Origin of the sequence: Kribbella sp. NPDC050124 (assembly GCF_044460355.1) — a bacterium.
Taxonomy (GTDB): Bacteria; Actinomycetota; Actinomycetes; order Propionibacteriales; family Kribbellaceae; genus Kribbella.
Genome location: NZ_JBITJU010000009.1, coordinates 166,989 through 280,630 on the forward strand (window position 1 = coordinate 166,989; position 113,642 = coordinate 280,630).

The following is a 113,642-nucleotide window of genomic DNA, read 5'->3' on the forward strand; positions in this document are numbered from 1 at the left end:
TCGGACGCGTCTTCTGCGCGAGCAGCTTCATCATTCCGGCGTACCCGGTCTCCGGCTTGCTGCCCCCGTCCGCGACCAGGTCCGGCCTGGCGGGCACGCCGGCGGCATCCATGGCCTCGCGCCACCCCTCCAACCGATCGCGGGACCGATTGGTGCCGCCGCCGACGGCGAGGTGCGCAACCGCCCGGTGCGCGAGCGCCAGGAGGTGTTCGGTCGCGAGCGCCGAGGCCTGCCGGTCGTCGAGCGCCACGCCCGCGAGCGGCGCGGCCACCCGTTCGTTCACGATGACGAACGGCAGCCCCAGAGCGCGAAGGTTCTCGATCACCACCTCATCGGCAGGTACGCCGTCGCGCTGGAGCAGGAGTCCGTCGATCGCCCCGCCACGCACGAAGCGCTGGAAGCCGGCCGGATCCGCGGCGAGCGCGTCGACCTCGACGGTCACCAGCAGGAAGTCGGACTGTCGCGCCTCCGCCTCGGCGCCGCTCAGGATCTGCGCGTAGACCGGACTGGTGAGGTGCGGAAGGGCCACGCCCAGCGCACCGGCGCGCGCACCTCGCAGCGCCCGCGCCGCCCGGTTCGGGGTGTAGTCGAGAGCCCGTACGGCGGCCTCCACCCGGTCCCTGGTCTCCGGACGCAGCCGGAGGGTCGGGTCGTTGTTGAGCAGCCGGGACACGATCGACGGGGCGACCCCCGCGCGTGTCGCCACATCCTTGATGGTCGCCATCACCGCTCCTCGCCCCGGGTGTGAGATCGGGATTCTAGCGATCGATGCACTTGACACCCCGATGCGCTGCCGACAACGATTAGGAAATCGTTTCTCCAGAGTATGTGAACGGAACCCGCGTGAACAGACTTACCGGCAAGAGCTGTGTCGTCACCGGTGGCGGCGCCGGCATCGGTGCGGCGATCGCTGCCCGGCTGGCCGCCGAGGGTGCTCAGGTCGCCGTCGGGGACGTCGACGGCGACGCCGCCGACCGCGTCGCACGACGGCTCCGCGAGCAGGGATCCGATGCGTTCGCCGGTCAGGTCGACGTCTCCGCGACCGCCCAGGTCGAGGAGTTCGTGAACGACGCGGCCGCCCGCTTCGGCCGGCTGACCACGATCGTGAACAACGCCGGGGTCGCCGTTCCCGGCAGCGTCGAGGACATCTCCGAGGACGACTGGGACCGCGTGCTGGCGGTCAATCTGAAGGGCGTCTGGGCCGGCATGCGGTACGCCGTACCGCACCTGCGAGCTGCGGGCGGTGGCGCGATCGTCAACATGGCGAGCGCCCAGGCGCTGGTCGGATTTCCCGGCTGGGCCGGCTACGCAGCCACGAAGGGCGCGATCGTCGCGTTGACCCAGCAGGCGGCTGTCGAGTACGGCCCGGAGAAGATCAGGGTCAACTGCCTGGCACCGGGCACGATCATGACGCCGATGAACGAGCAGATCTTCCGCACCGCCCCGGATCCGCAAGCGCTGATCGAGGACTGGAACTCGGCCCACGCCCTCCATCGTTTCGGTGAGTCCGACGAAGTCGCGAGCGCGGCGGCGTTCCTCGTCTCCGACGATTCGTCGTTCGTCACCGGGACCTGCTTGCGTGTCGACGGTGGCCTGAGCATCCTCGGTCCGTCCGGGCGGGCCAACTGATGGCACTGAGCATCCTGTGCTGGGACCATCCGCGCTGCGTCAATCCCGTCCGCGCGGCCGCCGCTGCCTGGGAACGACAGCACGGCACGAGGATCACCGTCACAGCGCGCCCGTTGGCCGCCTTCAACGACCAGCCGATCAGCGACATCGCCCGCGCCGCGGACCTGCTGTTCATCGATCACCCGATGGTGGGCAGCGTCGCCCAAGAGGCCGCGCTCATCCCCCTCGACCGGCTGCTCGACGCATCGGTTGTGGAGGCATTGCGTGCGGACTCGATCGGCGGCAGCCACGACTCGTACTGCTGGGACGGGAGCCAATGGGCTATCGCTGTCGATGCCGCGTGTCAGGTCGCGGTCGTCGATGACAGCCGGCTCGACGACCGCGACGTACCTCGTGGATGGGACGACGTTCTGACCCTGGCCCGCGGGGTCCCGGGCTCGGTGGCGCTTCCGCTCTATCCCTCGGACGCGATCCTGTCGCTGCTGTCGATCTCGGCAGACCTGCGCTCAACCGACGAAATGTGGGCCGAGGAAGCCGTCGATGTCCTGGTGGAACTCGTTCAATTGGTGGACCCGCGCTCGTTCCAGCTCAACCCGCCTGGCCTCCTGGACCTGATGTCCTCGACGTCCGCCGACGTACCCGTGTATGCACCTCTGCTCTTCGGCTACACCAACTACCAGCGCCCGGATGTACGCGGCCGCCGGCTGCGGTTCTGCCAACCGCCGTCCGCAGGCGAACGCCCCTCGGCCGTGCTCGGCGGCGCAGGGCTCGCGGTCAGCGGGTCGAGCGAGCACGCCGACGAAGCCGCTGCCTTCGCCGCGTGGATGGCGGGCGCCGACGTCCAGCAGACGGTTGTGCTGGGCAACGACGGCCAGCCGGCCAGTCGATCGGTCTGGCTCGATCCGGCCGCCGACGAGGTGGTCGGCGGGTTCTTCTCCGGGACCCGCGCGACCATCGAATCGTCGTACCTCCGCCCCCGCTTCCCCTGGTGGCCCGCCTACCAGGAGGCCGCCGGCCTCCGGCTCGCCGAGGCGCTGCGCCGAGGCGACAAGGCCGCCACGATTCACGCCGACTTGATTCACGCCTTGGACAAGGCCCGCGACAAGGAGCACACATGACGCCGGACCGCCAGCCGACGCCCAGCGCACTCGAGGGTATTCGCGTCCTCGACTTCACCCAGATGATGCTCGGACCGTTCGCAACCCAACTGCTCGGCGACCTCGGCGCCGACGTCATCAAGGTCGAGCGACCGGGAACCGGTGAGTGGGAACGTGGACTCACCTACGCCGGCGAGCTGCTCGGCGGAGACTCCGCGGCGTTCCTCGCCATGAACCGCAACAAGCGGTCGGTGGCCCTCGACCTGAAGCTGCCGGCCGCGCGCGACGCCCTGCTGCGCCTGGCCGCCACCTGTGACGTCGTCGTCGAGAACTTTCGCCCCGGTGTGATGGATCGGCTCGGTCTGGGGTACGACGACTTCCGCGCGGTCCGCGACGACATCATCTACTGCTCCGGATCAGGCTGGGGCCAGGACACGAAGTACGCCCGGGAGAACCGGCCGGGCCAGGACCTGTTGATCCAAGCCGCCACCGGCCTCGCCTTCAACACCGGAACGGCCGGCGACCCCCCGACTGCGGCCGGCACGTCGATCTGCGACGCAACCGGTGCGCTCACCCTGGCGAACGGCATCCTTGCCGCGCTGCTCGCCCGTGAACGCTTCGGCATCGGCCAGCGCGTCGAGGTCGACCTCTACCACGCCACCCTGGCGATCCTCACCCAAGAGATCTCCGCGATGGTCAACCACGACGCCGAGTTCTACCGCTCCGAGGCCGGCATCGCCCAGCCCTGGCTCGAAGCCCCCTTCGGCATCTACCGCACCATCGACGGCTGGCTGGCTGTCGCCATGGGGCCGATGGACGTCATAGCAGGTGTGCTCGCTGATCCGGCGCTGGCTGAGCTCGATCCTTGGCTGGATCGGGATACCGCGAAGCGACGCATCGACGAGCTCGCGGCCGAGCGCAAAACAACGGAGTTGCTCGATGCCCTCCTGGATGCCGGCTTCTGGGCGGCACCGGTACGGACGATGCGAGAGGCCTACGAGGAACTCGCCGCCGACGGATCGTCGCTGCTCGTGGACGTGATGCATGCCTCCGGCACACCACTGCAGCTGATTGGTTGCCCGATCACCCTTTCCGAGACACCGTGGCGCCAACGGTTGCGTCCCCCGGCCGTCGGCGAGCACAACGACGAGATCCTGGCCGAGGTCCTGAGCGCCGACGAACTGCACGCGCTCCGCGCGGCGAGTGCGTCATGAGGCTGCACGATCACCTCGTGGAGGAGCGTGACGGTGCGGTCGTCGTACTGCGCATCGACCGCGAGGAAGCGCTTGGCGCCTTGTCGCGAAGCCTGGTCGAGACGCTGGGCGAACACCTCGACCGGCTGCACGGCGATCCCGGGATCCGGGTCCTCGTCCTGACCGGGACCGGCCGCGGGTTCGTCGCCGGGGCCGACATCGGCGAGTACGACCGCGTCACGCCGGCGGCGTTCGACGAGTACCAGCGGCTGAGTCGACGTACCTTCTCCGCACTGGAACGGCTCCCCCAGTTCACGATCGCCGCGGTCAACGGCTACGCCCTCGGCGGCGGCATGGAACTTGCGTTGTGTTGCGACCTGATCATGGCTTCGGAGCGAGCCAAGTTCGGGCTGCCGGAGGTGAAACTCGGTCTCATTCCTGGAGGCGGAGGCACGCAGCGCCTGGCCCGCGCCGCGGGCATCCGGTTCGCCAAGGAAGCCACCGTCACTGGCCGGTTCTATCGCCCCGAGCAGCTTCGGGGGCGTGGAGTCGTGTCGGCTGTCTGTCCTCCGGAGGAGTTGATGCCGACCGTCATGCGGCTCGCCCAGACGATCGCCGCGAATGCGCCACTGGCCGTGCGCGCGGCCAAGCGGATCGTCGATCTGGGCGCCGACGTACCACTCGAGGTCGGTCTCGGCCTGGAGCAGCAGGCTCTCTCCGACCTCTACCGCAGCCGCGACGCCGCCGAAGGCATCGCGGCCTTCATCGAAAAGCGCGACCCGAAGTTCACCGGCGACTAACGGGACCGCACCAAAGCCGTTCGGTCCTTTGCGCCGGCGGTTCAGCTCCCGGAGCCGACGATGGCGGTGACGCGGATCTCGACGCGCATGGTGGCGAGGCCGAGGACGGTGACGCCGGTCTCGGTCCAGATCGGTGCGCGGCCACCGAGGCGACGGCGGAACTGCTCGGCCAACGTCGTCAAACGCTGTGAGCAGCGGGGCTGGATCGTGCGGACACCCGACCCGGCCGACGGCCGTTACACCCTCGCCGAGCTCACCGACCCCGGCTTCGAGATCGTGCACCTGGCAGCGCCCACACACCTGCGCTCCGTACGGCGCATCGTCCTCGACTCGCTCAACACGACCGACCAGAAGGCCCTCGTCCGCATCGCAGAAAAGCTCCACATCGTCCCCGCCGACTTCGGCTGACAGCCGTCCCGCACCGCCCAAGCAGTGACGCCACGTCACTAGTTTGCCCGGCGCAACGACGACATCCAGGGCCATACCCCGCACGTGGTCAAGCTGAAGGTGGCACTGCCGGCGCGCGGGTCGTGATCGAGCGCAACGGTGAGCCCGACCCGGGCTGGAGCGACCCGCTGAGCCAGGTGCTTCGGGAGACGACTACCAACATCCTGCGGCTGGGGGTCCAGCGGGGCGCGGTTACAAGAGCAGCGTCTCGAGGTCTGGGAGGCGGGCGAAGAGGTCGGGGAGGCCTCGTACGCCGTTGCGTGCGGACTCGTGTGACAGGGCGAGGTCGGGGCCGGTGGTGGCCTCGACGTCGGCCAGGCAGCGGAGGATGTTCCATCTGGTGTGCCCCAGCCAGCCGCCGATCAGGTACACGAACCAGCTTGGGCCCGGCGGCGGCAGTGCTCCGCCGCCTGCGACGTAGCCGTCGAGGACCGAGCGGAAGATGGCGGGCTCGATGTCGTCGAAGCCAGGGCCCTTCGCGAGGCTCAGCGCGGTCGAGCCGAGCTCACCGGACAGGTCGAGCATCCCCGAGAGCTCCCAGTCGAGCACCACCGGCCGGCCGTCTCGAGCGAGCAGGTTCCACGGCTGGATGTCCCTGTGGGTCAGCACGACCGGGCCTGGCCGTTCGCAGGTGTCGACGTACCGGGCGATCGCGAGGAACGTCTCGACGTGGGAGGCGAGCTCGTCGGCCCACGGCTGTCCGGTCGCCGCCGCCCGTACGGCGAGCTCGGGCCAGTCCCGTGGCGTCGGGTCCTCGATCGACACGTCAGTCCACTCGACGTCCAGCACGTGGATGCGCGCGAGGATCTCACCGATCTCGAACGCGTACGCCGCCGACACCGGTGCTTCGGGCACCTTCTCTCCCTCGACCCACCGGTGGACGAGCGTGTGGTGGCCGGCCGAGATCGGCTCTGGCATCTGGATACCGGCAGCGAAGGCCGCCCGCTCCAACCTGAACACGTCCTCGACCCGGTAGGCCCAGCGGCGGTCGACGAGGTTCAACTCCTTCACCGCAAACGACCCCTGATCGGTGTCCAGCCGATACATCCGGTTGGCGAACCCACCGTGAACCCGAACCATCGGCCCGACCGGCGCACCAAGCTGCAAAAGCTCGGAGGGCACGCCATCATCCGCGATCACCCCACGCAATCTAGGCCGCGCAGTCCATCAACGCACCGGAATTTCCCCGGTCCACCAGCACCTGTAGTCCTCTCGTCCGGCTCCAACTGAGGGGCAGGTGCCGCGCGTTCGGGCGCGGCAGCCTGGCCTTCTCAGGGGTGCTGGTTGGTCGGGGATGGGCGGTAGCGGACGTTGATTTAGCGGGTTGGGCTGGTGCCGTTGAGGAGGTGGAGGTTGATGGGTGCGCCGCCGGGGTTGTCGAACAGGCGGATACCGTCGCCGAGCAGGACCGGGGCGAGGTGGAGGTCGATCTCGTCGATCAGGCGGCGTTCGAGGAGTTGCCGGCCGATCGAGGCCGAGAGGACCTCCAGGTTCTTGCCGCCGGCAGCTTCCAGGCCGATCCGGACCGCCTCGGCCACGTCGCAGTTGAGGTCGGACGCGAGTTGGTGATGCCGTTCATCCAGCCCATGGCGTGGTTCGGCCGGCGATGAATCCGTCGAGCGACATCGTGAAGTGCCAGAGGACCTTGCCTGCGGCGGTCTGCGGTTCGGTGTCCGGAAGTGCGGTCGTCATTGCGGTCTCCTGCTGGTCTCGTCGGTTGGTTCCTCGATCCTCGGCGAGAATCGGTCCTGTCTGAAGGACCAATCAGGAGACCGCAAAGCGGACCAATCGGAGAGGGGGCCGTGCGTCAGATGGGCAGCGGATCGTAGTTGGCCCCGAACGGGGCGTCCGGCCTCGTGAACTCCCCCATCAGCGCGCGCCGCAGCGGCGTGGTGCGCTCGAGGAACTCGGGGTCGTTGCCGAAACGGTCGGCGCTGCGGACCCACGGTGGGCTGTAGACGTAGTGCGTCGTATAGCGGTCGTAGTCGCCGTCGTGACGGAAGGTTCGATGCCAGACGCCGTTGTGGAACACCAGAGCAGCCCCGGCCTCGGCGCACACGACATGGCCGATCGCGATGTCGTCGTTGCTCTCCCGGATCGAATCAGGCAGACCGACCCGCGAGCGGTGGCTGCCGGGAATCAGCTCCATGTTGCCCATGCCGGGCACGGTCTGATCGGTGAGCAGATACGACACGCGGAGCTGAAGCAAGGGAACCGGGTATCCCAGGTCCTTGAAGTCGAAGGCGGACGATCCGTCCTGGTGCCAACGGCCGTTCCCCGCGTGCGCCGGCTGCATGGTGTTCCAGCCGGCCTGCAGCACGAAGCGGTCGCCGAGCAGACCCTGCACCTTCGGAAGGACGTCGGGATGATCTATGAGCCGCTCGAGAACCGGCTCGCTCTCGTACGTCCGGCCGATCTGCCCGAACTCACGGTCGCGACTCTGGTGCAGTCGCTGCGAAACGTCGTACGCCTCCGCGGCCTCGTCCTTGGTCAAGACGTCGGGAATCATGAAGTAGCCCCACGACTCGAAGATGAAGCGGTCGGTCTCGGTCAGCTGACCTTTGTCGACGACGGGATCGAGCATCACTCTGTCCTCTTCTTCAGGTGGTTGGACGATCCAATTCTGGCGCCAGTCCTATACCGATAAACCTGCTCCGCCGGATTGGCACCCGAAAGGGGTTAACTGTGACGATGCCCGAAACCGCTGACGTTCAGCAGCTCGAGCTCGGGGACGATCCGTTCGCGGGACAGGCCGCCTGGCCGGCGCGGTGGATCCGGGCGGCGGCGGAGAGCGGCGACGTGGTCGGCTTTCGGCTGCGGGTCGAGTGCACGGAGCCGGCCGAGGTCGTTGTCCACGTGTCCGCGGACGAGCGGTACGAACTGTGGCTCGACGGCGACCCCGTCGGCCGCGGGCCGTCGCGGGGCGAGGTCGGCCACTGGTCGTTCGAGAGCTACCGGCTGCGGTTGCCGGCGGCGGACACTGGCTCGCCGCCCGCGTGTGGAGCCTCGGGGACGACGCACCGCTGGCGCAGCTAAGCCTTGGAGGCATCCGTACCGACACCGCATGGCCCGCTGGACGTCCGAGCAGAGAGCGGCAAACCAGCCGAGGTCAGCGCGCCACGAGCGATCACGGTAACGAGCGCACCGACGCGCTGATCGGACACACGCCGGACCATCGCTTGACGTATCAGGCGCACGGTCGCGCACCTCCGAGGTATTGAGTGCTTTGTGAGTCAGTACGAGGGGGCGTCATGGCTGAGGATCTCGAGGTCGTCGTCGAGGAGTATGAGGACGAACTGACCGAGCGGGTGCTGCACTGGCGGGAAGTGCTTGTGCGGCACGACCGCGTCCGGGAGGAGTTCGGCGACGTCGACCCCGCGGCACTGAGGGTTCTCGGCCCGACCCTGCCGGGACGGAGGCGTGACGCGAGCTCGCCCTTCGTCGCGACGATCTTCGACCCACGGGAGAACCGATCGGTCGAGGTGGTGGGACGGCTCGACGGCGACGATGTCGAAGTGACGCCGAGCGCGTTCCGGCCGAATCCGAGCGGCGAGGAACTCGGCGCTGCGCTCGAGGTGCTCCGCGATGATCGGGAGTTCGCCGAAATGCGGCACCGGGACGACGTCGTGGTCTACCAGCCGATGCCGCCGGTGGTGGACGTCGAGCAGGATGACGGGACAGTCGTCCGCCGAATCGCACTGGGAGTGTTCGATCCGCAGGCCGGGCGGCGGCATCGATTCGCCTCGGTCAACGTCCTCGACCGAGTCGTGGAGTGGGACCCGGAACTCTTCCACCCGCTGGACGGCGACTGCGAGGAACGGCTGCCGGTCCCTGTGGAGAGCATGCCCGACAGTGGCGGCCGCGACTGGGTTCGAGTCCGGGTACTGCGTGCCGGCGTCGAACTGTGGAACCTCGTTGTCGTCCGCCCCCGCGCGTCCGAACCATCCCATTTCGGCAAGGGATCCGGCGTCGAACTGAAGTACGTCACCTACCGCGGCCGTCTGGTGCTGTGGCAGGCGCACGTACCGATTCTCAACGTGCTCTACGACGACGGCGTCACCTACCGCGATTGGCAGAACCAAGAGACCCCGTTCATCGCCAACGGCTTCGACCCGGTCGGACCAGGCTGGCGAGTGTGTACGTCGCCACCGGCAACAATCCTGGAATCCGGAACCGACGCCGGGAACTTCCAAGGGGTCGCCTTCTGGTACGAGGACGGCGAACTGCGCATTGTCAGCGAGGTCCAGGCCGGCTGGTACCGCTACGTGTCGGACTGGAGGCTGCGCGACGACGGCACCATCGCGCCACGGTTCGGATTTGCCGGCACGCGCAATCCCCGCACCTGTATGCCGCACGAGCACCACGTGTACTGGCGCCTGGACTTCGATATCGAAGGCGCTGGCAACGACGTCGCGGAGCAACGCGGCCTGTTCTTCCCCAATCTTCCGCTGTGGTGGCGTCTCGTCCGGGAGACCAAGCGGGCTCGGTCGTTCTTCGCCCGCCGCTGGCGCGTCCTCGACGCCCAGAGTGGTCGTGGCTACGTCATCAACCCAGGACCGACCGACGGCACCGCCGACTCGTACGGCGTCGCCGACCTGTGGTTCTTGCGCTACCGGTTCACCGAGCTCGACGACGGCGTCAGCGTCGTCGGCGGGACACCAGCGGACACCCGATGCCAACTCGACAAGTACCTGACCGCCGAGTCCATCAACTCCACCGACGCGGTCATCTGGTACGCCGGCCACTTCCGCCACGACGAAGCCCACCCCGCTCCCCACCACGGCCACATCCTCGGCCCCGAACTACGCCCAACCAACTGGTGACTTCTGAGCGATCCGTCGGAAACGTCCGCGAGCGCCGTGCTCAGCACTTCCCGCTCCTGTACGGGCATATCGCCCGGGGTGTGGGCGTTGGTGGGTGGTAGAGGACGGGAGTGTGACATGAGTGATTGGAACAGGGGGACCATCGCGGAGTTTCGGGCCAACGAAGGGAGGGTCGGCGGGGCCTTCGAAGGGGCTCCGATGGTTTTGCTGCATCACCGGGGGCGCAAGAGCGGGCGCGAGTATGTCACGCCGACGATGTACCTTCCGCAGGAAAATGACCCGGACACCATCTACGTGTTCGCCACCAAGAGCGGCGCGCCCACCAACCCGGACTGGTACCGGAACCTGGTCGCCGCCGGCAACGCCACCATCGAGCGCGGCACCGAGACGTACGACGTCGCCGTCCACGAAATCACCGGGCCTGATCGCGACCGCATCTACGGCGAACAAGCCCGCCGCTACCCCGGCTTCGCCAGCTACGAGCAGAGGACTGCGGGCATCCGCACCATCCCCGTGCTCGAGCTCAGGCGGTCCTAGCATCGCGCAGTACTCCCCCGGCAGGAAACCGGTCGGACAGGACCTTCGACTCTGTATAAACGCGCGGACGACGGCGCATAGTCGAGCCGTGAACGTGCTGTCCGCTACAGCCCGGCCGACGAACGCCGCCGCGAGGCCCTGCGCACGACCGGCACACGCGGAGCGCGGCCGGACCCTGGACCCAGAGAGCGTCCGGCCGGTCCGCCCGCGTACTCACGTTCCCTCAGCAACTACCAGTACATCCTTGGAGGTGGAAGCGATGGTGATGAGCAAGCGGGCGACCTCGAACGGCAAGGTCCCACAGCCAGGCGTGATGCTCATCGACACCCAGATGCCCGAGTGGGAACAACGTCTGACCCGCGCCGAGCCGGTGGACGCGGGAGTGGAGCGCACCTACCGGGCCATCCGGGAGGTGGATCTTCGCACGTCGGCGCTGCTGTCCGGCTCCAATGGGCACAACGGGCTGCCGGACGAGTTCGTCCGCTGGAGCCAAGGCGCCGCGTACCGCCCGCGCTATGAGACCTTCGGCTTCGAGCGCCTGCCGGCGAAGGGCTTCAAGGTGGTGGCGGACAACGGGTCGAACGAACTGGTTCTCGGCTTCATCGGCCGGTGGTGGCAGGCCGACAACAACCACGTGCACTGGCGGCCCGGGGACCTGCGGACGTTCGACCTCCCCGGCTACGCGGTCGGCGCCTGGAGTCTGGCTGTCCTCGGGTACGGCGACCTTGGTTCGGTACTCGTCGCCGACGTGCGGCTGCGCTGCACCGACGCGGCGGCTCGGCACGCCCTGGGTGCGTTTTTCGCGCTCACGTCGCCGTTCATCACGGCCATGGGCCACCCGATGCTCCGGCTGATCCGTCGCCGGGCCGAACAGCCGGACGCCGCGCCGAGGGACGTTCCTCGTCAGGTCGACGGCAGAGCCGCTACGCTCAGGGAGTGATCCCCCCGGTTGCCGTACCCGATCATGACTCAAGCTGAGTCGCCCCCTTCCGTCGCCGACGAGGTCGAACGGTTCGACATCGTCGCCATCGCATCGTCGGCCGGCGGCATTCGTGCGCTCAGCCTGGTCCTGGGCGGGCTCCCGTTCGGCTTCCCGGTACCGGTCCTGGTGGTCCAGCACCTGGACCCACGCCACGAGACCGTGATCGCCGACGTCCTCGGGCGCCGGTCCACCCTCAAGGTGAAGCTGGCCGAGGCCAACGAGCATGCTGCCCCCGGCACGGTGTACGTCGCCCCGCCGAACCGGCACCTGTTGGTCGGCCCCGGTGGTGAGCTGACGCTGTCGAGCAGCGAACTGGTGCACTTCGTCCGCCCGTCGGCCGATCTCCTGTTCGAGTCCGTGGCCGGGGCGTACGGCGCGCGGGCCATCGCCTGCGTCCTGACCGGATCGGGCAGCGACGGGGCGATGGGGGTGAGCGCGGTCAAGTCGCGGGGCGGCACGGTGATCGCCGAGGATCCGGAGTCGGCCGAGTTCAGCGGGATGCCGGAAGCGGCGGTCAGCACCGGATCCGTCGACTTCGTCCTGCCGCTCGGCGAGATCGCGGACGTGATCGCAGCCCTGGTCGAATCGAGGAGTGTGTGATGGCCGGCGATGACAACGACGGCCCGGACGCCGATCTGGAGCTGCTGCTCACCTTCATCCGCGACTCCCGGGGCTTCGACTTCACCGGCTACAAGCGGTCGTCCCTGACCCGCCGGATCCGTAAACGGATGAACGATGTCGGGATCGCGGGCTACCTCGACTACCGGGACCTGCTGGAGACCAACGCCGACGAGTTCGGGTACCTGTTCAACACGATCCTGATCAACGTCACCAGCTTCTTCCGCGACGCCGACGGCTGGGCCTACCTCCAGCAGGAGATCGTTCCCGACCTGCTGAACAGCATCGACTCCGAGGACGAGATCCGGGTCTGGAGCGCCGGCTGCTCCACCGGCGAGGAGGCGTACTCGCTGGCGATCATCTTCGCCCAGGCCCTGGGAATCGAAGAGTGCGCCAAGCGCGTCAAGATCTACGGAACCGATGTGGACGAGGAGGCGCTGCGCGAGGCCCGCACCGGCGCCTACTCGGCCAAGGCGCTCGAGTCGCTGCCCGAGGAGATCCGCAAGCAGTACTTCGAGCAGAGCGGCAGCCGCTTCCTGTTCCGGTCCGACCTGCGTCGACGGGTGATCTTCGGTCGTCACGACATCACCAGGGACGCCCCGATCTCCCGGCTGCACCTGCTCGTCTGCCGCAACACGCTGATGTACTTCAACGTCGAGGCGCAGTCACAGATCATCGACCGTTTCCACTTCGCACTGTGTGAGAACGGGTACCTGTTCCTCGGCAAGGCGGAGATGCTGCTGTCCGACGGTGAGCGGTTCAACGTCGTCAGCATGCGCCAGCGGATTTTCCGGCGCCGCCCCGGTGACGCCGGACCGCCGCATCAGCCGCTACCGATGAAGCTGGCCCCGGCCGCCGGGGTCGAGCTGCGGGACGCCGCCCGCAAACGGCAACTCCGCGACCTGGTCGTGGAGACCGCGCCGAACGCCATGATCGCGGTCGACCTGGACGGGATGATCATCCAGCTGAACAGTCAGGCCAGGGCACAGTTCGGGCTCACCTCGCACGACGTCGGCCGGCCGTTCCGGGACCTCGAGGTGTCCTATCGTCCCACCGAGCTCCGCTCGCTCATCGAGCAGGCGCACTCCGAACGCCGGGCGGTCCGGGTCAACGCGGTCGAACGGCGGCTGTCGGCCGATGACGTGCAGTATCTCGACATCATCGTCCAGCCGCTGACCGCCTCCGACGGCATGGTGGTCGGTTCCTCGGTCGTGTTCCTCGACACCACCACGCTCACCCGGCTGCAACTCGAGGTGAAGCGCAACCGGGAGGATCTCGAGACGGCCTACGAGGAACTGCAGTCGACCAACGAGGAACTCGAAACCACCAACGAAGAACTCCAGTCCAGTATCGAGGAGCTGGAGACCACCAACGAAGAACTCCAGTCCACGAACGAAGAGCTCGAAACCACCAACGAAGAGCTCCAGTCGGGCAACGAAGAGCTCGAGACGATGAACGAGGAGATCCGCATCCGCAGTACCGAGCTCGACGAGGCCCGCACCTTCCTCGAGGGAGTGCTCGGCAGCGTCGCCGCCGGAGTGGTGGTCCTCGACGGGGACCTCCGGGTGCGCAGCTGGAACCGCGGCGCGGAGGAACTGTGGGGGCTGCGTGGCGACGAGGTGCATCGCGAGCCGTTCTTCCAGCTCGACTTCGGTCTCCCGACCGACTCGCTCATCGATATCGTCCAGCAGTGCCTGGACTCCGGTACCCGCGGCGGCCCCATCGACCTGGCGGCGGTGAACCGCAAGGGCCGGACGATCACGTGCTCGGTCGCCTGCTCCCCCCTGGACAGCCAAGGCGAAGGGGTCGTCCTGTTGATGGAAGAGAACCGGACCTCCGCGCGGCAATCCTGACCAGACCGACCCCGGACCGGTGGGCGCGTCCTAGACTGGCTGCGTGGCAACGGGGCTGTCCGCGTGGATCCGGCCCGTTCAGGAGCGGGCCGATCTCGAGCGTGCCCGAGCGAGTCGGGCCGCGGAGATCGCGCGTCGGCACGAGCAGCTCATGACGACCGACCTGTACTCGGCGCGCTCGCTGCACGAGCGCATGGCACTGATCCATCGCAGCCTCGAAGGCCGGCACCTGACCGCCGCGAGATTGCACGAGGCTCATGTCCACCGGCTCCGGCTGTGGTTCGTCACCGATCATGCGGCGGCCGATCGCCGGCCGCTACTGATCTCGACGGTCGCGGAGGTGCTCGGTGCCCGCAGTGCAGGCATCACCTTGCTGACCTCGCAACACATCGAGGCATCGGTGATCGCGTCCGACCCCCTCGCCGCCGCCGCACAGGACCTCGAGATCGCGCTGGGAGAAGGGCCGGTGCACGACGTCACGTCCACCAGGAGCCTGGTTGTCGTGCCCGAGAGCTCACTGGCGCGTCGCTGGCCGCGGTACTCACCCGCAGTCTCGGCACTCGGTGTGCATTCGCTCGCCGTCGCGCCACTGGGATTACGCGAACACTGCGTTGGCGCACTCGCCGTGTTCGATCCGCCACAGCGCGGGACGGACCAGCGGCTGACGACGTACCTCGAGCAGATCGCGGACGCGTTGACCCACATCATGCTGCTGACCCGGACGACCATCAACCAGCTGGACGAGGAAGCTCCGGCGGACGCTGACAGTGTCGGCAGCTTGATGGATGCTGCAGACCTCAGTGCCGTTGTCCATCAAGCCACCGGAATGGTCGCCGCGCAGTGCAGCTGCAGCGTCACCGACGCGCTCGCGCTGATCAAAGCCCGGGCCTTCGCAGCCAACGAACGAGTGAGCACGGTCGCGCGCGAGATCGTGGCGAAGCGGCTACGGCTGGACACCATGAGTGAAGGGGACCTTTGATGAGGGTAACGGATCATCCGATGTCGGGAACGGTGTCCGACCTCGTCGCCAAGTTCGTGACCGACGCCGACCTGGCCGGCACTCTCGCCTGGCTGGCAGACCGTTCGGCGCAGATGCCCGGTGTGAGAGCGACCGCTCTCGTGCTGGCCGACAGGGACGGTGCTCTCGATACCGTGGCGGCGTCCTCTGCCGTGGCACGCGAGTTGCAGGAGCTGGAGCGGCAGCATCAGGAAGGCCCTTGCCGGGACAGCTACGACCGGGCTTCCCGGATCGACTGCCCTGACCTTGCCGACGCCGAAATCAGGTGGCCGCACTACGCGCCGAGCGCTCGGCGGCTCGGTGTCCGCGGGGTCCACGCCTTTCCCTTGCCGATGCCCGGACGCACCATCGGGGCAATGGCGCTGCTCCTGGACGAGGTTGCCGGTGCCTCCAGCGATTCGCTCGAGAACGCGCAAACGCTCGCGAACACGGCAGCGCTCGGCGTCGACAGTCACCGGGCGACCGAGAACGACGTCCGGGTGGATCAGCTGCAGACCGCGCTGGACAGCCGGGTGCTCATCGAGCAGGCGAAGGGCCTGCTCTCCGAACGTCTGAGCCTTACCCCCGACCAGGCGTTCGCCGTACTGCGGCAACACACCCGGTCACACCACCTCCGGCTCAGAGACGTCGCCGCCGCCGTCCTCGACGGCACCCTCAGCGTCACCGCGCACCGATCACCCAGGTGAGGCTGCCGCTGACTGCCGACCGCCATCCGCCCCGGCTAGCCGGTTGTTTCACCGCTGACGTGCTGCACAACCCGCCAGCCGTGCAACAAACCGCCACCGTCACGCCTACAGCCGGCGCTCACCCTGTCAGATGAGTTGTTGGCCGCCGTCGATGTCTAGGGTGGCGCCGGTGATGGCGGTGTTGGTCATCAGGTGGACGGCCAGAGTGGCGATGTCGTCGGGGCTGACGACGCGGCCGATCGGGAGGGTCGTACGGAGTTCCTCGCGGCGGGCCTCCAGTTGGTCGCCGAGCAGGGCGGCAGAGAGCGGGGTGTCGACGAAACCGGCCGCGATCAGGTTCGCCCGGATCGGCGCGAGCTCGACCGCGAGGTTTCGCGTCATCGCCGGCATCGCCGCCGTGAGTGCGCCGATCAGGACCAGGCCAGGCGCCGTACGGCGGCCGCCGGTGCCACCGATGAAGGTCAGCGACCCACCCGGGCGGACCCGGTCGATCGCGAGCCGGGCAAGGTGCAGCGGCAGAAACAGATGTGACTCGATGTCGCGGCGTGCCTCGTCGAAGTCGAAATCCTGCAGCAGCGCGTAGTACGGACCTGGCCCGGTCACCAGGACGTGATCGATCGGCGTCGGCAGGGCTTCGAAGAACATCCGCAGCTCGTCGAAGTCGGTCGCGTCGAACGCCGCCGTGTCCGCACCGAGCTCCTTGCCGACCCGCTGCAGGCGTTCCTCGTTTCGCGCCGTGATGATCACGGACGCGCCCTCCGTCCGGGCGAGACGCGCTGTCGAGAGTCCGATCCCCAGGCTCCCGCCGATCACCACCACCGTCTGCCCGCTCAGCCCGCGGCCGTCCGCTGACGTCATCATGCCTCCACTCCTCGTGCCGACTTGCGGTGTCACCACCACCTTCGCGCTTGGCAGACGACCTCGCACCAGGCTGATTCACCAGTGAGCAAACCCGTGACTGTCCCTGGTGTGACGAAGGGCTGGGGACGGGACCGTGGTGGGGACGGAGGAGGCAATCGATGAAGCTCTTTCGCGGGTCGCAGGTGCCCGCAGCGACGGATCCTGAGGTGAAGGCGGGGCCAGACAGTGGGCCGGTGATTGTTCTGGCTGATGAGCATGGTGCGGACGCGCTCGACTGGGCGGCGGCCGAGGCTGCGGCGCGGGGATCCGAGTTGCGGATCGTGCACGCGTTCCGATGGCCGCGGGTGTTTGATCCATTCGGCACTTCGATGGTGGACCTGACGGCTCGCGAGGCTGCCGAGGCGGTGGTGACGGCGGCTGCCGGCCGCGCCGCCAGGATCGCGCCGTCGCTCCGCGTCACGACCAACGTTCACACTGGCCGACAGATCACCGCTCTGGTCGCCGAAGCACGCAAGGACCAACGCGCCCTCGTCGTGCTCGGCCACAACAGGGGACTTCAGCGGACTCTGGTACGGCGCCTGATCCGCCGTACGTCGGCCTCGATCGCGGTGATCGGGTTGTCGGCGACCCGAGCGATCGGCCCGTCAGCGGGACGGGTGGTCGTCGGCGTCGATCGCGTCGGTGGACCACCGGAAGCACTGGGATACGCCTTCCGCGCAGCGCGACGACGTGGCACCGGGCTGACCGTCGTACACGCGACCTGGTCGGTCGTCCCTCCTGACATCGAGGACGCCGTACGCATCTGGCAGATGGCCTACCCGGACGTCGACGTCCGGTGGGATTTCGCGATCGGCCCGAGCGACAGCGTGGTGCTGGCCGAGTCGGCGGCGGCCGCGCTGACCGTCCTTGGTCCAGACCGCCATGGCCGACTGCATCAGGCGCTGCGCGGCTCCTCGTCGTACGACGTCCTGCGGTTGGCCCGCGGCCCGGTGGTGATGGTAGGAGCCACAGCTGGTGGTTAGTGCAGGGAATCGAGTTTCCGGCGGGCGGCGGTCAGGCGATCGGCCCCGTGGCCAAGGTGGTCGGAGGCGGCGCTCAGGTCGGCGTCGGCCTCCGTCAGAACGCCGGCAGTCGTCGGCCGCTGAGGGCGGATCAGTCGGGCGTAGCGGGACAGACTGAACGATGTCATCAACAGCGCCATCGTCGACATCAACGTACGCAGCTCGTGGAACTCAGCCACAAGCGACTTCGCCGCGACGTCGTCGACCGGCCGGTGGCGTAGTACCTCGACCGCTCGTCGCAGCGCCGCGCTCGCGTCCTGCAGGGAGTCCTCCGCGCTCTCTGACACCTGCCGTCATCCTCTCCGGACCGATCCACCCGAGGGAGCAAGCGTTGCCAGACCACCTGCCGGCAGACAAGCGGTCCGGCTGAGCCGTGGACGAATTGTGACTATGTCAACTGGCGGCCAGCTCGCGCAGCCGCGCCTTCGCGCCCCTCTCCACGAACAGCGGTACGAAGTCCCGGATCGGGACCGCGTCGAACTCGGGGCGGGACTGGCTCACGGCCAGCGCAACGTCCTCCGCGGGAACCCGCGGGAACTGCTTGGCCAGCCGATCGACCACTTCACCGATCGCACGCTCCTCATCTGACCTGTCCATGTCTTCCATGGTCGGGACGACGCGCGCCCAGACAAGATCTGTCCAACATTTGATCAATTCTGTGCGTCCCCGTGGGCCGCCGGCGACCGTCGGTGTCCGGACACCTCGCCACCGGTCTACAGTGATTGGGCGGGTTGGACGTTGGTGGCAGTTGGGCACGCAGGGTCCGAGGGAGGGCATCATCGTGGACCTGACGCGATCGGGAGCACCCCGCCACGGCGCGCTGGCGGCATTGGGACAAGCGACCGAGTGGATCAACTCACCGCCGCTCAGCGCGAGTGATCTTCGCGGCCGCGTCGTACTGGTCGACTTCTGGACCTACACCTGCATCAACTGGCTTCGCACGCTCCCCCATCTCCGGGCCTGGATCGACAAGTACGGCGGCCACGGTCTGGTCGTCGTCGGCGTTCACACCCCTGAGTTCGGTTTCGAGCACGACCTTCGCAACGTCCGGCAGGCGATCGAGGAACTGCAGGTCGGCTTCCCCGTCGCGGTGGACAACGACTACCGGATCTGGACGGCCTACGAGAACCGCTATTGGCCCGCCCTGTACGTCGCAGACGCGGCGGGGACGATTCACCACCATCAGTTCGGTGAAGGCGGCTACGAGGAGATCGAGGCGGTCGTCCAGAGCCTGCTGGCCGAGACCGGCGCCGCCGGCTTCGGCCTAGATCCGGTCGACCCCCAAGGCGCCGGGGTCGAGGCGCAAGCCGACTGGGAGAACCTCAGGTCGCCGGAGAACTACCTGGGCTTCGAGCGGACCGAGAACTTCGCCTCGCAGGACGGCGCTGCGCTCCTCCGCAGGCACACGTACGCCGCGCCCGAGCGTCTGCAACTCGATCAGTGGGCGTTGTCGGGTGACTGGACGATCACCCGCGAAGCCGTGTCGCTCAACGAGCCGCAGGGCCGGCTCTCGTGTCGTTTCCGCGCCCGGGATCTCCACCTGGTGATGGCTCCGGGCAGCCCGGGACACCCGATCAGCTTCCAGGTACGAATCGACGGAGAACGCCCGGCGGCCGCTCACGGCGCCGACGTCGACGCTCAGGGTGACGGCACGCTCGGTCGGCCCCGTCTGTACCAACTCGTCCGCCAGCCGGATGCCGTCGCCGAGCGCCACTTCGAGATCACCTTCGCCAGGCCGGGCGTCCGCGCCTACGCCTTCACCTTCGGCTGATTCACGACGTCCAGGAGACCATCGCATGAGAAGGATCCGCTACACCCGCGTCGGAGCTCCGTCCGTCCTCGAGCTTGTCGACGCGCCGATACCGGAACCGGGGTACGGCGAGGTCCGGCTCCGCGTGATGGTCTCCGGGGTCAACCCGACGGACTGGAAATCGCGCAGCGGCGCGTTCGGTGGTGACATCCGCGAGGCGACGGTCCCGAATCACGACGGCGCCGGCGTGGTCGACCAGGTCGGCGCGGGTGTCGACGGTCTTCAGGTCGGCGACCGCGTCTGGGTCACGTTGGCCGGAGATGGTCGCCCGACCGGTGGCACGGCGCAGGAGTTGACCGTTGTCCCCTCCGACCGCGTTTTCCGACTGCCTGCGGGCGCGGACTTCGACCTCGGCGCCAGCACAGGGATTCCTGCCCTCACAGCCCACCGTGCGCTGACGGTCGGCGAAGACGGTCCGGCCCGGCTCGGGCCCGGTGCCTTGACCGGCCGGACAGTTCTCGTCGCAGGCGGCGCCGGCGCGGTGGGCAACGCGGCCATCCAGCTGGCCCGCTGGGCGGGCGCGCGGGTGATCGCGACCGTCAGCCAGGAGCCGAAAGCGCGGCTCGCGGCCGCCGCCGGAGCGCACCACATCGTCAACTACCGCGAGCCGGGCGCGGCCGACACGATCCGACAGCTCGCACCCGATGGAGTCGACCTCGTGGTCGAGGTGGCGGCCGCCGCCAACTCCGAGCTGGACCTGGCCGTCCTCCGGACCCGCGGAACCGTCGCGATCTACGCGAACGACGGCGGTGCCCCGGTCAATCTCGACGTACGGCGAAGCATGGCGCTGAACGTCCGCTACCAATTCATCCTGCTGTACACGGTCGGATGGGGCTGGCTGGCGGACGCCGCCGCCGACATCAACCAGGCCATCAGCGACCGCGCATTCCGAGTCGGCGAAGACGCCGGCCTCCCGCTGCACCGCTATCCCCTCGAGGACACCAGCGCCGCCCACGCCGCCGTCGAGAACAGCACAACCGGAAAGATCCTGATCACCGTCAACTCCGACTGAGCGCGCGATGGGTGGTGTTTCGGTGGGGGTGGGTTGACACTGACCGCAGGGGGTGGGGGTGGTGGATGTTGCGGGTGGGGGTGTGTGCCGGGACGCGGTGATCGTGCTGCCGGGGATCATGGGGAGCGCGCTCGTGGACACCGAGTCGCGGGAGACGCTGTGGGGGCTGGACGAGCCGGGGTGGCTCGTCAAGGCGTGGACCTCGAAGACGGCCCTGCAGCGGTTGGCCGTCACGGACGCGGAGCGGGCCGGGAAGGTCGGGCGAATTCGCCCGGTCGGACTGCTCCGGGCACCTGCGTTCGCGCCGATTCTCAAAGGGTTCGAGCCGTACACCAGGGCTGGTCGACGAGCTACGCCCGGCACTGGCTCACCGCGACGCGCTCGGCGAGTTTCCGTACGACTGGCGGCTGTCGGTCGAGTACAACGCTCACCAGTTGGCCAAGTTCGTCGAGCTGCACCTCAAACGCTGGCAGACCCATCCGGACGGCAGCGCGGACGCGAAGGTCGTCCTGGTCGCGCACTCGATGGGCGGACTGGTCGCGCGGTACTTCACCCGGGTCCTCGGCGGCGCGGACGCCGTACGGACGACAGTGACGCTGGGGACGCCGTACTACGGTTCCGTGAAGGCGGCGTACATCTTCAATACCGGGCGGGGCGGACCGGTGCCGCTCCCCCACTCGCGGCTCCGCAAGCTGGTCAAGAACATGCCGGGCCTGCATGACCTGCTGCCGTTCTACAGGTGTGTGGACGACGGGGAGACCGTTCGCTACCTGAGTCCGGAGGACGTGCACTCGCTCGGCGGCGACAAGACCCTTGCGCAGGAATCCGCCGACCGCCACGCCAAGCTGATCGCCGGCCCGCCCGGCAACCTGCGGCTGCTGGTCGGCGGCGAGCAGCCCACGATGCAGAGCCTGTCGTTGGACGGCGCGACGATGACACCGCTGATGCACACGTGCTGGCCCGACCACACCGGCCGGATCCTGCGACGCGAGAATCTCTTCGGCGACGAGACCGTGTTCCGTCGTGCCGCGGCCGCTTTCGATTTGGAAGCACAGGTTCTGGCCCAGACACACGGTGCGCTGCCGGCCGACTCGCACGCCATTGCCAAGGTCCGCGACGTCCTCCTCAACGGGACCGCGGGACCGCCGCTCGGCGTCGGCGAGATCGGCATCGACGTACCGGACGTCGTCTCCACCGCCGAGCCCGTCACGGTGACGGTCCGGAACGCCCGGGCGAGCGGCACCTCGTGCCGGGTCTTCGACGCCTTGAGCCACCGCCAAGTCGCCTGGCCGCCGCTGAGCGGGGACGACGTCCTGACCGCCACTGTCACGCTGTCGCGGCCCGGGGTCTACCGGGTCGAGGTCAAGGGCGGCGGCGCCCCCGCCGTCACACAGCAACTGATGGCGGTCACCCCCGACGACTACGCCCCCGAAGAGGCCGGCGAATGACGAACGACGCGGCCTTCTCGATCTTCGCGGTCCCGATCAGCCAGTACGCCACCGACGGGGACTGGCCGTTCGAGCCAGTGGCGGCAGACACCGACGCCGAGGAGATCGCCGGCCTACTCACCCCGTACGGCGGGGATGCTCACACCTGGCCGCTCGGCGGCGACCGCGATGCGGAGTGGGTACGGCGACAACTGGACAGCTGGGCCGACCGGGACGGTCCGCGGAGCTCGGTCCTGGTCTGGGTGGGGCACGGCGAGTCGAACGGTGCCAAGGCCTGGCTCGCGTCCTTCGGCACCAAGCGCGACCGGATCGGGACCGGCCACAACGCGGCCGAGGTCGCGGCACACCTGGGCGACGAGTGGATCGGCCGGCAGCAGGATGCCGAGGCGTGGACGCTGGTCCTGATCGAGGCGTGCGGCGCCGAACGGTTCGTCGAACTGGTGGCGGCCGAGCTGTTGGTCAACCCGAACCCGCCGAAGCGCTTCGCTCTGCTCGGTGCGGGTGGTGACGGACCGGCGTTCCTGAAGTCGGTGCCGCAGGCGTTGACCGCCGTACTGCGGTCCTACGACAACGACGACGTGATCCGGATCGACGATCTCGTCGGCCGGCTGGAGGACCGGCTCGAGATCGGGCGGGCGATCCGGACCGGTCTCGGCAAGGCCCGCCCGCTGATCCGGCCGCGGGCGCTGAGCCAGGCCGTGACCGCGACGTACGACGTGTACGCCGAGATCAAGGAGTTCATCGCCGGGCTGCCGCCGGATCAGCGCAGCTTCTTCGTGCCCAAGGCGCAGGGCACCGAACTGGGCGAGCACACCTGGTACTTCGAGGGCCGCGGCCGGGAACGTCGCGCGATCGCGGGCTGGCTGGACACGAACCACGCCGGGTTGCTCGCGATCACCGGCCCGGCAGGCTCGGGCAAGTCCGCCGTCTTGGGCAACGTCGTCGTCCACACGAACCCCGAGCTCCGCGAGTTGCTGATCCAGGCCGGGCGGGTCGAGCGGCTGCCGGCTTCGGAGCAGCCCGCTGACAACGTCTTCGACGCCGTCGTCCTGCTGACGGGACTCTCGACCTCCGACGTCGTCGAGCGGGTGGCGGTCGACCTCGGGCTGGACGCACCGGATCCCGCGATGGAGCTCGGCGCGAAGGTCGAAGAGTTGCGTGACGCGATCGAACGCCGTACCGCGCCGCTCACAGTCCTGGTCGACGCGCTGGACGAGGCGCAGGAACCACTCGAGGTGGCGGGGACAGTACTGCGACCCCTCGCGCCGGTGTGCCGGCTTCTGGTCGGCACCCGCCGCTCGACCAACGAGGGGCCGGACCTGCCGGAGCCGGACGACAGCAACCTGCTCGACGCGCTCGGGGAGATCAGTACGGTCACGGTCGGGCTCGACACCGTTGCCGTCGTCAAGTACGTCGAACGCCGGCTGCGGGCCGCCCGTCCGGACCTGCCGGTGGCGGACATCGCGCAGCGGATCGGCGCCCGGAACCGCCACTTCCTGTACGCCAGGCTGGCGGTGCACGAGATCCGCGAACATCCCGGTCAGCTCCCCCGCACCGAGCTCGACGAGCTGCTGGCCCAGGACCACCGCGGGTTGTTCGCGGCCGCCGTACGCCGGCTGTCGGTTGCCGACGACAACTTTCTGCCGCTGCTCGAGGCTCTCGCCCACGCCCGCGGCCGCGGTCTGCCCCGCGCCGACGGCATCTGGGCCACCGCGGCGGCAGCGTTCGGCGGGCACCCGGGCGAGGCCGATCTCGACAACCTCCTGGTCGCGGCCGCGCCGTACGTCATGCTCGACGGCGAGGCCGGTCAGAGCACGTATCGCCTGGCCCACCAGACCTTCGTCGAACACTTCCACGTCCAAGCCGACTACGCCGAGGGCCACCGCAAGATCGCCTCGCAGCTGATGAAGCGCGCCTGGACCGACGCCAACTTCTACGCCGTCCGCTACACCGCGGACCATCTCGTCGTCGATGCGGATCGGACGCCGCCGGACTCCGATGGCCTCGTCGACTTGGTCAGGAACGCCGTATGGCTGCTCCGGGCCATCGAGTTGCTGGGCGTCGACCAGACCTGGCAGACGATCGCGGCGGCGAGAGCGTGGTCCGACCAGGACTCCACGCGTCGCGACGACACTGCGGCGCTGATCAGGTCGGTCTCGACGTTCCAGGCTCCGGACGTGGTCGAGCGCACGCTGCGCCGAAGCAGGATCGCCCTCACCCGCGATCCCGCTCAACTCGCCGGCCAGTTGCACGCGCGACTCAAGGACTACGGCCCCGACACCGGTCCGCTCGGCGAAGAGGTCGGGCGGATCGCCGGGGTCCCGTGGCTCCGCATGGTCGAAGGCAACCTCGGCTGGCAGGCAGACCTCGAGTCGACGTACGGGACCGACGGAAAGGTGCGGGGTCTCGGATTCGGGTACGTCGGGGATCGCCCGACCGTCGCGATCGCGATCGACAAGCGGGTGGTGCTGTGGGATCCGCGGACCGGTGTGCCGGACGTCGCCGCCACGATCGACCTCGGCTCCACGACGACCTCCGTGGCCGTGGCCGGCCTCGACGGGCGCCCCGTCGTCGTCACGGCCGGCTATGACGGTGTGCTCGCGGTGTGGGACGCGCGGACCCGCGACCGGATCGCCGCGGCCGAGGTGCGGATCGCGCACAGCATGGGCGTGGGCCGGCTGAACGACTGCCTCGTCATCGCCGGTGTTCCCCTCGACGGCACGCTGGTGATCGTCGACGCGGTGACTCTGCAGCCGGTCGACGTACCGCCGGGTCTCGAGCAGCGTACGGTGCGTGGCTTCGGTGTCGAGGAGGACGGCACGCTCCTGTTCGTCGCGGTCGAGGAGGAGCCCGGGGCCGGTGAGTACCCGATCCTGCTGCTCGATCCCGGCGGTGCCGAGATCTGGCGAACGGATCCGGTCACCACCAGACGGGGCAGCATGCACGACGTGATGACCGCCGGCCGGATCGGGAGCCTGTTCGTGGTCGTGGCCGGCGTCGGCAACCGGCTGCACTGGTTCACCGCAGGATTCGAGTACGTCGAGCAGACGCCGTACCCCGAGCGCGTCCGGGCCGTCGCGGTCGGCGCGGTCGACGGGCACGGGATCGTGTTGTCGGCCCCGGACAAGGACCACACCGCGATCGTGCAACTGGAGCAGATCGACGACCTGAGCGAGCCGGGCGAGGTGAAGCTGTCCCGCCTCGGCGAACCGGGCGGTGCGACGCACTGGGAAGGCCGGTTCGAGGAGGTGCCGGTGCCGGACGAGCTGGGGCGGAGGCCGTCGCGGGACTGGCGCGGACGCCGGTCGCTCAGGGCGGATCGGCCGGCCGACTGGCCGCAGTTCGTCGCGGCGGAGGGGGAACTGGACGGTGAGCCGGTGCTGGTGACCGGCGCGGTCGAGAGCGCGGCCTGGATCTGGCGGACGAGTCCCACCGGCCCGCTCCGGGCGATCGCGGGGCCGTTCGCGGAACTCCCGTCGTACGTGCTCGAACAGGGCTGGGACCTGCTCGAGGTCAAACCTCCGCTGGAGCCGGTGACGTCGGTGGCCCTGGGCAACCTTCCGGGCCGGGGCGCGGTGGTGGCAACTGCTTGTGGCGGACAGGCGCGGCTGTATTCGGTGACCGACGGTCGACGGATCCAGGGGCCTGCGGACGGCGCGGCGGCGGTCGAGTGCGTGGCGCTTGGCGAGGTCAACAGGCGGACTGTGCTGGTCACCGGGTCCACGAGTGGGAACCTGACCGTCTGGGATCCGGCCGCGGGTACGCGGGTTGCGGGACTGGCGCTGGACCATCCGATTGCGCAGGTGCGGATCGAGGACGACGGGCGAATCGTCCTGCGGACAGCCGGGTCCGGAGACTACGCACTCGAGCTTGTCGAGCCCTAGGAGTGGCCGGCGAGGGTGGCGGCGGCTGCGGCGACTTCGGCGGGGAAGTCTTCTTGGAGGAAGTGTTTGCCGGGGACCGTGGGGATGTCGTCGAGCCGTGCTGCGAGACGGGCTTGTACGCCGTAGGTTCGCAGCGGCAGCGCGGTGTCTTTGCTACCCCACAACACGCCGACGGGGCGCGCACCGGAGCCGACGACCTCCTCGTACAGCCGCCGCTTCTCGGCGGTCCGCTCGAAAGATCGCATGATCCGCAGGAACGCACGGCCGTTGTCATCCCCGAGCAGCAGGCGCACGTACGCGTCGACGGCCTCGGTCGGTACGTCGGAACTGACGCCGATCGTCCGCATCAGCGTGCGGAAGATCGCCGGTACCCGCGTCGCCGTCAACCATGCCTCTCCTGGACCTCGGTGGGCGAAGGGCTCCATCACCCACGGCCGGCGGAAGGTGTCGACGGCAACCATCGTGTTCAGCAGCAGGATGGAACGGACGCGGCCGGGCGCCGCGGCCGCCACCTCGAAGCCGACCGGTCCCCCGATGTCGTGCACCACCAGGTGCACCTGATCCAAGCCCAGCGCATCGAGCGCAGACGTCGCCCATCGACCAAGCCCTGTCCAGGAATAGTCGAAGTCCTCCGGTCGTTCGGCCAACCCCAGCCCGGGCAGATCGAACGCGATCCCCCGCAGCCCACGTCGTGCCAGCTCAGGCACCACTGCGCGGTACAAGAACGACGAAGCCGGCACGCCGTGCAGACAGACAACCGCCTCCGCGTCCGGCGATCCGTCGTCGAGAACGAAGCTCCGCACGCCGCCTGCCGTGAACTCCCGTCCGGCGTCCCGGTGAGCCGCCAGCACTTCATCAACCGTCACGCCATCGCCTCTCTCCTTGTAAGCGCCGGGTAACGCAGCTGGGGTTGACCACAGTGTCGCCCATCCCGTGGACTTGCCACAGGGGTGATCGCGACGTGACGGCTGAGCTGATCGCAGAGGGGCGGGCGGCGCTGCGCGGGGGTGACGCCCTCGCGGCGCGGGCGGTTCTGGAGCGAGCCGAGCCGAGCCCGGAGGTGCTGGAGGTTCTCGCCTCGGCGTCGTTCGTACTGCTCGAGTACGACCGGTCACTGCACGAGATGGAGTCGGCGTACGCCGGCTATCGGGGCGCCGGGGACAGCGCCGGCGCAGCCCGGGTCGCGCGGATGCTCGGCGGGATGCACGGGTCCACTTCCGGCGACTGGGCCGTCGCCAGCGGCTGGATCGCGAGGGCGAAGACCCTGCTGGGTGACGGCTCCGACACCAACGAGGCCGGCTGGGTCGCCCTGACGGAGGGCATGTTCGAGGCCGACCGCACGCGCAAGAACACGGACTTCCAGCGAGCCGTCGAGATCGGCCGCCGTACCGATGACCCGGACCTGGCCTTCGCCGCCGTGGCGTACCTCGGGGCGAGCCTGGTGCACGACGACCGCACCGAGGAGGGCATGCTGCTGCTCGACGAAGCCTGCGCAGCGGTTGCGGGCAGTGAGGTCGACAGCTTCATGGTCGTCGAGGAGATCTTCTGCCAGCTGTTCTCGGCCTGCGAACACGCCCACGACGTACGGCGTGCCGACCAGTGGATCAGGCTCGGCGAGCGGGTCGCCGAGCAGCGCCGGCTGCCCGCGGTGAGCGCTTACTGCCACACCCATTACGGCGGCATTCTCACGGCCGCCGGTCGGTGGCCGGAGGCCGATGCGGCACTCACCGCGGCGGTGCGGCTGTGGGCGCTCGGGCGGCGGACGCTGCAGGCCGGCGCGCTCGCCCGACTGGCCGATCTGCGGATGAAGCAGGGCCGGTACGACGAGGCCGCGGCGCTCCTGGACGGACTGACGGATAACGACTCGGTCCAGCCTCGCGCCGCGCTGCACCTCGCGCGGGGCGAGTACGCCGTCGCAGTCGACCTGCTCGAACACGCCGTACGCCGGGCCGATCCTCGGACCAGCGCGTGCCTGCCGCTGCTCGCGTTGCTCGTCGACGCACAACTGGCCACCGGCAAAGATCCGCAACCAATGATCGAAGCGATGGCGACCTGCGCGGACGAGCACCCGTCGCCGTACGCGAACGCGCTCGTTGCTCTCGCGCGCGGTCGAGCCGGAGATGGTGACCCGAAGCGCTGGCTCCGTGAGGCACTCGACGGCTTCAACCAGTCCCAGCTCCCGCTGGAGGCGAGCCTGTGCCGGCTGGACCTCGCCCGCGCCTGCAGCCAGGACAACCCCGAGGTCGCGGTCGCGGAAGCCCGGAACGCGCTCCGCAGCTTCGAGATGCTCCAAGCGGCGCAGTACGTCGATGCGGCGACCGCCGTACTGCGGCAGCTGGGTCAGAAAGTCCGGCCGCCGGCACCTTCCGGCAACCCGCTCAGCCGCCGGGAGGAAGACGTCCTCCGGTTGCTCGGCGAAGGCTTGTCGAACCCGGAGATCTCCGAGCGGCTGTTCATCAGCCGCAAGACCGTCGAGCACCACGTCGGCAACATCCTGGTCAAGCTCGGCCTGCGCAACCGCGCCGAGGCCGCCGCCTACGCCGTACGCCGGGAACCTGCCCCGAAATAGGGGAGCTCCCCGATACCGGATCCGCCTGCACCGGAGACGGTAGTGACACGTTGTCATCAGGAGGAGCCATGAAGTACGACGCCATCGTCGTCGGAACCCGGGTCGCGGGGGCGCCGACCGCCATGCTGCTGGCACGCAAGGGCTACCGCGTCCTCGCCGTCGACCGCGCGACCTTTCCCAGCGACACGCTGTCGACCCACATCATCCATGCTCCCGGGGTGGCGGCCCTCGCTCGCTGGGGCCTGCTCGATCGGGTGGTCGCCAGCGGATGCCCACCGATCACGCAGTACTCCTTCGACTTCGGACCGGTCGTCATCAACGGGACCACCCGGCCGGTCGACGGCATCGACACCGCGTACGCACCGCGTCGTACGGTCCTGGACAAGATCCTGGTCGACGCTGCCCGCGAGGCCGGAGTCGAAGTACGCGAAGCCTGCAATGTCGACGACGTGCTGATCGAAGACGGCCAGGTGACCGGTGTCCGGATTGGGGACCAGGAGGAGCGTGCGCACCTCGTGATCGGCGCGGACGGCCGCAACAGCAAGGTCGCGAAGGCGGTCGGCGCGCAGGACTACAACACCAAGCCACGACTGCAGTACGCCTACTTCACCTACTTCAGCGGCCTGCCGGTCAGCGGCTTCGAGACCTACATCCGCCCCGACCGCGGCTTCGGCGCCGCCCCGACCAACGACGGGCTCACCATGGTGGTCATGGGCTGGCCGCACGCCGAAGCACAGGCCTTCAAAGCCGATGTCGCCGGCAACTTCTACAAGACCCTCGAACTGGTTCCGTCGTTCGCCGCCCGGCTCGCAGGCGCGCAGCAAGTCGCGCCGTTCCTGGGCGGCTCCCTGCCCGGCTGGTTCCGCAAACCGTACGGCGAGGGCTACGCACTCGTCGGCGATGCCGGCTACAACAAGGACCCGATCACCGCCCAGGGAATCACCGACGCGTTCCACGACGCCGAGCGCTGCAGCCAAGCGATCGACGACTGGCTCGGCGGCGGGAAACCGTTCGACGACGTGATGAGCACCTGGCACCAGGAACGCGACACCCAGGCGATGCCGCTGTACGAGTTCACGTCCCAGCTGGCCACCCTCGAACCGCCGCCGGTGGAGATGCAGCAACTCCTCGCAGCCGCCCACGGCAACCAGGACGCCATGGACGGATTCGTCAGCGTGATCTCCGGCGCACTCTCCCCCGCGCAGTACTTCGCCGACGACAACGTCGGCCGCATCCTCGCCGCCGGGTAGGTGCATCGCGAAAGGCGATGGTCTTCGGTCAGGTCGATCGCTGTCGACTATGCTGTCGCTCGTGGCTGACGTCGAACTGCGCCATCTGCGGACCATGGTCGCCATCGCCGAGGAAGGCACGTTCGGGCGAGCGGCGGCCCGGCTCGGCTACACCCAATCGTCGGTCAGCCAGCAGATCGCCGCCCTCGAGCGGGCCGTCGGTGGCGCCGTCTTCGACCGGCCCGGAGGTCCCAGACCGGTCCGGGTCACTCCCCTCGGCGAGGTCGTTCTGACCCACGGCCGCGATCTGCTCAGGCAGTCGGAGGGGCTGACCGACGCCGTCGACCGCTTCAAGGCAGGCAACGGCCGCATCGACATCGGCACCTTCCAAAGCGTCACCAACCTGATCCTCCCGGCCGTCATCCGCCGACTGCTCGACGAGCACCCCGGCTGCGACATCAGGCTGTACGACGTACAACCCGAGGACCCGCGGATCGCCGATCTCGACCTGTTGTTCTACGACGGGCCTGTCGCCGGCGACGTCGACCAGGTCAAGCTGCTCGACGAGCCCTACCTCCTGGTCGCGAGGGCCGGCAGTTTCCCCGATGGCGCCGTACCGGTGAAGCTGCTCGACGACGCGCCGATGGTCGCCTGGCCGCCCACCTACCACCAAATCTGGTTGGAACGAACGCTCGCCGCCGCGGGCGCCCAACCACGGATCGTGTTCCGGACTCCCGGCCACGAAACGATCATGTCGATGGTGCGCGCGGGCATCGGCTCGGCGGTCCTGCCATGGCTGGCCCTCCACGCCTCCGACGCCTTGACCGACGACCGGCTCAGCATCCACCACCTGCAACCATCGCCTGCCCGCGAGATGTACCTGCACTGGCCGGCCGGATCCTCCCAGTCACCCCTCGCGGCACAAGCGATCAAGATCGCCACCGAGGTCGCAACCAACCTGGCCGAGCAGGCCGTCGCGAGTATGCATCAGCTTCGGACCTAGCCGTGGCCCCCTGGGCGACGGCGACGTGGGTGAGGTGCTTGTGCAGTTCGTTCTCGTTGTCGTGTGTCGGGGTGGCAGCTCCGCGATCGTCCCCATCCCCACGCGATGGTGATTGCGTCCGGTGAGAAGCCACCGAGCAGCCGTACGTTTCGTCGGCGGCTCACTCGATGCGTGCGATCGAGCTCCCCTGCGTCACCGCGGCGTCCTCCGCCGCGAGCAGGCGCACCACACCGCCGACGGGTGCCGTCACGTCGGCCGAGACCTTGTCGACCTGTACCTCGGCGAGCAACTGGCCAGCGGTGACGGTGGCGCCGTCTCCGACGAACCAGGTAGCCACCACTCCCTCCGCGTCCGGCCTTTCCGTCGACAACGCGGGGAAAGGCACGTCGGTCATCCGGCCACCGCGGCGCGCACAGCTTTCTCGATGCGGTCCTGGCGTGGCAGGACCGCGTACTCGAGTGCGTGAGCATACGGGATGGGTACGTCGGGCACCGCGACCCGCTGCACCGGGGCCCGCAGCAGCGTGGGGTCGTGGTCAGCGACGGTGGCGACCACCTCGCCGGACAGACCGAACGAGTGGTAGTCCTCGTCCACGACGACGAGTCGGCCGGTCTTGGCCACCGATGTCAGGATCGCCTCACGGTCCAGGGGCACCAAGCTGCGGAGGTCGAGCACCTCCACGTCGACGCCCGCACCGGCGACACTCTCGGCGACGTCGAGGGCGTGGTGCACTGACAGGGACAGGGTCACGACGGTGACGTCCCTGCCCTCGCGGGCGACCCTCGCCTTGCCGATGGGTACGGCGTAGTCACCTTCGGGCACCTCATCGGTGGAGCGGGCGTTCTTCGCCATCCACGGAAGCCCCATCACGCCCTTGTGGAACATGTAGACGACCGGATTGTCGTCACGGATCGCCGAGGTCATCAGGCCCTTCGCGTCGGCGGGGGTGCTGGGGACTACGACCTTCATGCCCGGCAGGTGCGCGAACGTGCCCCACAGGCACTGCGAGTGCTGCGCGCCGTCGGAGTAGCCCCCGCCGACAGCGGTCGTCAGCACCATCGGGACCTTCACGTTCCCGCCGGACTCGTAGTGGATCTTCGCCATGTGGTTGTAGATCTGGTCCAGGCACACGCCCATGAAGTCGGCGAACATCAGCTCCACGATCGGGCGCATGCCCTCGACCGCGGCGCCGATGCCGAGGCCGATGAAGGCGGTCTCCGAGATCGGGGTGTCGATGACGCGCTGCGGCCCGAACCGCTCGAGCAAGCCGGTGGTCGAACTGAAGATTCCGCCGTAGGCGCCGACGTCCTCGCCCAGGTAGAGCACCGCGGGGTCGCGTTCCATCTCCTGCGCAATGGCCTCGACCATCGCCTTGGACGTGGTCAGCCGACGGCTCGCCCGGGGCGCGGGCGCCGCCGGAGTGTCGATGATCGTCATCGTCGTCTCCTCAGGCGAACACGTAGGACGTGGCCGACGCAGGATCGGGCACAGGGCTGTTCTTGGCGTAGGTGATCGCATCCTCGACGCGCTCGCTCACGGTGTCCTTGATCCGGGCCACGGCGGCGTCGTCGAGGTGGCCGGCCGCGCGCAAGGTCTGCTCGTAGCGCGGGATCGGGTCGTGCGTCGACACGTCGGCGAGTTCGGGGCGGTATCCCTGAGCGTCGCCCTCGAAGTGGCCCCACAGGCGCAGGGTGTGCACCTCGATCAGCGACGGCCCTTGCCCCGCCCTGGCGCGGGCAACGGCACGCTGCGCGGCGCCGTACACGTCCTCGACATCGTTGTCCTCGACCCGCTCGCCCGGGATGCCGTACGCCGCGGCACGGACGGCGTTCGAGCCGATCGCCGTGGACGCTGAGCGCGGCACCGAGATGGCCCAGTCGTTGTCCTCGATCACGAACACCACCGGCAGCGTCCATCGGGCCGCCAGGTTGAGCGATTCGTGGAAACCTCCCTGATTGGCGGCACCCTCACCGGTCACCGCGACAGCGATCTCGCCGCCGCCGCGGCGCTGGAACGCGAACGCCTGCCCCAACGCGGGTGGGTACCCCTCGGCGATGATCCCCGAGCAGGAGAAGTGCGTATCGGGGTCGAACAAGTGCATGTGGCCACCGCGTCCACGGCCGAGACCGGTCTCACGGCCGAAGATCTCCGCGGTCAGCTTCCGCAGGTCCATGCCGTGGGCGATCGCCAAATGGTGCGGGCGATGCGTCGCGGTAACCGCGTCGCCCATGGTCAGGTGTGCGCAAACGCCCGCCGCTACGGGCTCCTGCCCGGCCGACAGGTGCATTTCCCCGGGGACAAGCCCCTTGCCGATGTCGAAGCCGGGTCCCTTGTCGGCGTGGTACTCCCGGAGGATCGCCTCCTCGTAGGTGCGGCACAGAACCATGGTCTCGTAGAGCCCCACCCGCACGGCGGGGTCGATGAAGGTCTCACCCGATTGAGGGCTCGACGTCGAGGGTGCTGCGTGTGTCGTCATCACGGCCTCCAGTGCACGACTCTCCCGCTGGAAACGTTGGCGTGGAGATTGCTGGGCTCAACACCGGCCAGCACGGACATCACACGAGAGGCCGACTGGCCACCTTCGAGCCTAAGCACAGCACCACCGCTACGTCCAGGACGCGACGAAGCGTGCGCCGATGCCTTGGTGGTGCGCTGTCGCCCGCTCTGCCGGAAGCATGCCGATGAGGAGTGAAAATCGAGCCGGGCGTGACGTCGCGCACGACGACGGCGACGCGTGGCGACGTACCCCACCGGTTATCGCGCTGGGCGCAGCTTGATCTGCAGGCCGGGGCGGCGGCGGTGGACGGTCAGGTAGGACAGCCCGGTCGCGCCCGCGGTCAGTGCACGGACCGCGCCGTGAGGCAGCCAGACGAGATTGCCGCTGGCAACTTCTTGGCGACCCTCCGGCGTGCCGAGCGAACCGTCGCCCGCAACGACGACGAGTACGACGTCGAGATCCGGCTCGATGTGAGTCGTGCACGTAGAGGATGTCGACCCGGTCCAGGCCCATGCGAGTGAGTGACTCCTCGACACTCGCGCGGACCCCAGACTCTGAGAGACCGAAGCGGGGCAAGTCACTCAAGTGCATCGACGGCTCCAGGGGTCTCACGAGTGAAGACGAGGCTAGACATCACATGTTTGACCTGTCAATGTGGCTGAATCAGCCAGCACATCAGCACAATACGGTCGAAAGATACGATCTCTGGAGGTAGTCGATGAAGTTCGCCCGCCTGGGTCCCGCCGGCGCGGAGGTGCCCGTCGTCGTGGGCCACGACGGCGTACGCAGCCTCGCCGGACTGACCAAGGACCTCGACGCCGGGTTCTGGGAGTCGGACGGTCCGGCTCGCGTGGCAGCGGCGCTCGCGGCTGGTGAGCTGCCGCTGGTCGAGGACGCCGGCAGCCTGCGGATCGGCGCTCCGATCGCGAAGCCGGGCGCGATCGTCTGCATCGGCATGAACTACGCCGCGCACGCCGCCGAATCCGGCGCCGAGCCCCCGTCGCTCCCGGTCATCTTCTTCAAGGCGCCGAACACACTGGCCGGACCGAACGACCCGGTGACGATCCCGCGCGGCAGCACGAAGACCGACTGGGAGGTCGAGCTCGGTGTGGTGATCGGCAAGCGGGCATCGTACCTCGACTCCCCCGCCGACAGCCTGGACCACGTGGCCGGATTCGTGGTCGCCAACGACCTGTCCGAGCGAGCGTTCCAGCTCGAGGTCTCCGGCGGCCAGTGGAGCAAGGGCAAGATCGCCGCGGGCTTCAGCCCGGTCGGCCCCTGGCTCGTCACGCCCGACGAGGTGGAGCACCAGAAGCTCGGCCTGCGCAGCTTCGTCAACGGCGAGCCACGCCAGGACTCGAACACGGCCGACCAGATCTTCGACGTCGCCACCGTCATCCACCACCTGAGCCAGTACATGGTGCTCGACCCCGGCGACCTGATCATGACCGGGACGCCAGAGGGAGTCGCGCTGTCCGGCCGGTTCCCGTACCTGCAACCGGGCGACGTGGTCGAGGTTGAGATCGACGGGCTGGGTCGCCAGCGTCAGGAGTACCTCGCGTACGGGGCCGGCCAGTGAGCGCCGGAGGAGAGTTCGCCGACCTGGTCGCGATCGTCACGGGCGGTGGTTCGGGCATTGGCGCAGCGGTCGTCCAGGAGCTCACCGCCCGCGGGGCTCGGGTGGCGGCGATCGACCTCGACCCGTCGAACGTTCCGGCCGAGGTGCTGGGAATCAAGGCCGACGTGACCGACGACGAGAGCGTCCAGGCGGCGGTCAGGCAGACCGCTGAGGCCTACGGCCGGATCGATGTGGTGGTCAACAACGCCGGCGTCGGCGCGCAAGGCACCGTCGAGGACAACCCGGACGACCAGTGGCACCAGGTGTTCGACGTCAACGTGATGGGCGCGGTCCGGGTCAGCCGGGCCGCCCTCCCCTACCTGCGGAAGTCGCCGGCTGCCGCGATCGTGAACGTCGCGTCGGTCGCCGCGACCACCGGCATTCCGCAGCGCGCGCTGTACTCGACCACGAAGGGAGCGGTGCAGTCGCTGACCCTGGCGATGGCCGCCGACCACCTCCGCGAAGGCGTCCGGGTCAACTGCGTCAACCCCGGCACGGCCGACACTCCCTGGGTCCAGCGTCTGCTCGACGCCGCTCCGGATCCCCAGGCTGAGCGGGCCGCACTCGACGCCCGGCAGCCGCACGGCCGGCTGGTGTCGGCCGAGGAGGTCGCCCTCGCGGTCGTCTACCTGGCCGGGCCGTCCTCGGGCTCGACAGCGGGTACGGCGCTGGCCGTCGACGGCGGCATGGCTACGCTGCGACTGCGCCCGAGCAACTGAGCAATCTGAGCAACCTGAGCAAGCCGAGCAACTCGAGCAATGAGCAGCCCGAGCAACTGAGCTGAGGAGTCGGATGGCCCTGACCGACGTCGCGATCGAGAAGATCAAGGCGATGATCCTCGACGGCCGCCTCAAACCCGGCGACCGGCTGCCGCGCGAGGCCGACCTCGCCGAACAGCTCGGCATCTCGCGCAGCCCGCTGCGGGAAGCGGTCAGCGTGCTGTCGATGTTGCGCATCCTCGACGTCCGCCGGGGCGACGGCACCTACGTGACCAGCCTGTCGCCCGACCTGCTGCTGGAGACGATCAGCTTCATCATCGACTTCCACCAGGACTCGAGCATCCTCGACCTGTTCGAACTGCGCCGTGCCCTCGAACCGATGGCGGCCGAGAAGGCAGCGCTCCTGATGAGCGACGACGACGTGGCCCAGCTGCTCGCGCTGACCGAGGCTGTCGATGCAGACAGCCCGGTCGGCGACGTGGTGGCGAACGACCTCGAGTTCCATCACCGCATCGCCGCGGCGGCGGGCAACCCGGTGCTGTGCTCCTTCGTCGACAGCGTCGCCGGCCGAACCCAGCAGGCCCGGATCTGGCGCGGCGTCACCCAGGAAGACTCCTTCGCGCAGACGCAGCGTGAGCACCGCGCGATCGCCCTCGCGATCCGCGAACGGCAGCCCAGCGTCGCCGCCGCGCTCTCGCTGTCCCACGTCGCCGGCATCGAGAACTGGATCCGCCGCAACCTGTCCTAGCGAGCTCAGGCCCTGATGAACCGTGGGGTGCGCTTCTCGGCGAACGCCGCTCGCCCCTCGGCGGCGTCGTGGGTGGCGAAGCAAACTGTCTGGAGATCGCGCTCGTACGCCACCGCCTGGTCGAGTGGCAGGTTGTAGGCAGCCGCGAGGTTGGCCTTGGCGGTCTCGACGGCGATCGGCGCGCGGGAGGCGATCGTCGCGGCCAGGTCCAGGGCACGAGGTAGCAGTTCCGCCGGCTCCAGCACCTCGCTGACCAGCCCCCAGCTCAGCGCCCGCGCCGCGTCGATCGGGTCGCCGGTCATCAGCATCAGCGCGGTGTTGCTCGGACCGATCGACCGCGTCAGCAGCGCTGACGTCCCGCCGCCGCCGATCCAGCCCAGCTTGACCTCTGCCGCCGCGAAGCTCGCGGTCGTCGACGCGAGCCGGATGTCGCAGATGAGGGCGGTCTCGAGGCCCCCGCCGAGCGCATACCCGTTGACAGCGGCGATCACCGGCTTGCGCAGAACCTTGAGCGAGTCGCAGTAGTCCTCACGGTTCCGGAAGTCCCACGGGGTGACGTACTTGTCGAGCTCGCGGATGTCCGACCCGGCACTGAACGCGCGCCCGGACCCGGTCAGCACGACCGCGCGGATGTCGTCGGACTCGTTGCAGTAGCCGGCCGCCGTGACCAACGCGGCGGACATCTCCGCAGTGACAGCGTTCAGCTTGGCCGGCCGATTGAGGGTGATGACCGCGACGTGCCGGTGCTGCTCGAAGAGCACGTCCTCGGTGCCAAGGTCGATCATGCCGAAATCCCTTCTACGACCCGACGGTGCGCGGCGCCGATCCGGTCCAGTCCCACGGTGACCGGCACCACGCCGGACACGACCTCACGGACCACCTCGCTCGCTTCGGACTGGAAGCCGACGTACCCGGGGAACCGTGGCCGGATCCAGGCCGACCTGATCGTCGGCAGGGTCGCCTGGTAGAAGTCCGACACCGGCTCGTTGACCCGGTCCGACAGCCACGCGCTCAATCGGGCGGGTTGCCCGGAGTGCGCCGGAACAAAGGCTTCCTGCGCAGTTGCCGACAGCAACCACTGCAGATGGTGGAGGAGCTCCGGCGTGACAACACAGCGCGTGGTGATCGCCAGTCCCGTGCCGCCGATCGTCGAACCGGGTCGCGCCCCCAGCCGCTCACTCGGCGCGCCGGTGAACGTCACCCGGCGATCCAGCGTGATCGAGGCGTAGTTCATGTACCCGTACACGAGCGGGCAGTGCGCCACCGTGTCGTCCGAGATCATGTCGTCGAGCAGCCCGATCGGATCCAGCGCCAGCGAGTGCCTCGGGGCGCGCGAGGTCAGCTCTCTCATCAACTCGAGCGCCCGGCTCTTGGTCTCAGTCGGCACGAACCGCTCCGGCTCCTCGCCCAGCGCGACACAGATCGACGCGAAGGTCAGGAACGCGTGCGGCCCGGCCAGCGACAGTGCCACCGGTGCGTGACGCGACAACTCCACCACCTCGGACCACAGCCGCGGCGGCGCGCCCACGAGGTCGACCCGGGTCGCGGCCACCTGCGTCGCGGCATCCAGCGGCCACGCCCACAGCCTGCCGTTCATCCGGTACGACGCCACGCTCGGCCCCACGAACTCCGCGTCGACGAGCTCGTCGAGCGGCTGGAGGCAGCCGTGCCGGATCGCGTCGCCGAGATGTGGATGGTCCAGCACGATGACGTCGTAATGCTCGGCCAACTGCTCGATCGGCGTGGATTCGAAGCCGCTCAGCGGATGCACGTCCCAGGTCAGGTCGAGCCCGCTGGCTCGAGCGGCGGCGATCAGCGCGTCGCGGCCCCGCGGGTGATCCCAGGTGAGCCCGCGGTACGACGGACGTCCCATCACCGCACCGGATCCGGCAGCAAGGTCTCGCTGACGGCGCCGGCGGCCAGGAGTTTCGCGATCTCGTCCGGCGTGAACCCGGCCTCACCGAGCACCTCGCTGGTGTGCTCACCGACCAGCGGCGCACCGCGCTCGACGGTGGCCGGCGTCTTGGTGAAGGTGTAGGGGAAGCCCGGCGTCTTCACCCGGCCCTCGGTCGGATGATCGTATTCCACGAACGTGCCGTTGTGCCGGATCTGCGGATCGTTGACGAGCTGCTCGTAGTCGTAGACCGGCCCGCACCAGATCCCGGCCGCGGTCAGGTCGGCCAGCCACTCCTCGGTCGTCCGGGACAGCAACCGGTCGGCGGTCCGGCGGAAGATCTCGTCTCGATGCGTCCAGCCGTGCACCTCGGAGTCCAGCTCCAGGAAGGTGTCCTCGCCGATCACCCGACCCAGCGTCGGCAGGTCCGGCATCGCCAGCGCGAGGAACCCGTCAGCGGTCTTGAAGGTCCCGTACGGCGCTCTGATGTAAACGTGAGCGTGTGGCTCGGAGCCTCGCTGCTGGGGTACTCCGCCCGCCGTGAACACCGACAGCTCCTGCATCTGCAGCGTGGTGATCGCGTCCAGCATGTTCACCTTGACCAGTTGCCCTTCACCGGTCCGCTCGCGATGCAGCAGGGCAGCCAGGACCGCCTCGAAGGCCGTCGACGCGGTGACCGCGTCGACGAGGTACTGCCCGGCGGGCTGGGGTGGTTCGCCGTGCCGGCCGCTCGACAGCATCGCGCCGGACTTTGCCTGCAGCAACAAGTCCTGTCCGGGCAGGTTGCGGTGCGGACCGTCCTCGCCGTACCCGGACATCGAGATGTACACCAGCCGCGGGTTGATCGCGGACAGCGTCGCGTAGTCGACCCCGAGCCGCTCGGCCACGCCTGGGCGGTAGTTCTGCAGGAACACATCGGCGGTCTCGACCAGGCGGAGGAGCACCTGCTTGCCTTCGGTGGACTTCAGATCGACGGCGAGCGAGCGCTTGTTCCGGTTCAGCGACAGGAAGGACACGTTGATCGCGCTGCCCTGTGCTCCGCCGGCGGCGGCGTGCCGCTGCCACTCGCCGGTCACCGGCTCGACCTTGACCACGTCGGCGCCGAGGTCACCGAGGCGCTGAGCGGCGAACGGGCCGGCCATCGCGATCGAGCAGTCGAGCACGCGGTACCCGTCCAGGATGCGGTGAGTCATCGAGTTCTTCCCCAGTCAGTCGGGTTGGCCGGCGACGCGCCGGATGGCGTCCCGGGCGGAGCTGGTGGCATCGGTTCCGTCGAGGACGCGGATCGTGGTGCGGTAGGTACGCGACTCGCCGTGCTCGAGCCAGATCATCGAGCCGTCCGCGCGCGCCGCCTCGTCCCCGGCGACGTGGTGGGTCGACGGCTCCAGGCCGACGGCGTACTGGCCGCTGCGCAGGTTCTGCCACTCGAAGAAGCACGGCATCGTCGCCGCGTCCCAAGTCACTTCGACGCCGAGCGTGCTGTCGCCGCGGATGAGCGCCACCCGGTGCCGACCGGCGGCGTCGGGGACCAGCCGGTGCTCGTACACCTGCTCCACGAAGCCGGGTTGCGGATCGGGCTGCACGCGGTACGAGACGCCTTGCTCCTTCACGGAGTCGCTCTGCCAGGTCGTCTCGGCGATCGGCGCGACGAACTCGGTGCCCGCGTCAACGATCGGCCAGCCGAAGTTCAGGTGGTAGAGGAACATGTGCGGCGTCCGTTCGAAGCCCAGGTTGTCGACGACGTCGGTCAACCGGAGCTCGAGTCCGTCGAAGTCGGCTTCGACGGTCCGTGTCAGCCGCAGGTGCTCCCCGAACGACGTGGCCTGAACGACCTCGCCACGAACGCGCAAGGTGCACCGGTCGCCGTCCCACACCTCACCCGCCTCCAGCAGCCGGCCGGGAATCGCCGTCAGGCGGCCGTGCAGACCGTGCGCGACCGTCTGCTTCGGCGGGTAGCGATAGTGGTCGGCGTCGACCTCGTTGCCGAACAGCGTGTGGTCGAGTCCGCCGGACACCAGCAGACCGTCGAGCGCACGCAGCCAGGACAGTCCGCCCTCGTCGTTGTTCTCGTGCAAACCCGGGTGCCGGAAGCCGTTGCCTGACCGCCAGCCGACCGGTACGCCGCGGAACCGGGCTGCACCCAGATCCAGGGCACGGTCGACCAGCACCTCGAACTCGAGCCCGGCTGACGTGCGCACCTGGAAAGCTCGCACCCCTCGCTCGACACCGTTGGTCAGCTCGATTTCGCGGACTCCCGCGACGCTCGCCAGATCACCGGTCCGCTCTCGCAGCGCCGCGGCGGACAACTGCTCCCCGAAGACGTTCAGACTCACTCCATCACCCATCCACCATCGACGTTGATCGTCTGCCCCGTGACGAACGACGCGTCCGGGCCGGTCAGGAACGACACCACCGAGGCGATCTCGGCCGGCGTACCCCGGCGCTTGATCGACTGGTGGTCGAGCACGAACGCGGTGTACGCCTCGGGGTTCTCGTGGATCGTCTCCGCCTTGGTCGGGAACGCGCCCGGCGAGATCGCGTTGACGCGGATGCCTGCCGGGCCGAGCTCGCGCGCGAGGGCACGGGTGAACGCGACTGCCGCGCCCTTGGTGCTGACGTAGCTCGCCAGCTTCTCCCACCCGCCATGCCAGGTGATCGAGGCGATGTTGACGATCGACCCGTCCTTCCGGGCGATCATCGACCGCGCGGCGGCTTGCGCGGCGACGAAGTACGCACGTTGGTTGACGGCGACGACGTCGTCGTACTCCCCGAGAGTGATGTCGAGGAACGGCGTCGCCGGGTAGATCGCGGCGTTGTTCACCAACACCTGCAACGGGCCAAGTCGGTCCTCGGCCGCATCGATCGTCGCGACCAGTGCGGCGGAGTCTCGAAGGTCGACCGGCAGTACGGCGGATCGGCCGCCCGCCGCCTTGACCGCTGCCTCGGACTCGGCCAGCGCATCACCAGGCAGATCCAGCAGCGCCACGCCGTACCCGTCCGAAGCAAGCCGTACGGCGATGGCCCGCCCGAGGGAACCGCCCGCGCCGGTCACCACCGCCGATGCCGTCACGACCGGCTCCGGATCGCCGGCTTGCCGACGAGCCGGCGGCCGGCGCGATCGGGGCGGACATGCGGGCCGGCCTTCGCGCCCCAGTCGGCCGAGTCACCGAGACCGGCGATCGCGGTCTCGTCGACCGAGTAGCCGAGCCCGGGCGAGTCCCCCAGGACCAGGTGGCCGTCGACGATCTCCTGATCGGCGGTCATCCCGACCGGGAACGCCAGGTCCTGGATCTCGATCGACAGATGGTTCGGTACGACGGCCGCCGCATGGCCGAGTGGGTTCAGGTCGTACCCGACCGGGCTGATCGGCAGGTCGAACGCATGCGCCAGCGCGGCGACCCGGAGGAAGTGCGTGATCCCCCAGACGCTGCCCGTCTGCACGATGTCCACGGCGTTGGCCGCCAGCAGCGGGCGGAACTGTTCGAGTCCGGTGAGGTTCTCGCCGGTCGCGACCGCTGCCTTCACCGACTGGGTGACGAGGGCGAGTCCGTCCACGTCCCAGCGCCGTACCGGCTCCTCGACCCACGCGAGGTCGGCGTGCTCCTCGATCCGCCGGATGTGCCGCACTGCCTCCTTGCGCGACCAGGACTCGTTCGCGTCCAGCATCAGCGCGGGCGCATGCCCGGTCTGGTCCCGGTAGAGCTCGCTCAGCAGGTCAAGGCGGCGCAGGTCCGCGGCAACGTCGAGCCCGCCTTTGAGCTTGACTGCCTGCAGGCCACACTCGGCGAACTGCTTGTGCAACCTGGTCAGTTCGTCGTCGGTCAGCGGTCCGTCCAGGCCGGACGCGTATGCTGGCACGACGTGGTCGCGGGCACCCAGCAATCGCCACAACGGCTGTTCGACCGCCTTCGCCTTCAGGTCCCACAGCGCCATGTCGAGCGCGCCGATGGCACCGAACATTGCGCCGGCGTGACCGCGCTTGAACACCCAGGCGAGCATCCGGTCGTACAGTGCCACCACGGCCCGCGGGTCCTGCCCGTCCAGCGCTGGGAAGACCACGTCGATGCCGTCGAGCGACCCGATGCCGATTCCTTCGAGACCGGTGTCGGTGGTCAGGACGACGATCGGCACCGACGTCTTGCCGGAGTTCACCGCGCCGTTGACGTCACCGATGGGGCGGCCCCAGTCGTGCACCGTCGTGACGGTGCGATACCCCGTAATGCGCATGGCGCTATCCCTTGGTCGAGCCGGCGGTGACGCCGTCGGTGATCTGGCGTTGGAAGAACAGGTAGATCGCGATCACGGGCAGCGCCGCGACCAGGACACCACCGGCGAACAGCGGGATGTCGTCGGAGTACTGGCCGCGCAGGGCGGTCACTCCGACCATCAACGTGCGGTTGCCCTCGGACTGCATGACGAGCAGTGAGATGAGGACGTCGTTCCAGCAGAACAATGCGTTCAGGATGCCGACCGAGAGCAACGCCGGCCGCCCGAGCGGCAGCATGATCCGCCGGTAGACGCCGAGCGTCGTACTGCCGTCGACCCGCGCGGCCTCGACCACCTCGGCCGGGATCCGCGCGTAGAAGCTCGTCATCAGGAAGATCGTGAACGGCAGGAACTGCCCCGTGTAGGCGAGGATCAACCCGAGGTGCGTGTCCAGCAGGCCGGTCTGCCCGAGCACCCGGAAGAACGGCACCATGATCACCTGGAACGGAATCATCAGCGCGCCGAGGCAGACCAGGAACAACCACTTCCGCCCCCGGAACGTGAGCTGGCTGAACGCGAACCCGGCCATCGATCCGAGCAGCAGCAACAACGCGACCGCGCCGGCGGTGACCACCACCGAGTTGAAGGTGTAGCGGCCGAGACCCGAGGAGTTCCACGCCTCCGCGATGTTCACCGCGGTCAGCTGATCGGCCAGCGAGAACCGGTTGAGCACGTACTCGCGCCGCGACTTCATCGCCACGTTGATCGTGAACAGGATCGGGTAGATCGTGGCCAGCGCCAGCAGACACATCGGAACGGCGACGATCCAGCGGGAGACACCACGTTCGCGCATCGCCTCACACCTCCTTCGTGGCGCGCTTGATCAGCCGGATCTGCGCGAGCCCGACGAGCAACATCAGGACGAACAGCACCATCGACGCCGCCGACGCGAGCGCCGGGCTGTTCATCTGCCCCTGCGTGACCCAGATGTAGAACTCCGGCAGGTACGTCGACCCGCCCGGACCGCCCGCGGTCATCACGTAGACCAGGCCGAACATCCCGGTCAGCATCCCGATCATCGTGGTGACGAAGACGAACTGGATCGTCCGGCTCAGCTCCGGGATCACCACGTGCCGGACGGTCTGGGCCAGGCTCGCGCCGTCGCAGCAGGCGGCGTCGAGCAACGACTGGTCGAGCGTCGAGAAGCCGGCCATGAAGATCACCAGCGCCATCCCGAACGTCGCCCAGATGTGCACGCCGATGACCGAGAAGATCGCGAGGTGCGAGTTGCCGAGCCAGTCCACCGGCGCGACCCCGAGCTTCCCGAGCACCTGGTTCAGCGGACCGTCGAAGGACAGCAGGATGTTGAAGATGGCGCCGATGATGACCGGCGAGAGCACCACCGGGAAGAAGTACACGCTGCGGTAGAACCGGTGACCGGGCACCTTCAGGAACAGGAAGGTCGCCAGGATCCCGGGCACCGCGACCGCGACCGGCAGCGCCAGGAACAGCAGGCCGACGTTCTTCAGCGCGGTCCGGAAGACCGGGTCGCCGGCCAGCGTCTGGTAGTTGCTCAGGCCAACGAACACGCCGTTGCGGGCGCCGTCCCCGGTGAGCGAGTACTGCGCACCGAGGATCAGCGGCACGATCCGCAGCCCCACGATCACCAGCAGCGCCGGTGTCACCAGCACCAGCACGGCGAGCTTGTGCTCACTGAGGTGCCACCGGCGGACGGCTGTCGTCCGCCGGGGCGCCGTGATCGCCTGTGCCATGGCCAGCTTCCCTGTCGAGTCTCCTGCCGAGCTCACTTGTCCGACGCCGCCAACTGGGTCAGGGCCGCGTCGACGGTGACATCACCGCTGATCAACTGCTGGGACAGCCGGTGCATCAGATCGAGCGTCTTGGCCGAGAGCGCGGTGTGCAGCAGCGGCTTGCTGTCCGGCAGCCACGAGACGATCTCTCCGGCTGACTTCACCTCGGCCGACGAGGTGTCGACGGTCTTGTCGGCGGCGATCGCGCCGGCCTTGTCGAAGAACAGCTTCTCCGCGTCCGTTCCGGCGAGGCTCTTGATCAGGTCGACGGCGAGATCAGGACTCTGCGTCCACTTCATCACGCCGTACCCGATGCCACCCTCGGCGGGCAGGAAGGTCGAGGACACGTTCGCCGGGTTCAGCACCGGCGACTTGTAGACGCCCAGGTCGGCGCCGAGGAACTCGTCGAAGTCCTTCCAGTGCGCGGTGTCGGAGATCAGGCCGATCACGTTGCCGCCCTTGCCACCGGAGAACATGGTGAACTGGTCCATGAACATGGCGGTCGAGTTGACGCCCTTGTTGTACCAGCCCTCGTCGTTGGACTTCTTCCACAGGTCGAAGACCTGCTTGACCTCGGGCGACTTCCAGTCCCGCTTGCCGGCCAGCCAGGCGTCGTACTGCGCCGGGCTGAACACGCCGGGCGCGAAGCCGGACAGGAAGAACTCGATCCCGAGGCCTTCCTTGTTGCCGAGGTTGAAGCAGGCGTTGCCCGACTTCTTGATCGCCGCGCAGCCGGCCTCCAGCTCGGCGAGCGTCTTCGGCGGCGCCTCCGGGTCGAGGCCGGCCTTCTTGTAGACGGCCTTGTTGTAGTAGAAGGGGAAGCCCTGAAGCGTGATCGGTACGGCGTACGTCGTACCGGAGCTCTTGAACGCGTCCCAGCCGACGAGCCGGTCCTTCAGCTCACCGGTCTTGTCGTCCAGCGGCAGCAGCGACGTGACTCGCTCGCGCAGCTGCGCGCCCCCGTTGAACATCGCGATGTCCGGGCCCTTGCCGGCCTGGATCGCTGTTCCGAGCAGCGTGTAGTACTGGTCGTACGGCTGGGCCACGAACTCGACCTGCACACCCGGGTGCTTCGACTCGAAGTCGGACTTCGCCTTGGCGTAGTACTCCTTGGTCTTCGCGTCACCGGAGTGCCAGTCCCAGACCACCAGCTTCCCGGACTCCGTGCTGCCCGCCGGGCTTGCGCTCTGTGGCGCGGCCGCGCCGCAACCGGCCGCGACGGCCAGCAGTGGGGCGAGTGCGACAGCGGTCCAGCGTCGCCTCGATGTGCGATTCCTCCGGTACGCCGGAGCTGAGGCGGTCGACATGACGCCCTCCTGAAGTGGTGAGTACTGGCTTCTGGGCGTCGATTGTTAGTTGTCTGTTGTCTGTTGTCAAGGGTTTGTTGACAGCCAGCGGATGGGCGACAATCCAGTACGTCGACGAATCAGCCCTGGAGGAAGCGTGACCTCAGAGATCGGACAGGCCACCGTGCGGCTCGCTCCCGCGGCGGCGGCACGACGCCCGGCGCGGCTGGCCGACCTGGTGGTCGAGTCGATCGTGGACGGCGTCGTCTCCGGATCGATCCCGCCCGGCTCGGCGCTGCCGCCCGAATCGGCGCTGTCCGAGCAGTTCCAGGTCAGCCGGATCACCGTCCGCGAGGCGGTCAAGCTGCTCGAGGCCAAGGGCCTGGTGGAGGTCCGCCGGGGCGTCGGCGCGGTGGTCAAGGACGACTCGAGCTGGAACCTGCTGGACTCCGCCGTCCTCGCGGCGGCGGTCGAGCACGACGCGAACCTGACGATTCTCGACGAGCTGGTCGGCGTCCGGATCGCGCTCGAGTCGAACCTCGCCGGGCTCGCGGCGGAGCACGCGACCGACGAGGACCGGGCGGCGATCGAGGCGATCTTCCACCGGCTCGAGGCCGACACCGCCCGGCCGGAGGTGTTCATCCAGACCGACGTCGAGTTCCACGACCGGATCATGGCCGCGTCGGGCAACCGGCTGGCGCGCTCGATCGTGAGCACCGTGCACGGCCAGGCCCGGACCAGCATGCGCTACCAGGGTCACCCGAGCGTCGAGGATGTGAGCGTCACCAACGCCGAGCACCGGGTCGTGCTGGAACGCATTCTCGACCGGGACGCACCGGGCGCGGCACAGGCGATGACCGACCACATCCGGTCCGCCTGGGAGCGCCGGCGCCCGCCGGTCACCCCCGCCTGATCCGCCGCTGATCCGCCCCCTGATCCGCCGCCTGATCCCCGCCTGATCCGCCGTTTCGGCGGTCTCGGCGACTGAGACCACTTGTTGACTGGTCCATCGTCCACTTCTAGTTTGCTCCTCACAGATGTCAGACAACAGATGACATAGGAGTGAGCATGACCCGACATCGTCCGCCCCGGGTGATCGCCGCCGCCTCCGCGCTCGCGCTGGGCATCACCGTCCTCGCCACCGCCCCGACCTCCGCCGCCCCCACCCGCACCGAAGTCATCCTGGTCGTCCCCGACGGCAAGAAGCCCAAGGACCTCCAGGCCGACCACGTCGTCCGCACGCTCGACGCCGCCCAAGCACTCGTCCGTGCGACGAACTCCACGTCCGACGTCCGGGTGCTCCTGGCAGGCGGAACCTACGAGCTGAACAAGCCGCTGCGGTTCGACGCCCGCGACGGCGGTCGCAACGGCCACTCGGTCACCTGGCAGAGCGTCCCGGGCCAGCGCGCCGTCCTGTCCGGCGGCTCGAAGGTGACCGGCTGGACGCTCCACGACCCCGCGAAGAACATCTGGGCAGCCGACGTGCCCGTCGGCACCTCTTCCCGGCAGCTCTACGTCGACGGGGAGCTCGCCCAGCGCACCCAACTGCTGTTGGCCGAGTCCAAGAAGACCCGCGGCCACCTCGTCTTCAGCCAGCGCGGGCTCACCGTCAACGATGCGGCGCTGGCAGAGCGCATCGCCGGGCTCTCGAACCCCGGCGACCTCGAGATCGAGGAGATGGGATCGTTCACGGACCGCTACTCCCCCGTCCACTCGGTCGACGGCAACACCCTGGTGATGGAGCAGCCGGCCTGGGACAACAACAACTTCGGGTACGACACGCTCAAGTCGCCGTACAACCGGGGCGCTGTCTACCTCAACAACGCCTACGAGCTGATCTCCGGCCCGAAGCAGTGGTACCTCGACTCCGCGAAGGGCAAGGTCTTCTACCGCCCGGCCGACGGACAGTCGATGACTGCGGCCGACGTACGACTCCCCCGGCTGGAATCACTCGTCCAGGTCGGCGGCAGCTACCGGGAGCCGGTCAAGAACCTTGCCTTCAGCAACCTCACGTTCGCGCACACGACCTGGAACTTCCCCAGTGGACCGAACGGGTACGTCGACCAGCAGAGCGGCGCGCACATCGTCGGCGAGTACGCCAAGCCGGCCGACTTCCTGACCAGCTGCCAGGACGGCTGCCCGGAGTTCGAGAAGACCCGCAACGAGTGGCACCAGATCCCCGCCGCGGTCCAGGTCTCGGCCGCCGAGCACGTGTCCTTCGGCCGCAACCGGTTTGAGCAGCTCGGCTCGGTCGCGCTGGGCCTCGGCATGGACCCGAACGCGCACGCCTCCGGCGTCGGCTACGGCGTCGGCCACATCGACGTCCTCGGGAACACGTTCACCAACAGCGCCGGCTCCGGCATCGTCGTCGGCGGCGTCCAGCCGAACGCCCACCATCCGAGCGACCCGCGGATGACGAACCATGACGTGACGATCACCGACAACACGATCACCGCGACCGGCCAGGAGTACCGCGACAACGCCGGCATCCTGTCGACGTACGTGACGCGCGCGACGATCACCCACAACACCCTCAGCGACCTGCCGTACGACGGCATCGACATCGGCTGGGGATGGGGCATCAACGACCCCGGCGGCAACCTGTACTACCTGGAGGCCGGCCTCTACAACTACCAGCCGATCTACCAGACGCCGACCACGTTCCGCGAGAACTACGTGGCCTACAACCTGATCCACGACACCAAGCAGGCCATGCACGACGGCGGCAGCATCTACACACTCTCCTCGAGCCCCGGCACGGTCATCGAACGCAACTACGTCTACGACAGCCGCGTCACGTTCGGCGCCCTGATCGACCAGGGCACCAGGTACGTCGTGATGCGCAACAACGTCTTCCTCGGCAGCAGCCGCTGGGTCTACGTCAACGCCGACGACAAGAACCCGGACACCTTCAACACCAGGGACAACCTGATCACCGGCAACTGGTGGGACGTCGGCCCCGCCCGCAACCCCGAAGGTCCCGCCTACAACAACCGCCTGATCGACAACACCCAAATCACCGACGGCAACTTCCCACCCGAAGCCCAGAGGGTCATGACCGAAGCAGGCGCCCGCGACTGACGGACGCCGAATGCGCAGACGGCGCTCGTTCCCCGGTTTAAGGCGTTGGGGAACGAGCGCCGCGTGCCGGGCTATTTGGCTGCGCCGCGGATGGCTGCTCGCTGCTGGGCGGTGAGGGCCAGGCGCATGGTTTCGAAGGTGTGCTCTTGCGGGGCGGCCGAGGTGGTTCGTTCGCGGACGTCGCGCAGCAGATCCTCGTAATACGTGGTCTTGACCTGGGAGCAGTCGATGTACTGCGTCCCTTCCTGGTTGACCAGGAAGAGGTGGTCGCCGCCGTCGCGGCCCGCGATGTCGACGTACTTGCGGAGCTCGATGTAGCCGTCGGTGCCGAGGATCATCAGGCGGCCGTCGCCCCAGGTCGGCAGGCCGTCCGGCGTGTACCAGTCGACCCGGATGTACCCCTGGGCGTGGTCGCTGCGCAGCAGGATCTCGCCGAAGTCCTGCAGGCCCGGCTCGTCGGGGTTGGCGAAGTTCCCGACCGTGCTGGCCACGATCTCGGCGGTCCGTGCGCCGGTGAACCAGAGGAACTGGTCGATCTGGTGCGAGGCGATGTCGGTCAGGATGCCGCCGTACCGATTCTTGTCGTAGAACCAGTCCGGGCGACCGGCTCCGCCGCCGAGGTGGCCGCGGTCCCCGACGCGGTGCGGGCCGATCCCGAGCGTCTGCACCACCGTCCCGATCCGGCCCTCGCGGACCAGCTCGCCGGCCTTGATCACGCTGGGCACCTCGAACCGCTCCGAGAACGTCACCGACCAGAACCGCCCGCTCTGATCGACCGCCTTCTCGATCTCCTCCAGCTGCTCGAGGCTGACGCAGCCGGGCTTGTCGGTCACGACGTCCTTGCCGGCCCGCAACGCCGCGACCGCGATCGGCCCCCGTCGATCCGGTACGGCGGCGGTCACGATCAAGTCGATCCCGTCCTGCCCGATCAGCTCGTCCGGGCTCTCGGCCACCGGCACCTCCGGGTACCGCTCCCGGACGCTGGTCGCGATCGCGGCCGACGGATCGTCGGTCGCCATCCCGGCGAACTCCGCACCGGCAGCGACCAGGCCTGCGATCTGACCGAAAATGTGCGCGTGATCAAGCCCGACGGCGGCGAACCTGACAGCTTGCGTGGAAGTCACCCGTAATCCTCCGACTCGGTATCGCTTCGACTCCCCTCACCCTATGCCACACCGGCAAACGCTTACCACCCTCCGCGCGTTGCGCGCCGTCATGCGAAGCTAGCGCGCGTGACGAGCCGCGACGTCTTCAGCTCCAGACCGTTCCTGCGGTACTGGCGAGCCAACGCCGTCTCAGGGCTCGGCACCTACGTGACGCTGTTCGCCCTGCAGGCGCTGGTGGTCCTGACCCTGCACGGCTCGGCCGAGGACGTTGGCTGGCTCAACGCCGCGCGGTGGCTCCCGTACCTCGTCTTCGGGCTCGTCGTGGGCGCGATCGTCGACGGTCGGCGCCGGCTCCCGCTCATGGTGCGCAGCGACCTGGCGCAGGCTGCGCTGCTGTTGACCATCCCGATTCTTTGGTTGGTCGGCCTGCTGTCCCTGCCGGCATTGCTGCTGATCGTGATCGCGTACGGCACCGCCTCCGTGGTCAACAGCGCGGCCGCGATGTCGTTTCTGCCGCGCCTGATCGAACCGCGGCACCTCCAGCCGGCACACGCGCGCATCGACGGGGCGGACGCGGTCGCATCGACTGCAGGCCCAGCGCTCGGCGGACTGCTGGTCAGCGCGGCCGGCGCCCCGGTGGCCGTCCTTCTCGACTCCCTGACCTACATCTACTCCGCGCTCACCTTGCGCCGGATCGATCGCGATGAACCACCACCGCGTACGGGCGTCACCGCAAGAGGACTCGTGAGCGAGGTCGTCGACGGGGTGCGGTGGGCCTACCGCGGCTCCGGCTTGTGCACGCTCGCGGTGGCGACTCATGTGTGGTTCGTCGGCAACGCGATCGTCGGGGTCGTCCTCGCGCCCTATGCACTCCGCACCCTCGACCTCACGGCTTTCCAGTTCGGCATCGTTGGTGCGGCCGGAGGAGTCGGCGCCGTCGTCGGCGCCTCGATCACCACCTGGGTCGGTCGGCGGCTCGGCACTGGCCGCACGATCATCGTCTGCCACGTCATCACGACCGCCGGCGTGCTCGCGATGGTGCTCGCCGGGCAGGGGTTGCCGGAGGCCGGGACGATTGCGGTCATCATGGCCGGTCAGGGCCTGTACGGCCTGGCGATGGGGATGAGCAACTCACACGAGATGAGCTACCGCCAACTGGTGACTCCCGACGAACTGCAGGCCCGCACGAACACCACCCTTCGTTCGTTCAACCGGGCGGTCGTCGTGATCATCGCGCCGATCGCGGGCGTTCTCGCCGACGCCTGGGGCGTCCGGCCGATGCTGTTGCTGGCGGCCCTGATCTTCGCCCTCGTCGCGGCGGGCCTCGCCGCAACCTCCTTCCGCACCGTACGGGCTCCGACGTGAACCTCCGGAAATACGTCATCTGACGCAAGGCAGGTGAGGGTCGCGCGACCTACGTTCGGGGCGATATCCGAACGAGCCCGCGATTGCGGGTGAAGGAGGCGCAGGATGACTGCAGCGGTGAAGAACGTCGTGCTGGTGCACGGCGGATTCGTGGACGGGTCGGGGTGGCAGGGCGTTTACGACCAACTGACCCAGGACGGTTACCGGGTGGCCGTCGTACAGAATCCGACCATCTCGCTGGCCGGTGACGTGGCCGCGACCGAGGCGGTCCTCGACGACCTCGAGGAACCGGCGATCCTGGTCGGGCACTCGTACGGCGGGGTGGTGGTGACCGAAGCCGGCAACCACCCGAACGTCGCGGCGGTCGTTTACATCGCGGCCTTCGCGCCGGACAAGGGTGAGTCGGTCAACACGCTGATCGCCGACCCGCCACCGGGTGCGCCGGTGCCGCCGATCCTGCCGCCGAAGAACGGGTTCCTGTTCCTCGACCGGGAGCAGTTCGCGGCGTCGTTCGCCGGTGACCTGCCGCCGCAGCAGGCGGCGTTCATGGCCGACTCGCAGACACCGTGGGGCGTCGACGCACTCGGCGGCACGGTGTCGGACCCGGCGTGGCGGGTGAAGCCGTCCTGGTATCTGGTCGCGACTGACGACCGAATGATCCCGCCGCCCGCGCAGCGCGCGATGTCGGAGCGTGCCGGCTCGACGGTCACCGAGGTCGCCGGCAGTCACTCGGTCTACGTTTCGCAGCCGGCGGCGGTGGCCGCGATCATCGTCCAGGCTGCTGAAGGCGTGTCCGAGTAGCCGGTACGTGCGGCGGTCCCGCGAGCTTATGCTCGAACTCGGGGCCGCCGCCGTACTGCTTGTGAGGGGGTTGGGTGGAGGCGTGGGGTGGACTTGTCGGCCGAGCGGCTGAGCTCGACCAGCTGAGCCGATTCGTGGCCGGCATCGGTGAGCACGGCGGTGCGCTGCTGCTGTCGGGTGATGCCGGCGTCGGCAAGAGCGCGCTTGTCGAAGCGGCGGCCGGTCAGGCGCTGTCGGACGACGTACGGGTGCTTCGGGCAGCTGGTGCACAGTTCGAAGCCGAGATCACCTACGCGTCTCTGCATCAACTCCTGCAAACGTGCCTGGGCGAGTTCGACAGTCTGAGCCCACGCCATGCGGGAACGTTGAACGTTGCGCTGGGACTCGCAGACGGCCCACCGCCGGCCCCACTCATGGTTGCCGGGGCCGTGCTTGCTCTCCTGGAGCAACTCGCCGCGGAGCGGCCGGTGCTGCTGGTCGTCGACGACGTACCGTGGCTTGACCGGGCCAGCGGCCTCGTGCTCGGGATGGTGGCGCGCCGACTCGTGGGCAAGCGGTCGGCACTTCTCGGGGCGGCGCGTACGGGTGAGTCGAGCTTCTTCGATCACAGTGACCTCGCCGTCGAGCAGATTCAGCCGCTTCCCGACGATGCCGCCGCCGAGCTCCTCTCGGCTCGCTACCCTGCCCTGGCGCCACGGGTACGCCGCAGGTTGCTCACCGACGCGCAAGGCAACCCGCTTGCGCTGCTGGAGTTACCAGTTGCCCTGGGCGACCATCTCTCGGGCGTTGCAGGCTCGGTGCCGGCGGTGCTGCCACTCGGACGGCGGTTGCAGGCAGCCTTCACCTCCCGGATCAAGGGGCTGCCGGACTCGACGTACCGGGTTCTGTTGCTGGCCGCACTCGAAGGTACGGGCGATCTCCGCCTGATCCGACGGGTTGACGATGGACGCGGGCTTGCGCCGGCCGAGCGGGCAAACGTGATCCGGGTCGACAACAGCGCAGAACGTCTCGTCTTCCGGCACCCGTTGATGCGGTCGGCGGTCGTCGACCTCTCCACGAGCGGTCAGCGCCGCGAGGCACACGGCGTACTGGCGCAACATCTCGCGGACCAACCTGAACGACGAATCTGGCACCTCGCCGAAGCCACGGCGGAACCCGACGAGGAGGTTGCGGCCCTCCTGCAAGGTGTCGCGCACGCCAACCTGCGGCGCGGCGATTCGGTCGGCGCCGTGACGCAACTGCTGCGCGCTGCTGAACTGAGCCCGACGGGACGCGCCCGCAGCGGACGGCTCGCCGAGGCCGCTTACCTCGGCTCGATCGTCACGGGCGATCTTCGCGACGCGCCGCGACTCCTGGGCGCGGCTCGGGAGTCCCACGGCGGATCGGGTGGACCACTCTCGCTGGCGGTTGCCGGCGCCTACCAGTTGCTGCACAGTGACGGCGACATCGACACGGCGCACCGGCTGCTCGTCGACGCGATCAACGATCTCGACGATCCCGGCGATGCACACAACAAGGTCCTGATCGAGGCCCTCTACACGTTGCTGATGATCTGCTTCTTCGGCGGGCGGCCGGCGCTGTGGCCGCCGTACGAAGCCGCGATCGCTCGGCTCGAGCCGCGCGTCCCGGAGTTGCTCGGCATCCTCAGCAAGACCTTCAGCGATCCCGCACGGGCATCGCAGCAGGCGCTGGCACAGCTCGATGCGTCGATCGAAGGACTGACGGAACAGGTCAGTCCTGCTCGGATCATCCGGACCGGGATCGCTGCGGCGTACCTGGACCGTCTCGCCGATTGCCGCGACGCTCTCTACCGTGCCGTGCAACACGGCCGCGAAGGTGGCGCGATCACCTCGGCGATCGAAGCCCTCTTTCTCCTTGGCCAAGACTCGTTCCACACCGGCCAGTGGGATCAAGCGCAGCAACTTGTCCACGAGGGGCTCCAGCTGTGCGACAAGCACGGGTACAAGCTGCTCAGTTGGCCGGGGCTGCTCATCACCGGTCTGCTCGCCGCAGCCCGCGGCGACACGGTCACACCGGAGACGATCGCCCAGCAGATGAACGCCTGGGCTGGTCCGCGGCGGGCACGGACGACGCAGCTGTACGGCGCTCACATCCGGACGCTGGCCGCCCTTGGCCGGAGCGACTTCGAGGCCGCGTTCACCCAGGCCTCACTGATCAGTCCGGCCGGCGTGATCGCGCCGTACTGCCCGCACGCGCTGTGGGTCTTCCTCGACCTCGTCGAGGCAGCGATGCTCACCGGTCGCCACGCCGAGGCAGTCGCGCACGTGAAAGCCGCGCAGGCGATCGGGCTCGAGACGCGGTCGGATCGCCTGCGTCTCGTCGTCCTCACTACGGCGGCCATCACTGAGACCGACGTCGACGGCGATCGTCTGGAAGACGCCATCGCCTCGCCTGCCAACGATCGGTGGCCGTTCGATCTCGCGCGAATCCAGTTGACCTACGGCGCGCACTTACGCCGTACCAAGAACACCAGCCGGGCCCGGCATCACCTCGCTGCGGCCTCAGCAACTTTCCAGCGGCTGAACGCGCGCCCTTGGACCACCCGCGCCGAGAACGAACTCCGCGCGACCGGCATCCCGCACGAATCCCACGTCGACGCCACGCTGACCACCCAGCAACGCCAGATCGCGGAGCTGGCAGCCGCAGGCCTCACCAACAAGCAGATCGCGGAACGCCTGGTCCTCTCCCCACGCACCGTCTCCACCCACCTCTACCAGCTCTTCCCCAAACTAGGCATCACCACCCGAGCCGCCCTCCGCGACGCCCTCGACAGCCTCCCCCAACCCCCTGAATAGCGCCACGCGTGTCACATTCGCCGTGGCGGCGGGTTCACCTCGGTGAGCCTTGGGATGGGATGGTGTGAGCGATGGACGAGCATGAGCGGCTGACCGCGCATTTCGAGCGGCACCGACCCCGGCTGCGGGCGGTGGCCTATCGAATGCTCGGCTCGCTGGCCGACGCGGACGACGCTGTTCAGGATGCGTGGCTTCGGCTGAGCCGGTCCGACGCGGAGCAGATCGAGAACCTCGGCGGATGGTTGACCACCGTCGTCGCCCGGGAGTGCCTGCACATGTTGCGCTCCCGCCGACGTCGCCGGGAGGATCCGTTCGCCGCACATCTGCCCGATCTGATTGTCCTGCCGGACGGGGACCTCGACCCCGAGCAGGAGGCGTTGCTGGCCGACTCGGTGAGCTTGGCACTGCTCGTCGTACTCGACCAACTCACTCCTGGAGAGCGGTTGGCGTTCGTGCTGCACGACATGTTCGACCTGCCCTTCGAGGAGATCGCCGGCATCGCGGGCCGCACCCCGGCCGCCGCGCGGCAGCTCGCCAGCCGGGCACGGCGTCGGGTGCACGATGCGGAGATCCCGTCCCCCGATGCGGATCTGGGGCGCCAGCGGCAGGTCGTGCGTGCCTTCTACGCGGCTGCGTGGAACGGCGACTTCGACGCCCTCGTCCAGGTCCTCGACCCCGACGTCGTACTGCGCACCGACTTCGGCACCACCCGGCCGCCGACGGTCGTCCGCGGCGCGTCTGCCGTGGCCAAGCAGGCCCGCGCCCCACGCGGTGGCGAACTGCGCCCCGCCCTGGTCAACGGCGCGATCGGGACGTTGATCACCCGCGACGGGCGGCCGTTCTCGGTCATGGCCTTCACCGTCGCGGGCGACAAGATCGTCAGGATCGACGTTGTCCGCGACCCCGACCAGGTCGACCGCCTCGCGTCCGGCCTCAGGCCAGGGACTCGAGGTATTTCTGGGTCTCCTGCTTCTTGAAGTACTGCGCCCAGCCCGCCGGCTGCGCGTTGAACCCGGGCTCGCGAGCGGTGTGGTCGGCACCGTGCTCGACCAGCAGGCGCGCAATCGAGAGCTCACCAACTGAGGCCGCGTAGTGCAAGGCAGTGGCGCCCGCGGCGGTGACACCGTTGACCCCAAAGCCAAGATCGACCAGCACCCGGACCGACGACCAGTTCCGCCCCTCAGCCATCCGCGCAACCAGATCCCCGTACCGATCACGCAGCCCAGGATCGGCGGCCACCATAGCCCGCATCACCCCTTCATCAGCACCCTCGACAGCTTCCTCAAACTCCATCGTGTCCTCCTAGCACCGTTGCACTCACCCCCATGAGCCCACCCAACGCCCCGATGTGACACCCCCGAACGACTGCCGCCTGGGAGGGGGTTGACTCTGTAGTTGAGTCCGGGGTTGACGATGGGGGCATGCGAACTGGTGAGCTGGCCGGGCGGGCTGGGGTGAACATCGAGACGGTGCGGTACTACGAGCGGCGCGGGTTGCTCAGCGAGCCGCGCCGTACGCCGGGCGGCTACCGCGACTACCCGGCTGCGAGTGTGGAGTTGCTGCGGTTCATCAAACGCGCCCAGGAACTCGGATTCACCCTCGACGAGATCGAGGAGCTGGTGCACCTGGACAGCGGTGGCCCGGACAGTTGCGACGCAGCCCGGGCGTTGGCCGAGCACCGGCGCGACGACCTGGCGGCCCGGATTCGCGACCTGCAAAGCATGCACGACTCGCTCGCCGCCCTGGTCGCGACCTGCGACCTGCCCCGCGCCGACCGCAGCTGCGCGCTGCTGGACGCGATCACCCACTCTTCGGAGGCGTTGCGATGAACCTGGAAGTCATGCACGTCCCGGACTGCCCGAACCTGCCTCCGCTGCTGGAACGCCTCGCCAAGGTCACCGATCTGACGGTCACGACCCGGCTGATCGAGACCGACGAGGACGCCGCCCGGTTCGGCATGGCCGGCTCACCCACACTGCTGATCGACGGCGTCGATCCGTTCGCCCCGGTCGGCGGCAGCGAGTTCGGACTGTCCTGCCGTCTCTACCGCGGCCCCGACGGCCACACCGTCGCAGCACCGACGGTCGAACAACTGCGCACCGCGCTGACCTCCGCCGAACAACACCAGTCCAAGCCGCCCGGTGAGGTGCTGAGCGAATGGCGAACCCGTGCGCAGCCGCTGCATCCGGTCGAGAGGGCCGTGCAACAGGCGATCCTGCGCTCGTTCGCCGCCACCGGACACCCTCCCGTCCGTGGTGCCCTCGATGGCGTGACCGCCGGCAGCGGACGCAGTACGGACGACGTACTGACCGCGCTGCACGAGGGCGACGCGATCCGCTTGGCCACGAACGGCGAGATCGCGGTGGCCTACCCGTTCTCCGCCACGCCGACACGGCACCGGGTCCGGATCGGCATCCCCGGCACCGCTGATGGCGTGAACGTCTACGCGATGTGTGCAATCGATGCTCTCGGCATCGCCCCCATGCTCGGCCGAGAGACCCTGATCGAGTCCGTCGACATCACCACTGGCCGGCCAGTCACCGTCACCACACGGGACGGCCGAGCGATCTGGGAGCCGGCGACGGCGGTCGTGTTCGTCGGCGCCACCGTCGGTGGCGGCCCGTCGGTGGACTGCTGCTGCGACTACCTGAACTTCTTCACCGACCACGCCGCGGCCGACGCCTGGATCACCAGTCATCCGCACGTTCCCGGGCAAGTCCTCAACCCCGCAGAAGCCGAGCAGCTCGGCGCCCGGTTGTTCGGGCCGCTACTGGATCCCACGACTGTTCCGGAGGCTGCCGAAGAGGCCTAACGTGGAGAATCCCACCGAGGAGGTTGGTCACCGTGTTGACACGAGCACCACGCCTACGGCTCTCAGGTCATGGCGCACGACTCCGTCTCCGACTCCACGACCGTTGGCAGCCAGAACCGCTCGAGACCCTGCGCGAGTGTTGCCGTGCAGCGACCGCTGTCGACAAGGCACTCGGCGAGGCAGTCCGCGCCGCCCGCGCAGCAGGCGCCTCATGGCCGGACATCGGCCGGGCACTCGGTGTCACCGACAACGCCCAGACACAACAAGAAGTCATAGATGCGCTCGCGCACCAAAAGCGCGCGATCTGGCAACGACTCTGGGCGTAGCGGCAGCAGCCTCAAGGCAGATGGCGATCGATCCTGCGCAGTAGGCGGCCCACCACTGGGCTGTTGTGCCAGCCGCGGTCAATCACCCAGTCCCGCGCGCGGCGCACACCAGCCCGCAGCCGCGCCGCCGGCGACCGCCGTCCAGCGTCCTCCCGCTCAACGGCGCGTCGCTGTAGATACCGCGCGCACCCCGAGCACACACCAACCTCCGGATGCGCACCCAGCCGCACCAGATCGGACTCAGCGAAGACGCCGTCACAACACCAACACCGCGGCACCGGCCGCTGAACAGATTCCTCCGCAACCGTCATCCACTCATCATCTGCCGCACCGGCCGAACCTTCCAACTGCCTACACCCGGCGCATCGCGGCCTGCAGACAAGCCCTCGGTCGATGGTGGTTGCCACTGGCGACTGTCGTCAGTGGTAGCCCTCGCGTTGGGTGGATTCGGCGGCTACGCGGACGCCGTAGTGGTAGGCGAGTTGGCCGCCTAGCCAGCCGGAGGCGCTCAGGATTGCGATGGCGATCAGGCTCAGGACGAAGCCCGCGACGCTGGCCTCCTCGTAGCCTTGGGCGGCGCGGACGGCGAAGCTGATGACAAAGAGGGCAACCACGGTCAGGTTCAGCGTCATGTGGGTCAGGTCGGTCCGGAACACCTTGGTGCCTCGCGGGATTGCGAGTAGGTCCATCAGGCCGAACACGGCGGCGAGCAGGGCGCCGATGATGCCGATGCCGATCAGCCAGTAGGCGCCCTCGGCGAAGCCCGACGCTTCGTCGGTGCTGATCAGGGCGACGAGGTCGAACACGACGCTCGCCACCCAGGCGCCGATCGGTACAGCGACCAGCACCGGATGGAACGGATGACCGTACGGTCCGGCCAACTTGGACGTGGGGCGCTTGGCCCGCTCAAGCTCATCCATGGCGGTTCTCCAGATCCGCGGCGCAGTACGTCGCCTCTATCTCCAGTACCCACCGTCAATAGAAACCAGCCCCGAGGTCGCCGCGGGAGGTACCGCGCGGGTTGCCGGGCGCAACGTGAAACGACCGGCGGTGGACGTTCCAGGTAAGCGAGGCCGACGGATGGCGAGTGCGCTAGCCTGCGGTTGACTCGGTTGGTTGGGGGTGGGCGGAGGCTTGCCAGTCGGTTAGTAGGTGGTCGGCGTGGAGGTCGTCCACCACTAGCGAGCAGCGGGCGCCGAAGAGTACGTCGGCGATCGCGCCCGGATGTTGTCGGACGTAGCTCGCGCAGAGGTCGTGGGCTGCGATCTGCTCGTGGACGGCGTCGGCTTCGACGTGTTCGGTGAAGTAGCGAGCCTGGTCCTCTGAGGCGCCGAGTCTGGCGGCTCCGGCGGCGTACTGGCGATTGGGAAGCGTCGACGTCATCTCGAGCGCCGCCAGGTGGCCGAGGAGGGCGGCTGTCCAGCGGCGGTGAATCGCGAACAGCGACATCACGTTCGACACCGCCAACGTGACCGCCGGAACCACCGGGACGTAGTACCCGTAGCTGTCGTCGAGCCCGAGCCAGCGCATCGTCGTACGGAACAGCTCGGAATGCATCCGCTCCGGGCGACCACCGCCGTACTCGTCGGCCTGGATCTCGACCAGCGCCGCCTTGGCAGCGCCGTCCAGGCGCGGGATGCCGAAGGTGTGCGGATCGGCCTCCTTCAGCTGGTAGACGGACCGGTTGAGGACGAACTGACGGAACTGCGCCTTCGAAGCATGCCGACGCAGGTACGGCGCCAGTCGTGGACCGTCATCGGCGTCGAGCAAGGTGCGCAACTGCTGCGCGACCGGTTGATCGGTCGGCAGGATCCGGCAGTTGGCTTCCAGCCAGTCGATCCAGGGCCGCTCCAACTGGGTGCGGAAGGCAACCACAACCGGATCCCACTGGTAGTCGGGGTGTACGCCGTCGAAGCCGCGGTACTGCAGTTCGTAAGCGACCCACAGGGCGAGCTGGAGATCGTCGTCGTACGGCTGACCGGATGTCCCGACCCCGGGCGCTGCATGGTCTTGTCCGGTGAGCCGGTCGTTCAGCCAGGCGCTGAGCGGCCCACGTGGCGGTGGTAGCTGCATGGGCGACCCGGTACCCGCCGGATAACGGTCGTGAATCAGGGGTGGGTACCGCCAGTTCATGACCTCGAAGGACGGCGGCGCGACCGAGATCCGCGCGTACCCGGACGGCCCGATCCTGGTCCGCGGCGACTTCCTGCTGCTGGACGAGGACGGCGATCCGATCCCGGCCCAGCGCCGTACCATCGCGTTGTGCCGCTGCGGGCGCACCGCCGTCCCACCTCTCTGCGACGGCACCCACGCGCTCCCCCGCCGGATCACGCGGTGAACATGTCCGCGAGCCACGGGACCACGCGCTCGGGACCCAGTGCGCGAAGATGCTCCACCAGCGGGTACTCCACCATGGCGCGGACGTCATCCAGGCCTGTTGGCGCATAGGGCTCGGCGGCGTCGATGAGGTCGTGCAGGCAGCGGCTGGTCGGCCGGGCCTCGCCGGTGCGCAGGTCGAGGAGCTGGCCGCGGACACCGTCACGCAGCGCCGCCCACCGATTCTCGGCGATGCGCCACGAAGGCGCCGGCGGTCGGAGCTCACCGAGGTAGTACAGATCGGCGAGGTGACCAGCCAACGCGGACACCAGTCGGACGACCGCATTCGTCTGAGCCACAGTCGCCTGTACGTCGAGAACCCGCAGCTCGAGCGTGCCGTAACGGACATGCGGCCGGAGCTCCCACCACCATTCCGACGCGTCGGCCACCGCACCGCCGCGGACCGCCCAGGCGAGCTCGTCTGCGTACTGCTCCCACGAGCTGATAATCGGTGGCACTCCTTGGCGGGGCAGCTGGGCGGTGATCACCGGGCGCACCGAGCAGAGACCGGTGTCCCGTCCTGCCGCGAAGGGTGCAGCGCCGGCCAACGCAGCCAACTCCGGGAGGAGGTCCCGCAGCGCGTGGTAGACGCCCAGCGTGCAATCCGCATCACCGAAAGCCAAGTGCACCTGCAACGAGGAGACCAACTGCCGTCTGATGGCCTCGCGGTAGCGAGTTCCGAGCCGAGCCGCGCGCGCCGTCGGCGCCAGCGGAGTCGGCCGTTCACGGAGCGGGTGCACGGGCGCTGCGATCGGGGCCACGGCTTGCCCACAGGCGGCGGACACAAGCTTCCGGCAGGACCGCAGCTCCTCGACCGCATCCGCCACCTGCTCGTGAACGGAAGTCGCGATCTCGAGCTGACTGGCCGGCAACTCCGGCTTCACCCGTGGATCGCCGATGCTGTCGATGACCCCCGCGGCCTCCGCCGGCAGCCAGCTGCCTCGGCGTACCAGGAGTAGTTCTTCCTCGATCCCGACCGTCCCGGCCACGGTGCTCGAGAACAACGCCCGCAGCGACTGGCCGTTCACCATCTCAGCCTCCTGTACGGCGTCGGCCTCACTACGGACCGACATCCCTGAGGCTCCGCGCCCCCAGGTACCCCCGGGCGCCAAGTTCAACCCCTCGCTCGAGGCCGATAGAACCGCTCCTACTGCAAGCGTCCAGAGACGGCGCCGGAACCGCACCCTTGTCCACGCGAGGAGCTGTCCGACGACCGACCAAGCCGGCGACTTCGGTGAGCTGGCCATGAACCTGCACAACCGGGCCGATGTCCTGACCACAGCGGACGGTGTCCTGCAGTTCGCGGTCGAGGCGCTGCACTACGACCACGCCTCGGTGCTGCTCATGCAACGCGGACAAGCCCAAACCGTCGCCGCAACCGACGAGCTGATCACGATCGCGGACCAGCTCCAGGTCGACCTCGGCGAAGGGCCCAGCCTGCTGGCGATCACCGATCACGACGACGTACTCGTCGAGGACACCATGATCGACACCCGCTGGCCCAACTGGGCGCCGACCGCCGCCGCCAACGGGATCCGCAGCGCGCTGGCGATCCGCCTGTTCACTGCCGAATCGACGAGCGGCGCCCTGAACCTGATCTCCTCCGAACCCTTTGTTTTCAAGGAAGGTGACCGCGAAGCAGCCCGGCTGCTCGCGCTCCACGCGTCGATCGCGATCGCCTCGGCACGAATGGAGGCGACCCTGCATCAAGCCCTCGACTCGCGCAAGGAGGTCGGTCAGGCGGTCGGACGGTTGATGGAAAGGTACGGACTCGATGCCATCCGGGCGTTCGCCGTACTCCAGCGTTACTCCCAAACCCACAACCAGCGCCTGCGCGCAGTAGCCCTCCACGTCATCGACACCGGAAACCTCCCCCAGTAGTAGTCAGGACCTCTGTCTTGGTGCCTGCTGGAGGTTGTCAGGGTCTTGAGATGTCTTGGTGCTTCCCCTCGTACGACTGATAACCGCCGCTCCACAGAAGGCCTCGGCGATCAGCTGTAAGCCGTAGTCACCGGAACCTCAACGTCAATCGACTGCGTGATCGTGCTCAAATGTGCTACCTCCAGAGGCTCTCGTTCGCACCAGTCGTTCCCCGTCGGTACCCACCCGCGCGCACAACATCCGTCGTCCCGGCGAACGGCAAATCCTCGGCTCAGCCCGAGGTGATGGGGCTGAGCCGAGGACCAGGAGGCAGGCGGTCAGGTGGTCAGGAAGGTGTTGAGGGCGGTCAGCATTTGTGTGGGGGCTTGTTCGGCCAGCCAGTGGCCGACGCCGGGGATGACGAGGGTCTGCACGTTGCTTGCGCCGGATCACCCCCCGGTCCGGCCCCGGGTCGGGGCATGGCGCGCTGCCCCTTTGCGCGCGACCGGCGGCGCCAACGCCTCGGCGAGTTGTTTGCGCGAGGTGATGCCCAGCTTCGTGAACACCTTGTGCATGTGCCACTCCACAGTGCGCGGACTGATGAACAGCTCGACACTGATCTCTGCGTTCGTCCGTCCCGCACGCGCCATCCCGGCGATCTGCGCCTCCTGCGCGGTCAGCAGGGCGTCCGGGACGGCCGCCCGCTTGCGTGCCGGCAGTCCCGTCGCCTCCAGTTCGCGGTGTGCACGTCCGGCGAAGCCCTCGATCCCGAGTTCGGCGAGCAGCTCATGGGCGGCCCGTAGGTGGACGCGGGCATCTACGCGACGGCCCTGGCGTCGAAGCCATTCGCCGTACAGGAGATGAGCGCGGCCCAGGTCAACTCTGACGAGGGTGCGGTCCAGTCTCTCGATCGCTGCCAGGTAAAGGCTTTCGGCGGCTTGCCCCTCGCTCACGAGGGCACGCGAACGCGCTTCGATCCCGACCGCCCAGTCGGTGGCACAGGCCTCTGTCCTCGCCTGAAGCCGCTTGAGCGCATCAGTCGCCTGCTGCTGTTCTCCGGTCCGGGCAGCCGCCTCCACGAGTTCGACCAAGGACCAGGTGGCGAGTCCCAGCTCCTCCTGTCGTTCGCAACCGCGGGTGGCTGCGGTCAGGGCGTCCTCATATCGTCCAAGTCCGTTGTTGAGGACTGCCGCCGCCCAGTACGGCGCGGTGCGCAACCGGGTCGGCTCCCCGATCATCGCCTCGGCGATCAATCTGGAGCTCTCGATGTCGTCGCCCCTCCAGGCGGCAAGCGGCAACCGGGCGTACGGTCCGAGCGGGCAACCGGTGGCGACCCCGACCGCCTCAGCCTCCAGTGCCATCGACGTGGCCGCCTCACATCCGGCGGCAAGCAACTGGATCATCGAGCCCGCCAGGAGTGCCCGCGGCAACACGGTCAGCGCACCCACCGATCGCGCACGCTGAATCAGCCGCGTTGTCAGCGCATGCCAACTCCTGTCGTCCCAGACCTCCTGGGCCGCGCGGCAGGCAAGGAGCAACCACCGAGTGCCTTCCCCGGCATCCTGATCTCGAACGTTGCGGAGTGCTCGGTTGACCAGAGGCGCGCCTTCCGTGAGTCCTTTGCTGGTCAGTACGGCGAGACCGTCGAGCAGCAGACCGGGTCCGTCTGACGATCGCGGCGGCGCTGACTGGACACGCTCGGCGATCTCCAAGACGGTGCCTCCGGTGCCGCCGAAGGCCAGCGCTGCGTCAAAGGCCGCGCAATAGGCTTCGCGGGCCAGATCGGGCTCGGCAGGCTCCAGGAGCTGAGCCGCTTCAAGAAGCTCTGACGGCGTATCCGGGCCAGGATCGCTGTGGGCCGTCAGTTGCGCACCCAGGAACAGCACCTGAGTCCTGGCCAGGTCGTCGAGTGGTCCGGCCCGCGCTACGGCAAGCAGGCGGCGCGCTGCGCGCAACGCACCGGCGTGGTACTTCGCCTCCGCCGCCGCCAGCGCACGTCGTGCACGGGAAGCGCGATCGGCGGTCAACTCGGCGGCACGCGCGCGGAAGGCGGCAACCGCCGGCAAACCTCCGCGCTCCATGGCCTGGTCAGCGGTCCGCTCCAACTCCGCGGCAGCCTCCTCATCCAGCTCAGAGACCGCGTGAGCACGATGCCATGCGCGACGATCAGCATCGGTGCCGGGATCGATGGCAGCCGCGAGCGCCCCGTGGGCGGCCTGGCGTTCCTGCGGCGATGCGGCCTCGTAGACAACCGACCGGGCCAGCGGATGGCAGAACCGGACACGTCCGTCGAGCGCGACAAGTCGCGTCGTCGCGGCCATGGTCGCCGCAGCGGAGGTGATCCCGAGCTCGCCGGCGGTCCGCCAAAGGAGGACCGCGTCTCCGGTCGGATCAGCCGCCGCCAACACCAGTAGTTGCCGCGTCGCCGGCGGCAGCGGCAGGAACTGTCGCCGGAACCGCTCCACCATCCGGTCAGGGAGCGTGATCCGGGGCAGCCCGTAGCCGCCCGCCAGGTGGTCAGGCCCTTGTCCAGCGGTCGCCTGCTGCAAGGCAAGGGGGTTCCCGCGGACTTCATCCACAATCCGTTCCCGCACGCGCTCGTCCAGCGGGCCGACGGCGGTCGAGTCCAACAGGCTGTGCACGTCCCTGGCTCCCAGCCCGCCGACGACGAGCTCCGGAATTCCGGTCAGGTACGGCGCTTCGCTGCCGGCACCCGGCTTCCCGCTGTGCCCGCGGACCGCGACAGCGAGCGCGACCGATTCCCACCCGAGACGACGCCCCACGATGCCCAGAACCTGCGCTGAGGCCGAGTCGAGCCACTGTGCATCGTCCAGAATGCAGACCAGCGGTCGTTCCGCGGCAGCAGCCGACAGCAAGCCGATCACCCCCATGCCAACCACGAGACGCTCGGGAGCGTCACCGGCGTACAAGCCGAACGCCGTGACGAGCGCGTCCCGTTGTGGGTCCGGGAGCTCCGCCAGCCCGCTGAGGATCGGAGCACACAGCTGGTGCAGCCCGGCGAAAGCGAGCTCCCGCTCCGACTCGACTCCCGCTGCCCGCAGGACGAGGCAGCCGGACGCTCGCTTCGCGAGGTAGGCAAGCAGCGTGCTTTTGCCCATTCCCTCCTCGCCACGCATCACGAGCATCTGGCTCTCGCCCGTCCACACGTCCGCGATCAGCTTGTCCAGCGTTTCGCACTCCCGGCGCCGGCCGTGTGGCCGGTGTCCGGCATGCCCACCCGAAGGAATGGTCAGCACCTGAGCTCACTCCTCACCTCGACCCGAGAGCCCGGATGGCTCCGTCGATGCCATCGTGAGGAAGAGGTGTCCTCGATCGAGTCCGCCATCTGCACAGTCGGACTGGCCAGTGCCGACTGGCCGGCGGCGGAACTAGCGCGGCAGGACCGGGTCGGGATCGCTCGGAAGCGCTCGGTGGAGCTGGGTCCGGGAGCTGATGTCGAGCTTGGTGAACACCTTGCGCAGGTGGTACTGGACCGTCCGCGAGCTGATGAACAGCCGGGCGCCGATCTCCGGGTTGGACAGGCCGTCACTGGCCAGCCGCGCCACCTGGAACTCCTGGGCGGTCAGCGCATGGTCCGTCTCGTCGACTCGTTTGCGTACTGTCTGCCCGGTGGCGAGCAACTCGATCCGGGCTCGCTCGGCGAAAGCCGCGGCGCCCATCACCTGCAGCATCTCGTGCGCGGTGCGCAGCTGCTCGCGCGCATCGCCTCGCCGGTTCTCGCGGCGCAACCACTCGCCGTACAGCAGATGGGCACGCGCCAATTGGGTCCTGACCCGCGTCCTGCTCAGCCGCTCGATCGACTCGCGATAGCACTGTTCGGCCGAGTCTCCGTCGCTCAGGAAGGCGCGGACCCGGGCCTCGATGCCCTGCACCCAGTCGCTCGGCGTGGCGCGGGTGCGTTCGGTCAGCCACTCCAGAGTGGTCGTCAGGTCCTGCGTGTTGCCGGTCCTGGCCGCAGCCTCGGCCAGCTCGGGCACGATGTGAGACCCGTAGCCCATCGGTTCGCTCTCGAACGCCCGCCGAGCGGCTGTGTACGCCTCGGCGCTCCGCCCGAAGCCGTTGTCTAGCACCGCACTCGCGTACGCCGCGAGGCTGACCAGTCGATCCGCGCCCTTCGCCGCCGCCTCACGCGAGGTCGCATCGATCAGACTGGAGGCCTCGCGCTCCTGCCCCCGCCACGCCGCGAGCATCATCGCGGTGTCCGCGATCGGCGGGTTCCCGGTGGCCTCCGCGATCAGGTGATCCTCGTCGATCAGGCGCTCGGCCGTGAGCAGATTGCCGGCCAGCAGGTGGGACCGGGCCAGGTAGTTGAGCGCGAACGCCAAGTGCATGAGCGCGCCCGTGCTCCGGGAGTACTGGACCTGGGCGGCTGCCAACGCGTGCCAGGACTCGTAGTCCCAGACCTCCATGGCTATGACTTGGCCGATCCTTCCCCCGGCCAGCCGGAGCCACCGCTCGTACTCACCACGGCCGACGTCGAGGGTCAGCGCCATGTCGAGTGCCCGCGTCAGTTCCGGGGCGGCTGCCGCGTAGCCGTCGGTCACACGCAGCGCGACGGCGTCAAGCAAGACGTCGAGCACTCGCGGCGGCGCGGGTCCAGGCGGTGCGCTCCGGGCAGCCTCTGCCGCTTCTCGCACCTTCGGGCTGCCGAGGTCACTGGCCCAGATCGCTGCCACGAGGGCGTCCAGGTACGCCGCGCGCGCCCGGTCGATGCTCACTGTCTGGATGCGTCTGGCCGCGCTCAGAAGCAGTCGGTGGGCATCGCCGCCACGCCGCTGGTCCAACGCGATCTGACCGCGCAGCAGTTCGACCTCAGCTGTGTGCCGTCCATCAACCGTGCCGGCCTCGACTGCGCGTAGCAGTCCCTGGGCCGCGTCCAGGGCTCCAGCGTCGGACTTGGCCCGCGCAGCCGCGAGCAACCGCTGCATTCGGCCGACCGAGTCGGGCGTCAGCATCGCCGCGCGCTCCAGGAACGCAGCCGCCGCGGCCAGGCCGCCACGGGCCTGCGCCCGGCCCGCCGAGCGCTCCAGTTCGTCGGCTACCGCCGCGTCCGGACTGGTTGCCGCCTGGGCCAGGTGCCAGGCTCGGCGGTCGGGATCGAGCTCCGGATCCGTGACCGCGGCAAGCGTGCGGTGCGCCTCATGCCGCTCCTGGATCGAGGCTGATCGGTACGCCGCCGATCGTACGAGCGGATGCCAGAACCGAACCTGAGCGCCGAAGTCGATCAACTCCGCCTCGACCGCAGGAGCTCCGGCATGGATCGGAATCCCGAGCTGCTCGGCGGCACGCCACAACAGCAACGGGTCGCCGGACGAGTCGGTCGCTGCCAACCGCAGCAGCCGTTGGGTCTGGTCCGGCAACGCCTCGATCTGGCGGCGGAAACTCTCCTCGATCCGGCCCGACAGCCGCCGTACACCCGGCAGTCCGAAGCCACCCGCCAGTTCCGCGGGTGTCAGGCCCCGGGGTAGTTCGAGCAGGGCCAGCGGGTTCCCCCGCGTCTCGGCGAGGATCCCATCCCGGACCCGGTCATCGAGCGGCCCTGCCAGGACCGAGTCCAGCAAGGCCCGCGCGTCGCTCGCCGGCAGCCCCTCGACGGCCAGGCTGGGAAAGGCCGCCAGCTCGTCGCCGGGATCACGGGTGGCGAACACCAGGCCGACCGAATCCGCCGCGAGCCGCCGGGCCGCGAACTCCAACGCCTGCGCCGAGGCGCTGTCCAGCCATTGGTGGTCATCCACCAGGCAGAGCAGCGGCTGGTCCTCGGCAACCTCCGACAGCAAACTCAGGACGGCCAGCCCCACCAGGAACCGGTCCGGCGGCGGTCCGGCGCTCACCCCGAACGCGGTCTGCAGCGCCACTCGCTGGGGCGTGGGCAGTCGAACCAGCCCGCTCAGCATCGGCGCGCACAGCTGATGCAGACCCGCGAAGGCAAGCTCCATCTCCGACTGCACGCCCACCGCGCGGGCCACCTGGCAGCCCGGCGCTTGCGTGGCCAGGCACTCGAGCAGCGCGGTCTTTCCCACGCCCGGCTCACCGCGGACCACGAGTACCCGGCTGTCGCCGGCCCGGATGTCCTCGACCAACTGGGTCAGTACGCGCAGCTCACTCGTCCGGCCCCGCAACGTCGCGGGGTCTCGGTGTCGGTGGGAACTGCCTGGCCCCGTGACCAATTCAGCCGGTGCCTTCCGCTGCGGTTGACGGCATCGAATCACAGTACCGCCGCACTGTCAGGTGGGTCTTCACGCGCTGGCAATCCAGATCCCTACGGCGCATGCTGGGTGGCGGAGGTCGGCAGGCGAGGAGGCAGTGACCGTGGATGTCCGACCTGTCCCGCCGTGGCTGCGCGACCTCGCCGATGCAGTCGCGTCGATACAACCGTCTCCGGCACTCGTGCCGCCTGCCGGCGGTGGCAGACGTTCAGCTGTGCTCGTGTTGTTCGCGGAGGGACCGCACGGACCGGACCTGCTGTTCATCCGGCGAAGCGAGCACTTGCGGCTTCATGCAGGCCAGGCAGCGTTCCCGGGCGGGGTCATCGACGCCACGGATGCCGACCCGGTCGCGGCTGCGCTGCGGGAAACCGCGGAGGAAGTCGGTATCCACCCCACGGACGTCGATGTCGTCGGCACCCTGCCCGAGCTCTTCATCCCACCCACCCGATTCCGGGTGGTTCCAGTCCTTGCCTGGTGGAAACGTCCACACCCGGTGGCCCCGGTTGATCGAGGCGAGGTCGAGGCGGTCGAGCGGATCAGCGTCGAGGAGCTGGCTGATCCGGCCGGCCGGCTGATGCTGCACCGGCCGAATGGAATCATCCTGCCTGCGTTCGCGATCAGGGGCAGGCTGATCTGGGGCATGACCGCCGAGGTCGTCGACCGGCTGCTGGCCCTCGGCGGCTGGGAACGCCCGTGGGACACCCGAGTCGTCGACGACGTCCATCAACGCCGTACAGACGACGAGAGCCCATTCGTCGGCTGACGCACACGGCCTAGCAGTGCCAATCAGCACACCTCTGTCGCGCGGCCGTGGCGCGGACGGCCTCTAGCCCGGCGTTCCACCGGGGAGTTTCACGCGCGCGGTTGGGCGCCGTCCGGGATGAGCGTGGAGCACCAAGACACTTCCGACAAGGAGTCCTCCGCTCCGGCATCAGGCCGCATGACGTCCGGCATGACGAGGTGCGCGGTGTGGGAGCGCATGCCGCAGCCCGGCGCGCCCGCGGTAGATGCGACTTTGCACGGTCCCGAGCTTGAGGCCGAGCGTTGCGGCGATCTCTCGGTAGGACAGACCCTCGATGTCGCGGAGCACGACAGCGATCCGGTACTCGGGGGGCAGGCCCTTCAGCGCCGCGGCCACGTCGTTCGCGATGATGCGGTCCTCGACAATCTGGGCCGGTGGAGGTTCGCGACTCGCCAGCATCTCGTCGTTGTTGTCGGCGAGCTGGTCCCACCTGATCCGATGCTTGCCCCGCAGCCGGTCGATGAACAGGTTCGTGGTGATCACGTGCAGCAGGGCCGGCGTAGGCGCCGAAACGTAGCGAAACACCCGGACGAAGACGTCCTGCGCCAGGTCTTCCGCATCCTGCCTGTTGCCCGTGAGGCGGTACGCACGACGGTAGACCCGCGCGAAGTAGGTCCGCACCCAGGCGTCCCAGTCGTCTCCCGCCTCCGAAGACATCAGTACGTTCATGCAGCACGCCCTTCTGCCGAGGTACTTGGTAGGCCTCCACAGTCACGCCGCGGCCGGCTCGGTCGCGCCTGTGGAACGCCCTGGCCGATCCCCCAGTCGATCCAACCGAGAACGACGAAGTCAGGTGCCGTAGTGGAGGAGTTTGGGGGTGTGGGCCGCGAGGGCGGCGGTGGTGGTTACCAGGAGGAGGGCGCTGGTGAAGGTGGTGGGAGCTACGCCGTAGTGGTCGGCGAGGGTGCCTAGGGCAAGGGATGAGAGGGGCATGATGCCGATGGCCAGTTCCTGGACGCCGAGGGCGCGGCCGTGGAGGTGGGGTTCGGTGGTCATCAGGAGCAGGGTGGTCTGCAGTACGCCGAATGCCGCGCTCATCACGCCGATCCCGCCCATCAGGACGAACGACGTCGCCGGGTTCCTCGACAGCGCGAACAGGGACCAGAGCGCGCCCCAGCACGCCGTGCCGACGAGGAACATCGCTCCCTTCCAGCGGAAGTCGCCCAGCCCCGCGATAACGATCGACCCGAGCAGCCCGCCGACTCCCCCGCACGTCAGCAACCAGCCGAGCCCAGCGGCGTCGAGCCCGAGCGACTCCTGCGCGAAGACCGGCATGAACGCTTGGTAGATCGGCCACAGGAAGATGTTCGCCGCCAGCGTGACCAGCAGGACCGATCTGGCGAGGCGGCTCCGGACGATCTCGCGTAACCCACCGACGACCATCCGGACGGCCGACTCGGCATGCGCATGACTCACGTGCCCGAGACCGCGCAAGGGCATCAGCGTGACGAGAGAGACGCCGTACCACACGGTGGAGATCCACAGTGCCGCCGGTGCCCCGAGCCCGCTGATCATCAGGCCGCCGACCGCCGGGCCGATGACCTGGGTCATGTTCATCGCCAGCGAGTTCAGGGCGTTGGCGTTGCTGAGGTTCTGCCGTCCGACCAGGTCGAGAACCAACGAGGCGCGAGCCGGTTGCGACGGCGACTGCGCAAGACCGACCGCCAGTCCACCGACCAGCAGGATCCAGTACGGCGCTTTGTCCAGCGACGTCAGCGCAGCGACCACGCCGGCCGAGACGAGCGCCCACGAGCACGCGATGAGCAGCAGGCGCACCCGGTTGTGGCGATCGGCAACCGCACCGGCGAACGGCCCCAGCAGCAAGGGCGCGAGTCGTACCGCGGCGAACACCGCCACCAGCAGATCGGACCGAGTGGTCTCGTACGCAAGCCAGCCGAGCACCAGCGTCTGGGTCCACACGCCGCCGAAGAAGAACAGGTTCGAGAGCCACAGCAGCCGGAACGGCCGGTTGTCGCGCAAGGATCCCAGCGCCTGCACGACAGGCGCGCGATTGGTCGTGAGCAATGTGGTTCAGCCGACGAGATCGCCGTCGCGGACGACGATCCGGCCGCCGGCCACCACCAACTCACGCCGCGGCGCCCGGACCAACGCGTCGGGCGCGTTCTGCGCATCGATCAGTACGACGTCCGCCCGCGCACCGGGCACCAACACGTCTCCATCGTGGTGGACGAACCTCGCGCCTCCGGTGGTTGCGAGCTGGACGGCGTACTCGAGTTCCTCATCCGTGCGCAGACCGTGCAGCCGAGCGAACCCGAGGGCGACCCGCAACAGATCACCATCGCCGTACGGCGACCACAGGTCACGGATGCCGTCCGTACCAAGACCAATCGCGACGCCCGCCTCCCGCATGGCACACCACGGAAGCGGCGCGGACCGGACGGGCGCGACCGTCGTCCACGAGATGCCGGCCTCGCCGAGCTGTTCGACCAGCTGATCCTGACGGGCCGGTGACAGCTCGCCCAGAGCGAATCCGTGCGACACGTTCACCTTGCCGACCAGCCCGGTGGCGCGGGTCCGTTCGATGATCAGCTCGTACTGGAAGGCACCGAGCTCACCGCCGTCGTGCAGGTGGATGTCGATCCCGACACCGCGCCGCTCGGCGACGGCGAACAAGGCGTCCAATTGACCGACCGGATCGCGGTCGATGGACGCGGGGTCGAGACCGCCGATGCTGGTGGCGCCCTCGGAAGCCGCCCGGTCGAGGAGGTCGATGACGCCGGGTCGCCGGAGTACGCCGTCCTGCGGGAAGGCCACGATCTCCACCGCGACGGCGTGGTCGAGGGCCGCAGCGGCTTCGCGAACGCGCTCGATGCCCCGAAGGCCGACCCCTAGGTCGACGTCGACGTGGGTGCGGGTCGCCGTCGTGCCGTGCCTCAGGAACTCCCGCAGCACCGCGGTGGCGCCGGCGGTGCTCGGGATGCCGTACTTCGCCCGCTCCGCCCGTTCATGCGCGATCCGGCCCTGAGTCGTGGGCTCGCCGCCGTACGAGACCCAGGGCTGACCCCACCAACTCTTGTCCACATGCGCGTGGGCGTTGACGAAGCCGGGCAGCGCGAGCAGACCGCGACCGTCGACGCGCTCCACCTGGGGACCTTCACTGCCGGTCGGCACCATCCCCGTGATCACCCCGTCGGCGATGTGCAGATCGACCGGATCGCCACCCCACGGGCGGACGTTGGCAAGCAGCAGCGTGGTCATGCCGAAATGGTATACCAAACCTGAAGGTGTGCGAGCCTATGTCTTGTCGGCGTGCAGCAGACGGCTTCGCCGGAGGTCATGCGAGGTGGCCACGTGCTCCCTGACCAGCCGCTCGACCTCGTCCACGTCACGGTTGGCGATGGCGTCGTACAGACCCCGGTGCTGCTCCGCGACCGCGGCGAGGTCGTCGTGCTGGGTCAGCAGCCAGCGCATCCGGCTTCGCAGCGGGCGCTCGATCTCGACCAGCAGGTCGTTCGAGGCCAACTCGGTCACGATCTCGTGGAAGTCGGCCGCGGCACGCCGGGCCCGCACCGAATCGTTCGCCCGCGCCGCCTCCACTTGCTGATCCACCGCACGCTTGAGCCGATCCAGACCCGCACGAGTCCGCCGCTCGGCGGCCAACCGGAAGGCCAGCGGCTCGAACGCGGCCCGCACCTCGCTCAGATCGGCGATGTCGGAATCGGTGAATTCCCGGACCACCGCCCACGACCGCGGCCGCAGCGTGACGAGCCCCTCGGTGACGAGCGTCTTGAGTGCCTCCCGCACCGGCACCCGGCTGACGCCCAGGCTGTCGGCCAAGTCGCGCTCGACCAATCGTTCGCCTGGGCCACGCTCCCCATCGAGGATCTCGTCACGCAACCGCTGCGTGACCCGGTCCGCCTCGGACTCGAAGCCACCGCTCTGCCCCATGCCGCTTCCCGTCTCGCCGGCTCATTGGTATACCGATTCCAGTATGCCGGACGACGCCGGCGTACTACTGGCCGTAGGCTTTCGCGGTCCAGCCTAGGGAACCGAGCGAGCCGCCCTTGATGTCGGTGCCGACACCGTCGGTCTTCAGGGCATCGAAGTGCACCGAGGCCCGCCCGTCGGCGGTGATTCCGAGCAGCGGCCTGCCCTTGGGGTGTGCGTCGCAGTAGCCGGTGCTGAGGCTGGTGAAGGATCCCCAACCGCTGCTCCGCAGTACCTTCGAGCTGATCGTCGTCGGGGTGGCCCGGTTGATCCGCCACTCCTTGAGCTCACCGTTGGTCTTCGTGCCGATCAGCACGTCGACCGCCGCGGCACCGGTCCCGCCGCTGCGCTCGTAGGTCAGCGTGTTGACCGAGTCCCAGCCCTTGCCGGCCAGCTTCACCGGCGCCGAAAGCGTCAGCACGCCGTCCACGTAGCTCTCAGTGGATCGGTAGAGCGAGGTGCCCGCCACGTGATAGAGGTACGGCGACGCCGACGCGAGGATCCGGGTCCCGGCGTACCCAACCCCGATGTGGCTGGCACTCATCGCCATGATTCGCCACGATCCGTCGATCAGGTGGCCCTCTCGCGTCACCTTGAACAGCCGGTCCGAGCCCGCGCGAGCGGCGTACTCAGTGCTGCGGAAGGTGGTGTCGTCGCCACTGCCGCCGAGCTGCTGATGCGCCGTCGGCACCCAGCCCAGGTTGTCGTTGGCGTACTCCCGGGTGCTGGTCGTCCCGCCGGAGTACACGTAGGTCAGCCGCTGCCCATCGGCGCGGTACGCCGCCGTGGAAACACTGCAGTCCGCCGGTACGTCGCCGAGCGCCGCAGCCGTCGGCCGAGCCGCCACGACGATCCCGGCCGCGGAGACAGCCAACGCCGCAGCCGCAACCGCAGCCACCATGGATTTACGCATCAGAAAGGTTCCTCCAATAGAGTTCGAATTCGCGAAGCCGTCGAGTGGCGTCTACGTCCAAGCTGCCCCTGACCAGGGACCCGGGCGGTGATCCGCCGCCGCCGGCGAGTGAGCCGACCAGCACGCCGATGATCAGGAGCGGGAGCAACTGGATCCGCACCAACATCGCCCACGGCGCCGAGAAGCCCAGCCGGCCGCCGTCCTTCAGCCGGACGACCTGCGTACCGGCCACGACACCGCCCAAGGCCCGGCCGTTGCCGAAGAACAAGCCGTACCCAAGCGGAGCTCCGACCAGGAGACCGAGCAGGGCGAGCGTCAACGCCCCGTTGGTGAGGTCCACCTGGACGTCGACCAACGCGAGGGCAACGAACCCCACCCCGACGCCCAGGACGATCATCCCGAGGTCCACCAGCCAGGCCAGCGCCTGCGGCCACTGGCCCGCGCGCACATACCGCTCCCCGTTCCCGAACGGCTCGACTCGCTTGGCGACCTGCTCCCCCAGCACGGTCACCAGATCCACATGACGATTCACGACGGCGACCGTACCGATCCACAAGGCCGGGCAACCCGCCTTCCAGGGAGTCGGCAGGCTCACCGGGAGTACGGGCCGAGTACGGGCAGACCGACGTCGCCCCGCGACCCGTAGCATCGTTGCCGGGGGCACCGGGTCGAGGGAGTGATCGAACACATGCGGTGGTTGCCCACTGTCGTGGTGCTGGCATTGGCTGTGCTGCCCGTCACGGCGTGCTCGGGAGGCAAGGTCGCGAAGTGCGAGGAGGCCTTCACCGCGGCTGCGCTGTCGGTACCCGGCGTGGCCTCCTCCGAATGGGACTGCAACTTCAGTTTCGGCGGCGGCTGGCAGCGTGGTCAGGTCGTGGTCGAGGCGGCCACCAAGGACGAGCGCCGGCACTACGGCATCACACCCCGCTGAGCTACTCGGAGTAACGTAGGATGCTCTCCGTGACCGGGAGGCCGCGGGATCCAGTCGGCTCCTGGCGTGCCCGGAAGCCGGATCCCGCCTTCGGTGAGTTGCTGCGGGCGCTCCGCCAGGACGGCGGGATGACACAACGGCAGCTCGCCGAGCAGGCCGGACTCAGTGCGGGCGCCATTCGCGACCTGGAACAGGGCCGGACCCGAAGCCCGAAGCGAGAGTCGATCGAGGCCATCGCGACCGCGCTCGCGCTCAATCGACGCGATGCCGTGCAGCTGCATGCCGCGGCAGTGGCGACCCGATCCGTCACCGGTGCGACCTCGGACGGCGGAGGGCCCGTGCGCGTCGCTGTCCTCGGGCCTCTCCAGGTCTGGCACGGAGATGTCCCGGTGACCGTCACCTCCGGTCCGCAGCGCACTTTGCTGGCTCGGCTCGCGCTCGCCGCGGGTACGACGGTCAGTCAGGACGAGCTCATCGACGTCCTCTGGCCACGCGCCGTACCAGGGAACGCGGCGAACCTGCTGCACACCCGGATCGCAAGGTTGCGAAGGCTGCTGCATGCCGACGGGCAGACCCACTCCGCGGTCGACGGCGGCACTACCGGCTACCGGCTGACGCTGAGCGAACTCGACCTGCTGACCTTTCGCGACCTCACCACCCAAGCAGCGCGCGCCGAGCCGGACGAGGCGTTCGCCAAGCTGTCCGACGCCGTGGCGCTGTGGCGTGGCGAGACCGACGTGGAGTCGGTGGCGACCAGCCCCGTCTATGTTGCCGTCATCAACGAATGCACGGCCGCTGCCAGGACTCTCGCGACCCTGGCGCGTGATCTCGGCGATCCGGAACGGGCCCTGGAGCCACTGCGAACCCTCGCCGCGCACCACCAGCTCGACGAGCCGCTGCACGTCGAGCTGATCAAGACTTTGGCGGCGGCGGACCGGCAGGCCGAGGCCCTGGCGGCCTACGACCGGATCAGGTCCGCGCTCGCCGAACAACTCGGCATCGACCCGGGCGAGCGGCTCCGGGCCGTCCATCTCGACGTACTCCGGCAGCAGAACGGGACTCCGGCCCAGCCGACGCCGCGATCGGTCATCCAACAGGCCCCGTCCGCACCACCAGACTTCGTCGGCCGCGCACCCGAGCTCGCGACGATCCGTACGGCGCTCAGCGGAGCCGCGGCGCTGTCCTCCCGAGTTGTCCTGATCAACGGAATCGCCGGGGTCGGCAAGACCGCCTTGGCCCTGACCGCCGCCCACAGCCTCCGTGCGGAGTATCCGGACGGGCAGCTGTACGCCGACCTGGGCGGCAGCGACACGACGACGCCAGCCCCGGTCCAAGTGCTCGGCCGGTTCCTGCGCGCCCTCGGCGTACCCGGCCGACAGATCGGCACCGACGAAGCCGAAGCCTCCGCAATGCTCCGCAGCGAGCTCGCCGACCGCCGGATGCTGGTGCTGCTCGACAACGCGCAGGGCGCGGCCCAAGTTCGGCCGCTGCTGCCGGGAGCCGGCAGCAGCGACGTGATCGTGACCAGCCGCCGCCGACTGCCTGACCTCACCGCGGCAGGCGTGGTGAACCTCGAGCCACTCCCCCAGCACGACGCCATCCGGCTGATCACCTCCATCGCAACAACCCATCGGATCGATGCGGACCCCGACGGGGTGACCGCGCTAGCGGAAGCCTGCGGCCGACTGCCGCTCGCGCTCCGCATCGCAGGCTCCCGGCTCGCCACCCGGCGAGGGTGGACCGTCGCCGACCTGGCCCGCCGCCTGGACGACGACAACCGGCGGCTGACCGAGCTCAGCCTCGGCGAAGCCAGCGTGCTCAACAGCTTCCAACTCAGCTACGCCGACCTGAGTTTCGAGGCCCAGCGCGCCTTCCGGCTGTGCAGCCTGCACCCGGGCGACGATTTCAGCGCCGACAGCACCGGCATCCTCCTCGCGATGCCGGCCGCCGCGGCGGAACGAATCCTCGAGGATCTCCTCGAAGCAAACATGCTGCTGCAGCAGGCGAAGAACCGCTACCGCTTCCACGACCTGCTCGGCCTCTACTCGCGGCGCCTCCTCGCCGAGGACCCCGAGGTGGAGGCCGCACGGACTCGACTGCATTCCTGGTACGGCGAAGCCGTGAGCGCCGCGGTGGACTGGGTCTCTCCCCACCTCGTGCGGCTCGACACCCATCCCGAACCGGCCGGCTTCTTCAGCTCGGAGTCCGCCGCCCTCGAATGGCTCGACGACGAGCTCCCCGCCTTGCTGGCGGTCGTGACCGATCCGGCGTACCCGAACGACCAGGGGTTGTCGTGGCGGATCGCCGACCAGCTCCGGGGGTACTTCCTGATTCGCCGGGATGCCGACGGCTGGCTAACCGCTGCGCAAGCGGGATTGGCCGCCGCGATCACCGCTGGTGACCGCACCGCGCAAGCCGCGATGCTGATCAACCGCGGCCAGGCGTACGGCGCGATCGGACGCGAGGAGGACGCACTGCCCGACTGCCTCGCGGGTCACGCCCTCGCGGTGGCGGTCGGCTGGACGACAGGCGCCGCGTACCTGGCGCACCAGGTCGCATGGCTTCAGCAAGAGCGGGGCAAGCTCGTCGAGGCCGAACACTGGATGCACCGTGCCCTGGCGCTGTCCGAGGACGAGGCGAACGGCCACGTGCGCGCCATCGCCCTCAACGGTCTCGGGATGACGCGCCTCTACCAGGGGCAGTTGCAGGAGTCCGCAGACCTGTTCACTGCCGCGCTCCGGATCAGCGAGTCCGGCCGCGAGATGTCGGCGCTCACCATCCGCGGCAACCTGGCGAGCGCGCTGCGGCAGTTGGGTGCGACCGAGCGTGCGGCCGAGCTGCTCAACGACGTACTGAATGCTTACGAGCATCGCTCGTACCTCCGCGGCGAGCTGTCCACGCTCGACGAGTTGGCGAGGTACTACGCCCAGTGTGGAGACGGGCCCGCGGCTCTGCAGGCGGCACTGCGAGCACACCACCTCGCGATCGTCGTCCGCGACCGAAAGGCGCAGGCGCAGACCGCCTCGGCCGTGGCGCAGGCCTACCTCACGCTCGGCGACGTACCGACCGCCACCGAGTGGATCGAGGACTGCCTCACGATCGCGCGCGGCGTGTACCCGTACCTCGAAGCCGAGGCACTGATCGCACTCGCCACCGCACGGAGCGCCGCCGGCGACACCACCTCCGCCCACCAGGCCGCTGAGCAGGCCAGGTCGATCGCCACCTCCTGCGGCTTCCGCCTACTCGAGGAACAGGCGGCGACACCGCCGCGCCGGTGACCGTCAGGTCAGCGGATGCCGTAGTCGTGGATCTTGCGGTAGATGGTGGCTCGGGACATGCCCAATGAGCGGGCGGCCTCGCGCCGGTTGCCGTTGTTGTCGAGCAGGCTGCGGATGATCGCGTCCCGCTCGAGCGCCTCCAGTTGGCTGAGGCTGCGGCGGCTGGTCGCCTGCAGGTCGGCCGGGAGGTCGGCCGGCACGATGACGCCGGTACGGCGCCGGTGCTGGACGACCTGCTTCAGGACCTGATGCAGCTCAGCGGTGTTCCCCGGCCAGGCCGATCGCAGCAACTGATGCATCGCGTCCGGCGAACAGCTCAGGTCCCCGTGGCTCAGTTGGCTCAGGAAGAACGGAACCAACTGCCGAACGTCACCGATGTGGTGCCGCAGCGGCGGGACGTCGACGGTGATCGGGAACAACGTCAGCAATTCGCCCAGATCCGCCTCGTTGGAACCTCCGGTCGTCACCGTCAGCGCAACCCATGGCGGCGCCGACAGTCGCCGCTCGACTCCGCTCTGCAGCGCGGCCGCCAGTTCGTCGCGCTGGGCCGGGCCGAGCCGTTCGGCGTGCCGGATCACCAACGCCTGGGCGGTGTCGTCGGCCAGCTCGGCCTCGACGTCGTCCGCGAAGTGATCCGATGCCTCGGCGGCATCGGCCAGCTGGAACAGTCCGGCCGGGCTGTTCTGCTGGTGGGCCGCTCGGGCCAGCGCCACCTTCCCTGCTCCTGCCTCGCCGCTGAGCACGACCCAGTGCCCAGCACGATAAGCGTTGTCCACGGCCCGGCTGGTCGCGAGCCAGGGCGCGCTCCGGCCGACGATGCCCGGCAGCTCGGGGCGTGGTGGCGGCCGGTGTGCCCGGACACTCGCCGTACCGCGGTCGGAGGTCTGCTCGGTCAGCTGGATGACGACACCCGATTCGCGTCCGCCCTCGGGCACCCGCCGGCAGGTGATGCGCACTCGCCGCCCACTCGGCAGCTCGACCGACGGCGCGTTGACGACGGCCTGGGACAGCCGGTCGGCGGCGTGGGCGAGGACCGCCGCTTGATCGCTGCCGTCGAGCTTCTGCTGTGCGCTGGCGTTCATCAGCAGCAGATCGTCGTTGACCGCGAGCACCATGTCACTGGACCGGCGTCCGGCCAGCAGGTACTCCTGCAGCAGCTCCTGCTCCCGGGCCGAGCTGTCCCTCAGCAGGGCCGCACGAATCTGGTCCGCAGTGGTCTTGGCCAGGGTGATCAGCAGCGACCCGGCGTCCTTGCGCCAGCAGGTGAGGTCGATCGCGCCGACGATCTTGCCGCTGATCGGGTGCTTGATGGGTACGCCGGCACACGCGAGATCCTCGAGATCCTCGGCGTAGTGCTCGTGCCCGAACACGTGCATGGGGCCGCCGCGCTCGAGCGCCGTACCGATGCCGTTGGTCCCGGCGAACTGCTCGGAGTAGCTGAACCCCGGCGCGAGGTGGACCCGGTCCAGGTGCCTGCTCAGCTGGGCGTCGGCGGTGAGCCGGCGCAGCACCAGCCCGTTGCGCTCGGTGAGGATGACGCTGATCGGCTGGCCGGCGAGATGCTCGTAGAGCCGGTGCAGGACCGGGGTCGCGCTGCGGGCCAAGGGCAGGTCGAGGTCGGGATCGGTGACGTACGGCAGGTCGATCCGGTCGGCGGGCAGGTTCCACCGTTGGGAACGCACCCAGGAGGCCAGGATCGGACGCCGTACGTCGCTGGCCGGAAACGCGTCGTACGTCAGAAACTTCAGCCGGGCCTGGGCAAGCCGGCTGTCGCCTGACTCAGGTACCACTTCGTCCACGAGGCCTCCCGGGAGATGGCATCGCCACCTAGAGCCTACTGGCTGGCGGCGATCCGGCTGTCTCATATTGAGACAGCCAGATCGGCCGCAATGGCGTCTCATGCGAAGTGCGGAGGTGGTGCCGGATGGACGACGACATTCCGGCCGTGGAGACGTACAACCCGTGGACGGTCGTGAACACGGTCTTCCACCAGCTCGTCGATGCCGGCCTGCATCCGGTGCTGGGGACCGGCGACCCGGGCGAGGCGGCGGCCGCGCTGCTGGTCGCGCTCGGCATCCGGCCGTCCATCCAGGGTGACGCCCGGACCTCGGACGACACCCGGGCAGAGCTCGCCGAGCTCCGGAGGGCAGCCTTCGGCGACTCCTGACGGCGCGGGTCTCAATTTGAGACCTCCCGGCGAGCTCGGCGGCGATGTACTGCAACCACGAGCAAAGACGTGGGCTCGCCCTCGAGAGCCCACGCCCGCGGCCTCATGGCCGCGTCCGGCAGCGACGTGCCGGAGCGGCGGGTGGGGCCAGGCCGGCGGCTATAGCCAACGGGAGGAGAGCCATGAGTCGCCAGAGTGTGGCCAAGGCCCACCAGAAGATCCAGGAACTGTCCTGGGAGCCCGCGTACCACGAGCCCGTCTCCCAGTACGGGACGGACTACACGTTCCAGAAGGCTCAGAAGAAGGACCCGCTGAAGCAGGTTCTGCGGTCGTACTTCCCGATGCAGGAGGAGAAGGATCACCGGGTGTACGGCGCCTCGGACGGAGCGATCCGGGGCAACATGTTCCGCCAGGTGCAGGAACGCTGGCTGGAGTGGCAGAAGTTGTTCCTGAGCATCATCCCGCTGCCGGAGATCTCGGCGGCCCGGGCGATGCCACTGCTGTTCCGGACGGTGCCGAACCCCGAGTTGCACAACGGCCAGGCGATCCAGATGATCGACGAGGTCAGGCACTCGACGATCCAGCAGAACCTCAAGCGCCTGTACATGAACAACTACATCGACCCAGCAGGCTTCAACTCGAGCCTGCGCAACTTCCAGAACGACTACTGCGGGACCATCGGCCGGCAGTTCGCGGAAGGCTTCATCACCGGTGACGCGATCACGGCGGCGAGCATCTACCTGACCATCGTGGCCGAGACCGCCTTCACCAACACGCTGTTCGTCGCGATGCCCGCCGAGGCGGCCGCGAACGGCGACTACCTGCTGCCGACCGTGTTCCACTCGGTGCAGTCCGACGAGTCGCGGCACATCAGCAACGGGTACGCCACGCTCCTGATGGCGCTCGCCGACGAGGGCAACCACCAGCTGCTGGCCCGCGACCTGCGGTACGCCTGGTGGAACAACCACCGCGTCGTCGACGCGGCGATCGGCACGTTCATCGAGTACGGCACCAAGGACCGCCGCAAGGACCGCGAGAGCTACGCGGAGATGTGGCGCCGCTGGATCTACGACGACTACTACCGCAGCTACCTGGTGCCGCTGGAGAAGTACGGACTCGAGATCCCGCACGACCTGATCGAGGAGGCCTGGAACCAGATCTGGAACAAGGGGTACGTGCACGAGGTGGCGCAGTTCTTCGCCACCGGCTGGCTGGCGAACTACTGGCGGATCGACCCGATGACCGACAAGGACTTCGAGTGGTTCGAGTACAAGTACCCCGGCTGGTACGACAAGTACGGCAAGTGGTGGGAGAACTACAGCCGGCTCTCGACGCCGAACGGGCACAACCCGATCGTGTTCGAGGACGTGGACTACGAGTACCCGCACCGCTGCTGGACCTGCATGGTGCCGTGCCTGGTCCGCGAGGACATGGTGATGGCGAAGGTCGACGGCCAGTGGCGGACCTACTGCCACGAGATGTGCAAGTGGACCGACGAGACGGCGTTCCGGCCGACGTACCAGGGCCGGCAGACGCCGAACATGGGCCAGCTGATCGGCCACCGCGAGTGGGAGACGCTGTACCACGGCTGGAACTGGGCCGACGTGGTCACCGACATGGGCTTCGTCCGTGACGACGGCAAGACGATGACCGCGCAACCGCACCTTGACCTGAACCCGGACAAGATGTGGACGCTCGACCACCTGCGGCGCTGCCCGCCCCTGCAGAGCCCGAACGTGCTGCTGAACGAGATGACCGACGACGAGCGGACGGCGTTCGCGGCCCGCTACGTCCGCGGCGGGCCTGCCGGAAGAGCTCCGGTCGACGCCTGACCGGCGTACCGCCACGCGGGAGGGCAGCTGAGCCTGCCCTCCCGGTCCCACCCCTGTCCACGCAGCTGTGAGGAGCCCATGGGCGACAAGCACGTCGTACGGTTCGAGCCCGTCGGCATCGAGATCGAGGTCGACGAGGAGCAGACGATCCTGCGGGCCGCGGCCGAGCAGGGCGTGATGCTCATGCACGGCTGCAAGGAGGGCCAGTGCTCGTCCTGCAAGTCGTTCGTGCTCGACGGTGACGACATCGAGCTGGACCGGTACTCGACGTTCGCGCTGCCGGAGTACGAGCTGGACGAGGGCTACACGCTGCTCTGCCGGGCGCACCCGTACGAGGACCTGACGATCGAGCTGCTCAACTACGACGAGGACATGATCCGTTCGGGTCTGCCGATCCAGACGGGTGTGGCCGAAGTGGTCGCGAACACCGCGGTCACGCACGACATGCGGCACCTGGTGCTGCGACTGGTGGAGCCGGGCGAGCTGAAGTACTTCCCCGGCCAGTACGTCGACATCGCGGTGCCGGGGTCGTCCGCCACCCGGTCGTTCTCGATGGCGAACACGTCGAGCAGGGACGGGGGGCTGCTCGAGTTCGTGATCAAGATCTATCCGGGCGGCGTGTTCTCGTCGTACCTGGACCAACGGCTGGCAGTCGGTGACCGGCTCGACCTGACCGGACCGTTCGGGGTGTTCACACTCCGGGACAACCCCGGCGCGCGGCTGGTCTTCCTCGGCGGCGGAGCTGGGATGGCGCCGGTGCTGGCGCTGCTGCGGTCGATGGCCGAGCGCGCCATCGACCGGCCGACGATCTACTACTACGGTGCGCGCACCCGACGGGACCTGTGCTTCGAGGACGAGCTCAGGGCGCTGTCCACCACGCTGCCGAACTTCCGCTACGTGCCGGCGTTGTCCGAGCCGGCCGACGACGACGAATGGGACGGCGAGGTCGGTCTGATCACCGACGTCGTCGCCCGGCACGAGGACGACCTTGCCGGGGCCGACGCGTACGTGTGCGGCCCGCCGCCGATGGTCGAGGCCGCGCTACCCCTGCTGGAACGGCTGGGCGTCGCGCAGAAGCGCATCTTCTACGACAAGTTCACCACCACCGGCGACGCCGGTGATCCCGAGGTGCTGGAGGCAGAGACCAGATGACGACCACACAGGAACGGAGCGTGCCGCATCCGACGTTCACCGATGCGGAGGCCGGCGCCAAGGTGTTCCCGGACTCGACGGAACGTCGCTTCAACTACTACACACCGCAGAAGCGCAAGCAGAGCCACTACGAAGACGTCACCGTCGAGGTGCAGCCGGATCCACGCCACTACCTCAGCCAGGGCTGGCTGTACGGGTTCTCCGACGGCCGCGGCGGCTATCCGCTGGACTGGACTGTGCTGAAGGCCTGGGGCTCGGACCGGCCGGAGCCGGAGCGCGGTCCTGGTACGGGCGGCAAGGGCTACGACTGGCCGGCGACCGGCTGGCACGAGTTCCGGGATCCGAACGAAGAATGGGAGATGACGCTCTACCGGTACAACTCGAACGTCGTACGGCAGGTCACCCAGAACGTCGAGGCGGCCAGGCAGTCGCACGCCTTCGAGCAGTGGAACCGCAACTGGGTCCGCTTCGTCGAGCAGCACGTCGGCGCCTGGATGCATGTGGACCACGGCCTGGGTCTCTACTTGTTCGCGAATGCGAACCGGCGGGCGCCCACCAACATGCACAACAACGCGATCTCGGTGAACAGCATGCACCGGATCCGTGCGGCGCAGGACCTTGCCCTCTACAACCTGACCCTCAGCGAGGAGATCGAAGGCTTCGACGGCGGTGCGCACCTGGAGACCTGGAACTCCGACCCCGCCTGGCAGGGTGTGCGTGACCTGGCCGAGCGGCTCACTGCAATCGACGACTGGTGCGAGGCGATCTTCGCCGCGAACGTCGTGTTCGAACCGCTCGTCGGCGAGTTGTTCCGCAGCCAGCTGGTTCAGCAGGCCGCCCCCGGCAACGGCGACTTCGTGACCCCGACCATCGTCGGCGCGGCGGAGTACGACTTCGCCGAGCGCGACCTGCGCTACACCAAGGCGATGTTCGAGCTGCTGACCGCGGACCGGGAGTTCGCCGACCACAACAAGGCGATCCTGCAGGACTGGACGTCCGACTGGACGGCCCGCGCGATCGAGGCGGCCCGGACGCTGCAGCCGCTGTGGTCGCAGCCGGACACCAAGCCGCCACGATTCGAAGACGGGCTGGACCGGGCGAAGAGCCGCTTCAGCGGCATCGTCGTCGGACTCGGCCTCGAGGAGCCGAAGGAGCTGGCACAGTGAGCACCACCTTCACCACCGCAGAGAGTCCCTTCAAGTCCGACAGCACCGCGTCCAACCGGTGCGGCTTCACGCTGATGAACAACCAGGTCGGAGAGGTCGTCGCCGAGGTGATGGGTCAGAAGGACAACGTCACCCTGACGCCGCTGCCGTCGATGATCAGGGTGGACGCGGTCGGCAAGATGGAGGTCGTCTACGACGAGGTCTCCGAAGCGCTGGGCGAGGAGCCGGGCTACTTCGACCAGGCCGAGTTCGAAGAGAACATGTCGACGCACTACGGCCGGATGATCCACACCGACGACCGGACGATCCTGGTCGCGAATCCCGAGGACGCGGCCGAGTACCTGGGATTCGACCTGACAGTCGCCAAGTAAGGGGGTTCTCGTGTACGAGAAGGACGGCGAGAAGTACTTCGTGGTCGACAGCCACATGCACTTCTGGGACGCCTCACCCGACAACTGGGTGCCGGGCCAGGAGCAGTACGCGAAGGGCTGGATCGAGTGCTTCCACGCGTACATGGGTCTCGCACCGAAGGAGACCCACTGGCCGATCGAGAAGTTCATGAAGTACACCGAGGAAGATCTGATGAAGGACGTGTTCGACGAGGGCCACGTCGACGTCGCGATCTTCCAGCCGACGTACCTGAAGGAGTGGTACAAGGAGGGCTTCAACACCACCGAGCGGAACGCCGCGCTGGGTGAGAAGCACTCAGGCATGTTCGTCCACAACACCCGGTTCGACCCGCGCGACGGCGACGCCGGGCTGGAGGAGCTGAAACGCAACGTCGAGCGGTACGGCTCGCGCGGTGTCAAGCTGTACACCGCCGAGTGGAACGCCGGCTCGCGCGGCTACAAGCTCACCGACCCCGCCGCGTACCGGTACCTGGAGCGGGCGCAGGAGCTCGGCATCAAGAACATCCACGTCCACAAGGGCCCGACGATCTGGCCGCTGGACAAGGACGCGTTCGACGTAGCGGACATCGACCACGCGGCGACGGACTTCCCCGAGCTCAACTTCATCGTCGAGCACGTCGGGCTGCCGCGGATCGAGGACTTCTGCTTCATGGCGACCCAGGAGCCGAACGTGTACGCCGGCCTGGCGGTCGTGATCGGCGGCCTGATGCACGCAAGGCCGCGGTTCTTCGCCAAGGTGATGGGCGAGCTGCTGTTCTGGGTCGGCGAGGACAAGATGACCTTCGGCAGCGACTACGGCATCTGGGAGCCGAAGTGGCAGGTCGAGGGCTTCGTCGACTGGGACTTCCCCGACAGCGACGAGTTCTCGGACTACCCGCGGCTCGGCACCGAGGGGAAGAAGAAGATCCTCGGGCTGAACGCGGCGAAGCTCTACGACATCAAGGTGCCGGACGAGCTGCAGCTCCCGCACGCGGAGCCCGCAGCACAAGACGACGCGAAGCTGGTCACCCAGTAATGACGGCCGCGGTCGCGGAGCGGTCCCGGATCCTCACCGCGCTCGACGCGGTGCGGGATCCGGAGCTCGACGAGCCCATCACGACACTGGGGTTCGTCTCGTCGTGCGTCGTGTCGGCAGCCGGTGACGTCGTGGTCAGGCTCCGGCTGCCGACGTACTTCTGCGCGCCCAACTTCGCGTTCCTGATGGTCGCCGACGCGTACGACGTCGTCTCGGCACTACCCGAGGTCCGCAGCGCCGACGTCGCGCTCGAGGACCACTTCGCCGCGGCGGCGATCAACGCCGGCGTGGCGGCGCGAGCCGGCTTCGTCGCCTCGTTCGAGGGCGAGGCGGTCGCCGAGCTGGACGAGCTGCGCCGGACCTTCGTCGCGAAGGCGGTGCTGGCCGGCACCGACCAGGTCTGCCGTCCGCTGCTGGCCGCCGGACTCGATCCGGCGGCGCTGGCGACGATGACGCTCGGCGACATGCCCCCGTCGGCACAGCTGGACCGGCTGTGCCGACGGCGGGCAGAGCTCGGCCTGCGGACCGATCCGGCCGCTCCCCTGCTGGTCGACCCTGGCACCGGTGACCCGGTCACCGGTGCCGCGGTGTCGCTGCACCTCGGCAAGGCACGGATCACCCGGGTCGGTATCGAGGCCAACACCGGCATCTGCCGGGGAATGCTGCGACACCGCTACTCAACCACCGGTGCGGGTGAGGAGGAGGACACGGAATGAAGGCCGTTCGACTGCACGGATACCACCAGCAACCGGTGGTCGAGGACGTCCCGGAGCCGAGCGTCAAGGGCCCGCTGGACGTGGTCGTCAAGATCGGTGGCGCCGGCGTGTGCCGCACCGACCTGCACATCATCGAAGGCCAGTGGGCCGAGGCGATGCACCCGACGCTGCCCTACACGATCGGCCACGAGAACGCCGGCTGGGTGCACGAGATCGGCTCGGCGGTCACCAACGTGCAGGTCGGCGACACCGTGATCCTGCACCCGACACCGACCTGCGGGCTCTGCCAGGCGTGCCGGGCCGGCAACGACATGCACTGCGCGCTCAGCACCTTCCCCGGCCTGGACAGCGACGGCGGGATGGCCGAATACCTGCTCACCTCCGCGCGAGCGTGTGTGAAGCTCGACCCGTCGACCCAGCCGAAGGACGTCGCGGCGCTGGCCGACGCCGGGATCACCGCCTACCACGCTGTCCGCAAGGCGATCCCCCTACTGTACCCCGGCACAACCTGCGTCCTGATCGGCGCCGGCGGGCTCGGCCACATCGGCATCCAGTGCCTGGCTGCGCTCACCGCGACCACGATCATCGTGGTCGACCGCAACCCGGATGCGCTGAAGCTCGCCGAGCAGCTCGGCGCCGACCACACCGTCGTTGCTGATGGCAACCATGTGGCGGCGGTGCAGGAGCTCACCGGTGGCGCCGGCGCGCACGTCGTACTCGACTTCGTCGCCGAGGAAGGCGCCGAGGCGGACGGCTTCACAATGACCGCACCGGCCGGTTCGTACTTCGTCATCGGGTACGGCGGCCAGCTGCAGGTCCCCACTCTGGACATCATCTCCACCGAGCGGAACATCATCGGCAACATCGTCGGCACGTACAACGAGCTGGCCGAGCTGATGGCGCTGGCAGAGGCCGGCAAGGTCACGCTGCACACCCGGACCTACCCGCTGGACGCGGCCGTCGAGGCCGTCGCGGATCTCGACGCCGGCCGGGTGCGGGGCCGCGCGATCCTCGTCCCCTAGCACGCGCAACCGACACCGAACCGACACACCGTTCGCCCGGACCGGGCAGTCAAGGAGGAGGGGCCGATGGCCAAGGAACTGCGATTCGGTGAACAGGCGCGCGAGCTGATGCTGGCCGGGGTGGACCAGCTGGCCGAGGCGGTCAGGTCGACGCTCGGGCCGAAGGGCCGCAACGTCATCCTGGAGAAGATCACCGGCTCGCCGGTGGTCACCAACGACGGCGTCACCATCGCCCGGGAGATCCACCTGAAGGACCAGTTCGAGAACATGGGCGCCCAGCTGGTCAAGGAAGCCGCGATCAAGACCAACGACATCGTCGGCGACGGCACCACCACCGCGACCGTGCTGGCGCACGCGATCGTCCGCGAGGGCATGCGGGCGATCGGCTCCGGCGGCAACCCGGTCCTGGTCAAGCGCGGCATCGACGTCGCGGTCGCCCGCCTGGTCGAGCGGCTGCGCCAGGTCGCCCACCCGGTCGTCACCGAGCAGGACTTCGCCCGGGTGGCGGCCATCTCGGCGAACGACGACGAGCTGGTCGGCGCGGTGATCGCGAAGGCCCTGCACGCGGTCGGCGACGGCGGCATCGTGACGGTCGAGGAGTCGACCGCGCACGGGATGCGGGTGGACTTCGTCGAGGGATTCGAGTTCGACAACGGCTACCTGTCGCCGTACATGGTGACCGATCCGGGCAGTCTGCAGGCGGTGCTCGACGACCCGTACATCCTGCTCTGCAGCGAGAAGATCACCAAGGTGCAGGAACTGATGCCGCTGCTGGACAAGATGATGCGGGAGCCGAAGCCACTGGTGATCATCGCGGAGAACCTCGAGGGCACCGCGCTCAGCATGCTCGTGCACAACCACGTCAACGGGCACATCCAGTGCGTCGGCATCAAGGCGCCGGGCTTCGGCGACCGCCGGCTGCACAAGCTGGAGGACATCGCCGCGATCACCGGCGGGGCGGTCCTCAGCCGGCACTCGGGCTTCACGCTGGAGACGATGACTCTCGACCAGCTCGGCCGGGCCGACCAGGTGCGGGTCACCGCCGACCGTACGGCGATCATCGCCTCCCCCGGTCATGAGAAGGACGTCAACTTCCGGCTCACCCAGCTCCGGGCCGAGCTGGAGCGGGCCACGTTCGGAGTCGACGAGGACGTGCTGACGGAGCGGATCGGTGCGCTGTCCGGCAAGGTCGCGGTGATCCATGTCGGTGCGCCGACCCCCGCGGAGCTGAAGGAGCTCCAGCACCGAGTCGAGGACGCGCTGTCGGCGACCCGGGCGGCGATGGCCGAGGGCATCGTCGCGGGTGGTGGGGTGGCGATCCTGCACGCGGCGTCGGCACTGGACGATCTCGAGGTGAAGGACGACTACGCGACCGGCGTCGAGATCGTACGGCGGGCGCTGCGCGAGCCGGCGTACCTGATCGCGACGAATGCGGGCTACTCCGGGGAGGAGGTGCTCGAGCGGATCGGGCAGCTCGGACCGGACGACGGGTTCGACGCGCTCGAAGGCCGCTACGGGAACATGCTCGAGATGGGGATCGTCGATCCGCTGAGGGTGGCCAGATCGGCCTTGCAGAACGGCGCTTCGGTGGCCGGTCTGCTGCTCACCACCAACACACTGATCGCCGAGGAGCAGACCCCTTGGGGTGGCAGCCCGGCGCTCATGACGGAGTACGGCGCCCTCGACGAAGGCCTGCACCAGCCGTCGCCTGACTCCAGCACTCCACAGTCCCTCGGGCTGGGCCCCTCGGTCGGCTGAGACGGGTGGGCACCGGGACGAGTCCGGTGCCCACTCAGTCGGCGGTTGCTTGCTCGATCTTGTCGAGCAGAGCGGCGCCGAAGTCCTTTGCCGGCATGTCTGCCACCGAGAGAAGGGTCGCGGTGCGCTGGATGCCCGGGATCCGCCAGACCTGCTCCATCAGGATCGTCCGCAGCTCGCCGTAGTCCCGGACCCGCATCCGGATCAGCAGATCGAGCTCGCCGGTGACCAGCGTGACGTCTTCGACTTCCGGCAGTTCCCAGAGCGCGGCCATGATCGCGGCGACGTCGTACCCCGGTCCTGCTTCGATGGACAGGAACACGACCTGGCCGTAGCCGACGACCGACCAGTCGACCTGGGCGCTGTACCCGGTGATCACGCCGTTGCGCTCCAGCCTCGCCATCCGCTCACCGACGGTGGGGGCGGACACTCCGAGCATGGCGGCGATCTGGCGCTGCGACGTACGGCAGTCGGCCACCAGGATCTTCAGCAGGGCCAGGTCGATCGCGTCGAGCGCGTGCGGTTCGCGGGTCGTCGCGGCCACGTCACGGACGTGCGCCAACGAGGAGTGGTTATCGGCGAGCATGGGATTCTCCCCTGGTGACGTGCGTTTCGGAGACAAGGCGAAGCTGAGTGAAGGCGAGTATGCCTTCGATGCCACCCTCGTAGCCGTAACCGGAGTTGCCCAGGCCACCCAGAGGTACGTCGGGCAGCGACGGCGCCAACTGATTGATGCCGAGGTTCGAGGCGTTCAGCCGCCGGACGACCTCGTCGCGCACGGCCATGCTGTCCGTGAACAGGTACGCCGCGAACGAGTAGGGCGCCGCATTGGCTGCGTCGATCGCCTCGTCCAGCGTGCTGAACGACGAGACGGTCGCGATCGGACCGAACGGCTCCTCCGAGAGGAGAATCGCCTCGGAGTCCAGCGGGAGCCCGGCGACAACCGTCGGCTCGAAGTAGAACCCGTCACGGTCCGCTTGACTGCCCCCGGTGGTGATGGTGGCCCCATGATCGGCGGCATCGCGGGCCAGGCGGACCAGTGCGTCCACGCGCCCCTGATGAGCGACCGCGCCGAGCGTGACTCGGTCCTCGGTGCCGTGTCCAAGGACGTGCGACGCTGCCTTGGCCGTGAACTTGTCAACGAACTCCTGGTAGCGGGACTCGTGCACGAAGTACCTCGAGGGCGCGACGCACGACTGACCGGCGGAACCGAATTTGGCTGCCGCCGTGGTGGCGATCGCGTGATCCACGTCGGCGTCGTCCATCACGAGCACGGGTGCATGCCCGCCCAACTCCAGCACGGTGCGGATCAAATTCGGTGCCGCTTGTGCCGCCAGCGCCTTCCCGACGGCCGTCGAGCCGGTGAACGACAACGCTTTGATCGACGGGGACTTGGTGAGCTGCTCCGACACCGCCCGTGGCTCACCGAAGACCAGATTCACCGCGCCCGCCGGAAGCCCTGCATCAACGAGCATTTCGACGATGAGTCGCGCGGTGGCCGGAGCGAACTCGGACGCCTTGAACACCACCGTGCAGCCGGCTGCGAGCGCAGCGCCGAGCTTGCGGGTGGCCAGCACCGCCGGGAAGTTCCAGGCCGTGATCACCGCGACCGGGCCGAGCGCGGTCGGGATCGACGTACGGCGTGATCCGGTGCCTGGGTACATCGTGGCCTGGATCCGGCCGGCCTGCTCACCGTTCCAGCGCAGGGTCTCCACGGCCCGGCCGATCTCGCCGCGGGCGTCAGCCTCGGTCTTGCCGGTCTCCAGCAGGATCGTCGCGGTGGCCTCCTCGGCGCGGTCCGCGAGCAGGCCCGCCGCACGCCGGAGAATGTCGCCTCGGGCAACGGCCGGTGTGGCGGACCAAGCTGCGAAAGCGTTCTCGGCAGCCGCGATCGCTTCTGCTATTTGCTCGGTGCTCGCCAACGACACCGCGCCGATGGTTCGGCCGTTGCCTGGGTCAACGTTGTCGAGGTGACCGGCCTTGCCTGCGGTCCACGATCCGTTGACGAACAGATCCGCGCTCGAGCGCGCTCCGCTGATGTCAACGGACATAGGACGCTCCATTGACGTCGATGGTGGTGCCCGTCGCATGCTTGGCCAGGCCGGTCGCCAGGAACGCGATGATGTTGGCGACGTCCTGCGGCTGGGCGACCTCCCCCAGGCCGGTCTGCTCCGCGGCGACCTCGACGCCGACGGTGTCACGGAAGTGCTGGTTCAGATCGGTGTCCACGTACCCGGGAGCGACAGCGAAGGCAGTCACACCTTGGCGTCCGTACTGGCGTGCGATCGTGCGCGTCATCGCGACCACGCCCGCCTTGGCTGCCGCGTAGTGCCAGTACTCCGGGTCCTCGCCGCGAAACGCAGCGCGCGACGCCAGGTTGATGATGATGCCGCCGCGGTCCAGTCCGGCGTACGCCGTGACCGCCTCGCGGCACAGGATCGCGGGCGCCTTGAGATGCAGGTCGAGCGAGAAGTCCCAGACCGTGAGCCACTCGTCGAGCGAGGCGTCCAGCGGAGCCGGCGGATAGGCGCCGGCGTTGTTGACCAGGACGTCCACGTGCCCCTTGACGGCCCAGGCGTCGTACCACAGCTTCTCGACCGCCTGCAGGTCGGTGAGGTCAGCGACCAGGACCGTGGCGTTGTCACCGAGCTCCTCGGCGAGGGCAGCGAGCGCGGATCTCGCGCGGTCGTGAATCAGCGCATGGCCGCCCTGGGCCACGACCGTACGAGCGGTCGCCGAGCCGATGCCTCCACCGGCGCCGGTGATCAGTACAACGCGTCCCTCCAGGCTGCTCACCTCACACCTCCCTTCATCTTCCGTCTGTAAGCTCAGGATGCCGCAGCTGTTATCATTCTCCAAGCTCTGAACGTCATCGACCTTACAGCTAGCTCCACGAGGAGTTGTCCGAATGCGCGTTCTCTTTCTCGGTGGCACCGGAATCATCAGCTCGGCCTGCTCCTGGCGAGCCGTCGAGCTCGGGCTCGACCTCACGGTCGCCAACCGGGGTCAGACCTCGATCCGCCCGCTCCCGCCGGAGGCGAAGCAGGTCACCGCCGATATCGACGATCCGGCCGCCTTGGCCGCGCTGGCCGGCCAGGACTTCGACGTCGTTGTCGATTGGGTGGCGTTCACGCCCGATCACGTGCGCGCTCGCACGGACGCGCTGCGCGGGCATGTCGGCCAGTACGTGTTCATCAGCTCCGCGTCGGCGTACCAGACACCACCGAACCGGCTGCCGATCACCGAGTCGACGCCGTTGCGCAACCCGTACTGGCAGTACTCACGGGACAAGATCGCCTGCGAAGATCTGCTGACCTCGCTGTACCGCGACGAGGGGTACCCAGTCACGATCGTGCGGCCCTCGCACACCTACGACCGCACCCTGGTGCCGTTCGACGGCGGCTGGACGATCGTCGAGCGCATGCGCCGCGGCGAACCGATCGTCGTGCACGGTGACGGCACCTCGTTGTGGACCCTGACCCACCACCGCGACTTCGCCCGCGGACTGGTTCCCCTGCTCGGCCACCCCCGCACGCTCGGCGAGGCCTTCCAGATCACCTCCGACGACGTGCTCACCTGGGACCAGATCGCCAACGCACTCGCCACCGCGGCCGGCACGACGGCACAGATCGTCCACGTCCCCTCGGACGCCATCGCCGCCGTACACAAGGGTTGGGGAGACGGCCTCCTCGGCGACAAGACCCACTCGGCCGTCTTCGACAACACCAAACTCCGCCAAGTGGTCCCCGACTACGTCGCCACCATCCCCTTCGAAACCGGCGCCCACGAAATCATCACCTGGCACGACCAAAACCCCACCCACCGCCGCATCGACCAGTCCATCAACGAAGCCATGAACACCCTCATCCCCCGCTACACCCCCTGACACACAGCCGAGGACGACGAATGACGGGCAGTGAGAAGGTTGCGCTGGTTAGCGGTGGCAACAAGGGCATCGGGTTCGAGGTGGCCCGGCAGTTGGGCCAGCTGGACTACCGGGTGGTGATCGCGTGTCGTGACGAGGAGCGCGGGCGGGTAGCGGCCGACAAGCTCCGCTCCGAGGACGTGGAGGCGTCGTACGTCGTCCTGGACGTCAGCAACCCCGACAGCATCGCGACCGCAGTCCACAAGCTCGGACGGCTCGACGTACTCATCAACAACGCCGGCATCGCCCCGGCCGAAGGCCCACCGAGCGAGGTGCCGCTCGACGTACTCAGACAGACCTACGAGACCAATGTCTTCGGCCTGGTCGCCGTCACGCAGGCCGTGCTTCCCTTGCTGCGCAAAGCCGACGCCGGCCGGATCGTGAACCTCTCCTCCGGTGCCGGGTCCCTGACCGTCGTCAGCCGCCCCGACTGGCGACCGGAGTGGAACGGCCTGGCCTACAACACGTCGAAGTCGGCCGTGAACGCAGTGACCGTCGCCTTCGCCACCGAACTCAGGGACACACCGATCAAGGTCAACGCAGTCAACCCCGGCTACACCAAAACCGACATGTCACCCGGCGCCAACCGCCCGGCGGCCGACGGCGCGGCCGTCGTGGTCCACTACGCCGTCCTCCCCGCCAACGGCCCCACCGGCGGCTTCTTCGACGAGAACGGCCCCATCCCCTGGTAGGTCAAACGGGTGCGTGGGTTGACAGGGGGTAGCGGTGGGGTGTCTGTGGTAGGTGGGGCGAGGTGGGGTGGGGGCGTAGTGGGGGATGAACGGACGAGTCGGTAGGCGGAGGACGAAGTACGCCGTGCCGGTCTTTCAGGCGTTTGCCGTGAAGACGACGAGCGGGCGGGCGCGGGCGAAGGTCGATCAGGCGATCGCCGACGAGCTCGGCGAGGGCTGGCAGGTGCGCAACTACGGGGGTCGGACCACCTACTTCGAGGTGTTCGCCAAGGAAGGCGTGCTGAAGCCCGCGGACGCCTGGGACCGGACCTATCGGCTCCGTGCGCACCGCGGGATCGCCAGCGCCGAGCCGGTTTTCAAGGCGTGGGTCACGGATCGTCCGGACTGGGGAATCACCGGCGACGGCAGCCTGGAAGCCGCGGCGTTCGGCTCCCTCGGCTGGGTCTGCGGAAGTGGGAAGGACCTCGACAAGGCGAAGTCGCACGAGTGGAGCCTGGAGATGACCAAGGTCGTCCAGGCGTGGTCGCATCACTTCACGGACCCGAGCAAGGGACCCGGCCTCGACGTGGTCGTCGGTCACCCGGACACCGGCTACCGCAATCACCCGGAGATCGCGTCGAGCCTGCTGGTGCCGCAGGGCTTCGACCTGTTCGACAACGACAACGACGCCCGGGACGAGCTCAGCGGTGGTCTGCCCTGGCGGACGCCAGGCCACGGAACCGGAACGGCGAGCGTCATCGTCAGTCCCCGCTCCAACGCGCAGATCGGCGTGTCAGGGACCGCGCCGTTCGCCAAGCTGATCCCCTACCGGGTCTCGGACAGCGTCGTCGTCCTCGACACCCTCAATCTGGCCCGCGCGATCGAGATGGCCGCCGACCGCGGCGCCCACGTCATCTCGATGAGCATGGGCGGTCTCGGCAGCGACCGCCTGCACGACGCCGTCGTCTACGCCCGGAACAAGGGCGTCATCGTGCTCGCCGCCGCCGGGAACTGCGTCCGCTTCGTCGTCTTCCCCGCCGCGTACGACGAAGTGGTCGCCGTCGCCGCCTGCGACGCCGCGGGCAACCCGTGGAGCGGCTCGTCGCGGGGTCACGCGGTCGACATCACCGCGCCAGGCGACCGGGTCTGGCATGCGAAGGCGCACAAGAACGACAGCCGGGCCGACGTGACTCAAGGCTCCGGTACGTCGTACGCCGTGGCGACCGTCGCCGGAATCGCGGCCCTGTGGCTGTCGAAGCACGGCCGCAACACCATCATCCAGGCCTGCGGCGGCCGGGAGAAGATCGCCCCGACCTTCCTGCAACTGCTCCGGTCCACCGCAACTCCGATGCCCGGCTGGCCCACCGGCGAGTTCGGCGGCGGTCTGGTCAACGCGGACGCACTCCTGTCCGCGCCGCTACCCAATGGCACCCTCGTCCCCACACTCGCCCCGACGGCCGACGAGCACGCGGCCGTCGACCGCGGCGGAACCAGGACCTTCGGCCACCTGTACGACGCCGCCGACACCGTCACGACGGTCGACAGCCTGAACGCCGGCTTGGCCACCGTCCTGAACACCACAACCGACAAGGTCCCGGTCGACCTCGGGCAGGTCGGCCAGGAGCTGGCTTTCCACCTCGCCACCGACCCCGCCCTCTACCGCCGCTTCGAATCCATGCTGGCTGCCACGGACCGCGGCCTCGCGGCAACCGCCAATGGCAACGCCGACACCATCCGCGACGACCTCCTGGCCAAGGGGCCGTCCCGCGCCCTCAAGGCCAAACTCAACGGATAGCGGTCAGACCAGCGCGGCGAGGAGGCCGAGGATCGGCGCTCCTGCCGCGCCCAGCCATTGGGCGAGGATGCGGATCGGGGCGATCAGGGCGGATGCAGCGGAGGTCAGGGAGCCTGCGTCGCGGAGGATGCGGGTCAGGCGTTCCAGTCGCCCGGCAATGCGTTCGCGATCCGGCTCCGGCTGACGGAGGCCGGTTTCGACCTCGCGGAGCTCGGTCTGCGCCGCGGCGGAGGTCGCCGGGTCGAGCGGCGCGGCCCGGACGCCCGCCCGTAGCTCGGCAAACGCCTGCTGGGCCTGCTCAGGGGTCACCACGATGCCTGTCTGGCCGCCGGTGATGTGCTGGTCGCGGCCGACGTTGTTGATGTTGGCGGCGTTCTGGTTGTTGATGTTGAACGTCATCGCGACTCATCTCATCCGCTGCGGTGGCGGTAGTTCCCGGTCGACCCGGCGACGGCGCGCGGTGGCGACGATGTGCAGCACGATCCCGGCGATGATCAGCAGCAAACCGATCAGGTTGACCAAGCCGCCGAGCGCGAACACCAGGAAGCCGCTGAAGTCGTCCTGGGTGGGCATGCCGGACGCGGACGAGAAGTCCAGGATCTGACCGAAGTAGGTGTACCAGCCGACCGCGGCGATGCCGAGTCCGATCAGGAACACCACCACACCGGTCCAGATCAGTCCCCTGGCCTTCGTCTTCGTGGCGGCGATCTCGCGGAAGAAGTTCTCCCGCTGCTGGATGACGTACTGGTCCCGCGCGACGTTGTTGATCGTGTGCGCGCGCTGATCGCCGACGTCGTAGCGGACCGCGGTCGGCGCGCCCTCGTCGGTGCGGTAGCGCAGCCGCAGGTCCGCGAACGTGACGTGGTCACCCGGGTACAGCCGCCGCGGTTCCTTGATCGGCTCCCCGTTCACGAAGGTGCCGCCGGCCGAACCCAGGTCCTCGACGTAGTCCGCACCGCCCCGCTGCCACAGCGCGGCGTGCGTGCGGCTCAGGTACGGATCCTGGAACCGTACGTCGCAGTCCGTCGACCGGCCGACCGTGAGGTGAGCACCGGTCAGGTTGATCCGCTGCCCTTCGTGCGACCCCGTCTCCACCACGAGGTACGGCGTACTCGATCCATCGGTCATGGTCCGCTGCGGTGATCGCGAGCACCTCGCCCGTCCGCACCGCACCCCCACAATCAGCAAAGCACTCGGACGGGACGGCAACAAGATGCAGCGGCCCCGGCAAACGTCAGTGCAAGGCGACGGTGAGTAGCAGGACGGACGGCTGGAGTGCTTCGACGTCGTGCCGTTGTGGCGGTACGGCGATCAGACCGCCCGCACCGAGCTCAACCGCAGCGTCACCGGCATGCACGACGACGCGGCCCTGCAGGCAGAGCAGCGAGGCATCCCCGGGGCTCTGGTGTTCCCCCATCACCCGGCCCGCGGTCAACGCCATAAGCGTCTGCCGCAGACGGGCACCCTGCCTGCTGTAGACGGTCACCGAGCTGCGCCCGCTCTCGGCAGACGCTGCTTTGACGAGCAAGTCAGTCGCCAACTGGCTGATCGACGCGACGTCCATCGTCCGATGATTGCACGACCGGGCCGTAGGGCGGGCCAAGGATGGACGTTCGGCCCTGCTGGTCGCCGCACGGCGGTGATGTCGTGGGACTTGGGAAGGGTGTGGTCTCGATGACAGCTGCGATAGCAGTCTCCGGACTGGTGAAGGACTTCGGCCCCAGCACCCGGGCACTCGACGGTCTCGATCTCCAGGTCGAGCTCGGCGAGGTGCACGGCTTTCTTGGGCCGAATGGTGCCGGGAAGACGACGACGATCCGCGTTCTGCTCGGATTGCTGCGTGCCGATGGCGGGCACGCCGTCATGCTCGGTGGTGACCCCTGGCGCGACGCGGCGAAGCTGCATCAACGTCTTGCTTACGTCCCCGGCGAGGTGAACCTGTGGCCGAACCTGACCGGCGGCGAGGTGATCGACGTACTGGGCGATCTGCGGGGCGGCTTGAACGAGCATCGTCGCAAGGAGTTGCTCGAGCGCTTCCAGCTCGACCCGACGAAGAAGATCCGGGCCTACTCCAAAGGCAACCGGCAGAAGGTCGCCCTGGTGGCGGCGTTCGCCTCGGATGTCGAGCTCTACCTGTTGGACGAGCCCACGTCCGGGCTGGACCCGCTGATGGAGTCGGTGTTCCAGGACGTCGTCCAGGAGTTGCGGGCGGATGGACGCAGCATCCTGCTGTCCAGCCACATCCTGGCCGAGGTGGAAGCGTTGTGCGACCGCGTCACGATCATCCGGGCCGGTCGCGCCGCCGAGAGCGGAAGCTTCGACGACCTACGTCACCTCACCCGTACGTCGGTAGTCGTCGACACCGCCCAGCGGCCTGTCGCTGTGGCGACGTGGCCCGGCGTCCACGACGCCCGAGTGCAGGACCGGCACGCAGAGTTCAGCGTGGATCCGGCTGAGTTGAGTGACGTGCTCGGGCGCTTGGTCGGTCTCGACGTGCGTTCGCTGATCACGTCGCCGCCCACGCTCGAGGAGCTGTTCCTGCGGCACTACGGCGAGGACATCGCCGTACCTGATGAGACCCTCGAGGCGGTGACGGTGCGATGAGCGGCTTCACCGGAACGAGTCGGCTGGTTCGCCTCGCGCTGCGGCGGGATCGGATCACCTTGCCGGCCTGGATCCTGGGGATGGCCGGATTCCTGGCGGCGACGACGGCCATGTTCGAGGACAGCTACACGAAGCACCCCCAACTCCTCGTGCCGGACACCCGGATCGTGGTCGAGAATCCCGGCATGCGGGTGCTCGGCCTGGTCACCGGTCCGAGCATCGGTGGCTATGCCTTGCACCGGGACGCGCTCACTCTGGCCGTGCTCGCGGCCATGATGAGCGTCCTTGCAGTTGTCCGGCACACCCGGCAGTCCGAGGAACTCGGTCGTGAGGAGATGCTGCGGGCCGGTGTGGTCGGACGCCATGCCTCGTTGGCGGCCGCCGTACTGGTCGGACTTGCCGCGAACGTCGTGCTGATGTTCGCGCTCGGTCTCGGCATGGTGGCCGCGGGGCAGCCCGCGACCGGTGCTTTCGTCGGCGGTGCGTCGATTGCCCTGGTTGGCGTCGTCTTCACCGGCGTCGCTGCGGTGACGTCCCAGCTGGCGTCGACTGCGCGCGGAGCGATCGGCCTTGCCGGTGCGGGACTCGGGGTCTCGTTCGTGCTCGCCGCCCTGGGCAACATGCTCGGGACGGTGGACTCGGCCGCGCTCCGGGTCACCAGTGCCTGGCCGGCCTGGCTCTCCCCGATCGGGTGGAGCCAGCAGATGCGGCCGTTCGCGGACAACGCCTTGTGGCCTGCCGGGCTCGCCGTACTGATGATGGCTTCCCTGTGTGCGTTGGCCATCGTCCTCGTCGGGAAACGCGATGTAGGTCGGGGAACCTGGCCCGAGCGCACGGGTGCCGCTCATGCGAGCCCAACGACGCGGAGCTCGACCGGTCTGGTCTGGCGACTGCAGCGTGGGGCGCTGCTGGGCTGGATGATCGGTCTGTTCGGGTTCGGGCTGGTGTTCGGGGCGCTGGGCGACCAGATCGGCGGACTTCAGGGTGAGGGAACGGAGTGGTACAACACCTTCGGGGGTGACGTGGACCTGCTCGGCGCCTACTGGGCCTCGATGATGCAGTTCGGCGGAATGCTGGTGGGGATCTGTGTGACCACACTCTTGCTGCGCTTGCATCACGACGAGGCGCAAGGCGAGCTGGAGGCGGTGCTCGGCACCGCGGTCTCGCGCGTTCGCTGGCTGGGCGCGTACGCCGTCAACGCTCTGGTTGGCTCGGTGGTGCTCCTCCTCGTCTTCGCCTCGGCGATGGCCATCACCGGTGGTCAGGCTCTCGGCGGCACCGGGTCGCTGCTGCGCGACCTCATCGGAGCGGCGCTGGTCCAACTGCCCGCAGTCAGCGTCCTGGCAGCCGCGGTCGTCACGCTGATCATGCTGCTCCCCCGATGGTCGGTCGGTCTGTCCTGGGCGCTCGTGGTGGGCTCGATCGTGGTCGGGCCGATGTTCGGCCCCGCGATGGGACTGCCACAGTGGGTGCTGGACCTCTCGCCCTTCACGCACGTGCCCAACGCGCCGGCCGTCGACCCGACCATCGGACCGCTCCTGGGTCTCTGCCTGGTCAGCGGCCTACTGGCAACCGCAGCAGTCCTCTCACTGCGCCGCAGGAACCTCGCCCTCCCGGTCTGACTCAGTCGACGTCGGGGCTGGGGAACCGGACCTCGAAGGTCGCGCTGCCGGTGATGCGGACGGTGCCGTGGTGACGCTTGACGACTTCGGCGACGATGGCAAGTCCGAGTCCGGTGCCGCCGGTGTCGCGGGAGCGGGCCGGGTTGAGCCGGACGAAACGGCCGAACACGCGCTCGCGATCGGCTGCCGGGATGCCGGGCCCGTCGTCGGACACCGTGAGTACGACGGCGCCGGCAGCCTCGGCCAGAGTGAAAGTGACGCGGGTCCGGGCATGGCGGGCCGCGTTGTCGGCGAGGTTGTGGATCATCCGGGCCAGCGCGGTCCCGTCGCCGAGCACCTGGCCCGCCGAGACCGCGGCGGTGTCGATCGTGAGATCTGTTGCGGTGCGCAACAGTTCGGCCTCGGCGAAGACCAGGTCGTCGAGGTCGATCGGCGTACGGGGTGGTGCGGCGTGCTCCTCGTCGGAGCGCGCCAGCAGCAGGAGGTCGTCGACGAGGCGCTGCATCCGCAGGTCCTCCTCGAGGACGGTTTCGGCCAGCTCGTCGACGCTCACCCGGTCGGGGTGGGCGCGCGCGACCTCCGCATGCTGGCGGATGGCCGCGATCGGCGACCGCAGTTCGTGCGACGCGTCGGACACGAACCGCTGCCGGCTCTCGTACGACCGCTGCAACCGGTCGAGCATCCGGTTCATCGTCCGCGCCAGCAGGCCGATCTCGTCGGTCCGTACGGCGGGAACCCGGCGATGGAGCTCGGTCGCGGTGATCTCGTCGGCCGCACGCCGAATCGCGGTCACCGGCGCCAGCACCCGCCCCGTCACCACCCACGTGACCCCGCCGACGATCAGCATCATCACCGGCACCCCGACCACCAGGACCCGGCTCACGAACCGCGTCGAGTCCAGTACGTCGACCAGCGGCCGCCCCACGACCACCTCACCACCCGACTCCACCGCGGCTGCCGCGAAGACGAAGTCCTCGCCGTGCCCGGGAGGCTCGACCTTGACGCAACTGCGCCCGGGCGAGGCGATCCTGGCGGCCTCGGGTGCACCGGTCACGGCGCCGGAGCGATCCACGAGCTGGACGATTTCGGCACTGGTCGACGCCGTGCGGGCCGATCCGGAAGACAGCTCCGCGGCGCGTTCCCGGGCCTCGGTGCAGACCTGGGCCGTCAGCACAGAGCCGAGCAGGGCGACGAGCACGAAGGCACCGGCCACAAGAGCCAGTCCCACGACCAGCACAGCGGCGAGCGTTACCCGGATTCGCATGGCGTCATCCGGTAGCCCGAGCCGCGGACCGTGGTGACGAACCCGGTCCCCAGCTTCGTCCGGAGGCGGCGGATGTAGACCTCCACGATGTTCGGGTCCCCCTCGAAGTCGTAGTCCCAGACGTGGTCCAGGATCATCCGCTTCGACACGACCTGACCGCACCGCCGGATCAGGAACTCCAGCAGTGACAGCTCGCGTGCCGTCAGCACCAACTCGGTCTCACCACGCCAGACCCGCCGGGCGGCCGGATCCAGCCGGACCTCGCCGGCTTGCAGCACGACCGGGCGCTCCACCGCGCCCCGCCGTACCAGGGCCCGCAGCCGGGCGATCAGGACGGCGTAGGAGAACGGCTTGGTCAGGTAGTCGTCCGCGCCCGTGTCCAGGGCCCGGATCTGGTCGGCGTCGGCATCCCTTGCCGTCAGCATCAGAATCGGCGTCCAGCTCCGCTCGGCCCGCAACGTCGCGCAGATCTCGAACCCGTCGATCTCCGGCAGCATCACGTCCAGCAGCACGACGTCGTAACCGTGCTCGCGAGCGAACCACAACCCGTCGGTCCCGGTCAGCGCGACGTCGACGGCGTACCCCTCGGCCTCCAGCCCGCTGCGCAGACCGGTCGCAAGCCGTACCTCGTCCTCCACCACCAGAGCCCGCATCCGCCACCTCCAGGCCGATACTCCTTCATTGTCGCTGAACTCCGGCTGAATGCGGCGTTCAGCGAGCATTCAGCGCCTCCGTCCTACCGTCGGCGGCATGGCAACCATTGAGGCGGTCGGCCTCAGCAAGCGGTACGGCGCGCGCAACGCCCTCGACGGGCTCACCTTCGCCGCGGAGCCGGGCGACGTGCTCGGCCTGCTCGGCCCCAACGGCGCGGGCAAGACCACTACGATCCGCCTGCTCACCACGATCCTCCGACAGACCAGCGGAACCTTCACCGTGGCGGGCATCCCGGGCGAGCGGCCGGACCAGATCAGGCAGCGCATCGGCGTGCTGCCGGAGAGCGCGGGCTACCCGGCGCGGCAGACCGGCGGCGAGTACCTCCGGTACGCGGCCAGGCTGTTCGGCCGCAGCCGCCGGGATGCACGAACCGTCGCCGACCGGTTGCTCGACGACGTCGGTCTCGGCGATCGGGCGGGAGCGCGGATCTCGACGTACAGCCGCGGTATGAAGCAGCGACTCGGTATCGCCCGGGCGTTGGTCAACGATCCGGCGGTCGTCTTCCTCGACGAGCCCACCCTCGGCCTGGACCCGGCCGGCCAGCGCGAGATCCTCGCCACCATCGGCGAACTCAGGCGAGACGCCACGGTGGTGCTCTCGACGCACACGCTGATCGAGGTCGAGCAGGTCTGCACCACCGTCCTCATCCTCGACCGCGGCAAGCTCCGGGCGGCCGGACCGATCGACGAGATCGTCGCCGGGGCCGGCAGCCTGAGCGACGCGTTCCTCAGCCTCACCGAGGAGGCCGGCCATGACTAGAAGTCGCTGGGAGGTCGTCGCCGGGCAGGAGTGCCGGGACCTGTGGGTCGACGGTCGCGGACCGGTCCTGGTCTTCGGGTTCAGTGTGCTGCTGAGCGCGATGAGCTATCTTGCCGCGACCAATCAGGCGCTGAACTTCCTCGAGCAACGCGAAGCGGTGAACCTCACGGTCCAGGTCGGGCTGGCGGTCGGCGTACTGCTCACGGTCGTCGTCAGCGCGGACGCGATCAGCGGCGAACGCGAGCGCGGAACCTTCGAGGGTCTGCTGCTCACGCCCGTGTCTCGCCGCGCGATCGTGGTCGGCAAACTCGCGGCCGCAGCAACCATGTGGCTGGCCTGCCTCGTCGTCACCCTCCCCTACCTGTGGGTTCTCGGGCGCGGCGTGGCGGCCGCCGGCCAAGCCGCGGTGCTCGCCGCGACGGTCGGCACCCTCGTGGCGATCGGCTTGGGCGGGATCAGCCTGCTGATCAGTGCTGTCACCAACTCGAACAAGACCAGCTTGGCCTGCGGGCTGCTGCTCCTCCTCGTGCTGTTCGCTCCGACCCAACTGCCGGCCCTGCCGGCGACCGGCGTCGGCGAGGTGATCAGGCGCATCAACCCGATCGGGTCGGCCCTGCACTACATCTCCCAGATTCTCGTCGGCCGGCGCGGCTGGACAGCTGACCTCGGCTACCTGGCCGCCCCGATCGCCATCGCCCTGATCGTCATCGGCGTGCTGATCGCGGCCGGCCCACGACTCGTCCGACTGACGGCAGGGCAGAAATGATGAACATCCTCGGCGTGGCTGCGCTGCTCCTCGCGGCGCCCGACCCCACGATCACCATGAGCCAGGACGACCTCACCGCCGTCATCGGCCAGACGCTCACGATCGAGTCGGTCGTGTCCGGTCCCGCCATCGCGCACCTGAACGTCGTCAGCCTCGACGGCGTGTACGTCGACCTGGAGGACTGGTCCCAGGACGTGACCCAACCTGTGCCGGCTGAGAAGACGTCGCTGGACTGGGAGTTCCAGGCAGTCAATCCCGGCCGCTTCGCGGTGTACGTCGTACTGATCCCGCAGAGCGGCCGCCTCGTCGCCGGTCCACCGGTGCACCTCACCGTCTCGCGCCGCGAGTCCCTCGACACGGGTGGTGCGCTGCCGTTCGCCATCGCCGTACCTACAGCCGTCGCAGCCGCGGCGCTGGCCGGCCACACGCGCACCGCGCGACGACTGTTCGGAAGCATCTGACGCCGACCGGTGTATCACCGGGGAGTGGCCGCGGGCTCTCGAAGGAGAGGTGACGGCGACCGAGACGAGGCGACGCAGATGTCCGAACACATGTCCAGGCCCGACGTGGAAGTCGAACTGCTCGCGATCGGCGCCGGGCCGTCGAACCTGGGCCTTGCGGTGGCGCTCGAGGAACTGGCGCCGGAGCTTGCGGAGAGCACGCTGCTGATCGACCGGAACACCGCGATCGAGTGGCAGCCGGGCATGTTGATGCCGTGGGCCACCAGTCAGGTGTCGTTCCTCAAGGATCTGGTCACCCAGCGGGATCCGCGCAGCAGGTTCTCGTTCCTCAACCACCTGTACGAGACCGGCCGGCTGGACGAGTTCGTGAACATGAGCACGTTCACCCCGTACCGGGTCGAGTTCGCGGGATACCTGCGCTGGGTGGCGGAGTCGCTCACCCGGGTCCGGATCGAGCTCGGTCGTGAGTGCGCGGCGGTGCGGCCGCGACGCGACGACACCGGTGCCGTCACGGGCTGGGTCACCACACTGGCCGACGGTACGACGATCACCAGCCGGTACCTGGTGTACGGCGGCAGCCGCGAACCGAACATCCCGCCCGCACTCGCCGACCTGCCCCCGAACCGGATCGTGCACAGCACCGACTATCGGCGGCGGGTGGCCGAGTTGTCCGGGGAGCTGCCCTACCGGGTCGCCCTGGTGGGTAGCTCGCAAAGCGCCGCCGAGATCTTCCGAGCGCTTCGCGACGACCTGCCCGACAGTGACATCACCTGGCTGATGCGGTCTATCGGGCTGAGCTCGGACCAGTCGAGCAAGTTCACCAACGAGCTGTACTACCCGTCGTACGTCGACGAGTTCTACGACGCCCCGCCCGCGGCGCGCGAACAGATCCTGGCGGAGATGTACCGGACCAACTACTCCGTCGTCACGCCCCCGATGCTCGAGCACCTGTACGCCGACCTGTACCTGGACCGCTTCAACGAGCGCACCGACCGGCGGCTCGTCACGATGGTCGACATCACCGCCGCCCGCGAAACCGGCGACGAGGTGGTCCTCGAGCTGACCGACCGCCGTACCGGAGCCGTCACCGAACTGCACCGTGACCTGGTCTTCCTGGGCACCGGCTTCGACACCCGGATGCCGCGCCTGGTCCGCGAACTGGCGCACAGCCTGAAGCTGGACCGGGTCGACGTCTCCCGGCAGTACCGGATGGACCTCGGCGCGGACAGCACCGCGGCGTGTTATCTCCAAGGCGTCAACGAGGAGACGCACGGCATCTCCGACTCACTGCTCAGTGTGCTGGCCCAGCGGGCCGAGGAGATCTGCCGCGACATCGTGGCGCACCGGGAGCGGGTCCCCGCCGCTGTATCAGCGGAGCAGCCGTCCGGGCTCTAACGCGTGGGAGAACCACCCAGCCCTCGAGGAGAGCCGGATGACAACACTCGAACTGGATCGTGCCCCGACCGACGACGTGGCGCGGGCACGGGACCAGGCGTTCGCAGGCCTGCAAGCAGCTATGCCGCCCGACATCATGGCCGAAGCGTTGCGCTGCACCGGCAGGCTCGAGGCGGAGCTGCCGCACCGGCCGGAGCTGGAGAAGAACCTTGTTCTGGTCGCGTTCGGCGGTGGCAAGGACAGCTCGTACATGCTGGCCTTCGTCCGGGCGATGCAACTGATCCTCTACAAGGTGCACGGCCGCACGTTCCGGATGCGGGTGGCGACCAACCGGCACGCCGGCATGCCGCGCGCCGTGATGGAGAACATCGACCGCGAGTACCGCGCACTGCGGCTCACCGACGACCCGGACTGCGAGCTGCTGCTCGTGGACGGCGACGAGATCAGCGAGTTCGACGTCGACTCCCCGCAACGCGAGCACGTCGTACGGCGCAACCGGCTCGACATCCTGATGACCGGCCACCGCACCTTCGCCGACGGGCGGCCGACCTTCTGCAACTCCTGCAACCTCAGCGTCTTCAACGCCTTCGGCCTGGCCGCGGCGTACGGCGACGGCGCCGACGTGCTGATCACCGGCGACTCGCCCCAGGAGCAGCGCCAGTACACCTTCTGGGTCGGCCGGCTCTCCCGCCGGCTGCAGAGCGCGCCGGCAAGGCGCGACGGTCAGAACGGCTTCGGCCGGGTACTGGGCCAGCTCGACGGCATCGCCCAGTCGTACTTCGCCGACATCCACGGTCCTGAGGCGGTCGACGCGATCGCCGACCGCCGGGTCAGCACCGACGTGCCGGAGCGGCTGAAGTTCTTCACCATCTACGGCGAGACCGCGTACGCCGCCGGCGACCACTTCGACCTGCTGACCGGCTTCCTCGGCTTCCAGTTCGACGACCTCGCGTTCAGCTTCACCGAGTCCGACTGCGCGAACCCGGCGCTGATGGCGCACCTGCGCGGGCTGAAGGCCGAGCACCTGTTCCAGCGCTCGTACGACGAGGGCATGGCCGAGTACGTCGAGTTCGCCCTCAACCTGATGCGCAAGAAGGACATCCCGGACGGGCTGGTCGAGATGATGCGGGCCCGGTACGACAGCCCGGACGCGCTGAAGCGGATGCGGCTCGCCGCCCAGGACTATGCGCTGGAGACCTTCGGCCTCACCGAGGAGCAGCTGGTCTGCATGACCTACTCCCCCTTCGCCGGACAGGGCGAAGGGCTCGAGCGGTTCCTGAACCGCGAGCACCCGGCCCTGGCCGCCCGCCTCGGCGAGATCCACCACCTGCTGGGCGAGGCGTCCGACGATCCGGCACTGGCCGCCGAGCTCAAGCGGATCAGCGGGCTCGAACCGAGCCAGTTGCGAGTGCTGTACAGCCGGTCGGTGCAGACGCCCGGCGGCGGCGGTGCGCCGGTGATCGACCTGATCCTGGCCGGCGACCCGCACAAGGCCGTCATCGAGACCCGGCACACCCAGGACGGTCCGAACACCTTCGAGCAGATTTCGGGACGGTAATCATGGTCGTACACATCTCCCGGCTTGATCGCGACAACCTGCTGCACGAGTACGGCGTGGACACCCAGCGACTGCAGCCGTGGCCGGTGCTGAACGCGCCGTTCGAGGTCTCGTACGCCGTCTGCCGCGCGGGCACGGTGTCCAAGCTGCACACGCACCACGAGCAGGAGATCTTCGTCGCGGTCTCCGGCGAGTGCATCGTCGAGTGCGGCGGCGACCAGCAGCCGTTCCGGGCCGGCGACGTCACCTACTTCACGCCCGGCCAGCTGCACCGCGTGCACAACCACAACGACGAGGACTTCGTCTTCTGCAGCATCTGGTGGGACCCGGAGATGTCGCACCGCTTCCTCGCCGAGCACGCCGGGTCAGACACCGAGGCGCTCGCCGCCAACGCGGCCGCGAACGTCGCCGAGAACGCCCAGGCCGCCGAGGCCATCGAGACCGCCGAGCGAGTAGGAGCAAGCGAATGACCCGACTGCTGCCGTCCGAGGACGACCGTCCCGTCCTCGTCCTCGGGCCGAACCCGACCCCGAACGGCGGGATGCACCTCGGCCACATCGCCGGGCCGTACCTGGCCGGCGACGTGTACGCGCGCTACCAGCGGGCCCGCGGCCGCAACGTCGTCTTCACCTCCGAGACCGACGACAGCCAGACCTACGTGGTCGCGTCGGCGGGCCGGGAGGGCATCACGCCGGAAGCGCTGTGCAAGCGCTCGACGGCGCTGATCCAGGAGGCGCTGAGCGCGATCGGCATCTCGATCGACGGGTTCGGCCCGTTCGACCAGACCTACCGCGCCACCGTGCTGCAGTACTTCAGCGCCCTGCACGCGGCCGGCGTGTTCCGGCTGAAGACGGTCCGGCTGCCCTACCTGGAGCGGACCGGCGAGTTCATGGTCGAGGGCCTGATCGAGGGCGACTGCCCGGTCTGCCTGACGACCAGCCGCGGTGGACTGTGCGAGACCTGCTGCCACCCGAACAACTTCGACCAGCTGATCAACCCGCACTCGACGATCGACCCCAGCGACAAGCTGACGTATCGCGAGGCCACCATCATGGTGCTCCCGTTGGAGGAGTACCGCGAGCGGCTGACGGCGTACCACGAGAAGTTGTCCGCGCACCGGCGGCCGCACGTCCGGCAGATGATCGCCGAGCTGCTGGCCCGGCCGCTGCAGGACGTGCCGATCACGTTCCCGCTGTCCTGGGGTATCCAGGCGCCGTTCCCGGAGGTCCCGGGGCAGGTGCTCAACGCCTGGCTCGAGCTGATCCCGGCCGGCATGTTCACCACGTCGTACGCCGCGAACAAACTCGGCCGGGACACCGTGCCGGGTGAGTTGTGGAAGACCGCGGAGAACCTGCGGATCGTGCACTTCCTCGGCTTCGACAACGCCTACTACTTCTGCCTGCCGCACATCGCGATGCTGATGGCGCACGGCGACAAGTACGTCTGGCCGGAGTCGATCATCAACAACGAGTTCTACGAGCTGGAGAGCTCGAAGTTCTCGACCAGCAAGGGACATGTGCTGACGCCGCAGGAACTGCTCGAGGAGGTGCCGCGCGATGTCGCCCGGCTCTACCTCGCGCTCACCGCGCCGGAGTACCAGCGGTCCACCTTCAGCCGGGCAGGCTTGGACAAGATGGCCGAGGAGCGGCTGGTCGGACCCTGGAACCAGCTGGCCGGGACACTCGCCAAGGCGGTCGCCAACGCCGACGACGACAGCACTCGGCTGCCGGTGTCGGACGCTGCGCGGAGCCGGGTCACCGTGATGCTCGAGCGGTTCGACCTCGGATACGAGATGCCGACGTTCAACTTGAACCGTTCGGCCGACACCGTGCTGATCCAGATCGACCGGTTGCGCCGACAGGCGGCGGCCCTCGACGGCGTCGGGCTGGACGAGCAGCCCGAGAGCTGGGGCGACCTGTTCTGTGAGGTCAAAGCCTTGCTGGCGCTGGCGTCGCCGATCCTCATCGACCTGGCGACAGCGGCGCGGGAAGCCGGCGCCTTCGACGATTCGCCGGCGGCCGGGACGCTGGTCGCCGGAGCCTTCGACGTCGCCGAGGTCACGCCGTTCGCGCCTCCACTGCTGGCGGCCGGTGTGGCCGACGGTGAGCTCGCCGGAGGCCGGTGATCCCGGATGCGCATCACCGTGGTCGGCGGCGGCGTGATCGGACTGCTGACGGCGATCGAGTGCGTTCGCGCGGCCGCCGTGGATCGGGTCGATCTCGTCGACGCCGGCCCGATCCCGTCGCCGTCGGCCACCTCGAACGACCGGCTCCGGGTGGTCCGCGCGCTGCATCGCGGCGAACCTGCGCTGACGCACGCGGCCGCACAGGCACACGCCGCCTGGATGGATGTCGAGGACCGGGTCGAATCGCGCTTCTATCACCCGGCGGGCGCACTCACCGCGATGCCGGTGCAGGATGCCGCGGCGGAGCTCGCCGTACTCACCGCAGCCGGCGCGAAGGCGTGGACGCTGTCACCGGATGAGCTGGCGGGCCGGTATCCACGGATCCGGTTCCCCGACGGGACCGGCGCCGTACAGGAGGCGACAGCCGGCGTCGTCCTGGCCGACCATGCGCTGGTCGCCATGGCACGCTGGCTGAGCCATCAGCCCCGGGTCCGGCTGCGCCCACACCGGCGGGCCGTCGAGATCTCCCAGAACGACCGGGTAGCGACGATTCGGTACGCCGACGGCGAGTCACATACTGCAGACCGGGTGGTGGTGGCGGCCGGGCCGTGGTCCCGCGAGCTGGTGCCGTCCGCCATCGCCTCCGACCTCACGCTGTATCGGCAGACCGTGCTGTCGTACCGGGCGCCGGCCTGGCTGCGGGACTCGACCGGAATGCCGGCGGTACTCGGGCTCGGTCCTGCCCGCGACGCCTGGCTGATGCCGACGGTGCCACAGTCGGACGCGCCGCTGCGGTTGAGTGCCGCGAGTGCTTGCCGGCCGGTCGACGAGATGACCGATCGGGTCACTCCCGACCAGTGGCGCGCACACCTCGTCGAGGTGTTCTCACAGTTGTTCCCGGACTTCGACCCGGCCGCGGTGGTCGACTCCACCGACGGCTTCTACCTCGCCGAGCGGACACGAGGCGGGCCACTGCTGGCGACGTACGGCGCCGGCACGGTCCTGGCGTACGCGGCCTGTGGCGGGATGTCGTTCAAGTTCGCACCGCAGATCGCGCGGGCGCTCGCAGATCGTGCCGTGGGGGCGCCGCCTCGCCCGACCGGCCTGGACTCGGTCGACAGGCCGCGGCAACTCGCCGCGGTCGGTGAGGAGTAGGTGACCATGAAGCTGCTCGCACTCGAAGCCGTGCAGAACGCCGGCTACTACCAGTCCCGCTACCGCCAGGTCGAGGAGTTCGGCGGCACCCTGTTCGTGCTCAACGGGATCGGCGAACCGGACTACTGGGCGGACTCGCGCTACCGGGTCGTCGGGTCCAAGCACATCGACGACATCATCGCGGCCGCCCGCGAGTGGCATGCCGTCGAGCAATTCCACGGCGTACTCACCTTCTCCGAGTCCGGCGTGCTCACGGTCGCCGCGGTGGCCGAGGCACTCGGCCTGCCCGGTGTCGGCCTCGACGCGGCCAGGATCAGCCGGAACAAGCTGCTGATGCGGGAGGCCCAGAAGCGCGGTGGCGCGCCGGTGCCGAAGTTCCGGTTGGCACCGGACGTCACCGCCGCGCTCGCGGCCGCCGACGAGTTCGGCTACCCGGTCATCCTGAAGCCGACTTTGGGGGCCGCGAGCAACTTCGTCTTCCGGATCGACGACCCGGACCAGCTGCGCACCACGTTCCCGCAGGCGCTGGCCGGGATGGCGCAGATGTCGTGGCTGCAGATGGAGGCCGACGGCATCGACCTCGGGCCGGCCGGGTTGCTGGTCGAGTCGTTCCTGGACGGGCACGAGATGCAGATCGAGGCGCTCGCCTGGGACGACGAGGTGTACCTGGGGTCGATCGTCGACCGGATCACGATCGAGGGCAACACGTTCGACGACGACGCGCACCGGGCGCCGACCGCGCTCGACGCCGACCAACTGGCCGCCGTGCACGAGGTCGTCACGACGGCAGCGCATGCGCAGGGTTTGCGGCGCAGCGTGATGCATGCCGAGGTCCGCTTCCACCAGGGCAAGCCGCACCTGCTGGAGATCGCCGTACGTCCGGGTGGTGGCGGCCTGGACTACTTCGCCAGGCTGAGTGCCGACTACTGCCCGATCCGGGCGACGATGGCGGTCGCCGCCGGAGTGAAGCCCGACGTACACCACTACCGCCCGACCGGTGTGCATCTGGCCGGCACCTGCCTGATCGGCGGACCCGGCCGGATCGAGCAGATCACCGTGCCGCCCTCGGTGTCGGAGTCCGACCGGGTGTTTTTCCTGAAGATCACGGCCAAGCCGGGCGACGTGGTGCGGCGCCCACCGGACGGCAACAACATCCTCGGCTTCCTCTGCACCAGTGGACCGACCTTCGACGACGCGATCCGGACGGCGTTCGAGTTCGCCGCGCAAATCGACGTACGCCTGGCTGCGCCGGCTCCCCGGCTGACCGCCTGATTCAACTGACGAGAGGTGACCTGGATGTCCACTGCGCTGACCGAACAGCAGCCCGACCAGCCGTCCGAGGACGGCCGGCCGATCAAGGGTGGCACCGTCACCTGGGCCTGCAACCCCGGCTTCCCGCCGGCCGCCATCTTCCCGTTCACGCCCCGGGAGCGGATCGGCATCCGCAACCTGTACGAGTTCCAGGTGCTGATGTTCCGCCCGTTGTACTGGCTCGGCCACGAGGGCCGGCCGGAGGTCAACCCGGACCTGAGCCTGGCCTACCCGCCGGAGTGGAGCGAGGACGGGCTGAGCGTCACCGTCACGCTGAAGCCCTGGCAGTGGTCCAACGGTGAGCCGATCTGCGCGGACAACGTGATGTTCTGGGTGAACATGATGGCGGTCAAGGGCGACCGGCTCGGGTACTACGTGCCCGGCTACTTCCCGGACAACCTGACGTCGTACGAGAAGGTTGCCGAGGACAAGGTCCGGTTCACCTTCCAGGAGGTGTACTCCAAGACCTGGGTGGAGATGAACCAGCTGTCGCTGATCACGCCGATGCCGAAGGCGTGGGACCGGACCGAGGACGGCCCGGCGCGGGCGTCGTACGACGTGGCCGACATCCCGGCCGTCTACGACTACCTGGTGGGCCAGAACGGCGAGTGGACGATCGAGGCGAACCACTTCCGCGGCGGCTGGGCCGAGAGCCCGGTCTGGAGCGTCGTCAACGGTCCGTGGCGGCTGAAGAGCTACACCCTCGACGGCGTGGTCACGTTCGTCCCGAACGACAAGTACTCCGGCCCGAACAAGCCGCACCTGGACGAGTTCCGGCAGGTGCAGAACGACACCGACGAGCTGATGTACGAGCGGCTGCAGGCCGGACCGGACGCGCCGGACGGGATCCAGATCGGGTACCTGCCGTTCGGCATGGGGCTCACCGACGACGGCGAGGACCCGCTCGCGGACAAGTACCGGCTGGTGCCGCAGGACCTGTTCGTGGTGCGCTACATGCCGTTCAACTTCGACAACGACTCCACCGCGGCGCGGATCTACAAGCACACCTACGTCCGGCAGGCGCTGCAGATGTGCCTGGACCAGGACCGGGCGATCCGGGAGATCTACCACGGCAACGCGTACCGGATGGACGGGCCGGTGCCGCCGTCGCCGGCCAACCCGCACGTGTCGCCGAAGCAGCGCAAGGAGCCGATGCCGTTCGACGTCGACGCCGCCCGCGAGCTGCTCGAGGCACACGGCTGGGACACCAGCACGCTGCCGGCGGGCTGCGTCCAGCCGGGTGAGGTGGCCGGGTGCGCCGGCGAGGGCGTCGACATCGGCGACCGGCTCTCGTTCACGGTCCGGTACGTCGAGGGCAAGGTCGCGCTGACCCGGTTGCTGGAGATGTTCAAGGAGGACGCGGCCAAGGCGGGGATCGAGCTGAAGCTGGAGCCGGTGTACGGCTCGGTGATGGTGGCCGAGGACCACAGCCCGAACGTCCCGAGCAAGCGGCTGTGGGAGATCAACACCTGGAACGGCGGCTGGTCGTACTACGGTCATCTCACCGGTGAGATGTTGTTCGCGACCGGTGGCGGCAGCAACTTCGGCGACTACAGCGACCCGAAGGCCGACGAGCTGATCGACCGGACCGTGCACAGCGACGACCCGGAGGCGATGTACGAGTACCAGGACTACATCGCCGAGCAGGTGCCGACGATCTGGTCGCCGGGCTTCCCGAACCGGATGTTCGAGGTTGCCAAGAACCTGCGCGGCGTCGAGCCGGTCAACCCGTACGGCCTGATCACCCCCGAGGACTGGTTCTACGTCGAGAAGTGATCTCCGGCAACAAAACGATCGCCCCGGCCGAGTCGGCCGGGGCGATCTGTTGTCGGGTCAGGACTTCGGCGGGAGTGTTGAGGCCGGCAGGTGGTGCATGCCCCGCAGGAGGGTGCTCGGCTCCCACTCCAGGAAGCTCGGGTCGGCCGTCATCCGCAGGTCCGGGAAGCGTTCCAGCAGGCGGGTGAGGGCGATGTTGGTCTGCATCTTCGCGAGCGGCTGACCGATGCAGAAGTGCGGGCCGTGCCCGAACCCGAGAACACCGTTTGGACGGCGGTCCAGGTCGAGTGTGTTCGCGTTCGGGAACTGCTCGTCGTCGCGGTGCGCCGACAGGATCGACAGCGCCAGGATGTTGTTCCTCGGTACGACGGTGTCGCCGATCTCGATGTCCTCCGAGGTGAACCGGAAGGTGGCCACGCCGACGCCGCCGTCGTACCGCATCAGCTCGTCGATCGCCTGCGGCATGATCTCCAGGTCGCCGCGCAGCCGCGCCATCGCGTCGGGGTTGGTGAGCAGGCTGAG

The 113,642-nt window shown here is 68.7% G+C and carries 106 protein-coding genes (2 of these 106 cut by a window edge); 61 read left to right on the forward strand and 45 right to left on the reverse strand.

From position 1 onward, the window contains the following. A protein-coding gene (locus ACIBL3_RS22235) for a LacI family DNA-binding transcriptional regulator (RefSeq protein WP_396355415.1) crosses the window boundary here: on the reverse strand, positions 1-724 show its 5' portion. The gene continues 296 nt to the left of window position 1, outside the view; 724 of the gene's 1,020 nt are visible here — the first part of the coding sequence; it begins with the start codon at positions 722-724; the stop codon falls past the left edge of the window. Between the two features lie 119 nt (positions 725-843). On the opposite strand from ACIBL3_RS22235, the gene ACIBL3_RS22240 reads away from it, so the two are divergent. From ACIBL3_RS22240 to ACIBL3_RS22255, 4 genes are read left to right on the forward strand one after another with little or no spacing between them, the layout of a single operon-like run. Beyond that, positions 844-1,629 (forward strand): SDR family NAD(P)-dependent oxidoreductase, encoded by a 786-nt coding sequence (locus tag ACIBL3_RS22240; RefSeq protein WP_396355416.1) that lies wholly within the window; start codon positions 844-846, stop codon positions 1,627-1,629. Then, entirely contained in the window at positions 1,629-2,747 is a 1,119-nt protein-coding gene (locus ACIBL3_RS22245) for an extracellular solute-binding protein (protein WP_396355417.1), read from the forward strand. The genes ACIBL3_RS22240 and ACIBL3_RS22245 overlap by 1 nt, the downstream gene beginning before the upstream one ends. Continuing rightward, on the forward strand, positions 2,744-3,940 hold the full coding sequence (locus ACIBL3_RS22250; RefSeq protein ID WP_396355418.1) for a CaiB/BaiF CoA transferase family protein: 1,197 nt from the start codon (positions 2,744-2,746) through the stop codon (positions 3,938-3,940). The genes ACIBL3_RS22245 and ACIBL3_RS22250 overlap by 4 nt, the downstream gene beginning before the upstream one ends. Further along, positions 3,937-4,719, forward strand: a complete 783-nt coding sequence (locus tag ACIBL3_RS22255) for an enoyl-CoA hydratase/isomerase family protein (protein ID WP_396355419.1) — start codon at positions 3,937-3,939, stop codon at positions 4,717-4,719. The genes ACIBL3_RS22250 and ACIBL3_RS22255 overlap by 4 nt, the downstream gene beginning before the upstream one ends. Positions 4,720-4,760: 41 nt before the next feature. Here the strand turns inward: ACIBL3_RS22255 and ACIBL3_RS22260 are convergent, their stop codons facing one another. Beyond that, entirely contained in the window at positions 4,761-4,901 is a 141-nt protein-coding gene (locus tag ACIBL3_RS22260) for a hypothetical protein (protein WP_396355420.1), read from the reverse strand. 25 nt (positions 4,902-4,926) lie between these two features. On the opposite strand from ACIBL3_RS22260, the gene ACIBL3_RS22265 reads away from it, so the two are divergent. Continuing rightward, complete coding sequence (locus ACIBL3_RS22265; RefSeq protein WP_396355421.1) at positions 4,927-5,127, forward strand: hypothetical protein; 201 nt, start codon at positions 4,927-4,929, stop codon at positions 5,125-5,127. Between the two features lie 231 nt (positions 5,128-5,358). Here the strand turns inward: ACIBL3_RS22265 and ACIBL3_RS22270 are convergent, their stop codons facing one another. The 3 genes from ACIBL3_RS22270 to ACIBL3_RS22280 all read right to left on the reverse strand — a co-directional run bounded on the left by ACIBL3_RS22270 (position 5,359) and on the right by ACIBL3_RS22280 (position 7,750). After that, positions 5,359-6,306: a phosphotransferase family protein gene (locus ACIBL3_RS22270; RefSeq protein ID WP_396355422.1), complete on the reverse strand. Its 948-nt coding sequence runs from the start codon at positions 6,304-6,306 to the stop codon at positions 5,359-5,361. A 176-nt stretch (positions 6,307-6,482) separates the two neighbouring features. Next, positions 6,483-6,704: a dihydrofolate reductase family protein gene (locus tag ACIBL3_RS22275; protein ID WP_396355423.1), complete on the reverse strand. Its 222-nt coding sequence runs from the start codon at positions 6,702-6,704 to the stop codon at positions 6,483-6,485. Between the two features lie 269 nt (positions 6,705-6,973). After that, complete coding sequence (locus ACIBL3_RS22280; protein WP_396355424.1) at positions 6,974-7,750, reverse strand: phytanoyl-CoA dioxygenase family protein; 777 nt, start codon at positions 7,748-7,750, stop codon at positions 6,974-6,976. 107 nt (positions 7,751-7,857) lie between these two features. Between ACIBL3_RS22280 and ACIBL3_RS22285 the strand changes: the two genes are divergently transcribed. The 8 genes from ACIBL3_RS22285 (at position 7,858) to ACIBL3_RS22320 (ending at position 15,683) form a co-directional block, all read left to right on the forward strand. Continuing rightward, positions 7,858-8,202: a hypothetical protein gene (locus ACIBL3_RS22285; protein WP_396355425.1), complete on the forward strand. Its 345-nt coding sequence runs from the start codon at positions 7,858-7,860 to the stop codon at positions 8,200-8,202. A 215-nt stretch (positions 8,203-8,417) separates the two neighbouring features. Further along, positions 8,418-9,989: a hypothetical protein gene (locus tag ACIBL3_RS22290; RefSeq protein ID WP_396355426.1), complete on the forward strand. Its 1,572-nt coding sequence runs from the start codon at positions 8,418-8,420 to the stop codon at positions 9,987-9,989. Positions 9,990-10,106: 117 nt separating this feature from the next. After that, a complete protein-coding gene (locus ACIBL3_RS22295) occupies positions 10,107-10,526 on the forward strand; it encodes a nitroreductase family deazaflavin-dependent oxidoreductase (RefSeq protein ID WP_396355427.1) in 420 nt (139 codons plus the stop codon). A gap of 259 nt (positions 10,527-10,785) precedes the next feature. Continuing rightward, positions 10,786-11,466 carry a hypothetical protein gene (locus ACIBL3_RS22300; RefSeq protein ID WP_396355428.1) on the forward strand — a complete coding sequence of 227 codons (681 nt, stop codon included), beginning with the start codon at positions 10,786-10,788 and terminating at the stop codon, positions 11,464-11,466. Between the two features lie 24 nt (positions 11,467-11,490). After that, positions 11,491-12,108, forward strand: coding sequence for a chemotaxis protein CheB (locus ACIBL3_RS22305; protein ID WP_396355429.1), 618 nt, complete (start codon positions 11,491-11,493; stop codon positions 12,106-12,108). Then, on the forward strand, positions 12,108-13,979 hold the full coding sequence (locus ACIBL3_RS22310) for a CheR family methyltransferase (RefSeq protein WP_396355430.1): 1,872 nt from the start codon (positions 12,108-12,110) through the stop codon (positions 13,977-13,979). Before ACIBL3_RS22305 ends, ACIBL3_RS22310 begins: the two co-directional genes overlap by 1 nt. A 43-nt stretch (positions 13,980-14,022) precedes the next feature. Continuing rightward, on the forward strand, positions 14,023-14,958 hold the full coding sequence (locus tag ACIBL3_RS22315; RefSeq protein ID WP_396355431.1) for a GAF and ANTAR domain-containing protein: 936 nt from the start codon (positions 14,023-14,025) through the stop codon (positions 14,956-14,958). Positions 14,959-14,978: 20 nt separating this feature from the next. Further along, entirely contained in the window at positions 14,979-15,683 is a 705-nt protein-coding gene (locus ACIBL3_RS22320; RefSeq protein ID WP_396355432.1) for a GAF and ANTAR domain-containing protein, read from the forward strand. Positions 15,684-15,809: 126 nt separating this feature from the next. Here the strand turns inward: ACIBL3_RS22320 and ACIBL3_RS22325 are convergent, their stop codons facing one another. After that, a complete protein-coding gene (locus ACIBL3_RS22325; protein ID WP_396355433.1) occupies positions 15,810-16,544 on the reverse strand; it encodes an SDR family oxidoreductase in 735 nt (244 codons plus the stop codon). A 158-nt stretch (positions 16,545-16,702) separates the two neighbouring features. On the opposite strand from ACIBL3_RS22325, the gene ACIBL3_RS22330 reads away from it, so the two are divergent. Continuing rightward, positions 16,703-17,566, forward strand: coding sequence for a universal stress protein (locus tag ACIBL3_RS22330; RefSeq protein ID WP_396355434.1), 864 nt, complete (start codon positions 16,703-16,705; stop codon positions 17,564-17,566). On the opposite strand, the gene ACIBL3_RS22335 is transcribed toward ACIBL3_RS22330, so the two are convergent. Both ACIBL3_RS22335 and ACIBL3_RS22340 read right to left on the reverse strand, forming a co-directional pair. After that, positions 17,563-17,892, reverse strand: a complete 330-nt coding sequence (locus tag ACIBL3_RS22335; RefSeq protein WP_396355435.1) for a hypothetical protein — start codon at positions 17,890-17,892, stop codon at positions 17,563-17,565. The two genes, ACIBL3_RS22330 and ACIBL3_RS22335, sit on opposite strands and share 4 nt — an antisense overlap. A 106-nt stretch (positions 17,893-17,998) precedes the next feature. Further along, positions 17,999-18,202 carry a three-helix bundle dimerization domain-containing protein gene (locus tag ACIBL3_RS22340; RefSeq protein WP_396355436.1) on the reverse strand — a complete coding sequence of 68 codons (204 nt, stop codon included), beginning with the start codon at positions 18,200-18,202 and terminating at the stop codon, positions 17,999-18,001. 184 nt (positions 18,203-18,386) lie between these two features. Between ACIBL3_RS22340 and ACIBL3_RS22345 the strand changes: the two genes are divergently transcribed. The 4 genes from ACIBL3_RS22345 (at position 18,387) to ACIBL3_RS22360 (ending at position 25,759) form a co-directional block, all read left to right on the forward strand. After that, positions 18,387-19,376: a redoxin domain-containing protein gene (locus ACIBL3_RS22345; protein WP_396355437.1), complete on the forward strand. Its 990-nt coding sequence runs from the start codon at positions 18,387-18,389 to the stop codon at positions 19,374-19,376. Positions 19,377-19,401: 25 nt separating this feature from the next. Next, positions 19,402-20,427: an NADPH:quinone reductase gene (locus tag ACIBL3_RS22350; protein WP_396355438.1), complete on the forward strand. Its 1,026-nt coding sequence runs from the start codon at positions 19,402-19,404 to the stop codon at positions 20,425-20,427. 362 nt (positions 20,428-20,789) lie between these two features. Then, positions 20,790-21,875 carry an esterase/lipase family protein gene (locus ACIBL3_RS22355; RefSeq protein ID WP_396355544.1) on the forward strand — a complete coding sequence of 362 codons (1,086 nt, stop codon included), beginning with the start codon at positions 20,790-20,792 and terminating at the stop codon, positions 21,873-21,875. Continuing rightward, on the forward strand, positions 21,872-25,759 hold the full coding sequence (locus tag ACIBL3_RS22360; RefSeq protein WP_396355439.1) for a hypothetical protein: 3,888 nt from the start codon (positions 21,872-21,874) through the stop codon (positions 25,757-25,759). Before ACIBL3_RS22355 ends, ACIBL3_RS22360 begins: the two co-directional genes overlap by 4 nt. Here ACIBL3_RS22360 and ACIBL3_RS22365 read toward each other — a convergent pair. Further along, a complete protein-coding gene (locus ACIBL3_RS22365; protein ID WP_396355440.1) occupies positions 25,756-26,625 on the reverse strand; it encodes an alpha/beta fold hydrolase in 870 nt (289 codons plus the stop codon). The genes ACIBL3_RS22360 and ACIBL3_RS22365 overlap by 4 nt on opposite strands. Before the next feature lie 95 nt (positions 26,626-26,720). Between ACIBL3_RS22365 and ACIBL3_RS22370 the strand changes: the two genes are divergently transcribed. The 3 genes from ACIBL3_RS22370 (at position 26,721) to ACIBL3_RS22380 (ending at position 30,560) form a co-directional block, all read left to right on the forward strand. After that, positions 26,721-28,328 (forward strand): LuxR C-terminal-related transcriptional regulator, encoded by a 1,608-nt coding sequence (locus tag ACIBL3_RS22370; protein ID WP_396355441.1) that lies wholly within the window; start codon positions 26,721-26,723, stop codon positions 28,326-28,328. Between the two features lie 68 nt (positions 28,329-28,396). Then, the gene (locus ACIBL3_RS22375) at positions 28,397-29,578 is read left to right on the forward strand and encodes an NAD(P)/FAD-dependent oxidoreductase (protein ID WP_396355442.1); all 1,182 of its coding nucleotides are present in this window, start codon (positions 28,397-28,399) and stop codon (positions 29,576-29,578) included. 61 nt (positions 29,579-29,639) lie between these two features. Then, positions 29,640-30,560: a LysR family transcriptional regulator gene (locus tag ACIBL3_RS22380; RefSeq protein ID WP_396355443.1), complete on the forward strand. Its 921-nt coding sequence runs from the start codon at positions 29,640-29,642 to the stop codon at positions 30,558-30,560. 160 nt (positions 30,561-30,720) lie between these two features. Here the strand turns inward: ACIBL3_RS22380 and ACIBL3_RS22385 are convergent, their stop codons facing one another. The 4 genes from ACIBL3_RS22385 to ACIBL3_RS22400 all read right to left on the reverse strand — a co-directional run bounded on the left by ACIBL3_RS22385 (position 30,721) and on the right by ACIBL3_RS22400 (position 33,593). Then, a complete protein-coding gene (locus ACIBL3_RS22385; protein WP_396355444.1) occupies positions 30,721-30,954 on the reverse strand; it encodes a lipoyl domain-containing protein in 234 nt (77 codons plus the stop codon). Further along, positions 30,951-31,997, reverse strand: a complete 1,047-nt coding sequence (locus ACIBL3_RS22390; RefSeq protein WP_396355445.1) for an alpha-ketoacid dehydrogenase subunit beta — start codon at positions 31,995-31,997, stop codon at positions 30,951-30,953. Before ACIBL3_RS22390 ends, ACIBL3_RS22385 begins: the two co-directional genes overlap by 4 nt. 10 nt (positions 31,998-32,007) lie before the next feature. Next, complete coding sequence (locus ACIBL3_RS22395; protein ID WP_396355446.1) at positions 32,008-33,036, reverse strand: thiamine pyrophosphate-dependent dehydrogenase E1 component subunit alpha; 1,029 nt, start codon at positions 33,034-33,036, stop codon at positions 32,008-32,010. A 278-nt stretch (positions 33,037-33,314) separates the two neighbouring features. Continuing rightward, positions 33,315-33,593: a hypothetical protein gene (locus ACIBL3_RS22400; RefSeq protein ID WP_396355447.1), complete on the reverse strand. Its 279-nt coding sequence runs from the start codon at positions 33,591-33,593 to the stop codon at positions 33,315-33,317. A 182-nt stretch (positions 33,594-33,775) separates the two neighbouring features. Between ACIBL3_RS22400 and ACIBL3_RS22405 the strand changes: the two genes are divergently transcribed. The 3 genes from ACIBL3_RS22405 (at position 33,776) to ACIBL3_RS22415 (ending at position 36,142) form a co-directional block, all read left to right on the forward strand. Then, the gene (locus ACIBL3_RS22405; RefSeq protein ID WP_396355448.1) at positions 33,776-34,636 is read left to right on the forward strand and encodes a fumarylacetoacetate hydrolase family protein; all 861 of its coding nucleotides are present in this window, start codon (positions 33,776-33,778) and stop codon (positions 34,634-34,636) included. After that, positions 34,633-35,394 carry an SDR family NAD(P)-dependent oxidoreductase gene (locus tag ACIBL3_RS22410; RefSeq protein WP_396355449.1) on the forward strand — a complete coding sequence of 254 codons (762 nt, stop codon included), beginning with the start codon at positions 34,633-34,635 and terminating at the stop codon, positions 35,392-35,394. Before ACIBL3_RS22405 ends, ACIBL3_RS22410 begins: the two co-directional genes overlap by 4 nt. A 73-nt stretch (positions 35,395-35,467) precedes the next feature. After that, positions 35,468-36,142, forward strand: coding sequence for a FadR/GntR family transcriptional regulator (locus tag ACIBL3_RS22415; protein ID WP_396355450.1), 675 nt, complete (start codon positions 35,468-35,470; stop codon positions 36,140-36,142). 5 nt (positions 36,143-36,147) lie between these two features. Here ACIBL3_RS22415 and ACIBL3_RS22420 read toward each other — a convergent pair whose 3' ends face one another. Genes ACIBL3_RS22420 through ACIBL3_RS22460 form a run of 9 tightly spaced genes read right to left on the reverse strand, consistent with a single transcriptional unit; the run spans position 36,148 to position 45,360 of the window. Next, positions 36,148-36,927, reverse strand: a complete 780-nt coding sequence (locus ACIBL3_RS22420; RefSeq protein ID WP_396355451.1) for an enoyl-CoA hydratase/isomerase family protein — start codon at positions 36,925-36,927, stop codon at positions 36,148-36,150. Beyond that, positions 36,924-38,015 carry a hypothetical protein gene (locus tag ACIBL3_RS22425; RefSeq protein WP_396355452.1) on the reverse strand — a complete coding sequence of 364 codons (1,092 nt, stop codon included), beginning with the start codon at positions 38,013-38,015 and terminating at the stop codon, positions 36,924-36,926. Before ACIBL3_RS22425 ends, ACIBL3_RS22420 begins: the two co-directional genes overlap by 4 nt. Next, positions 38,015-39,229, reverse strand: a complete 1,215-nt coding sequence (locus ACIBL3_RS22430; RefSeq protein WP_396355453.1) for a CaiB/BaiF CoA transferase family protein — start codon at positions 39,227-39,229, stop codon at positions 38,015-38,017. The genes ACIBL3_RS22425 and ACIBL3_RS22430 overlap by 1 nt, the downstream gene beginning before the upstream one ends. 15 nt (positions 39,230-39,244) lie before the next feature. Further along, positions 39,245-40,369 carry an aldose 1-epimerase family protein gene (locus ACIBL3_RS22435; RefSeq protein ID WP_396355454.1) on the reverse strand — a complete coding sequence of 375 codons (1,125 nt, stop codon included), beginning with the start codon at positions 40,367-40,369 and terminating at the stop codon, positions 39,245-39,247. Further along, positions 40,366-41,106 (reverse strand): SDR family NAD(P)-dependent oxidoreductase, encoded by a 741-nt coding sequence (locus ACIBL3_RS22440; protein WP_396355455.1) that lies wholly within the window; start codon positions 41,104-41,106, stop codon positions 40,366-40,368. Before ACIBL3_RS22440 ends, ACIBL3_RS22435 begins: the two co-directional genes overlap by 4 nt. Continuing rightward, a complete protein-coding gene (locus ACIBL3_RS22445; RefSeq protein WP_396355456.1) occupies positions 41,103-42,263 on the reverse strand; it encodes a mandelate racemase/muconate lactonizing enzyme family protein in 1,161 nt (386 codons plus the stop codon). Before ACIBL3_RS22445 ends, ACIBL3_RS22440 begins: the two co-directional genes overlap by 4 nt. Before the next feature lie 4 nt (positions 42,264-42,267). Further along, entirely contained in the window at positions 42,268-43,095 is an 828-nt protein-coding gene (locus ACIBL3_RS22450) for a carbohydrate ABC transporter permease (protein ID WP_396355457.1), read from the reverse strand. 4 nt (positions 43,096-43,099) lie between these two features. Further along, positions 43,100-44,014, reverse strand: coding sequence for a carbohydrate ABC transporter permease (locus ACIBL3_RS22455; RefSeq protein ID WP_396355458.1), 915 nt, complete (start codon positions 44,012-44,014; stop codon positions 43,100-43,102). Between the two features lie 32 nt (positions 44,015-44,046). Further along, positions 44,047-45,360: an ABC transporter substrate-binding protein gene (locus ACIBL3_RS22460; RefSeq protein WP_396355459.1), complete on the reverse strand. Its 1,314-nt coding sequence runs from the start codon at positions 45,358-45,360 to the stop codon at positions 44,047-44,049. Between the two features lie 136 nt (positions 45,361-45,496). Between ACIBL3_RS22460 and ACIBL3_RS22465 the strand changes: the two genes are divergently transcribed. Together ACIBL3_RS22465 and ACIBL3_RS22470 are read left to right on the forward strand one after the other, a co-directional pair. Then, positions 45,497-46,252: a FadR/GntR family transcriptional regulator gene (locus ACIBL3_RS22465; protein ID WP_396355460.1), complete on the forward strand. Its 756-nt coding sequence runs from the start codon at positions 45,497-45,499 to the stop codon at positions 46,250-46,252. 155 nt (positions 46,253-46,407) lie between these two features. Further along, a complete protein-coding gene (locus tag ACIBL3_RS22470) occupies positions 46,408-48,420 on the forward strand; it encodes a right-handed parallel beta-helix repeat-containing protein (RefSeq protein ID WP_396355461.1) in 2,013 nt (670 codons plus the stop codon). A gap of 71 nt (positions 48,421-48,491) precedes the next feature. On the opposite strand, the gene ACIBL3_RS22475 is transcribed toward ACIBL3_RS22470, so the two are convergent. Beyond that, positions 48,492-49,544: a Gfo/Idh/MocA family protein gene (locus tag ACIBL3_RS22475; protein ID WP_396355462.1), complete on the reverse strand. Its 1,053-nt coding sequence runs from the start codon at positions 49,542-49,544 to the stop codon at positions 48,492-48,494. A 108-nt stretch (positions 49,545-49,652) separates the two neighbouring features. Here ACIBL3_RS22475 and ACIBL3_RS22480 point away from each other — a divergent pair, with 108 nt between their 5' ends. The 4 genes from ACIBL3_RS22480 (at position 49,653) to ACIBL3_RS22495 (ending at position 55,485) form a co-directional block, all read left to right on the forward strand. Then, positions 49,653-50,891: an MFS transporter gene (locus ACIBL3_RS22480; RefSeq protein ID WP_396355463.1), complete on the forward strand. Its 1,239-nt coding sequence runs from the start codon at positions 49,653-49,655 to the stop codon at positions 50,889-50,891. 105 nt (positions 50,892-50,996) lie between these two features. Next, on the forward strand, positions 50,997-51,692 hold the full coding sequence (locus ACIBL3_RS22485; RefSeq protein ID WP_396355464.1) for an alpha/beta fold hydrolase: 696 nt from the start codon (positions 50,997-50,999) through the stop codon (positions 51,690-51,692). 74 nt (positions 51,693-51,766) lie between these two features. Continuing rightward, positions 51,767-54,508: an AAA family ATPase gene (locus ACIBL3_RS22490; RefSeq protein WP_396355465.1), complete on the forward strand. Its 2,742-nt coding sequence runs from the start codon at positions 51,767-51,769 to the stop codon at positions 54,506-54,508. Positions 54,509-54,579: 71 nt separating this feature from the next. Continuing rightward, positions 54,580-55,485 carry a sigma-70 family RNA polymerase sigma factor gene (locus ACIBL3_RS22495; protein ID WP_396355466.1) on the forward strand — a complete coding sequence of 302 codons (906 nt, stop codon included), beginning with the start codon at positions 54,580-54,582 and terminating at the stop codon, positions 55,483-55,485. Here ACIBL3_RS22495 and ACIBL3_RS22500 read toward each other — a convergent pair. Then, a complete protein-coding gene (locus tag ACIBL3_RS22500; RefSeq protein WP_396355467.1) occupies positions 55,442-55,801 on the reverse strand; it encodes an ankyrin repeat domain-containing protein in 360 nt (119 codons plus the stop codon). The two genes, ACIBL3_RS22495 and ACIBL3_RS22500, sit on opposite strands and share 44 nt — an antisense overlap. Before the next feature lie 128 nt (positions 55,802-55,929). On the opposite strand from ACIBL3_RS22500, the gene ACIBL3_RS22505 reads away from it, so the two are divergent. Both ACIBL3_RS22505 and ACIBL3_RS22510 read left to right on the forward strand, forming a co-directional pair. Next, positions 55,930-56,337 carry a MerR family transcriptional regulator gene (locus ACIBL3_RS22505; RefSeq protein WP_396355468.1) on the forward strand — a complete coding sequence of 136 codons (408 nt, stop codon included), beginning with the start codon at positions 55,930-55,932 and terminating at the stop codon, positions 56,335-56,337. Beyond that, positions 56,334-57,320 carry an alkylmercury lyase family protein gene (locus tag ACIBL3_RS22510; RefSeq protein WP_396355469.1) on the forward strand — a complete coding sequence of 329 codons (987 nt, stop codon included), beginning with the start codon at positions 56,334-56,336 and terminating at the stop codon, positions 57,318-57,320. Before ACIBL3_RS22505 ends, ACIBL3_RS22510 begins: the two co-directional genes overlap by 4 nt. A gap of 745 nt (positions 57,321-58,065) precedes the next feature. Here the strand turns inward: ACIBL3_RS22510 and ACIBL3_RS22515 are convergent. Beyond that, positions 58,066-58,566, reverse strand: a complete 501-nt coding sequence (locus ACIBL3_RS22515; RefSeq protein ID WP_396355470.1) for a DUF2231 domain-containing protein — start codon at positions 58,564-58,566, stop codon at positions 58,066-58,068. Between the two features lie 172 nt (positions 58,567-58,738). Continuing rightward, positions 58,739-59,719 carry an iron-containing redox enzyme family protein gene (locus ACIBL3_RS22520; RefSeq protein ID WP_396355471.1) on the reverse strand — a complete coding sequence of 327 codons (981 nt, stop codon included), beginning with the start codon at positions 59,717-59,719 and terminating at the stop codon, positions 58,739-58,741. Between the two features lie 58 nt (positions 59,720-59,777). Here ACIBL3_RS22520 and ACIBL3_RS22525 point away from each other — a divergent pair, with 58 nt between their 5' ends. Then, positions 59,778-59,984 carry a CDGSH iron-sulfur domain-containing protein gene (locus ACIBL3_RS22525; protein ID WP_396355472.1) on the forward strand — a complete coding sequence of 69 codons (207 nt, stop codon included), beginning with the start codon at positions 59,778-59,780 and terminating at the stop codon, positions 59,982-59,984. On the opposite strand, the gene ACIBL3_RS22530 is transcribed toward ACIBL3_RS22525, so the two are convergent. Beyond that, positions 59,974-61,095 carry a YbdK family carboxylate-amine ligase gene (locus ACIBL3_RS22530; RefSeq protein WP_396355473.1) on the reverse strand — a complete coding sequence of 374 codons (1,122 nt, stop codon included), beginning with the start codon at positions 61,093-61,095 and terminating at the stop codon, positions 59,974-59,976. The genes ACIBL3_RS22525 and ACIBL3_RS22530 overlap by 11 nt on opposite strands. 172 nt (positions 61,096-61,267) lie before the next feature. Here ACIBL3_RS22530 and ACIBL3_RS22535 point away from each other — a divergent pair, with 172 nt between their 5' ends. Next, the gene (locus ACIBL3_RS22535) at positions 61,268-61,903 is read left to right on the forward strand and encodes a GAF and ANTAR domain-containing protein (protein ID WP_396355474.1); all 636 of its coding nucleotides are present in this window, start codon (positions 61,268-61,270) and stop codon (positions 61,901-61,903) included. Positions 61,904-62,331: 428 nt separating this feature from the next. Here ACIBL3_RS22535 and ACIBL3_RS22540 read toward each other — a convergent pair whose 3' ends face one another. Together ACIBL3_RS22540 and ACIBL3_RS22545 are read right to left on the reverse strand one after the other, a co-directional pair. After that, a complete protein-coding gene (locus tag ACIBL3_RS22540; protein WP_396355475.1) occupies positions 62,332-65,139 on the reverse strand; it encodes an AAA family ATPase in 2,808 nt (935 codons plus the stop codon). 132 nt (positions 65,140-65,271) lie between these two features. Further along, complete coding sequence (locus ACIBL3_RS22545) at positions 65,272-68,022, reverse strand: ATP-binding protein (RefSeq protein ID WP_396355476.1); 2,751 nt, start codon at positions 68,020-68,022, stop codon at positions 65,272-65,274. A 190-nt stretch (positions 68,023-68,212) separates the two neighbouring features. Here ACIBL3_RS22545 and ACIBL3_RS22550 point away from each other — a divergent pair, with 190 nt between their 5' ends. Next, a complete protein-coding gene (locus ACIBL3_RS22550; protein WP_396355477.1) occupies positions 68,213-68,872 on the forward strand; it encodes an NUDIX hydrolase in 660 nt (219 codons plus the stop codon). Positions 68,873-69,040: 168 nt separating this feature from the next. Here the strand turns inward: ACIBL3_RS22550 and ACIBL3_RS22555 are convergent, their stop codons facing one another. From ACIBL3_RS22555 to ACIBL3_RS22580, 6 genes are all read right to left on the reverse strand, one after another. Continuing rightward, positions 69,041-69,580 carry a sigma-70 family RNA polymerase sigma factor gene (locus tag ACIBL3_RS22555; RefSeq protein WP_396355478.1) on the reverse strand — a complete coding sequence of 180 codons (540 nt, stop codon included), beginning with the start codon at positions 69,578-69,580 and terminating at the stop codon, positions 69,041-69,043. A 120-nt stretch (positions 69,581-69,700) separates the two neighbouring features. After that, positions 69,701-70,936 carry an MFS transporter gene (locus ACIBL3_RS22560; RefSeq protein WP_396355479.1) on the reverse strand — a complete coding sequence of 412 codons (1,236 nt, stop codon included), beginning with the start codon at positions 70,934-70,936 and terminating at the stop codon, positions 69,701-69,703. 6 nt (positions 70,937-70,942) lie between these two features. Next, positions 70,943-72,130 (reverse strand): amidohydrolase, encoded by a 1,188-nt coding sequence (locus ACIBL3_RS22565; RefSeq protein WP_396355480.1) that lies wholly within the window; start codon positions 72,128-72,130, stop codon positions 70,943-70,945. A 36-nt stretch (positions 72,131-72,166) separates the two neighbouring features. Further along, positions 72,167-72,820 (reverse strand): GntR family transcriptional regulator, encoded by a 654-nt coding sequence (locus ACIBL3_RS22570; RefSeq protein ID WP_396355481.1) that lies wholly within the window; start codon positions 72,818-72,820, stop codon positions 72,167-72,169. Positions 72,821-72,884: 64 nt separating this feature from the next. Beyond that, the gene (locus ACIBL3_RS22575) at positions 72,885-73,772 is read right to left on the reverse strand and encodes a tachylectin-related carbohydrate-binding protein (protein ID WP_396355482.1); all 888 of its coding nucleotides are present in this window, start codon (positions 73,770-73,772) and stop codon (positions 72,885-72,887) included. Further along, complete coding sequence (locus ACIBL3_RS22580; RefSeq protein WP_396355483.1) at positions 73,765-74,304, reverse strand: hypothetical protein; 540 nt, start codon at positions 74,302-74,304, stop codon at positions 73,765-73,767. The genes ACIBL3_RS22575 and ACIBL3_RS22580 overlap by 8 nt, the downstream gene beginning before the upstream one ends. 156 nt (positions 74,305-74,460) lie before the next feature. Here ACIBL3_RS22580 and ACIBL3_RS22585 point away from each other — a divergent pair, with 156 nt between their 5' ends. Together ACIBL3_RS22585 and ACIBL3_RS22590 are read left to right on the forward strand one after the other, a co-directional pair. After that, positions 74,461-74,703 carry a hypothetical protein gene (locus ACIBL3_RS22585; protein WP_396355484.1) on the forward strand — a complete coding sequence of 81 codons (243 nt, stop codon included), beginning with the start codon at positions 74,461-74,463 and terminating at the stop codon, positions 74,701-74,703. A gap of 29 nt (positions 74,704-74,732) precedes the next feature. Then, a complete protein-coding gene (locus ACIBL3_RS22590) occupies positions 74,733-77,981 on the forward strand; it encodes a BTAD domain-containing putative transcriptional regulator (protein WP_396355485.1) in 3,249 nt (1,082 codons plus the stop codon). Between the two features lie 8 nt (positions 77,982-77,989). Here ACIBL3_RS22590 and ACIBL3_RS22595 read toward each other — a convergent pair whose 3' ends face one another. Continuing rightward, the gene (locus tag ACIBL3_RS22595) at positions 77,990-79,780 is read right to left on the reverse strand and encodes a sigma-54-dependent Fis family transcriptional regulator (RefSeq protein WP_396355486.1); all 1,791 of its coding nucleotides are present in this window, start codon (positions 79,778-79,780) and stop codon (positions 77,990-77,992) included. Positions 79,781-79,905: 125 nt separating this feature from the next. On the opposite strand from ACIBL3_RS22595, the gene ACIBL3_RS22600 reads away from it, so the two are divergent. The 9 genes from ACIBL3_RS22600 (at position 79,906) to groL (ending at position 89,219) form a co-directional block, all read left to right on the forward strand. Then, positions 79,906-80,148, forward strand: coding sequence for a hypothetical protein (locus ACIBL3_RS22600; protein WP_396355487.1), 243 nt, complete (start codon positions 79,906-79,908; stop codon positions 80,146-80,148). 182 nt (positions 80,149-80,330) lie between these two features. Further along, positions 80,331-81,980, forward strand: a complete 1,650-nt coding sequence (locus ACIBL3_RS22605; RefSeq protein WP_396355488.1) for a hypothetical protein — start codon at positions 80,331-80,333, stop codon at positions 81,978-81,980. Positions 81,981-82,058: 78 nt separating this feature from the next. Next, on the forward strand, positions 82,059-83,132 hold the full coding sequence (locus ACIBL3_RS22610; protein ID WP_396355489.1) for an NADH:ubiquinone reductase (Na(+)-transporting) subunit F: 1,074 nt from the start codon (positions 82,059-82,061) through the stop codon (positions 83,130-83,132). Further along, the gene (locus ACIBL3_RS22615; RefSeq protein WP_396355490.1) at positions 83,129-84,298 is read left to right on the forward strand and encodes a hypothetical protein; all 1,170 of its coding nucleotides are present in this window, start codon (positions 83,129-83,131) and stop codon (positions 84,296-84,298) included. Before ACIBL3_RS22610 ends, ACIBL3_RS22615 begins: the two co-directional genes overlap by 4 nt. Continuing rightward, positions 84,295-84,669 (forward strand): propane 2-monooxygenase effector subunit MimD, encoded by a 375-nt coding sequence (gene mimD, locus ACIBL3_RS22620; RefSeq protein ID WP_396355491.1) that lies wholly within the window; start codon positions 84,295-84,297, stop codon positions 84,667-84,669. Before ACIBL3_RS22615 ends, mimD begins: the two co-directional genes overlap by 4 nt. Positions 84,670-84,679: 10 nt before the next feature. Further along, on the forward strand, positions 84,680-85,723 hold the full coding sequence (locus ACIBL3_RS22625; RefSeq protein WP_396355492.1) for an amidohydrolase family protein: 1,044 nt from the start codon (positions 84,680-84,682) through the stop codon (positions 85,721-85,723). After that, positions 85,723-86,439 carry an iron-sulfur cluster assembly protein gene (locus ACIBL3_RS22630; RefSeq protein ID WP_396355493.1) on the forward strand — a complete coding sequence of 239 codons (717 nt, stop codon included), beginning with the start codon at positions 85,723-85,725 and terminating at the stop codon, positions 86,437-86,439. Before ACIBL3_RS22625 ends, ACIBL3_RS22630 begins: the two co-directional genes overlap by 1 nt. Continuing rightward, positions 86,436-87,461 carry an NAD(P)-dependent alcohol dehydrogenase gene (locus ACIBL3_RS22635; protein ID WP_396355494.1) on the forward strand — a complete coding sequence of 342 codons (1,026 nt, stop codon included), beginning with the start codon at positions 86,436-86,438 and terminating at the stop codon, positions 87,459-87,461. Before ACIBL3_RS22630 ends, ACIBL3_RS22635 begins: the two co-directional genes overlap by 4 nt. A gap of 66 nt (positions 87,462-87,527) precedes the next feature. Further along, on the forward strand, positions 87,528-89,219 hold the full coding sequence (groL, locus tag ACIBL3_RS22640; protein ID WP_396355495.1) for a chaperonin GroEL: 1,692 nt from the start codon (positions 87,528-87,530) through the stop codon (positions 89,217-89,219). A gap of 34 nt (positions 89,220-89,253) precedes the next feature. Here the strand turns inward: groL and ACIBL3_RS22645 are convergent, their stop codons facing one another. Genes ACIBL3_RS22645 through ACIBL3_RS22655 form a run of 3 tightly spaced genes read right to left on the reverse strand, consistent with a single transcriptional unit; the run spans position 89,254 to position 92,015 of the window. Continuing rightward, complete coding sequence (locus ACIBL3_RS22645) at positions 89,254-89,805, reverse strand: Lrp/AsnC family transcriptional regulator (protein WP_396355496.1); 552 nt, start codon at positions 89,803-89,805, stop codon at positions 89,254-89,256. Continuing rightward, on the reverse strand, positions 89,792-91,270 hold the full coding sequence (locus tag ACIBL3_RS22650; protein ID WP_396355497.1) for an aldehyde dehydrogenase family protein: 1,479 nt from the start codon (positions 91,268-91,270) through the stop codon (positions 89,792-89,794). Before ACIBL3_RS22650 ends, ACIBL3_RS22645 begins: the two co-directional genes overlap by 14 nt. Beyond that, positions 91,260-92,015, reverse strand: a complete 756-nt coding sequence (locus tag ACIBL3_RS22655) for an SDR family NAD(P)-dependent oxidoreductase (protein WP_396355498.1) — start codon at positions 92,013-92,015, stop codon at positions 91,260-91,262. The genes ACIBL3_RS22650 and ACIBL3_RS22655 overlap by 11 nt, the downstream gene beginning before the upstream one ends. 112 nt (positions 92,016-92,127) lie before the next feature. On the opposite strand from ACIBL3_RS22655, the gene ACIBL3_RS22660 reads away from it, so the two are divergent. The 3 genes from ACIBL3_RS22660 (at position 92,128) to ACIBL3_RS22670 (ending at position 95,610) form a co-directional block, all read left to right on the forward strand. Further along, a complete protein-coding gene (locus tag ACIBL3_RS22660; protein ID WP_396355499.1) occupies positions 92,128-93,105 on the forward strand; it encodes an NAD-dependent epimerase/dehydratase family protein in 978 nt (325 codons plus the stop codon). Positions 93,106-93,125: 20 nt separating this feature from the next. Continuing rightward, positions 93,126-93,836: an SDR family oxidoreductase gene (locus ACIBL3_RS22665; protein WP_396355500.1), complete on the forward strand. Its 711-nt coding sequence runs from the start codon at positions 93,126-93,128 to the stop codon at positions 93,834-93,836. A gap of 148 nt (positions 93,837-93,984) precedes the next feature. Further along, complete coding sequence (locus ACIBL3_RS22670) at positions 93,985-95,610, forward strand: S8 family peptidase (protein WP_396355501.1); 1,626 nt, start codon at positions 93,985-93,987, stop codon at positions 95,608-95,610. Between the two features lie 3 nt (positions 95,611-95,613). Here the strand turns inward: ACIBL3_RS22670 and ACIBL3_RS22675 are convergent, their stop codons facing one another. The 3 genes from ACIBL3_RS22675 to ACIBL3_RS22685 all read right to left on the reverse strand — a co-directional run bounded on the left by ACIBL3_RS22675 (position 95,614) and on the right by ACIBL3_RS22685 (position 97,174). Continuing rightward, entirely contained in the window at positions 95,614-96,009 is a 396-nt protein-coding gene (locus tag ACIBL3_RS22675; RefSeq protein ID WP_396355502.1) for a hypothetical protein, read from the reverse strand. Positions 96,010-96,015: 6 nt separating this feature from the next. Continuing rightward, the gene (locus ACIBL3_RS22680; protein WP_396355503.1) at positions 96,016-96,738 is read right to left on the reverse strand and encodes an FHA domain-containing protein; all 723 of its coding nucleotides are present in this window, start codon (positions 96,736-96,738) and stop codon (positions 96,016-96,018) included. Between the two features lie 106 nt (positions 96,739-96,844). Continuing rightward, positions 96,845-97,174 (reverse strand): cupin domain-containing protein, encoded by a 330-nt coding sequence (locus tag ACIBL3_RS22685; RefSeq protein WP_396355504.1) that lies wholly within the window; start codon positions 97,172-97,174, stop codon positions 96,845-96,847. Between the two features lie 110 nt (positions 97,175-97,284). On the opposite strand from ACIBL3_RS22685, the gene ACIBL3_RS22690 reads away from it, so the two are divergent. Further along, positions 97,285-98,214, forward strand: a complete 930-nt coding sequence (locus tag ACIBL3_RS22690; protein WP_396355505.1) for an ATP-binding cassette domain-containing protein — start codon at positions 97,285-97,287, stop codon at positions 98,212-98,214. After that, the gene (locus ACIBL3_RS22695) at positions 98,211-99,836 is read left to right on the forward strand and encodes an ABC transporter permease (protein ID WP_396355506.1); all 1,626 of its coding nucleotides are present in this window, start codon (positions 98,211-98,213) and stop codon (positions 99,834-99,836) included. The genes ACIBL3_RS22690 and ACIBL3_RS22695 overlap by 4 nt, the downstream gene beginning before the upstream one ends. A 1-nt stretch (position 99,837) precedes the next feature. On the opposite strand, the gene ACIBL3_RS22700 is transcribed toward ACIBL3_RS22695, so the two are convergent. Both ACIBL3_RS22700 and ACIBL3_RS22705 read right to left on the reverse strand, forming a co-directional pair. Then, complete coding sequence (locus tag ACIBL3_RS22700) at positions 99,838-101,100, reverse strand: sensor histidine kinase (protein ID WP_396355507.1); 1,263 nt, start codon at positions 101,098-101,100, stop codon at positions 99,838-99,840. Next, positions 101,085-101,753 carry a response regulator transcription factor gene (locus ACIBL3_RS22705; protein WP_396355508.1) on the reverse strand — a complete coding sequence of 223 codons (669 nt, stop codon included), beginning with the start codon at positions 101,751-101,753 and terminating at the stop codon, positions 101,085-101,087. The genes ACIBL3_RS22700 and ACIBL3_RS22705 overlap by 16 nt, the downstream gene beginning before the upstream one ends. 97 nt (positions 101,754-101,850) lie before the next feature. Here ACIBL3_RS22705 and ACIBL3_RS22710 point away from each other — a divergent pair, with 97 nt between their 5' ends. From ACIBL3_RS22710 to ACIBL3_RS22755, 10 genes are all read left to right on the forward strand, one after another. Then, on the forward strand, positions 101,851-102,573 hold the full coding sequence (locus ACIBL3_RS22710; RefSeq protein ID WP_396355509.1) for an ABC transporter ATP-binding protein: 723 nt from the start codon (positions 101,851-101,853) through the stop codon (positions 102,571-102,573). Continuing rightward, positions 102,566-103,339, forward strand: a complete 774-nt coding sequence (locus ACIBL3_RS22715) for an ABC transporter permease (RefSeq protein WP_396355510.1) — start codon at positions 102,566-102,568, stop codon at positions 103,337-103,339. The genes ACIBL3_RS22710 and ACIBL3_RS22715 overlap by 8 nt, the downstream gene beginning before the upstream one ends. Further along, positions 103,339-103,800, forward strand: a complete 462-nt coding sequence (locus ACIBL3_RS22720; RefSeq protein WP_396355511.1) for a hypothetical protein — start codon at positions 103,339-103,341, stop codon at positions 103,798-103,800. Before ACIBL3_RS22715 ends, ACIBL3_RS22720 begins: the two co-directional genes overlap by 1 nt. A gap of 78 nt (positions 103,801-103,878) precedes the next feature. Next, complete coding sequence (locus ACIBL3_RS22725; protein WP_396355512.1) at positions 103,879-105,195, forward strand: SidA/IucD/PvdA family monooxygenase; 1,317 nt, start codon at positions 103,879-103,881, stop codon at positions 105,193-105,195. 37 nt (positions 105,196-105,232) lie between these two features. Continuing rightward, positions 105,233-106,753, forward strand: coding sequence for a PqqD family protein (locus tag ACIBL3_RS22730; RefSeq protein WP_396355513.1), 1,521 nt, complete (start codon positions 105,233-105,235; stop codon positions 106,751-106,753). Positions 106,754-106,755: 2 nt separating this feature from the next. After that, on the forward strand, positions 106,756-107,223 hold the full coding sequence (locus ACIBL3_RS22735) for a cupin domain-containing protein (protein ID WP_396355514.1): 468 nt from the start codon (positions 106,756-106,758) through the stop codon (positions 107,221-107,223). Then, positions 107,220-108,878 (forward strand): class I tRNA ligase family protein, encoded by a 1,659-nt coding sequence (locus tag ACIBL3_RS22740; RefSeq protein ID WP_396355515.1) that lies wholly within the window; start codon positions 107,220-107,222, stop codon positions 108,876-108,878. Before ACIBL3_RS22735 ends, ACIBL3_RS22740 begins: the two co-directional genes overlap by 4 nt. Before the next feature lie 6 nt (positions 108,879-108,884). Beyond that, on the forward strand, positions 108,885-110,033 hold the full coding sequence (locus ACIBL3_RS22745) for an NAD(P)/FAD-dependent oxidoreductase (RefSeq protein ID WP_396355516.1): 1,149 nt from the start codon (positions 108,885-108,887) through the stop codon (positions 110,031-110,033). Positions 110,034-110,039: 6 nt separating this feature from the next. After that, the gene (locus tag ACIBL3_RS22750) at positions 110,040-111,305 is read left to right on the forward strand and encodes an ATP-grasp domain-containing protein (protein ID WP_396355517.1); all 1,266 of its coding nucleotides are present in this window, start codon (positions 110,040-110,042) and stop codon (positions 111,303-111,305) included. 24 nt (positions 111,306-111,329) lie between these two features. Beyond that, positions 111,330-113,120: an ABC transporter substrate-binding protein gene (locus ACIBL3_RS22755; RefSeq protein WP_396355518.1), complete on the forward strand. Its 1,791-nt coding sequence runs from the start codon at positions 111,330-111,332 to the stop codon at positions 113,118-113,120. A 57-nt stretch (positions 113,121-113,177) separates the two neighbouring features. Here ACIBL3_RS22755 and ACIBL3_RS22760 read toward each other — a convergent pair whose 3' ends face one another. Further along, positions 113,178-113,642, reverse strand: the end of a protein-coding gene (locus tag ACIBL3_RS22760; protein WP_396355519.1) for a cytochrome P450. It continues 780 nt past the right edge of the window; 465 of the gene's 1,245 nt are visible here — the last part of the coding sequence; the start codon falls outside the window, past its right edge — the gene reads right to left on this strand; the stop codon is at positions 113,178-113,180.

Excerpts from the sequence above, each read along its gene's own strand:
- ACIBL3_RS22245 (WP_396355417.1), top strand. The coding sequence starts at position 1,629 with ATGGCACTGAGCATCCTGTGCTGGGACCATCCGCGCTGCGTCAATCCC.
- ACIBL3_RS22250 (WP_396355418.1), top strand. The coding sequence starts at position 2,744 with ATGACGCCGGACCGCCAGCCGACGCCCAGCGCACTCGAGGGTATTCGC.
- ACIBL3_RS22255 (WP_396355419.1), top strand. The coding sequence starts at position 3,937 with ATGAGGCTGCACGATCACCTCGTGGAGGAGCGTGACGGTGCGGTCGTC.
- ACIBL3_RS22280 (WP_396355424.1), bottom strand. The coding sequence starts at position 7,750 with ATGCTCGATCCCGTCGTCGACAAAGGTCAGCTGACCGAGACCGACCGC.
- ACIBL3_RS22285 (WP_396355425.1), top strand. The coding sequence starts at position 7,858 with ATGCCCGAAACCGCTGACGTTCAGCAGCTCGAGCTCGGGGACGATCCG.
- ACIBL3_RS22290 (WP_396355426.1), top strand. The coding sequence starts at position 8,418 with ATGGCTGAGGATCTCGAGGTCGTCGTCGAGGAGTATGAGGACGAACTG.
- ACIBL3_RS22295 (WP_396355427.1), top strand. The coding sequence starts at position 10,107 with ATGAGTGATTGGAACAGGGGGACCATCGCGGAGTTTCGGGCCAACGAA.
- ACIBL3_RS22300 (WP_396355428.1), top strand. The coding sequence starts at position 10,786 with ATGGTGATGAGCAAGCGGGCGACCTCGAACGGCAAGGTCCCACAGCCA.
- ACIBL3_RS22305 (WP_396355429.1), top strand. The coding sequence starts at position 11,491 with ATGACTCAAGCTGAGTCGCCCCCTTCCGTCGCCGACGAGGTCGAACGG.
- ACIBL3_RS22310 (WP_396355430.1), top strand. The coding sequence starts at position 12,108 with ATGGCCGGCGATGACAACGACGGCCCGGACGCCGATCTGGAGCTGCTG.
- ACIBL3_RS22320 (WP_396355432.1), top strand. The coding sequence starts at position 14,979 with ATGTCGGGAACGGTGTCCGACCTCGTCGCCAAGTTCGTGACCGACGCC.
- ACIBL3_RS22325 (WP_396355433.1), bottom strand. The coding sequence starts at position 16,544 with ATGATGACGTCAGCGGACGGCCGCGGGCTGAGCGGGCAGACGGTGGTG.
- ACIBL3_RS22330 (WP_396355434.1), top strand. The coding sequence starts at position 16,703 with ATGAAGCTCTTTCGCGGGTCGCAGGTGCCCGCAGCGACGGATCCTGAG.
- ACIBL3_RS22340 (WP_396355436.1), bottom strand. The coding sequence starts at position 18,202 with ATGGACAGGTCAGATGAGGAGCGTGCGATCGGTGAAGTGGTCGATCGG.
- ACIBL3_RS22350 (WP_396355438.1), top strand. The coding sequence starts at position 19,402 with ATGAGAAGGATCCGCTACACCCGCGTCGGAGCTCCGTCCGTCCTCGAG.
- ACIBL3_RS22360 (WP_396355439.1), top strand. The coding sequence starts at position 21,872 with ATGACGAACGACGCGGCCTTCTCGATCTTCGCGGTCCCGATCAGCCAG.
- ACIBL3_RS22375 (WP_396355442.1), top strand. The coding sequence starts at position 28,397 with ATGAAGTACGACGCCATCGTCGTCGGAACCCGGGTCGCGGGGGCGCCG.
- ACIBL3_RS22385 (WP_396355444.1), bottom strand. The coding sequence starts at position 30,954 with ATGACCGACGTGCCTTTCCCCGCGTTGTCGACGGAAAGGCCGGACGCG.
- ACIBL3_RS22390 (WP_396355445.1), bottom strand. The coding sequence starts at position 31,997 with ATGACGATCATCGACACTCCGGCGGCGCCCGCGCCCCGGGCGAGCCGT.
- ACIBL3_RS22395 (WP_396355446.1), bottom strand. The coding sequence starts at position 33,036 with ATGACGACACACGCAGCACCCTCGACGTCGAGCCCTCAATCGGGTGAG.
- ACIBL3_RS22405 (WP_396355448.1), top strand. The coding sequence starts at position 33,776 with ATGAAGTTCGCCCGCCTGGGTCCCGCCGGCGCGGAGGTGCCCGTCGTC.
- ACIBL3_RS22415 (WP_396355450.1), top strand. The coding sequence starts at position 35,468 with ATGGCCCTGACCGACGTCGCGATCGAGAAGATCAAGGCGATGATCCTC.
- ACIBL3_RS22420 (WP_396355451.1), bottom strand. The coding sequence starts at position 36,927 with ATGATCGACCTTGGCACCGAGGACGTGCTCTTCGAGCAGCACCGGCAC.
- ACIBL3_RS22425 (WP_396355452.1), bottom strand. The coding sequence starts at position 38,015 with ATGGGACGTCCGTCGTACCGCGGGCTCACCTGGGATCACCCGCGGGGC.
- ACIBL3_RS22430 (WP_396355453.1), bottom strand. The coding sequence starts at position 39,229 with ATGACTCACCGCATCCTGGACGGGTACCGCGTGCTCGACTGCTCGATC.
- ACIBL3_RS22445 (WP_396355456.1), bottom strand. The coding sequence starts at position 42,263 with ATGCGCATTACGGGGTATCGCACCGTCACGACGGTGCACGACTGGGGC.
- ACIBL3_RS22450 (WP_396355457.1), bottom strand. The coding sequence starts at position 43,095 with ATGCGCGAACGTGGTGTCTCCCGCTGGATCGTCGCCGTTCCGATGTGT.
- ACIBL3_RS22455 (WP_396355458.1), bottom strand. The coding sequence starts at position 44,014 with ATGGCACAGGCGATCACGGCGCCCCGGCGGACGACAGCCGTCCGCCGG.
- ACIBL3_RS22460 (WP_396355459.1), bottom strand. The coding sequence starts at position 45,360 with ATGTCGACCGCCTCAGCTCCGGCGTACCGGAGGAATCGCACATCGAGG.
- ACIBL3_RS22470 (WP_396355461.1), top strand. The coding sequence starts at position 46,408 with ATGACCCGACATCGTCCGCCCCGGGTGATCGCCGCCGCCTCCGCGCTC.
- ACIBL3_RS22485 (WP_396355464.1), top strand. The coding sequence starts at position 50,997 with ATGACTGCAGCGGTGAAGAACGTCGTGCTGGTGCACGGCGGATTCGTG.
- ACIBL3_RS22495 (WP_396355466.1), top strand. The coding sequence starts at position 54,580 with ATGGACGAGCATGAGCGGCTGACCGCGCATTTCGAGCGGCACCGACCC.
- ACIBL3_RS22500 (WP_396355467.1), bottom strand. The coding sequence starts at position 55,801 with ATGGAGTTTGAGGAAGCTGTCGAGGGTGCTGATGAAGGGGTGATGCGG.
- ACIBL3_RS22505 (WP_396355468.1), top strand. The coding sequence starts at position 55,930 with ATGCGAACTGGTGAGCTGGCCGGGCGGGCTGGGGTGAACATCGAGACG.
- ACIBL3_RS22510 (WP_396355469.1), top strand. The coding sequence starts at position 56,334 with ATGAACCTGGAAGTCATGCACGTCCCGGACTGCCCGAACCTGCCTCCG.
- ACIBL3_RS22515 (WP_396355470.1), bottom strand. The coding sequence starts at position 58,566 with ATGGATGAGCTTGAGCGGGCCAAGCGCCCCACGTCCAAGTTGGCCGGA.
- ACIBL3_RS22520 (WP_396355471.1), bottom strand. The coding sequence starts at position 59,719 with ATGCAGCTACCACCGCCACGTGGGCCGCTCAGCGCCTGGCTGAACGAC.
- ACIBL3_RS22525 (WP_396355472.1), top strand. The coding sequence starts at position 59,778 with ATGACCTCGAAGGACGGCGGCGCGACCGAGATCCGCGCGTACCCGGAC.
- ACIBL3_RS22530 (WP_396355473.1), bottom strand. The coding sequence starts at position 61,095 with ATGTCGGTCCGTAGTGAGGCCGACGCCGTACAGGAGGCTGAGATGGTG.
- ACIBL3_RS22535 (WP_396355474.1), top strand. The coding sequence starts at position 61,268 with ATGAACCTGCACAACCGGGCCGATGTCCTGACCACAGCGGACGGTGTC.
- ACIBL3_RS22555 (WP_396355478.1), bottom strand. The coding sequence starts at position 69,580 with ATGAACGTACTGATGTCTTCGGAGGCGGGAGACGACTGGGACGCCTGG.
- ACIBL3_RS22565 (WP_396355480.1), bottom strand. The coding sequence starts at position 72,130 with ATGACCACGCTGCTGCTTGCCAACGTCCGCCCGTGGGGTGGCGATCCG.
- ACIBL3_RS22570 (WP_396355481.1), bottom strand. The coding sequence starts at position 72,820 with ATGGGGCAGAGCGGTGGCTTCGAGTCCGAGGCGGACCGGGTCACGCAG.
- ACIBL3_RS22575 (WP_396355482.1), bottom strand. The coding sequence starts at position 73,772 with ATGCGTAAATCCATGGTGGCTGCGGTTGCGGCTGCGGCGTTGGCTGTC.
- ACIBL3_RS22585 (WP_396355484.1), top strand. The coding sequence starts at position 74,461 with ATGCGGTGGTTGCCCACTGTCGTGGTGCTGGCATTGGCTGTGCTGCCC.
- ACIBL3_RS22600 (WP_396355487.1), top strand. The coding sequence starts at position 79,906 with ATGGACGACGACATTCCGGCCGTGGAGACGTACAACCCGTGGACGGTC.
- ACIBL3_RS22605 (WP_396355488.1), top strand. The coding sequence starts at position 80,331 with ATGAGTCGCCAGAGTGTGGCCAAGGCCCACCAGAAGATCCAGGAACTG.
- ACIBL3_RS22610 (WP_396355489.1), top strand. The coding sequence starts at position 82,059 with ATGGGCGACAAGCACGTCGTACGGTTCGAGCCCGTCGGCATCGAGATC.
- ACIBL3_RS22615 (WP_396355490.1), top strand. The coding sequence starts at position 83,129 with ATGACGACCACACAGGAACGGAGCGTGCCGCATCCGACGTTCACCGAT.
- ACIBL3_RS22630 (WP_396355493.1), top strand. The coding sequence starts at position 85,723 with ATGACGGCCGCGGTCGCGGAGCGGTCCCGGATCCTCACCGCGCTCGAC.
- ACIBL3_RS22635 (WP_396355494.1), top strand. The coding sequence starts at position 86,436 with ATGAAGGCCGTTCGACTGCACGGATACCACCAGCAACCGGTGGTCGAG.
- groL (WP_396355495.1), top strand. The coding sequence starts at position 87,528 with ATGGCCAAGGAACTGCGATTCGGTGAACAGGCGCGCGAGCTGATGCTG.
- ACIBL3_RS22645 (WP_396355496.1), bottom strand. The coding sequence starts at position 89,805 with ATGCTCGCCGATAACCACTCCTCGTTGGCGCACGTCCGTGACGTGGCC.
- ACIBL3_RS22650 (WP_396355497.1), bottom strand. The coding sequence starts at position 91,270 with ATGTCCGTTGACATCAGCGGAGCGCGCTCGAGCGCGGATCTGTTCGTC.
- ACIBL3_RS22660 (WP_396355499.1), top strand. The coding sequence starts at position 92,128 with ATGCGCGTTCTCTTTCTCGGTGGCACCGGAATCATCAGCTCGGCCTGC.
- ACIBL3_RS22665 (WP_396355500.1), top strand. The coding sequence starts at position 93,126 with ATGACGGGCAGTGAGAAGGTTGCGCTGGTTAGCGGTGGCAACAAGGGC.
- ACIBL3_RS22675 (WP_396355502.1), bottom strand. The coding sequence starts at position 96,009 with ATGACGTTCAACATCAACAACCAGAACGCCGCCAACATCAACAACGTC.
- ACIBL3_RS22680 (WP_396355503.1), bottom strand. The coding sequence starts at position 96,738 with ATGACCGATGGATCGAGTACGCCGTACCTCGTGGTGGAGACGGGGTCG.
- ACIBL3_RS22685 (WP_396355504.1), bottom strand. The coding sequence starts at position 97,174 with ATGGACGTCGCGTCGATCAGCCAGTTGGCGACTGACTTGCTCGTCAAA.
- ACIBL3_RS22690 (WP_396355505.1), top strand. The coding sequence starts at position 97,285 with ATGACAGCTGCGATAGCAGTCTCCGGACTGGTGAAGGACTTCGGCCCC.
- ACIBL3_RS22695 (WP_396355506.1), top strand. The coding sequence starts at position 98,211 with ATGAGCGGCTTCACCGGAACGAGTCGGCTGGTTCGCCTCGCGCTGCGG.
- ACIBL3_RS22700 (WP_396355507.1), bottom strand. The coding sequence starts at position 101,100 with ATGCGAATCCGGGTAACGCTCGCCGCTGTGCTGGTCGTGGGACTGGCT.
- ACIBL3_RS22705 (WP_396355508.1), bottom strand. The coding sequence starts at position 101,753 with ATGCGGGCTCTGGTGGTGGAGGACGAGGTACGGCTTGCGACCGGTCTG.
- ACIBL3_RS22710 (WP_396355509.1), top strand. The coding sequence starts at position 101,851 with ATGGCAACCATTGAGGCGGTCGGCCTCAGCAAGCGGTACGGCGCGCGC.
- ACIBL3_RS22715 (WP_396355510.1), top strand. The coding sequence starts at position 102,566 with ATGACTAGAAGTCGCTGGGAGGTCGTCGCCGGGCAGGAGTGCCGGGAC.
- ACIBL3_RS22720 (WP_396355511.1), top strand. The coding sequence starts at position 103,339 with ATGAACATCCTCGGCGTGGCTGCGCTGCTCCTCGCGGCGCCCGACCCC.
- ACIBL3_RS22725 (WP_396355512.1), top strand. The coding sequence starts at position 103,879 with ATGTCCGAACACATGTCCAGGCCCGACGTGGAAGTCGAACTGCTCGCG.
- ACIBL3_RS22730 (WP_396355513.1), top strand. The coding sequence starts at position 105,233 with ATGACAACACTCGAACTGGATCGTGCCCCGACCGACGACGTGGCGCGG.
- ACIBL3_RS22735 (WP_396355514.1), top strand. The coding sequence starts at position 106,756 with ATGGTCGTACACATCTCCCGGCTTGATCGCGACAACCTGCTGCACGAG.
- ACIBL3_RS22740 (WP_396355515.1), top strand. The coding sequence starts at position 107,220 with ATGACCCGACTGCTGCCGTCCGAGGACGACCGTCCCGTCCTCGTCCTC.
- ACIBL3_RS22745 (WP_396355516.1), top strand. The coding sequence starts at position 108,885 with ATGCGCATCACCGTGGTCGGCGGCGGCGTGATCGGACTGCTGACGGCG.
- ACIBL3_RS22750 (WP_396355517.1), top strand. The coding sequence starts at position 110,040 with ATGAAGCTGCTCGCACTCGAAGCCGTGCAGAACGCCGGCTACTACCAG.
- ACIBL3_RS22755 (WP_396355518.1), top strand. The coding sequence starts at position 111,330 with ATGTCCACTGCGCTGACCGAACAGCAGCCCGACCAGCCGTCCGAGGAC.